This window comes from Pseudidiomarina aestuarii (assembly GCF_003987355.1).
Lineage (GTDB): Bacteria > Pseudomonadota > Gammaproteobacteria > Enterobacterales > Alteromonadaceae > Pseudidiomarina > Pseudidiomarina aestuarii.
The window spans coordinates 460,592-575,934 of record NZ_PIPR01000001.1 but is presented as its reverse complement, the minus strand read 5'-3'; the positions used below and the strand labels follow the sequence as shown (position 1 = coordinate 575,934).

Below are 115,343 nucleotides of genomic sequence, written 5' to 3'. Positions count from 1 at the left end.
GCTTTGCGCAGCAAATGCCAGTCGGTCGGGGTAAATAGGAGCGCGGCAAGACCCTCACGTTGTTTCGTGCCTTTCACGATGATGTCATGCTTCCCTGTTATGGCCGCTTCAATAATGGCTTCGAAAGGACGGTTGTGCCAAACCACTTGGATGTTGATTTGGAGGTCACGAGTATTGTAATCCTCCAATAGATCACGGATCCACACGCGTCGATCCTCGATCAAACTATCACGCATGAGGTCACGTTCCTCAGCGGCTAACATGGTTGTCATTTCGTATGAAAAGTCATAAATGGAGAGCAACAGCGTGAGTTTCGCGCCAGAAATACGGGCGAGTTGTAGCGCGCGGTTGAGCGCCTTTTGTTCGGTACCTTCAGGATCAAGCACAACTAAGATATTGTTGACGCAGCTCATTTTTCACCTCCAAACCTAAACCACAACATGATCTAGTGTAGTTCAAGCTAGCTGAAAAGTGACATTTGTCGTAACGCTATTTGAATGACCCAAACTCCGTAGAAAATCATAATGATTCCCATGGCTTGACGGAAGCCTTGAGACTTCAGAACACTTTGTATTGCTTTACTGAACCAGCCCAAGGCAAACATTGCAGGTAAGGTGCCGAGACCAAACATCAGCATGAGCCAGACTCCTTGGCTTGCTGAGCCGCTTAACGCTGCCCAACTCAGTGCACTGTATACTAAGCCGCAGGGTAGCCAGCCCCATAACATCCCAGCACCAAATATGGAGGGCAGCTGTTGGCTCTGTCTAAAACGCTGCGCAAAGGGCTGGAGGCTACGCCAAAAAGGCGTGCCGAGACGTTCGAGTCGGCGTAACACCATCCACCAGCCGGTTAAATAGAGTCCGAGTAAAATGAGTAGAAGCCCGGCAACGAAACGCAGTATCAGAAGTACATCTGGCATCAGTAAAGTCAGCACACTTGCTGCATAGCCAACCAGTGCGCCAGCGATACAATAAGAGGTAATGCGGCCTAAATTGTAGACCAATAGCGTTGCGGTCGATATGGATTGACCAAATGCACCGGCGATTCCACCACACATCATGATGCAATGACCCGCGCCGGCTAGCCCCATCAGCAAAGCGGCGAAACTATCCAGCATCGTCATCCTGCTGTCGCTTCTGTACTGGTTTATCGTCAAGTAAGACATCCATGCCTTTGCGTTCGAGATCTTCAAACTGGTCAGAGCGAACCGCCCACAGGAAAATCCCGACAGCTAAAACCACGAAAAATAGAGCAATTGGAATCAGAATATACAAACTTTCCATTAGCGATAGAGCCTGAGTGAATTCAACAACACCAGTAGCGAACTGGCGGACATCCCAATTGCGGCCATGTATGGGGTAAGAAACCCAGCGACTGCAACTGGAATAATGATGACATTATAGAGCAATGCCCAACGAATATTTTGATTCATGATATTTCGACAGCGCAGCGCGGTGGTACGAAATGTTGAAATACCATCACCGCTTTGATTGATCAGAATGACATCGGCTGCGATGCGAGCTAAATCTGCAGCCTGACTGAAGGTAATGGCAATATCGGCTTGCGCGAGCACAGGGCCGTCATTCAAGCCATCGCCAATCATCATCACAGAGCCTTGCGACTGATAATGTTCGAGCCAACGTAACTTATCAGCAGGCATGCACTGTGCGTGTACGATATCAATGCCCAACCGATTAGCCACAGGTTGAGCATAGACATCACGGTCACCAGTTAGCATCACCAACTGCACACCGCTTGCCTTTAATGCAGCAAGGGTACTTTCAATTTCTGGTCTTAACTCGTCTTGTAGTTCCACTTCAGCCAGCACTGCTCGTTGATTGGCTAAAAATACTTGACTCTGCGCATGCGTTGGAACGAAATCCGGATGCCATTCTTGGATCCAGCTTAAAGAACCCAGTCGATAGCAATATTCAGGTTTCGCCGCCGATGTACTGACACCGGCGCCATGCACTTGCTCTAAACGCTGCCACAAACGCTCGTGAGCTGGTTGAGCGTACTCAGATGCCCACTGTTTTAAGCATTGTGCGTACGGATGCACGGCGTCACGTTCAAGCTCACGAATCCGCTGCTGTATTTCGCTATCAGAATACGATGTTGGTTGATGATTGTGCCACTTCACGACTCGGAAGTTACCTGTAGTCAGTGTCCCGGTTTTGTCGATCAATAACGTCTTAGTTTCTTCAACACGAGCAAAGACATCGGCATTCCGAACGATAATGCCAGCGCGATTGAGCCGGTGAATTGCGCCCGTCACAGCAGTTGGAGCTGCTAAGGCCAACGCACAAGGGCAGGTGGCAACCAATACTGCGAGGGTAATCCAGAACGCCTGCTGCGGATCAATAAATGACCATGCAAAGAAAGTCGCACCTGCCAAAACAAGCAGCCGAATCACAAATTTGTTCGCAAGCGCTTCCGCCGTTGCTGCCAATTTCGGTTTGCGCGACAACGCGGTATCTTGCAACGCGATAATACTAGCGAGCACCGTTTGCTGTTGACTTGCGGTCACGCGGATCCGAATACTTTGCAGCGGTGGAATACTGCCGGCCAGCATCGTTTCGTGATGCGTTTTGGTCTGCAGTCGGCTTTCTCCAGTTAGCAAACTCTCGTTGACCTGAGCGATTTCGTCGAGCAACTCACCATCTACTGGAATGGTATTCCCAGCTGGAATTTGAATGACATCACCCAGCGTTAATTGATGCACGGGCACGGCTTCATAACTTCCATCGGCTCGTTCACGATTGGCTATTGCTGGCAGTAACTTAATCAAATTTGCGGCATGGCTCATCGCTTTTTGTTTTGCGAGCAATTCTAAATATCTGCCTGCCAACAGGAAAAAAGTGAACATGCTAACCGATTCAAAATAAACCTCACCCTGATTGGTGAGTGTGGCATAAGCGCTCGCACCGTAGGCACCGAGCAGCGCAAGACTGACCGGTACGTCCATGTTGGGTTGTCGTGCTTGAATACTGCGTAGTGCGCTCAAGTAGAAGGGTTGCGCCGAGTAGAGCAACACAGGTGTGGCAAAAAACAGACTAATCCACCACATGAACTGACGCAGCGAATCGTCGAGATCGCTGACCACACCAAAGTAAAGTGCAATCGCAATCATCATGATTTGCATCGTTGCAAGACCCGCCACGCCGAGTCGATTGACGAAATAGCGACGGCGTTTTTTAAAATCCGATTCTTGCTGTGCAGCTTGAAACGGCAATGCCCGGTAACCAAGTCCAGCGATGGTTTGTAAGATCTCGCTCAATCGAATGCGCTCGGGAGACCAGTGAACTGTCACGCGTTCAGTCGTTGCGTTGACACGCACGGAATGCAGCCCAGAGAGATGTTCAAGCTCGCGTTCAATCAGCCAGGCGCAAGCGGAGCACGTCATACCTTCAACAGAGAGTGTTATTTCGCGACCATCTTCTACCGAATGGCTGAGTTGTTCTTGCAACCGCTCATCATCATAGGCTTTGAGTTCTTGTAACTCTTCGGGCAGCAATGGAACTTGGAGTGGATTGGATGTATCCCGGAATTGATAAAAGTGCAGCAGGTTGTGCTCTTCAATGGTACTGGCGACAGCCTGACAGCCGTAGCAACACAATTCCACAGTTTGCCCCGCTAACGAGTGCGTAATAGCACCTTCGTGCGGGAGGGTTTGCAAGCAGTGGTAACACAGTCCAGATGCAACTGCTGGCAACTGCTTGCTCATCTTAAACTCCGTAAGTCAGAGGCTTTAACGTGAGCGCTCTCACGGTGGGTAGCTGAATGCTTTGCGACAGCCGCCAAGCGTTGTTAAATGGAGTCACGGTCACTGTCCATTTGCCTTCGAGCTCTGCCGGTAGCTGACCGCGAAAAACGCCGTTAGCATCAGCCGTTATCACTTGCTCAAAATCACGTTGTGACAAGGTACTGTGATAGAAGCTTACGCGCAGCGCAGTGAGCTCCGTTGGCGCTCCAGACGCATAAGCAAGCGTGAATTGTTCGGGCGTGTGCTGAAAAGTAAAACTGATGTTCAATTGCTGGGCTACTTGAACCTTCTCAACTTGCACATTAATGCCGCGACCTTTCTTGTAGTAATCATCAACCACCATTGGGTTATCACCGTACTGGCTCGCGATAGTCAGTGTGATGATCATGGCGATTATGACCGAAAAGGGCAGACCCATCAAAAACCACGGCCAGAACTGCTTGTACCAAGGTTTGATTGTCATAGACTCTCCATCAATTAGAAAAAACCCCGCCGGAGCGGGGTTTCAGCATTACTCTTGCGATAGCCCGTAGACATAAGCGCTGATAATGTGGATTTTATCCTCGCCGAGAATGTCATCCCAAGCTGGCATCACGCCATTACGGCCATTGCGCAAAGTTTCTTCAATCGACGCCTGCGAACCACCGCCATACAACCAAATGTTATCAGTCAAGTTCGGCGCGCCAATCTGCTGATTCCCTTTGCCATCTTGACCATGACAAGCAGCACATACTGCGTAGTTTTGTTTACCAGCGTTGGCTAACTCGGGATCGACTTTACGACCCGATAAACTCAGTACGTACACAGCAAGTTCCGTGATCTGCTCTTCGGAAAATTGTTCCTTCCAGCCAGGCATTTGACCACGACGCCCGTTAACGAGGCTGTAGACGATATCCTCTGGCTCGCCACCATACAGCCAATCATCGTCGGTCAGGTTAGGAAACCCGTTACCGCCTTGCGCATTCGAGCCATGACACTGAGCACAATTCTGCAAAAATAAACGTTGCCCAATTTTCAGTGCCTCGGGATCTTGCGCGAGTTCTTTGATAGGGCGCTCGGCATAAGCTTTGAAGATAGGTCCGAATACTTCTTCCGCTTGCTGCATTTCACGATCGTATTGCACAATCAATCCTGCTTCACGCGCTGCAGCGGTTGCTTGCTCTGATTCCTCGAGTGATAACACCTCTTGGTTGGAACTCGTCCAGCCTAACAACCCTGCAAAGTTACCCAAACCCGGGTACAGAGCTAAGTAAAGGAAGCCCCAAACAATACAAACCCAAAATAAATAGGTCCACCACGTTGGCATTGGATTGTTGTACTCGACAATACCATCGAACTCGTGGTCCATTAATTCGCCTTCTTTAATGCCGGTGTAATTTTTCATATTCCAGCGAAGTAGCCAAATAATGGCCACTAAAAAGGCGAGGGTGAGGACTATTATCCATGCACTCCAGAAGCTACTCATGGTTCTTCGACTCCTGTTTAGTTTTGTTCTGGTCCGCAGCTTTCAGTTCGTCTTCTTCGAAGATAGAACGGGCGGCTTCATCAAAGTTTTTCTTGCTTCCTTTGCTGTATGCCCACAGCACGACACCAATAAACAAAACAAAAACTAATACTGTATAAAACGCACGCCAAGTGATGTAGTCCATCTTAATTAGCCTGCTGTTGTAATCCGGTACCCAAAGCTTGCAGATAAGCAATCAGGGCTTCCATCTCGGTTTTGCCTTGCACAGCAGCTTTGGCGCCGGCGATGTCTTCATCGGTATAAGGCACACCGAAGGTTCTGAAGGTCGCTAATTTCTTGGCGGTCAATTCGCCATCCAGTTCTGCTTCGGCTAACCATGGAAATCCAGGCATGTTGGATTCTGGCACCACGTCACGCGGATTCATGAGGTGCACATAATGCCACTCGTCTGAATATCGTCCACCAACGCGCGCTAAGTCAGGACCAGTACGTTTAGACCCCCACAAAAAAGGGCGCTCCCATACATGTTCACCGGCCAGAGAATAATGGCCATAACGTTCGCTCTCTGCGCGGAATGGACGAATCATCTGGCTATGACAGTTGTTACAGCCCTCGCGAATGTAGATGTCTCGTCCTTCCATCTCCAGAGCTGTATATGGCTTCAATCCAATCACCGGCTCATTCGTTTGCTTTTGAAACAGTAGCGGTGTGATCTCGACTAATCCACCGATTGAAATGGCGACAATTGTCAAAATCGCGAACAAGCCAATGCGTTTTTCAACAAAGTCGTGTTTCCAATTTTTGCTCATCTTTCGACTCCTTACGCTGGCTGTTCCGCTGGTTTAGTTGCTTTCGCTGGTAGATCGACATACTCCACGGTCGGGCTACCTTGACGGATAGTCCGGAAGGTGTTGTATGCCATCAGCAGCATACCTGCAACGATGAACAGGCCACCGACAAAACGGATGAACCAGAACGGATAAGAGGCTTCAACACTCTCTATGAAACTGTAAGTCAGGGTGCCGTCTTCGGCGTTTACCGCGCGCCACATCAAACCTTGCATGACACCCGAGATCCAGAGCGCAACAATGTAGAGTACGACACCGATGGTATGTAACCAGAAATGCGTGTTGATCCAGCGCACGTTGTACATTGACGTTTGATTGTATAAACGTGGAATCAAGTAGTACATGGAGCCAATGGTAATCATTGCTACCCAGCCAAGTGCGCCTGAGTGCACGTGACCAATGGTCCAGTCTGTGTAATGCGACAACGCGTTAACCGATTTGATTGCCATCATTGGGCCTTCGAACGTTGACATACCGTAGAACGACAACGAGACAATCAAGAACCGCAAAATTGGGTCGGTTTTCAGTTTATGCCACGCACCAGACAAGGTCATAATACCATTGATCATACCGCCCCAAGACGGTACGAAGAGAATGACCGACATCACCATACCCAGTGACTGAGTCCAGTCCGGTAGAGCGGTGTAATGCAGATGGTGAGGACCTGCCCAGATATAGAGTGATATCAGAGCCCAAAAATGCACAACTGAGAGTCGGTATGAGTACACTGGCCGTTCCGCTTGTTTCGGTACGAAGTAATACATCATACCCAGGAAGCCGGCTGTCAGCAGGAACCCAACTGCATTGTGACCATACCACCATTGCACCATGGCATCGACAGCACCTGCATAGAGGCTGTATGACTTGGTGAACGATACGGGTATCGCCATACTATTCACAATGTGCAGCACTGCGATGGTGACGATAAAGCCGCCATAAAACCAGTTCGCAACGTAAATATGTGAGGTATTGCGCTTCATCAAGGTGCCGAAGAATACGATGACGTAGGCAATCCAGGATAGTGCAATCAAGATATCGATCGGCCATTCCAACTCAGCGTATTCTTTACTCGAGGTAAAGCCGAGCGGCAACGTGATCACTGCGAGTACGATAACCGTTTGCCAAGACCAGAAAACGAAAGCAGCTAACTTGTCGGAAAAAAGATTGGTGCGACAGGTCTTCTGCACGATATAAAAAGACGTTCCCATCAGCGCTGAGGTACTGAATGCAAAGATAACAGCATTCGTGTGCAGCGGGCGTAACCGTGAATAGGTTAACCAAGGGGTATCAAAATTTAATTCGGGCCAAATTAGCTGGGCAGCGATGAACACGCCTAGACCCATGCCAATAATCCCCCAAACGACAGTCATTACAGCAAACTGCCGTACGACTTTGAGGTTATATTCCATTTGTTGTGGACTCGTATGACTCATCATTGGTTTCCGCGTCTGATCGCACAAAGGCGACAGTGATACGTGACAATAAGTGGTACTTCACTCATAGTTCAGGAAGCTCTTATATACTAAGCTGAAAAGACTAAAAAATACAGTTCAAAAGCCTTGTTTTTCCTCGTGACGGCAAGTGTTTGCTGAATTATTCGACAGTAATTTGTATAGGAAACTGAACAAATGAACAGTTGGCTACGTGGAATGATTACAGTTCTCATTCTTGCTCACTTGTGGGGCTGCTCTGAACCTACAACTGAGCATCAGCAAGCGCGCCAAATGCAAGCTGCAGACATGGATACCGCTGCGGTGAAATTTTCGATCACTCCAGCGCGCCCGCAGCCCGAGCATCCTATTTTCATTCAACTGACGTTACCGACTGAATGGCAACCTCAACCTAGTCAACTGGTGGCAATTACGATGTATATGGGGAGTCTACCCGTGATTTGGCAAGCCGATGATGACACTGCTGGCGTGTGGCATACGACGTTGCAGGTTGGCGCTTGTGCAGAGTCTGAGATGGAGTGGCAACTGCGCGTGCCCTTGCAAACACCGCAGGGTCAAGAGTTACTGTTCTTTCCATTGGTGACCTATCTCAGCGACGTTACCGAGTAGCAAATTGATACAATTATCGCTCTCGATTGCGGGAAGTGACGTGCTATAGTCGTTTCATTACATAAGCATAACAATTAGGAGCTGCCATGAGCGTCGCGCTTATTTGGATCATTATTGGGGTACTGCTGATTTTATCTGAATTATTGCTGACTAGTGTGATAGCAGTATTTTTAGGTATTGGCGCGATAGTAACAGGGCTTCTGCTGAACTGGGGCGTAATTGAAAGTTCAGCAAGTCAGTTTGCGGTTTTCGGAATCGTTAGTTTGATTTTATTGCTCCTGGCTCGTGGTCGTATCAAAAAGTGGTTTATGGGGTATACAGCTGATGATGATGAAGGGAAACCTAATTTTCAGAAAGACATTGGCTCCCGTGTGACCGTTGTTAACGATTTTGTGAATGGTACCGGTCGAGTCACTTTAAATGGTGTGCGCTGGTCTGCCTATTCAGAGGACGAATTGAAAGCAGGTGAGACGGCGTGGGTGGTATCCAATGAAGGAATACAGCTAACTGTCAGTCGAGTCCAGCCACCTGCAGCGGAATAATTAAATTAGAGAGAGGAAAAATTCGATGCCATTTGAATTCGATGTCAGTACCGTTTTAGCGCTAGGTTTCGCACTTGCCGTTATTATAATCATTCTGAAAACGGCACGGATTGTGCCGCAGCGTTCAAATTTTGTCATTGAGCGGTTGGGGCGTTACAACCGCACCCTAGATTCAGGTTTTCACCTACTGATTCCGTTTATTGATAAGGTTGCTTATCAACACACCTTAAAAGAGGAAGTTATCGACGTTGAGCGCCAAGCCTGCGTGACGCGCGATAACATTCAGGTTGGCATTAATGGTGTACTTTACATTCAAGTTGTCGATGCCCACAAAGCCTCGTACGGCATTAATGACTATCGGTATGCGGCATCCCAGCTCGCACAAACCACCATGCGTTCGGTCATTGGTCAAACAGACTTAGATAAGACTTTTGAAGAACGCGCGCAAATCAACGAGGTGGTCGTGCAGGCTTTAGATGAAGCTGCTGCACCTTGGGGTATTAAAGTACTTCGTTACGAAATATCTGATATTGAGTTGCCGGCTTCGATTAAAGATGCGCTCGAGCAACAAATGCGCGCGGAACGTGAGCGTCGTGCTGCTATTGCGAAGTCTGAAGGTGAGCGACAAGCAATGATCAACGTTTCAGAAGGCCAGAAACAAGAAATTATTAATTTATCCGAGGCGGAGAAGCAAAAGCAAATCAACGAAGCTGAGGGGCGCGCCCGTGAAATTGAGATGATTGCAACGGCTACTGCACAAGGTCTGAGGGAGATTGCGTCCGCTATTCAAGAACCAGGCGGCGAATCAGCGGTGAGCCTGCGCGTAGCCGAGCAATATGTCCGCGAATTCGGTCGCCTAGCTAAAGAGACCAATACGTTGATTTTGCCAGCACAACTCAGTGATATTGGTGGTGCGGTGGCAGGCTTAACTGAAGTCCTCAAAAAAGCGCCAACCAAAGGCTAGAAAATCAATCAGACGCATAGAAAATAGCGTCTAACGTACGAAAAAGACCGTTCGTCGAAGGCGAGCGGTCTTTTTTGATCGAGTTTGATGAAATATGCATACTTGTTGTCATACCTAATTAGTAGTGCGCAGCCTGTCTCTGTTGCCCATCGAAACCGAAAGGAAGCTGAATTCATGAAGTATAGCGGTCGTTTTATCGCTGGATGTCTCTGTTTGTTTGTCGTTGCTCAAGCTCCACAAGCTGTTGCTCAGCGCTGGGGTGGTGAGCAGGCTGCATTGGTGATTACACAGCCTGCAGGTTTTGAGCGCACAACGACACGAGTTGACGTCGTTGGATACGCACAGGCATTGCGCTCAGTGGATCTGTATCCTGCCGTTGGTGATGAAGTGTTAGCTGTCAATTTTGCTCCCGGTGATTCCGTGAACGAAGGCGATGTCTTAGTGCAATTGGATGACCGCCGTCAGCAAACAGCATTACAACGCGCGAAAATTCAATTAGCCGATGCAGAGCGAACAGTGGAACGATTGCGAACCAGTCGTGAGCAGGGTGCAATTCCGCAGAGTGAATTAGATAACGCTATTACAAATCGAGACCTATTGAAAGTTGCGGTTCGTGAAGCCGAAGTCGAAGTTGAGGATCGCAAAGTCCGGGCGCCGTTTGATGGAATCGTCGGATTGACAGAAATTGAAGCGGGCGACCGCGTAACGACACAAACCATGATCACGAGCATCGACCAACGGGATCAATTGTACGTTCGCTTTGACGCCCCTGAGGTGGCGCTAGGTTTGCTGCAACAAGAACCAACCCTCACGGTGAGGCCGTGGAACGATCAAAGCGCAGCATATCAGGCCAAGTTAGTGGATGTTGATTCTCGCATCGATACCCAAACCCGAACCATCGGAGTGCGTGCAATACTGGATAATGATGATGACCGGTTTCGTCCCGGTATGAGCTTCCGGGTGAATTTAATGATAGAGGGTGACAGTTATGCTGTTGTACCTGAGGCTGCTTTGATGTGGGCCGCAGAGGGCGCATACGTGTGGCTAAATCGTGATGGTCGAGCATTTCGTGTCAATGTACAAATTAAACAACGCCTCCAGGGCCGTATTTTAGTGGCAGGCGAAATTCAGCTTGGTGACGAATTGGTTATCGAAGGCGTACAGCAGTTGCGCCAAGGCCAAAATATTGAAGTTTTATCGGCGGAGCAAACGCCATGAAGTTCAACACGCAACTCACTGACTTACCCTCTACAGCGATTCGCCGTCCGGTACTTATCGTTGTCTTAAACTTATTGATCATCATTGCAGGCCTGGCCGCGATTAATGGGGTTGAAGTTCGAGAACTGCCTGACGTTGACCGTCCTATCATCACTGTGAGCGCAAGCTTCCCGGGAGCAGCGCCTGAAACGGTTGATACGGAAGTGACTCGGCAACTTGAAGGTGCTGTTGCACGAGTCAGTGGTGTGAAATCCATTCGCGCTTCCAGTGAGGAAGGTAGTGCCCGTATCGTGGTCGAGTTTAGGCCCGGAATTGATCTTGATAATGCCGCCAACGAAACACGTGAATCGGTGAGTCGTGTCCAGCGACAATTGCCCGAAGAAGTCGAAAACGTCGCGGTAATAAAGGCGGATAACGATGCTGAATCGGTCGTCAGCTTGTCCATTTGGAGTGATGAAATTGAACTGGAAGCACTGACCGAGCGTGTGGAAGTCGATTTAGCTCCCAACTTCCTGAGTATTAACGGCGTCGCAGATGTGCGGCTCACTGGAGACCGGCGGCGCGTGATGCGCGTCGTCATCGATCCCCTGCGTCTGAGTAGTTACGGTTTGGCCGTTACGGATGTATCGAATGTGCTTCGACAAGCTGCGTTTGATGTGCCTGCAGGCAGTTTGAAATCGACCGATCAGCAAGTCATTGTGCGCGCGGATGCCAGCTCGGTCACGGAACAACAAGTCGCCGATATCATGATCAATGATACGACCCGAGTCGGTGATGTTGCGGATGTTTACTTTGCTCCAGCCGATGCACGTTCTTATCAACGTTTAGATGGTAAACCTGTATTAGGACTCGGCATTATCCGGCAAGCCCGCTCAAATACCATTGAAATATCGGATGATGTATTGGCATTGGCAAAACGCTTGGATGAGCAGTTTACCGACCTCAATATTGAGGTGACATCGGATGATGCCAAGTTTATTCGGAGTTCTGTCGAAGAGGTTATTACATCACTGGGTCTAACGATATTGCTCGTGGTCGCGACTTTGTGGATCTTTATCGGTTCTGGACGAGCGACAATTATTCCTGCTGCAGCAATACCTGTAGCATTAGTAGGTACTATCTCAGTCATCTGGTTGCTGGGTTTTTCCGTCAACATACTGACATTACTGGCGCTGGTGCTGGCAACTGGATTGGTCGTCGATGATGCCATCGTGGTGTCGGAAAATATCCAACGCCGTCGTGCTATGGGAATGGGGGCGCGGGCCGCGGCTGTTATTGGTACACGAGAAGTGTTCTTTGCCGTGGTTGCCACAACAGCAGTTTTAGTTGCGGTATTTGTGCCAATTGCATTTTTGCCATCGACAGCGGGGCGGTTATTCCGTGAGTTTGGTGGTGTCTTGGCAGCTGCGGTTATCATATCGTCCTTTGTGGCATTGTCATTAGTGCCCGCACTCACTGCTCGCTTGCCGTTAAAACAGCATAAAGAAACCTTGCTAACGCGGGTGGGTTCGCGTTTCCTCGCTGGTTACAGAAAGTCACTTCATGTGGCACTCGATAAAGCTTGGTGGGTATTTATCGCGAGTGCTTTAGTGGCGGGTACGGCGACTTATCTCTACACCTCGGTGGACAACGAGCTCATGCCAAATGAAGACCGCGGAATGGTGCGTATATTCGCACGTGGTCCTGATGGTGTTGGTTTGAACTTCATGGATCGTCAAGCTCAGAAAATGGAAGATATTCTGTTGCCATACGTAAACGGAGGTGCGGTTGAAAGTATCAGTACCTCGGTCGGCCAGTGGGACCCGAATCTCTTGTTTATCACGGTTCGTCTAACCGATTGGGAAGAACGTGACATTTCTCAGCAAGAAATTATTGATGAAATAAGTGAGCCGCTCAGCCGCATTCCAGGTGCTCCAGGCCGAGCCTTCGGCTCAAATAGTTTGAACTTGCGCGGACAGGGCGGAGGTCTTGAAGTTGCGTTGACCGGTGAGGATTACCAAGAAATTTTTGAGGCCGCGCAAAAATTCTCTGCAGCTTTACAACGAGAAATGCCTGAGGTCGGCTTTCCGCGAATTTCATTCCAGCCGACGCAACCGCAATTGCGGGTGAATATCGACCGGAAACGAGCTGAAGAACTGGGTGTGCCGCTTAGCGACATATCGACCACCTTGCGCGCTGCCGTGAATGGTGACGATATAACCGATCTCAATATTGGTGACCAAGCTGTTCCTGTGATGCTGATGGCGTCACGAGAGAAGGTTAATGATCCCTCTGATTTAGCTAACCTATATGTAGGTTCAAGTACCGGTGAGCTAGTACCGCTGTCATCGTTGGCTTCTATTACAGAAGAAGGCGTTGCGGCTGAACTCGAGCGTCGCGCCCAGCGCCGTGCTATTGAAATTGACATGTCGCTACCAGAGGAACTCGCTATTGAGGATGCAGTTGAGAAATTGCGCGAAATAGCCGACCGCGAGTTACCAGATAATGTCGGCATGGTTCTACTTGGAGAAGCTGAAGCCTATGAGGAAACTGCGCGCGAAGTCATGCTAACGTATGTGCTAGCTTTCGTGATTGTCTTCTTGGTACTCGCTGCACAGTTTGAGAGCGTGAATTCAGCGGTGGTAGTAATGGCGACTGTGCCGTTCGGCATTGCAGCAGCTTTCTTTGCGCTGTTCGTGACCGGAACCTCCATCAATATCTTCTCGCAGATCGGACTGGTGATGTTGATTGGTCTGATTGCGAAGAACTCAATTCTACTCGTTGAGTTTGCCGATCAATTACGCGACCAAGGTAAGTCGGTTCGAGATGCAGTAGAGCAGGCTGCTCAAATTCGCCTACGTCCTATAATGATGACATTAATCTCAACCTTGCTGGGCTCGGTACCTCTGATTATTTCGATTGGCGCTGGAGCTGAGGCTCGTAATGCGATCGGTTGGGTTGTGTTCGGTGGACTCGCGTTTGCGATCCTCTTTACCTTGTATCTTGCGCCTGTACTATACTTAGCGCTAGCACGATTCACGAAGCCGCGCGCTGATGAATCACAACGTTTGGAACGTGAAATGGAATCAGCAAGTGAGTTTCCAGATTAACGAATGGTCTTGGGAAGTGAACCGATGAACCTCAGAAATACGACAAAAACGCTGGCTCTTGCCGGCGTTTTTATTGCACTAACATTCAGTGATCAGGCCGTTTCTGCGAATACAACGGCAGCAGAGGCTAGTCCAGTGCTGGATGCAGCCCCGAACGGCTTTAGTATCCAATTTGAACAAACCATTCAAGCAACACCGAAACAGGTTTACCAGGCATTAACCCAAGATATTGGGCAGTGGTGGCTAGCCGCACACACTTGGTATGGCTCATCAGCGAATATGACGCTCGCAGCGAAAGCTGGCGGGTGCTTCTGTGAAATTGCGGCCGAGGGTCGTGAAACAGAGCATATGCGTGTTGTGAAGGTCGAGCCGAATCAATTGATTCGATTGTCTGGCGGTTTGGGTCCGTTACAAGGTGAAGGATTATCAGGAGTGATGGATTGGCAGATTCAATCAACCTCTGAAGACCTGGTGACACTCAGAGTGTCTTATCGTGTTGGCGGTTATTCACCGAATGATTTGTCAGCGTGGGCAGCGCCAGTCGCAACTGTGTTGCAACAACAAATGAGAGCGATGCAAACATTTGTAGAAGCGAATTAAGAATTTAAATTCTGTAGGACTAGAGTACAGATTACACGACAGATTTGGCGTAGAAACGCCTGAGAAAGCTAGCATAGTGTGAGCAATCACTGTTGCTAGCTTATCTTATTAATAGTTTATTTAACATAATATACATTATGCGCAATTAAATAATATCGTTAATCTCGGGAATTGGCGCTGTTGAGATCCCAGTTATATTGGTTGAAGCGTATTGCTATGTCTCTCGATGCAGACAATGCTTGTGCGAGTGCCGGATTTTGCATGTAGCGCGCTGCTACATCGGTTAATGATGAATAGGATTTATCCTTTAGAAAGTCGTCGCCGTACCATTTAAAAATAGATGACAAATACAACGTGTTTGTAGATGCATCAAAGCGGTTATTGTTTGCGTCATTGAGGAACATGGTCATTTGACCTTCTAGCTGACTATCCAATTGGTCTGCTGTGTAAGCGGTGTTGAGTAATGGCGGACAACTGACAGCTGCGCACACCAAAGCTGCATGAATCCTCGGCTCTGCGTAATTCGGACGAATCACCTCATGCTCAAGCCAATCGAGCGTGCGACGTTCACCGAATAACGTAAAAAACTCACGTTCCCAAGGACTTGTGAACCAGGTACCAAGATCACGTATGGACTCTGCTTCACCTGCAGCGAATTCATCGTAACGGCTACGAATAAGCTCAAGCGTGAACGCATTATAGGCATTGATGAGGAAACTCAGCTGTTCAGCTTGGCTCCATGTCTCAAAAGTTGTTGCCTCTACAGCAGTGAGCTGCACTAAATAGTCCTGTAATGCCTCGGGATTAGCGGCCAGTTGTTGATAATTGACTCGTGTCCAAGCGCCCTGTTGCTTCACGACTATGTTATCAGCAAGGACTTGGGCCCACCGTTTATGCTGATGATCAAACGATTCGGCTGCTGTTGCACTGGCAGGAAAAAGAACCAATAGAATGGACAGAAAAAAGGCGAAAACTATGTGACTTATGCCATATTTATTCATGCTATTTTATCAACCCGTGTAAACTGATTCGCAATTTGCTCTGTTAATAACCGCACCCTTAATGGACTTGTTTGTCTTTGCGAAAAAATTCTCAGTCCAAAAATTGCGACCTGCAATTGTTGCGCTAAAAATCGTGGATCCGCACCTTTTTCAAGCTCATTTTGCTGCATAGCAGCCATAAAGACTTCGCAGAATAGGTTTTCCATCGAGGCTAAATAAGCGTCCGCTCGTGCGCTCAATTGCGGCTCTGTCGTCGCAAGCTCGAGCAGCGTTTTAACGAGCATGCAGGCGCGCTCAGCGGGCTCACGCTCGCCTAAGTTTGCCAATGAATACAGGTATTCTCGCAGCCCTTGCATGGCACTGGGACGATTCAGTAGTTTTTCTCGCAACGAAGTTAGGGACCGCTCCGCATAATGGGATAGGACTTCATCAAAAAGCCCCTCTTTACTGCCAAAGGCCGCGTAAATACTACCTGGCCGCATACTTAATGCAGTTTCTAGGTCTTTCAACGATGTCGCATGGTAGCCGCGCTGCCAGAAGACCTGCAGCGCGCTTGCGATTGCCTCGGTCCGAATAAACTTAGCTGGTCTAGGCATAATACAATGACTTCTCTTTCTTGAATGATTGCTCAATAAAGTCTACAGTCATTGCTATAATTGAGCAAACACTCAATAAATACAGTCGCTATCTACAGGAGAAATACTATGACGACCCCTAGCTCATCTTTAGATGCTTATTTGCCGCGTATTCGCTGGTCTCTCTTATTAATGCGTATAGGCGTATTTATTGTGATGTTGGTGTGGACCCTTGATAAATTCGTCAATCCAGCTCACTCTGCAGCAGTTTTTGAGACTTTCTATTTCATTCCTGGGCTTGAAGGCAACGTATTCATCGTCCTAGGAGTTCTGCAACTGGCGTTGGTTCTAGCGTTCGTGAGTGGAGTTTGGAAGCGAGCGACTTACGGCTTAATCGCAATATTGCATGGTGTGTCGACGCTCACGCCACTTCCGCTCTATTTTGATGCATTTAACAATCTATTGTTCTTTGCTGCATGGCCAATGTGGGCAGCCTGTATTGCTTTGTATCTGTTGCGGGATCTTGATACCCAATGGACGCTTAAAGCCAGCTAGTAGCTGGCAATAAGCATCACCGCAACACCTAGTGCAAAACCGATACTGAGCGCGATCAAAAACTTAATGTTTTGGTCGCGCATTTGTGCGGGTTTAAGTTCACCCGGTTGTAACCTCGGTACGACCAATAACTCTTCGCGCTCAACCTCAAAAACAGCGCAGAGAGCTGCAACGGTTTCATTCGCAGCATTACCGTCTTTTTCAACGCGTTGAATGGTTCGTAAACTCACTGCACAGGCTTCGGCCAGGTGCTGCTGAGTCCATCCTTTTTGTGCGCGCAAATAGCGGACTTGTTCAGCTTGAATATCCACATTATGCTCCCACAAAGAGCTCAATAATGGCTTTTGCGAATACATAGCCAAATACCGCACCGGCCAAGAAGAAAATCGCAAAGGTTTTCCAACTTAACTTGGAGCCGCCAACAGCCATCGCATTTTCGGTTTCTTCAATAAGCACATCATCGGCATAAAACCGACAGACGATGCGGCCCTGCCATATGCTCGTCACATGAAATTCAACCCGATACTGAACCCCATCTATGTTGAATTCTTGGCTACTGACAAAACGCCAAGAAATTTTCGTGGAGACTTTGGTATCGTCGACATAAATGGTTTCGCGGCCACTTACTCCAGAAGCATGTGCAGCGATATGATGACCATTGTGGTTGCAATAGAACCAAAAGCCCTGACGTAAAGCGTTCATCATACTGACACTTTTAGAATCGATACTTTTACTGGGTGACATAATTGTTCCTTACTTGAGTATGGTTTGTGTGAAAATGAGTTCGGTAACTCGTTGTCAGGACCTACTCTAGTTCGGTTTTTTAGCTTGCTGTGACGACAGTTTACCGTCTGTCATAGAAAATGTCGCAATTGTCATGTCCCTGTCGTATCTTTTCCAGTAAGCCAGTGTCTGACACCAAAGTGACAGATACGACATTACAGGCGACAGGCGGTAAACTGTCGTCACTCGAACGCCCTCCTCAACCTAATATGAGTGCTGACGGTGAGTCAGTCGATTCACTGCGTAAATAACAGTGTTATACCAGTTAATAAGGAAACGGTTATGTCAGTCTGCAAAAAATCCAATCGAAAAACAGTCCGAACGTTCTGTAATGCGGCTCTACTGAGCACTTTGTTGAGTCCTCTTGCTCTACTCTCAGGAGCTAGCCAAGCTTCGTTGCTCTATAAGGTAGAGGGGAATAATCTCGAACAGCCCTCGTATGTGTTTGGCACTATGCATGTATTGTGTCAGCAGGACTTTAAAACTGGTGACGCACTTCTACAAGCGTTCGCAGACTCTGAGCAAGTAGTGATGGAACTTGATTTGAGTGATTCTAGCGTTGCCCAAAAGATGAACCAGATGGTCATTAATCCTGAAGGTCCCTATCTTGATCAGTATTTGTCACCGGAACAGCTCACGACTTTAAGTGATTTCGTTCAAGCCGAAGCCGGTGTCGAGCTTACGCAAATAGCGGCGATGCGCCCTTTTGTCATATCCAGTATGCTGGTTACTCAGCAGTTAGATTGCGCACAGACTGCTTCTTATGAGTTGTTTCTCACTATGCAAGCCGTTTCAAATCAAAAGCCGATTATTGGTTTGGAAACCGTTGAATATCAGTTCGGTATTTTTGATCAAATTCCATTGAGCGAACAAACGCAATGGCTGTGGGAGATGGCAGAAGATCCTGAAAAATCAAAGAATCTGCTGGTTAAGCTAAAAGACACTTATTTAGCAGAAGACGCCGAGCAATTGCATCAGTTGATTGTCGATCAACCTGAATATGAAGAGTATACGGACATGTTACTTTACCAACGTAATGAAAACTGGATTGAAAAATTGGCAACGAATTTTCAATCAGCACCTACATTTGTTGCCGTCGGTGCTGGTCATTTAGGGGGTGAGCGTGGCGTCTTACAGTTGCTGCGTGACGCCGGTTACTCAGTCACGATGGTTGAGTAACAAGTCGCTGAGTAATACCAAACGCTATTCTGTTGTTTCCAGTAACGGCAGGATAGCGTTTTCATTTCCATCAATGGGCTCTTCAATACGAAGTTCGAGCAATTTTGCAATCAATGGATAGACGTCGATAACCCGGAGCCGCTCCACTTTTCGGTCTGGAGAAAATGCCGGACCCACCGCAATGAATACCGCATCCATCTCAGTAATCCCGGTATAACCGTGGGTTCCGCTCACTCGACCTGGCTTGATCTCACGGCCCGAGAAAGTAACCGGTGGACGAGCGTCGATAATCAGATCACCTGAACGACTGGACTCTTGATAGCCTGCCCGCTTCATTGAATCAATCGTATTAATGTCAACGGTTAGGTCGAGCGATTCGAGCTGTTGCTGCAATTCACTCAATTGTGCTTGAGCGGCATCATTCTTTGCGTAATACATGACTCGAGTACTGTTATGAACACGCTCAAAACCATCCGGTAAAGGCAACCTATCAACATGAATTGCGTCGTCCGAGAGCGTTTCCAGCATACCGTGGTCAGCAACCAAAATAAGATTAGCTTCAAGCTCGAGGCGCGCAAGCTCGTCAATCAGTTGCCCAATCAATCCATCAATATAATGAACTGCTGCGCCTGTGCCGGCGCCATTTGGACCATAGCGATGGCCAGCACTATCGATTTGATGGAAGTAGCTCATAATGAGTGCAGGTCGGGTTTCATCGGGCTGTTGTAACCAACGAATGATTTGTTCAATCCGCTTTTTCGGGCTGGCATAGTGGCTGTAGCGATAAAAATAACTGGGTGACATGCCATTGACCCGAGCATCTGACTCTGGCCAAAAGTAAGTAGCAGCACGCAGCCCTTGTTGTTCAGCTAAGTTCCAAATCGGAATGCCATCCAACCACGTGCTGTCATCGTAACCTTTGCCCATGCCATAAAAGTCATTGCGTTCGATATCATAAAAATAATTATCAACGATACCGTGTTTGCTCGGATACAAACCGGTTGCTAACGAAATATGATTGGGAAATGTTTTGGCTGGGTACACAGGTTCGAGGCGAGAAACGGTGCCACGCTCCGCAAGTTGACTCACCCGCGGCGGATTGAACTTAGCGATATAATCGTGTCGGAAGCCGTCCAGGGATATCACGATAACCGGCGTCACCTTGGCTGGTTGATCTGCTTGAGCAAAATGCACTGTAAAAGTGACCGCGATCAATAAAACGGCCATCAGCAAAGTTAATTTAAAATAAAAACGCTGCACCAATGTTACACCTTCTCGCAATTACTGAGTTTTAAGTCATCGTTTAAACGGATAAGTCATAGTCAGACACTGACTATATCAGCTATCATGACAGGCTGAATCAAGGAGAACGATTTCCATGCGCGTACCCGTAACCGCCCTTCAACCCCCTATTCATGCTTGGGCCGCTGAGCATAACGCAGAAACTCATGCGAGTGCACTGATTGGACAAGTTCGTGCGGTCACTGCCGTAAAACAAGCGTTGAATAGCGCCGGTCGCTATGCACATGGTTTTATTGTAACCCCAGCCGGGTTACGAACCTATGACGTCTTGAAAGAATTACAACAACAGCAGCGTTGGCAACATGCCCAGCTCTTTGACTGGGTCTATTTAGCGAACCCTAAATCAGCGCATGAGCCTATTTGTGTAAACCTACCTGCCGGAACCGCTAGTGAGTTTTTAACCGAGCTGTGGGCTATTCTGGAGGCTCCTGTTGAGGCTCGGCAAGCTTCACTCAAAGAACTTCAGGCTAAAGTTTCGACCCCTCGCATTACCGCTTACCTCGCGCAGATAGCTGAATTAAGCTTCGCCGACTTGCCCGGTAATGAACTAGCAACAATTATTGTTGAACATCAAGACGAAGAAGAATTTGTGCTCTGCGACCGAGTCACTGAAGCAAGTCTGTTTGGTAGTATTCGTTTGCAATCGGTACAAGGAACCATCAGCTCTGATTTACATTTAATTGAAGCAGGCGCCCTGCTCAAAGCGAACGGCGGCGTGTTGGCCATTGACGCCGAAGAACTCTTGTCACAGCCGGGATTATGGCGAAAGTTAAAGTATATTTTGAAGACCAGTCAGTTTCATTGGCCACAACCGGGTGATGCCAATATTGCTGCTTTTTACCAGCCAGAGCCGGTACCCATTCAAATCAAAATATTATTGCTCGGTGATCGCGATATTTATGCTCAGCTACGCGAACTTGATCGCGATTTCGATAATCTGTTTCCATATCTGTGTGACTTTTCAGCACATTATCCACTAAGCACGTTGCCACTAAAGCCCTACTTTGATTATTTAGCCTATGTCCAACATGAGGCAGATGTATTGCCATTGCAAGCCGATGCTATACCTCTGGTCTTAAAGTTCGCTTCACGTCTCAGCGATTACCAAACCGAATTATCGCTAGACACTATCGCGCTTATGCAGTTCTTGCGCGAAGCGAATGTCATAGCGACCGCAGCTCAAGATCAAGCGATATCGGGGCAACATTTAGCGCGAGTACTCGAGCAACGCCAGCAACGCGATGGCTATATAGCGGAATTAAGTCGCCGTTCGATTTTGGAAGGTCAGGTTTATATTGAAACCCAAGGTGCTGTGGTTGGGCAAATCAACGGTTTAACAGTTGTAACCGCAGGCGGGAGTGAATTTGGTGAGCCGTCGCGAATCACTGCGACTGTTCATTATGGTGATGGTGACATCATTGATATTGATCGCAAATCTGAGTTGAGTGGAAACATTCATACGAAAGGCGTGATGATTCTCTCTGCCTATATTGCCAACGTGTTTGCGCGTAATGAAACCATGGCTTTGTCCGCAACCATTGTATTTGAGCAGTCGTATCATGAAGTTGACGGTGACAGTGCATCATTGGCTGAACTTTGCTGTTTGCTCTCGGCTTTAGCCGAAGCGCCTATTCAGCAAGGGTTAGCAATTACCGGCGCAGTCGATCAATTCGGACAGGTGCAAGCTATCGGTGCGGTAAATGAGAAAATTGAGGGGTTTTACGAACTCTGTGCGGCTCGTGGTTTAACCGGTCAACAAGGCGTTATTATTCCTGCGGCAAACCTAAGCCAACTGAATCTGGAGCCGCACGTTATTGCGGCTGTTGAACGCGGTGAGTTTACGGTTTACGCGGTGAAGCACTTGAATGAGGCACTGGAATTATTAACGCAGGCGGATCAAAAAGGTTTGTACGAGAAGATCGAACAGCGTTTACGCGAATTACAGCCGCAAGAGCCTTCTCCTTCCGTTTGGCAACGCTGGTTTGGTTCCTGAAAACTTGTCGGACTTGTTAAGCGTACAAGTGTTCGCTAAGCTAGCGGCACTTTTACTGCAGTCACAGATCTAAGGTGTTTATGAAACAGTCGAGTTATACCCGCGAAGAACTCTTGGCCTGTGGTCGGGGCGAGATGTTTGGCCCTGGCAATAGTCAACTTCCGCTGCCCAATATGTTGATGATGGATCGCATCCTAACTATCAACGAGGATGGCGGTGCCCACGGCAAAGGTTACATTCACGCAGAGCTCGATATCACCCCTGACTTGTGGTTTTTTGACTGCCATTTTAAAGGTGACCCGGTCATGCCAGGCTGTCTTGGTTTAGATGCCATGTGGCAGTTAACTGGATTCTTCTTAGCTTGCTTAGGTGGTCCAGGTCGTGGTCGAGCGCTCGGTGTTGGTGAAGTGAAATTTACCGGACAAATACTACCGACTGCAAAAAAAGTCAGTTATTTCATTGATATGAAACGCGTATTAAAGCGCTCTTTGTATATGGGTATCGGCGATGGTCGTGTTGAAGTGGATGGCAAGCCAATCTACACCGCGAAAGACCTTAAAGTAGGTTTGTTCACTGATACGTCAACGTTCTAAACGTTTACTGTATGGATATAAGAAGCCCGCTTTATGAGCGGGCTTTATAGTTTCTAGAGAAGATATTTCGTAAGTTTTATTGCTGTATCGAAGTGTGGACTTTTATCGATAAAGCCCTACGCCGCGTGCTTCCATTGCATCGCGCCAACCGCCTAGCCACTGGGACCGCGCGTCCTGGTTTTGATATGGACATAACTCCTTAGAACGACCAGATACTCCGGCTTTGAAACCTTGTGCATGTGCACGCTCGAGGCGATCGCGTTTTTGTCTTTTCATTTTCACTTCCTCGTCCAGATTTTTCTTACATTGCGTTCATGACAAGAGCATGACGTTTTTCTGTCGGCTCTATTAAATAGATAGCAATTCTGTACGGGAGTTCAATGTAAAAAACCAGCGATATTTCAGGAACGGAACTAAGTCCATGAAATACCGCTGGTTAAATGAGCTGATTTTTTTAGAACAATTTATCGTCTATTTTGCCATAGCTCGACGGATCGTAATAAGACCGCCAATCAACAACATACCGAAGAAAGCGAATGGCGAAGAACTTGCTCCTTGCCGTTCCACGAGTTGCTCTTCTGCGTCGCAGTTGTTCAACTCGCCACCAATATTAGTGAGCACAACCGTTTTCGCGACTTGTTCGGTTTGGACTTCACCGTCTTCATCCGTGTATTCACTCGCTTCGACAACGGTCGCCACCACATCACCCTGCTCATTGATGTCTTCTGCAGAAACAATGAAATAGCCCGATTCACAGGCAACGGTATCGTTTAAGTTGATAAAGCCAGCATCTGGATTGTTCAAGTCATACATAAAACCGACACGGCGTCTTTGAGTCGACAATGACGCTTCAATTTCTGCGCTACCCACCACAATACCGGCATTGTTCACGGCAGTAGGAATGGTGCTCGAACCATTAAAGAAACCGGGCATGAGAGACAGTGTTTCCGTTTCCACATCGAAACTGTAGCCCACGTAGCGCTGAACACCTTGAATGTTAGTTAACAGGAAGCCCACAGCGATATTTTCATCGTTGATGTCATCCGCACTGCCCCACAAATATTTATTTTCGGTGGTGACTGGAATGACCTCACCATTGGCGTAGATAGCTGGCATTTTTATACGGCGAGTTGAAAAATCACCGTCGAAATCTAAATAGGTCCAGCTTTGGCCAACAGCAATACCGTTGTTGTTAACAGCGTAAGCGTAACTAGACCAATTACCGAGATCGGCCTCTTCGCCCTCTACCTCTTCAACGCGGTCCATTAAAGTGCCTAAGGTTGTCGTTGAGATCACGTTACCTTGTGCATCTAATTGCCACATGGTCGCCCGCATATCGTAAATGCTCTGATTGGTACGAACGCTGGACGGCTGAAATGGGCTGGGTGCAATGTTGGCAGCAGAGCTGCGTTGTAATTGGTGCCAATATTCCCAGACACAGACATAGAGCGGATCTGGTGATGCTGGATCGGCCGCCTCCTCTTCACATTCGGCAACACGTTCAACCGCTACTGGCGATAACTCCATGCTCATGTGACCAACAGCGAGGTTGCTGTCATTAATGTCGAACATGAATGACTCACCTCCCAGAACTTCTGTAGCAACGGGTTCGTAGGTTTGTACGCTGTTACCATCCGTCCAAATAGCCCGTGCGGTAAAATCTCGCTCAGAATATAGGATCGTCGCAGGATCGGCGTCCTCATCAGGAGTGTAGGTATGTTCTAAATCACGATATGGCGCAGTACCGACACCAACGCTGATGTTATTTTGATTCAAACCGTAAAGATAATGGTCACTCGTGGCCTCACGCTCAGGAGTCTCCGGATCGGTATCGTTGAGTGGAGTGACAAAAGTGATGTCCTGACCGTTGTAGATTGCTGGATAGTTATAGCCAACCCGCTGATTTTGCAAAAAACTGTTACGATTGTCTTCGAGTGCAGACACCAAGTTGGTGTATTGCGCGTAGCTCAACTCATAGCTTTCAGGATCTTCGATATCGAGCGGGATACCCGATTGACTGCGGGTCGAAGCAGTGATTCTTTCCAAATCAATCTGAATATCTTCAGGAAGTCGTCCTAATAGATTGACCTGCCCTTGATCATTGATCGCAACTGGAAACAGGTTACGCACTTTGCTCGGAGTTTCGAGTTCCGTAACGGTGAAAACATCGGCGTTCACCGACTGCGTTGTAGCCATGAGAATGGCTACGGATAAAGTGCATTTCGTAAAATATTTCATAGCGGAATTAACTGCTCTCTTGTTGTAAATTTTCAAGTTCATCCCACCGCTCAAGCGCGGTTAGGAGCATGATTTCGAGTTCGCTTAAACGGTCTAACAAAGGCCCAGTTTCAGCTTGCGGCTTCGTATAAAATTCCGGTTCGCTGGCAATCGCTGTGAGTTCTTCTTGCTCGCGTTCCAACGCTTCTATTTGCGCTGGTAATTGTTCAAGCTCGCGTTGAAGCTTGTAGGATAACTTTTTCCGTGGTTGAGAAGAAGCCTGTGTACCTAATTTCGCTGATTCTGACTGCTTGGCTACTGCTTTAGTTCCCTGCTTTTGCGAGCTTTGTTGAGCCTTTCTTTCGAGGTAATGATTAATTTCAGTAAAACCACCGACAATTTCAGTAATCATGCCCTCGCCTTCAAAGAGCAAGACACTGGTTGCCGTGTTGTTGACGAATTCACGATCGTGACTCACAAGAATCACTGTGCCTTGATACTCTGCGACAATTTGCTCCAGCAACTCCAACGTATCAATGTCTAGGTCATTCGTTGGTTCATCGAGAATCAATAAATTACTCGGCGTTAGAAATAGCTTCGCTAACAAGGCTCGATTACGCTCGCCGCCGGACAAAGCATGAACTGGTGTACGAGCTTGCTTGGGAGAAAAGAGGAAGTCCTGCAGATAACTCAGAATGTGGCGTGTTCGACCATTATAAGTAACGTCCTGTTTACCGTCGCCGACATTCTCAGCAACCGATAATTTGGGATCAAGTGTTGCACGATGTTGATCAAAATAGGCAACTTCTAAATTAGTCCCGAATTTTAATTGCCCAGAATCTACCGCTTGTTGTCCTAAAATGACTCGGATTAATGTACTTTTGCCACAACCATTGGGGCCGACTAATGCAATTTTATCGCCGCGCTGCAATTGTAAGGCAAAATCATCGAGAATGACTTTATTAGCGAAGGCTAAGGATAAGTTCTCACCCTCAAACACCAGTTTGCCGGAACGCTGGGCCTCTTGCACCGATAGTTTCGCCGAACCTTGTAACTCGCGCCGCTTAACCCGTTCTTTGCGGAGCGCTTGTAACGCACGAACACGACCTTCATTACGCGTCCGCCTTGCCTTTACGCCCTGGCGAATCCAAACTTCCTCTTGTGCTAATTTCTTATCGAATTCCGCAGCCTGGTTGGCTTCAACTTCCAACGCTTCCTGCTTCATCTCCAAGTAGCGATCATAGTTGCCGGGATAGCTCGCTAAATGACCACGGTCGAGATCGATGATTCGAGTCGCCAAGCGGCGGATAAATTCGCGGTCATGGCTGATGAAGAGCACCGCACCTTTAAATTCGAGTAATGTTTGCTCTAACCATTGCACCATTTCAACATCAAGGTGGTTGGTCGGCTCATCGAGAAGCAACAAATCCGGAGCTACAACCAACGCTCGCGCCAGTGCAACTCGACGCAACCAGCCCCCAGATAAGCTCTGCATGGTCATATCAGCATCAAGTTCGAGCTGAGTCAGTATATTCTCTATACGCGTTTGCAATACCCAGCCGTTGGCAGCTTCAATCTCACTTTGCAATTGAGATAATTCACGCATGAGTGCGTCACTGACGTCACTGCTGAGTTGTTGAGAGACAGCGTGATAGCGCTTTAGAGCGGTACCGACATCAGCCAAACCTTCGGCAACGTAATCGTAAACCGAATCAGCGGAATTTGCTGGGGGATCTTGTGGTAGCCGTGCTACTACGGCATCGTTGATGGCTTGAATATTGCCTTCATCAAGTTGCACAGTGCCAGCAATTGCTTTTAGCAGTGTCGATTTACCAGCACCATTTCGGCCCACTAAACACAACCGCTCGCCTGCTTCAATGACGAGGTCAATGCCGGCGAAAATTGCGTCATTACCGAACGCGAGTTGGGCATTCTGTATTCGTAAAATACTCATGAAATCTTATAACTCTTCAATAAATTGTTGTGCTTGTTCGGCAGTAAATGGCCAGCGTAATTCTTGGTCGGTAGCGCCATGCACCAATACTGGAATCAACCAGCGGTATTCTTCAAACAATTCTGGCTGTTGCTCAATGGCCACTACGTTGAGACGAATAGGTTCTTCTAACGGCAAGCCATGGAGAAGCTGCAGTGCTTGTGAACACAGCGCACAAGACTCGCCCGTCAATAAATAGAACTCACTCACGATGGGTAACCTTAAATAAATAATGAATGCCCTTATGACGCGCGAAGTCTATCGAAATGGACCGTTCAGTGAGGTTTTCAGCTTGTAAAAACGCTTCAGCAAGCTCCGCTTCATCCAATTTAAACTTGCGTTTGTTGTTCGAGAACAGAATGACGCCATTGTTACTCAGTAAACGAGCTGCCAGTTTCAAGAGATGTATATGGTCACGTTGAATGTCGAGCACGTCATCCATTCGCTTTGAATTTGAAAACGTCGGCGGATCCAGAAAGATCACGTCGAAACGTTGCTGTGGCCTCTGTTCACGGAGCCATTGGATACAGTCCGCCTGAATGAAGTCATACTGCCGACCACGTAATCCATTCAACGCGAAGTTGCGCTCACCCCACTGCAAATAGGTTCTGGATAAATCTACTGAAACGACTTCTTCGGCACCATTCAATGCAGCATGAACCGACGCACTGCAGGTGTAAGCAAATAAATTTAGCACCCGGCGCCCCTGACTTAAGCGTCCAAGCTCACGGCGAGCCCAGCGATGGTCAAGGAAGAGACCAGTATCTAGGTAATCACTCAAATTGACTTCAAACTGTACACCGTATTCATGTACCACAGTCGTTAAGCCACGGGGTTCTTGTTTTTGATATTGTTGCTTACCCGCTTGCCGTTGACGCACTTTAAGCGTCATTTTGTCTGCTGCAAACGGCAGCTCTTGGGCCAGCGTATCAATCAAGTGCCACAAGCGGTCTTTAGCTACAGCTTCCGGAATATCTTTCGGTGCGGCATATTCTTGAATCACCAAATAGTCGTTGTAAACATCGACTGCTGCGTTGTACTCAGGTAAATCCGCATCGTATAGGCGCCAAGCACTTACCCCCTCTTTCGCAGCCCATTTCTCGAGCTTTTGATAGTTCTTTTTAAGCCTATTGCCTAAATCATTTGATTGCGATTGAGTGAACTCAACTTGCTCTTCAGTCAAATCAAAGTTTGCTAATGATGTCTCTAACGCACCATTCATTAACTTGTACTTTTTCTTACTGCGTAACTTCAAGCGTTTCAATAAGGTCTCATCGCCGGCGAGAACAGAAGCCTGCCAACCATGGAACTGCTGCTTTAATAGTTGTCCTAAACGACGATAGAGCAGTAAAGTCTCAACCTCTTCGCCCAATCGTTCCCCATAAGGAGGGTTACACACCAGCAACCCTTGCTCTGCAGGTGCAGTTACGGTGGTCATTTCTTGGGTCGAAAAAGTTAAGAAATCGGCGACGCCAGCGCGTTGCGCATTGGTCCGAGCAATTCCGACGACCTGTGCATCATAGTCACTGCCATAACCGTGGAATGAGGATTGCGCAGAGGCGGCCGCAAAGCGCTCTTGTGCCTCGATGAGCAAAGATTGCCACAACTCCGGTTGATGCTGTCGCCAACTCGTAAAGCCCCAATGAGTGCGGGTAAGACCGGGTGCACGATCAAGCGCGATCATGGCTGCTTCAATCACTAAGGTGCCGGAACCACAAAACGGATCGCAGACTGTATTGACCGTTGCTGACATTCCTGCGCGTTTTAATACCGCTGCCGCGAGAGTTTCACGTAACGGTGCACTGCCCTGTTGTTGGCGGTAACCGCGCACGTGTAGGCTTTCACCTGACAAGTCCAAGTACCAAGTCAGGGTATCTTTGTGGACATGTGCGTAGATGCGTACATTGGCGTGTTTATCGACTGATGGTCGTTCAACACCTTCCGCACGAAAGTAATCGACAATCCCATCTTTAATGAGCTGAGCGCCGAATTGGGTATGCCGAATTTCTGGGTGACGTCCATGGAAATCAACAATAAACGGCTCAGCGGGGTCAAATACCTGACTCCAATTGGTCGCTTGAACTTCTGCCGGTATCGCGCTGACTTGTGTAATTGGACATTGGCCGAGCTGCAGAAGGATGCGGTTTGCAAAGCGACTCCAAAGATTGGCTAAGTAAGCTTCACGCTGCGTGCCTTGGAACCAACAGCCGCCTTGTGTTTGTTTGACCTCAATGCCACCTATCTCGATTAATTCATCGAATAATAAGGGTTCAAAACCTTTAGCACAGGTGGCAAATAGTTGCAGGTGTTGGGACATAGGGATAGTTCTTTCCTGTAGCGAGCAGACGTAACAACGTACTCTTGTAGCTGTGTGTAGAATCGGCGCTAGTATACCGAAATTCGATTCGTCTGTATGCCATGGCAGCGATATTGCAGGTAGAAACAGCAAAACGCTCAAATAATCAGCGGTTGATAGCGTTATTGTTGATTAAGTAAGCAACTGGATGAAATGCCGCTTGCGTTCGGTCAGTGAACCCCGTAGTATGCGCTTCACTCGGACGCGGGGTGGAGCAGTCTGGTAGCTCGTCGGGCTCATAACCCGAAGGTCGTAGGTTCAAATCCTGCCCCCGCAACCAATCTTCTGTGTCTTCTGAATACCCTTCTATCTATTTGCTTGATAAACCTTCAATCGTCCAGTTCTTTATTAAATCAGACTGATAGTTTTGATTGGGCAATTGCTGTATAAAATCGACCAAAATCTTTTGAATTTCATCTGGGCTACGATAGATTGATTGACTGCCATTCAATCCTGCAAAGTCACCTCCGCCTGCTGCTCGATAGTTGTTGGTAGCTACTAAGATGACTAGCTCCGCTGCTATGGGCTTGCCCTGATACCGTAAACTATTGATACGCTCTCCAATGGGTTGGGTTGGGTCTATCTGATACTCAACCCCATAAAAACTATCAACGTTATAGCTGGGCATCTTTGTGTTGATGTAACTAAAGGGCGATTCAGCCCGACCAGTCACAAAACCTTCAGCGCTTCGTTCCAACCACTGTTTCAACTCACGACCACTGATGCGAACGAGCTCCAGGGTATTCGGGTAGCGATACAAATCACCAATATCCCCTAACGTTACCGCGCCTGCTTCGATATGCGTATAATTCGTATCATCTTCGCTCAGAGCTGTCACGAAAGGTGCTGCGGCGCTCACGACAGGAAGTGTGCCGAGCTGTTGCCGAATTTCGGCATCTTGGATTTGCCTTAGGTGCCAAAGTTGCGCTTCATGAATGAATTGCATGGATGCTGTCGGTTGGACCCGAGCATAGCGATGATCCAAGTCAATCGCTGTAGTACCGACCGGTTGCTTGACGTATTCCAGAGTTTGTTGATGCGCATCTGCAACCAGTGCCTCGATATCCTTTGCTTTCGCTACAGAAATCGGCCGCGCTTCGCTGTGGCTTGATAGTACTTGCCATACACCATGATGGCGCTGCAGTTGGAGGTCGATGATACCAATGTGGGAACCATACACCCCAGGCTGAACCGCTGCTATATCGTGGATTTTGCCATTGACACTATCAACGTCAGGCAACTCGTCATACACCTGAGTGCCTGGAAATACTTCATGTTGGTGGCCGAATAAAATGGCATCGATACCTGGAGTTTGAGCAATGCGGTGGAGTGCTTGTTCGGCATCGGTTGGTAGTGAAGTATTTTTGGGCATCCCTGTGTGAGCCACGAGCACGACAATGTCAGCGCCCTGCTCTTGGACTTCTGCGACGCCGCGTGCGGTGGTCATGAGCATATCGTGAGTACGAATCTTGCCTTGCAGATGTTGTTGATCCCACATCATGATTTGCGGCGGGACGATGCCCACAAAACCGATTTTAATTGGATGAATTGAACCATCTGCAGCTTGCAGTGTACGATCAAGTACTACAGTCTGGCGTAACCACTCCGGTAGTCGAATGGCAGCTGATTCGAGTGCCTCGATATTCGCGCTCATCACCGCAAAATTCGCTTGCGCATAAGTTTGCCATAATGCCTCTAGACCAAAATTGAATTCATGATTGCCAATATTGGCAACATCAAATTGCAAATGATTTAGCACTTGAATAATTGGGTTTTTATCGAGGCTATGTTGCTGCGCCCAACTTGCCAGTGGTGAACCTTGGATCAGATCGCCATTGTCAATCAAGACATGATTAGGTTGTTCCGCTTTCGCTTCACGAATAGTTGCGGCGGTGTGAATGAATCCGCGCTGAACAACAGCTCCCGTAAAATAGTCAACTCCAGTTACCTCACCATGTATATCGCTCGTTGCGATGAGACGCAGCGTCGCGGAAATAGGAGTTGTGGCATGTGATGTCGACACGAGCATAGTGACTAAGCTAACCACTCCAAGGTATTTGAAACCCAGTGTTGCGCTCATGCTTGCTTGGGAACGATATCAAGCTGCTGTGAGGAACGCATGAGCGGATGTTCTTGCATACGATTATGCAGAACTTTGATGACATCGAATTGACGGATTTCTTTAATTTCTGACAACGCCATGGATTCGTCTAACAACATACACTCCGCAAATTCGTCATCGGCGGCTAACAGCACAAATTCAGCGTTTGCAAAGCCAGAATTCAAACACACTGGCACCCCGGCTTCAAACTGGTCAAAGACCGTATCTTCAGCTTGCTGAAAGTGCCAGCTTTGTGGCATCTGTGGTCGACCAAACCGTTGCAAAATGGCATTGTTAAGCGCCGCTTGCATAATCAGCATAGGTGACCAGCGGTCGAGAGCGTGCAGTGCGTCGTAGATGGTTTGAAAAGCTTGCGCATCTTCGAGAGTAAATGCAGCATTCATAGCGTACAGGGGCGCCAAACGAGACGTTTTATAAGGGCATGGATGGCTGAGACCATCTCCCAATTCGATGCTGAGCTGTTGCTGCTCTGGGTTATAGACCCAGCGCCATGCACTCGAAGCCTGCACAGTTTGTCCCTGTTGTTGTTATTTGAAGTGGCTTAAAGCTACCGAATTCTCAGGCATTTTACAAGCCCTCAACAATTTCTTTGATACGTTTAGGGCCGTGATAAATGAAGCCGGTGTAGATCTGAACGAGTGAGGCGCCTGCAGCAAGTTTGGCTTGTGCTGTCGCTACACTATCTACTCCGCCAACTGCGATAATTGGAATTTTACCAGCTAAGTGTTCGGCGAGTGCGGCAACAATTTTTGTACTGGTGTCAAACAGAACTTTACCGCTCAAACCGCCTGCTTCCTCAGCATGCTCGGCCCCTGCTACCGTACTTCTATCTAACGTAGTATTGGTCGCAATCACGGCATCAATATCGTGCAACAATAAGGCCGCCGCAAAATCGGCTACTTCACTGGCAGACAGATCTGGTGCGATTTTCACTGCCAATGGCACGTAGCGACCGTGCTCTTGGTGGAGTTTTGCTTGTTCTGCTTTTAATTGCGCCAGTAAATCGGCTAATGCAGCACCATGCTGAAATGCACGCAATCCAGGCGTATTCGGTGATGAAATATTGACTGTAATGTAACTCGCGTAGGGATACACGTGACGCATACAATAGAGGTAGTCATCTACCCCCTGTTCATCAGGAGTGTCTTTATTCTTACCGATGTTGACGCCCAGGATGCCGCGAAAGCGCATCGATTTAATGTTCTCCACACAGGCTTCAACACCAAGGTTATTAAAGCCCATGCGATTAATAATCGCCTCATGAGCAGGTAAACGAAACAACCGTGGCTTTGGATTACCGGACTGCGGTCGCGGCGTAACAGTGCCAACTTCGATAAAGCCAAAGCCCATCTCGGCAAAGGCATCGATGCAGGCACCATTTTTATCAAGACCAGCGGCTAAACCTACAGGATTCGGAAATGTGAGCCCCATCACTTGGCGCGACTGGCCGCTGACCTGCTGCCGCCACAGTGATGCCAGCGGGGTGCGTTGTCCCCGACTGAGCATCCCAATCGTTAAATCGTGCGCACGCTCTGCCTCTAGTCGAAACAGGAGCGCGCGGGCGAGATCATACATCATAGGCTTGATGCTGCCGGCGCAGTCGTCAAACAGTTGTGGTTGAGTAACATCAACTCACGGAGCGCAACTGAGAATTTCGCAAACTCGTGTGTCTTGGTCGTTTTGAAATCAGTCAGCATATGTTGCCAACGCTCTACGAACACCCGATTCCGATCCAACCAAGCCGCAAGTGCCGCTTGTGCATCCATTTTCTTATCAGCCGTGTTCAACATGCTCATCGTCAATGAACGCTGTTGCCAGTCGAGCTCCTCACGGAACGCTGCGCGCGCAAGCGCCTGCCAATGGTTATCAACCGGTTGACCATTGATCTGATCTAAGAACCAATGCAGTGACACCTTGGCACCCAGATTAAAGTAGGCTTCTGCCACTAACGAAACCTTACGCCCAGTTTCGTTGACAATATCGGCTATATCCAGCGCCGAGAATACTGTGGTCAGCAAGGCAATCTGTTTCGCGAGCGCTGCCGGAACACCTTGAGCTTCAAATTTCTCGATATTCTTCTCGATTTGCCCACGCTCATCCGCAACCAGATAATCCAAAGCGTTCTTGCGCAAATCATTGAAGCTTGCCTGATAGAAATCAAGATGCTCTTGAATGGTATTCAGATTTGGTTTCCGATGACGCAGGAACCATCGCGTTGCGCGACGCACGACCCGGCGTAACTGGAACAACATTTGGTTTTGTACATCAGCAGGTATCTTATTATTACCCGCTTCTATTTGCTCCATGAGCCCGCGCAAATTAAAGCATTCACGCGCAACCACATAAGCTGACGCTACTTCAGCAACCGTTGCACCGGTCACATCTTGCTTACGGAAAACAAAGTTGGGACCCATGTCGTTGACAATATTGTTGGCAAGACGCGTTGCAATAATCTGTGCACGCAATGGATGTGCTTGCATCGCTTCAGCGTAATGTTCTTGCAACGGTTTCGGGAACGCATTGAGTAACGAGCGGGCATGGAAAGGATCCGCCATAATCGCATCGTCTAACAATTGCTCTTTCAGAACCATTTTGCCATACGCTGTAATCACAGCTAGCTCAGGTCGAGTCAATCCTTTGCCCGTTGCTTGTCGTTCCGCTAATTCATCGTCATCAGGCAAGAATTCAAGCGAGCGATTAAGCTGGCCTTCACGCTCGAGGTGATGAATGAAGCGCTGCATTTCTTTGATTTGGTCAGGTCCACGCAAACCGGTCACGGAAATAGATTGTGATTGGCGATGACAGTCTTTTAAAACGATCTGTGCAACTTCTTCTGTCATGTCATACAGCAATTTATCACGTTGCTTACGCGTTAAGTCACCATTCAGAACTAATCCGTTCAGCAGTATTTTGATATTAACTTCGTTATCCGAACAATCTACGCCACCGACGTTGTCGATTGCATCAGTATTGATTCGACCGCCGCTGCGTGCGTATTCGATGCGTCCTAATTGGGTGAAGCCGAGATTACCACCCTCACCGACTATTTTAGCTTTCAACTCTTTACCGTTAACTCGTAAGGCGTCATTGGCGCGATCTCCAACATCAGAGTCGGTCTCTTTCGATCCCTTCACGTAGGTACCAATACCGCCGTTCCAAAGCAAATCAACCGGCATGGTTAGAATGGCTCGGATCATCTCGGTTGGCGTCATCGATTTCTTCTGAGTGTTGAATAGCTTCTTCATTTCCGGAGTCAGCTCAATAGCTTTTAAACTCCGTAAAAAGACACCACCACCTTGAGAAATCAGAGACTTGTCGTAATCGTCCCAGCCTGATCGAGGCAAATTAAACAGCCGCTCACGCTCTTTGAACGAGCGCGCCGCTTGTGGATCAGGGTCAATAAAGATGTGCATATGGTTGAATGCAGCAATTAAGCGCGTGTGCTTCGACAGCAACATCCCGTTACCGAATACGTCACCCGCCATGTCACCGACACCAATCGCCGTAAAATCAGTCGTTTGACAATCGACGCCCATCTCGCGGAAGTGCCGTTTAACGGACTCCCAGCCACCGCGTGCGGTGATACCCATTTTTTTGTGGTCGTAACCTACAGATCCGCCCGAAGCGAATGCATCACCTAGCCAGAAGTTATATTCGGCTGAAATACTATTGGCGATATCAGAGAATGTAGCCGTACCTTTGTCTGCTGCAACGACCAAATAGGTATCGTCTTCGTCATGACGAACCACATTTTCAGGGGGAACTACGTCACCATTGACGATGTTATCGGTGATGTCGAGTAACGCTCGAATAAAGGTGCGATAACACTCTTTTCCTTCCTCCAGCATCCCTTCGCGGTCCTCTGGTAAATGCTTACAGAAGAATCCACCTTTCGCGCCCACAGGCACAATCACTGTGTTTTTCACTTGCTGCGCTTTCACTAGGCCCAACACTTCGGTACGGAAATCTTCGCGACGATCCGACCAACGTAACCCACCTCGAGCAACTTTCCCGCCGCGCAGATGCACGCCTTCAACGGCTGGTGAATACACGAAAATTTCATATTTAGGCAATGGTAACGGCATTTCCGGTACCATTTCTGGAAGAAACTTCACAGAAATGTATGATTTCTCGTTACCTTGCGCGTCGGCTTGGAAGAAGTTCGTACGCAACGCGGCTAGAATTAATTCAACGTAGCGTCGAATGATACGATCGTCGTCTAAGTTTGCGACATTCTCAAGCTCGTTATTGATACGGGTTTCAAGCGCTTCAATTTTCTTATCGCGTGACTTCGTACCGGGCTCAAATTTGGTAAAGAACAACTTCACGACGAGTTTTGAAATCAACGGATACTTGCTGAACGTGCTCTCAATGTAGCTTTGGCTAAAAGTGGTGCCTATTTGGCGCATATATTTAGCAAACATCCGCAAAATCACAACTTGACGACCAGTCAAGCCGGCACTGAGTACCAAACGGTTGAACCCATCGTCCTCAAAATGTCCTGACCACACCTTGGCAAAGGCATCTTGGAACAAGTCACGAGCGGCCTCTAAATCTAACTTGGTGTTGCTATGCAGCATTTGGAAATCAAGTACCCAATAGACTTTGCCATCAGTCGTTTTAATTTGGTATGGGCTCTCACCAATGATTCGCAATCCAAAGTTTTCCAGCATCGGAAGCACATCGGACAGATGAATCGGTTCGTCTTTATGAAAAAGTTTTAAGCGAACTTTCTTACTATTTTCATTCTCTTCACGTGGTCGATAAAACAGCATGCCGAGTTTGTTATCTTCATCCAACGCTTCCAATTGCTGAATATCTGCAATAGCGATAGACGGCAGAACTTCCTCTTTATAAGCACGCGGGAATGCATTTGCGTAACGCTTATTCAAGCCATTCGCTCGAGCCTCACCGAAAGTGCTCCGAAGAATACGTTCGAAGTTATCTTCCCAAGTACGTGCTGCTTCAATTAGATTCTGTTCAAGTTCTTTCACGTCAATGTCCTGTACGTGGTCACCAATGCGCACGGTGTAATGTGTCCGTGCCAAAGAAGATTCCGAAAAATAAGTTGTGAAGTCCACTTCACGATCACTTTTCAGTGACGTGGATAAAATGCTTTGTGTACGCTGCCGCAATAGCGTGTTGTAACGTTCCTTAGGAACATAAACCATGCAAGAGGCGAAGCGGCCAAATATGTCACGTCGCACAAATAAACGTGTCATGTCGCGCTCTTGCATTTGCAACACGCCTAAGCCAACGTCGAGCAGGTCTTCTTCACTCGCCTGGACGATTTCGTCACGCGGATAGGTTTCGAGAATATTGAGTAATGCTTTAGCCGCATGTGAATTGAGCGCAAAACCAGACGCTTCCATAACGCGCTGAATTTTGTCGCCTACCAACGGCACATCGCGCGCACTGTTGTTGTAGAACGAGCTCGAATAGAGACCGATGAAGCGATCCTCGCCAATGACCTTGCCGTTTTTATCAAAGCGCTTGACGCCAATATAATCGCTATAGGCTGGGCGATGGACACGTGACTTAGAGTTCGTTTTCGTAACCAGCAATAAGTTGTCGTCAAAGGTCAGGTCACGCGCTACTTCAGGCAATGAGGAGACCAAACGTTCTTTATTGATCGCGGACTTACGCATTAAACCAAGGCTCGATTCTGCTTGCTGCCGAATCACGTAATCGCCTTCAATAGCGGCTAGGTCGTAACGTCGATACCCCATTAATGTGAAGTTATCTTGGGACAGCCATTTCAGAAAAGTTTGTGCTTCTTTGAGCTTCTGCTTCGGCCCCGGATACTTGATGTCACTCAAGCTATGAGCAATTTCTTCCAGTTTCGCGCGCATCGGCTGCCAATCAGCTACCGCTAACGTCACTTCATCCATCACCGATGCGAGTTCACGCTTTAATAAGGTAATTGCTTCTTTGCTATTCTGCCGATCCACTTCGATTAAAAAGACCGTATCGACCTCGTTATCTTCATTGCGGGTACCCGCTTTCAGCAGCTCAATAATTTCATTTTGGTCATTGCGTTTGTGACTGATGGGAAGGTGCAATAACAAATGCGAATTGATACCCAGTCGCGACAAAGCCATTCGAATCGAATCCACCATAAATGGCATATCCGACTGAATAATTTCAATGATGGTATGTGATGATTCCCAGCCATGCCGAGCCACCTCAGGATTAAACACTTTGATCAGCGCTTTTTCGCTGGGTTGGTACTCATTAAAACTATGCCACAACCCTACTACGGCACCATACAGATCACTGTCATTGCGCAGTGCCAGATCATTCGGTGAAATGTTCTTGAATAACCTCAAGGCAAAATCTTTGATGATCTCTGGTCGATCCGTTGCTCGCTTTTGAATCAGATCGGCCACTTTCTGCAAAATTACGGGGATCTGGCTATCGCCAAACGCAGTCATGCTGGTGTCCTTGTCATCGAGGGTAGTGTCTAAGTGACTATGCTTTTACAGCATAGACCATTCGTGTCGATATTGTCGGACATTCACAGCTGTTATTCAATGATTTAAATGTGGAAAAACAAGTGTTCAGACCACGATTTTAGTGGCCTGAACATGATTATGAGAAGGTTTTGCATGTTTATCTAAAAAGCGCTCACTATGCAGCAAGACTATTCGAAATTTTTTCGTCTAAATCGCGGGCGAGCTGCGGTAGCTTACTCAGTATTTCAAGATGCTGCTTCATCTGTTGCTGACGATCCGAGTCAAATCGTCGCCAAGACAAAAATGGTGTAATCAGACGCGCTGCAACTTGTGGATTACTGGTGTTCAAGCGTTGAATTACGTCGGCAACTAACGCATAGCCGGCGCCATCAGCCCGATGAAATTGCAGCATATTCCGACTGAAACTGGCTATCAGAGCATACACCCGATTGGGGTTTTGTAACGAAAAGCCTGGATGCGCAAGCAACGCGGTAACGCGCTCAACAGTATCAGGCTGTGGTGATGAAGCCTCAGCAGCAAACCACTTATCTAATGCGAGTGGTGTCTCTCGCCATTGTTGACTAAATTTCTGACAACAGTCCTCGCGCCCCTCTAAATTGAGCTGAATCAAAGAGTTTAGTGCACTATTTTGCACCGTCATGTTATCTGCTCGCTCGAAGTGTTCGATAACCCAAGGTCCGAATTGGCGCGGTTCATGCAGAGCTAAATAGTAGTGTGCCAAATTGACTAGCGCCCGTTCTGCTATGGCATCACTCGCTATTGTATAGCGCGGCTGACGCGCACGGTAATTATCGACTAGACGCTCAAATTGCGGCGCTAAACTGGCCGCAATTTGCTGAATTAATTGGCGTCGAGCGCGATCCAAAGCTTCCAATGGAATAGCGACATCAAAATGCTCCGCCAACTCTTCCAGCTCTGGTGGTTGCAGCACCAGCGCTTGTAAAGCCGGATCGATATCGGCGGCAAGAAACTCTTGTAATGCCGCGACGGTTTGGAGATCGAGTGCAATATCTGTATTCTTGCGCACTGCAGTAAGAATGTATTGGGTAAACAGCTTTTGGCTTGCCTCCCAACGCGTCACTTCACTATCTGCCGCGGCCATCAACACCGTCAATTCCGCACTCGTTTGTGGATAATCGAAACGCACTGGCGCACTAAAATCTTCCAACATTGCAAAAATGGGCTCCTCGAGCACGTCAGTAAATACTAAATCGGCTGTTTCAGAGGTCAGCGTATACAAATAGCCTTCTGACTCGGAACCTGTGCACGCGTCATTCGACTGCAATGCTAGTTTGCGCCCTGCTTTCGAATAAGCACTCAATCGAATCGGTATCACCATGGGTTGTTTATGCTTTTGACCTGGTGTTGCCGGTGTGGATTGCGTTAGCTTTAACGTTGCCGTTTTGTTGGTCTTGGAATAATTAAGGCGTGCGACAACCTCAGGTGTACCTGCTTGGCTATACCATCGGCGAAATTGTTGTAAATCATAGTCGTTGGCGTCTTCCATGGCTGCGATAAAGTCTTCGCAGGTGACCGCTTGACCGTCATGGCGTTCAACATAGAGTTTCATGCCCTGTTGGAAACCAGCTTCACCCAGCAAAGTGTGGAGCATCCGAATGACTTCTGCTCCCTTGTCGTAGACTGTCACCGTGTAAAAATTATTCATTTCTACCACTTTGTCCGGACGTATGGGGTGCGCCATGGGGCTGGCATCCTCGGCAAACTGGCGACCACGGATAGTCCGAATCGCCTGAATACGGTGAATGGCACGGGAACCTAAATCAGAGCTGAACTCTTGGTCACGAAAGACCGTTAAGCCCTCTTTCAAACTTAATTGGAACCAATCTCGACAGGTAATGCGGTTGCCAGTCCAATTGTGAAAATACTCGTGTCCGATCACCGCCTCTATGTTCACGAAATCGGTATCGGTCGCGGTCGCTTGGTCGGCGAGCACATAGCGCGAATTAAAGACATTCAGGCCTTTATTTTCCATCGCGCCCATATTGAAGAAATCGACCGCTACAATCATATAGGTATCGAGGTCATACTCGAGTTCAAACCGTTCTTCATCCCAGCGCATGGCTCGTTGCAATGATTCCATGGCATAGGTGCCGCGACTGCTATTCCCGCGGTCCACATAAAGTTCAAGTGACACCTGCCGCCCACTGCGCGTAATGAAGGTATCCTCTAAGCGGTCGAAGTCACCTGCTACCAAGGCAAAAAGATAGGCAGGCTTTGGATGTGGATCGTGCCAAGTAACCCAATGCCAACCGTCACTATCACTTCCCGCGTCGACTTTATCGCCGTTACTTAATAGATACGGATACTGCTGGGGAGCGTGAATGGTTGTGGTAAAGATAGCGAGCACATCAGGTCTATCAAGATAATACGTGATCCGACGAAAGCCTTCCGCCTCACATTGCGTACAAAATGAATCAGCGGCTAGATATAAACCTTCGAGTGCGGTATTCGTACTGGGGTTGATTTGCGTAACGATCGTCAGCTCACAATGCTCTGGCACGTCTGCGATGACTAATTTAGAAGGAGAAACTTCGTATTGGGAAGCATCAAGCTCTCTACCGTCGATGGCGACAGATTCTAACTGAAGTTGTTCACCATCGAGTTCCAGTGGGCCTGCAGCCAATCGTTGCAATTGCATACGATTGGTGACACGAGTGGCGGTTGCTTCCAAACGGAAGCTAAGATCCACGGTTTCAATCCGAAACCGCGGCGCTTGGTAATCCTCACGGAATTTGGCTTGTGCTTGGCTTTGACTACTCATACAAATCTCACACAGCAGAAGTTGGAGTGGGTTCTATCTTCAGAATTCTAAAATCGGTATAGGCATATATAATTGCGATCATCGGCACTAACCAGTTAAAGAACGCGAATGGCGCGTACTCTAATGGACTCACAGCAAGTGCTCCAAACATGAATACCCCACAGGTATTCCAAGGGATCAGTGCAGAAGTAAGCGTACCGCTGTCCTCTAAGGTTCGAGACAGTACACGTGAATCCAATCCACGACGCGCATATTCCTCACGGAAAATTCGTCCTGGAATCACAATGGCCATGTATTGATCGGCGGTCAGAACGTTCGCGCCAAAGCACGTAAACAAGGTCGCCGTAATAAGACTGCCGGTACTCTTTACCATCTTTAGAACGCCCATAAATAAACGTTCGAGCAGGCCTAGCTTCTCCATAATGGCACCGAACGCCATGGCACTAATAATCAGCCAAATAGTGTTCATCATGCTTTCCATGCCACCGCGATTCAAAAGATCGTTCAATTGCGCAGAGCCAGTATCAATCGAGAAGCCAGAGGTCAATGCTAGCCAAACGATTTTCAATTGGGCAACGGCGGAACTGCCACCATTGGCCATACCGACCACAACTTCTGGTTGAAAGAGTACTGCCCAGACCCCGCCCAGTAGCGCGCCGAAGAATACTGTTGGTAATGCTGGTTTGCGAGTCCCAGCCAAATACAACAAGACGGCCAGCGGGATTAACATCAACCAACTGATTTCAAACGAGTTGGCTAAATCCAATTGCATGCGCTCTAGCTGCATGAGACTGACATTGGTATCCGTATTTAGACCAAGTGTTAGAAAGATACCTAACGCAATAACATACGCTGGTATGGCGGTGTAACTCATGTAGCGAATGTGCGCGAATAATTCGTTACCCGCAACGGCAGGTGCTAGGTTGGTGGTGTCTGAAAGTGGTGACATCTTGTCACCAAAATAGGAACCCGAAACGACAGCTCCTGCAGCGATAGGTAGGGACAAATCCATCCCCGCTGCGACGCCCATAAGTGCAACACCTATCGTTGCAGCTGTTGTCCACGAGCTACCAATCGCCAATGCGACAATGCCACAGATCAGTGCAGTCGCCGCATAGAACAAATTTGGGTTAATCAGTTCGAGGCCATAGTAGATCATAGTCGGTACTGTGCCTGAGAGCATCCAAGTACCAATCAAAGAGCCTACAGCTAGGATAATCAACATCGCACCAAGAGCGACTGAAATGCCCTCTTTTACACCATCTTCTATTTGTTCCCAGCTGTACTTGTTGTAGAAACCAATGAGCACCGCGACACCTGCTGAAACCCACAACGCTATTTGATTGGGTCCGTAAGACGAATCTTCACCGAATAGATAAACAGAAGTACCGAGTGAAATAACTAATACGATCAGTGGGATAAAAGCTTGAAAGATTGTAGGTTGGCGTGGTGCCGTGGCATTTTCGGGCTGCATCTTAGCTCTCGTTATTATTGTGATAATGAGTAAATAGAATGAGAAAAGGCCGCTTGACGCGGCCTTTGCTTCAAACCTTTAATTCATAGCTAGTTTTAAGTCGTCAATGATATCAAAACTTAATGCGATGGTTTCAGTCAAATAGGGATCTTCGACTTCAATTTCATTCGGTAAATCTTCCAGCTTTTCTACCGGTTCTTTCCCGAGACGAACCAAACGCGCATTCGCTCGTTCTAACTTCTTCGCATCCTCGCGTTCCTGCTCGGCTTCACGCTCTGCTAATACGAGGCTAATCCACGCTTGATCTTGGTCAGCTTTGAATTCTTCTATATCTTCTAATACATAAACAAATTCAGGATTTTCCTGAATACGCTCATCTACGGTCTGCTGCCACTGATTCACACGTGTCGGTTCAAACTCCTTTAACGGAGCATAGCGCGCTGACTCGAGTTGATCCCAGGGCAAGGCGTTGTCTTGACTACTTTCACCAAACTCATCCGCGTTCAGGAATGATGGAAAAGTTACGTCAGGGTTGACGCCGCGCATTTGCGTACTACCACCGTTAATTCGATAAAACTTGGCGATAGTGTATTGCACACTACCCAGTGGCTCATCGAAAAAGTCAAAGCGGCGCGCAAGTCCGCGATGCTGTTGGACAGTTCCTTTACCGTAAGTGTTTTCACCAACAATGACAGCTCGACCATAATCTTGCATGGCGGCCGCAAAAATCTCGGAAGCTGATGCACTATAACGATTCACCATCACCACCAATGGACCGTCGTAGTACGTTACATTATCGCGATCACCATTAATTTCTTTGCGACCGCTACCATCAGCAACCTGTACCACCGGACCTTTGTCGATGAACAAACCGCTTAAGGTAATCGCTTCACTTAATGCGCCACCGCCGTTCCCACGAAGATCGATAATAAGGCCTTCGACTTCAGCTGCCGTCATCTCGTCAATGAGGTCCATCACATCACGAGTCAATTGGTTGTAAAACCCTGGAATCGTGATGACGCCCATCTTCCGGCCTGCATAAGGTCCTGTTTCGAGCGTTTTCACTTCGGCTTTCGCGGCGCGATCTTCGAGCTTCACTTCATCACGAACAATCGAAACGACTTGCGGTGGAGATCCGACACTTTGATTGGCTTTGATCACTTGCAGCTGAACCGTAGACCCTTTTGGACCTTTGATCAGCTCAACCACTTCGTCTAAACGCCAGCCTACAACATCAACAAACTCGGCATCTTCATCATCTCCCTGCGCAACAGCAACAATTTTGTCTTCAGGGGCAATCTCCCCCGACTTATCTGCTGGGCCGCCGGGTACCAAACTACTGATGACGGTATAGTCATAGTCTGCTTGCAACACCGCGCCAATGCCTTCCAGCGATAAGTTCATGTTTTGCTCGAAGCGTTCAGAATTGGCCGGCGATAGATAACTGGTATGCGCTTCTACACTGCGTGCAAATGCATTCATGACGGTTTGAAAGACATCTTCACTGTTCGTTTGAGTCAGACGCTTCAATGCACCGTTGTACCGTTGCTCCAAGGTCTCAACGACATCGGCCCACTCTTTTCCAGTCATGGTGAGATTCAACGCGTCATATTTCACACGTTGTCGCCATAATTCGTCGAGTTCAGCCTCTGTCGCCGCCCATTGTGCGTCTTCACGGTCATAATGATACTTGTCGTCGGCAATCGTGAAGTCGAAAGGTTGTTCCGGATCGAGCAACGATAATGCATAAACATACCGATCGAAACGACGCTTTAGTGCAGCGTTATAGAGGCTGTAAGCGGGCTTCAACTTACCCGTTGAAATCATGTCATCAAACAGGTTTTCGTATTCTGCAGCGGCTTCAACATCGGCTTGCAACAAGAACATTTTGTTGTAGTCGAGCATTTCCAAGTAACGATCAAGAATTTCACTCGATAGTTCGTTGTTGAGCTCCATTTGCTTGAAATGGTAGCGCGTGAAATAAGTTGTTACCCGCTGGCTCACTGTCGCGTGTTGGTCCGCTTGCTCTAACAGCGGTAAATCGGCTGGTTCATGTGCAGGTGGAATCGCTGCTGCACTTTGACAGACAACCGCTACTGCAAACGCCAGACTGGATAACCCATATTTCATAACAACAACTCCTATTTGGCGACCAAGATAGCCGCTTTATTCACTTTGACCGTGAGGCCATTGTGAAGTTGCACTTGAACATCGTTACCAATTGTTTCAATAATTTCGCCAGCAACCGGGGTATTCCCTGCGTTGACAAACACAGCTTTCCCAACTGGGAATTCGGTTGCCAATTCAGTTTGAAGTTTTGGTTTTGGTGGCGCCGCTTTCGTTTTTGCACGCCGTGGCGGTTTACTCTGCTCTTTGCGCTTGGCTGGGGGGCGCACCGTCTTTTCAGTACTGGCAGGTTTCGCCTCTTTTTTACGTTCAGCGACGACTGCTTTCGACTGTGCGAGCGTTTCCTGTGCATGTTGCTGATGATCAGCCTCAACCAAACCTGCATCAGCGCCATCGAGGTCAACGCGCATCGCGCCCTCTTTTACAGCCCGCAAATAACGCCAACTGTTGGTGTAATGACGTAACGCGGTTCGAATCCGAGTTTTGCTGACTGCGTCATCGTCTTCAAGTCGTGATGCAAGATCTTCAAAAATTCCGATTTTCAGAGGCTTTGCTTCTCCAGCAATAGAGAAACAGGCAGGAAATTTTTCCACCAAATACGCCAATACTTCCTTGTTATTCGACAATTTTTTTACTTCAGTCATCTTCTTCCACGTCCTGCTGGCGGACATCCGCCAGTTGGTCCATTATGTAAACTTGCATCTCTTCACTATCAAGAGCTAAAAGTTCGGGGTTTTCAATCCACTCAAACAGGGTGCGACGCACCACTTCTTCAAGTTGTTCCAGTGTATCATCCGCATCACTATAATCCGTGATGTAATGTAACATTTCATTGAGTTGGTCAGTAGCAGTCTCTGCATGCTCATCAAAGAAAATCATATCTTGCTGCGAAACTAAATACGCGTAGATGTCGAAATCACTCAGCATTTATAACGAGGCCCAATTCAGTGTTTCAATAAAGCGACCGAGTTGAGTAAGTCCCGCAGCATCCCGCTCACTGAAACGACCGACGCTGGGGCTATCGAGGTCAAAGACACCCACTACGCGCCCTTTCACCATCAATGGTACAACTACTTCGGAATTCGATGCTGCGTCACAAGCAATATGTCCAGGAAATTCATGAACATCGCGAACTAGTTGTGTTTCATGGGTCCGTGCTGCAGCACCGCATACACCCTGCGTAAACGGAATGCGGATGCAGGCGACTTTTCCCTGAAACGGACCTAACACCAGCAGTTCTGGTTCCCGGACAAGATAGAATCCAACCCAGTTCACATCAGTTAATTGATCGTAGACCAAGGCTGACAGATTACTCAAATTTGCGATGAGGTCTGGTTCACCAGCGGTTATCGCTCGAGCTTGCTCGAGCAACATGGTGTAGTCAAACTCATCGGTTGATGTTGGTTCTGAAGCGAACGTCGTTTGCATAAAGTTAATCACCAGAAGCTAAGTTAAAAGTCGCAATCGTTTGATTGGGTTCAATGGAATCACGCATCTCGCGTTTGCTTTTAGTGACCAACAAGCCGTCCTTCCCAACGCGAAACGGTTCATCCGATGGAAGGTATTTGGCTTGATAAGCAAGTACCAGCTGTACCGTGTGTTCCTTTTGCTGATCGCTCAGCGGAACACCGTCGGCCCAGCGCCCAGTCTCTACGGCCTGAATAAGTTTCTCAAAAGTTGCAGGAGTAATACTTGCAACGAGCTGTTCAAATTCCATTAACGACGCTTCTTTTTAATCAATAACAAACGAATACGATTCGCGACAAACCAGATGACTGAGACAATGATCAAACCATAGGCCACTTGGGCTTGCCAACTCTCTGGATAAGGTTGCGCCAGATACATGTATGCAAAGGCACCAATTGCAATAATCAAAGCGAGCATCGATTGGCTCAGGAGTTTGTCTTTTTTCTCTTGTTGTATACGCTGCCACTCGCGATCTTGATCTTGCGGTGATAAACCAGCCAGTTTGAAGTCACAAAATGGGCAAGAAGTTGATTTGTCAGAGATACGTTTCGTGCATGAAGGGCATTCAATCAGCGCCATACTATTCCTCGAAAAACAGACTACAGACTAGGCAATATAAGTGATCCACTTTATATTTCAAGTCTCGCAAGCGAACATCTGAAAATAAGTAAACCCGCCAAAAGCGGGTTTACACAAGTACTTTTTATTAAATCAGGTTGTTACTCTGATTCTTTCTTCTTCGATTGTTCTGCGTCGAAGTCTTGCCAGTACGCTTTCACCGTGTCTTTCATTTCACGGCGTAACAGTACGATGCCGAGCAAATTCGGTAATGTCATCAAGACGATAGCCACATAGGACAAGGTCCAAACCAGAGTTGTATCGGCGAAAGATGCGACAAAGAAACCCGCCACATAAATGATTCGATATGGCATGACGCCGCGCTGGCCAAACAAGTACACTACTGCGCGGTCTCCATAGTAGGACCAAGCAATGGCTGTCGAGAACGCGAACAACAACAAACTGATAGGGACGATATATTCACCCATATCACCCAAGAAACCCTTACCGAATGCCAGGGATGTCAATGCTGCGGAATGAACTAAAGAGTCGCCGACAATCACAATGTCTTCTTTTCGAAGTTGTCCATTATCGATGCGCAGCGTACCCGTGTATGGATCTTCGCCAGCAACAATAAAGCGCACATTTTCAGCAACTGAGCGAGCGTGCAGAATGGTGTAACCATTCGATACCGCTTTACCGTTCTCAACCGCGATAGTACCGGTGTACTTCTCGATCGTGTTCTCCTCGGTGCCGTTCAGATAATGATATAGCGCAGTACGATCGGCTTCATTGGTGTCAACATAAGCGCCCGATACAATTTCTAAATCAGTTCGCGAGAAGGTATTCTCATGCTTTTCCGACCAGACTCCTGAAGACAGAATAACCAGACCGGTTAACGTACAGATGACAATGGTATCGATGAAGGGTTCGAGAATAGAAACCATACCTTCTGATACCGGCTCATCTGCCCGCGCTGACGCGTGTGCAATAGGCGCTGAACCTTGCCCTGCTTCGTTCGAAAACAGGCCGCGGTTCACACCACGGTTAAAGGCATAAGCAAACGTCGCACCAAGGAATCCACCCGTAGCAGCAGAACCCGTAAATGCGTTCGAGAAAATCGCTGCAAATGACGGTCCAATTTGGTCAAGGTTAAACAAGATAACGCTCAGTGAGCCAATAATGTACAGCACACCCATAATAGGCACGATCTTCGAGGTCACAGCAGCAATTCGACTAATACCACCGATAATGACCAACGCCAATAAAATGGCGAGTATGCCACCGGTAAGCATTGGGTCTAAGCCGAAGCTCATTTCCATGCTTTGCGCGATGTTGTTGATCTGTGGCATGTTGCCCGTGCCGAATGAACTGATAATCGTCGCAATTGCAAAGATCACCGCAAGCCATTTCATATTCAATCGGCGATCCATGTAATACATGGGGCCGCCAGCCATCGTGCCGTCTTCAGTTTGCACACGATACTTATGCGATAAAGTGACCTCGACAAATTTGGTGGTCATACCCAAAAATGCAGTAATCCACATCCAGAATAATGCCGCGGGGCCGCCGAGGAAAATTGCGAGTGCAACACCACCGATGTTGCCGGTACCGACCGTTCCAGATAAAGCTGTCGATAATGCTTGGAAATGGCTGGTATCACCCTGTGCGCCCTTTTTATCAAAACGGCCAGTGACCACTTTCCAAGCATGTTTGAAGAAGCGAATTTGGGGAAAACCCAAATACAACGTAAAAAACACACCGACACCCAAAAGTACATATGGGAACCAGCCGGCTGATCCAAGATAGCTGTCAAGCAGCAGTAAGAAGTTATTGATGGCTTCCAAGGAGACCCCCTCGCCTTATTATCGTTATTATTATGACTCGACGCGCTTATGCGCGCAGGTCATCCGCTACTGCATAGATAGCACTGATTACATCAGCACCCAATTGTTGACTGCGGTTGGCTGACCAACCGAAATCGGCATCTGGCAAGTTGGCGTTATCTTTAAACGGCATTTCTAAGGTAAATGCCAGACACTGAAAACGCTCAGCTACCGCATTACTAGCTACGGTCATATTGGCCTCGCCAGGCGCATCAACATCATAGCCAAACTCAGTCTGAAATTCAGGGGTAATCGCAACTAAAGCTGCTTTAAAACGATTACCGAGAGCATCCATGGCTTCATTGAAGGATGGCACACCCTCTGCACCTGCTACAAAGTTATACGGTAAATTTTCGTCCCCGTGAATGTCTAAATACATATCGACTCCCGTTTGGTCCATGGCTTTCAGCACGTGATAGACCTCAGGGCTTTGTGCAAGTGATGGCTGTTCCCATTCACGATTCAAATTGACACCAACGGCGTTCGTGCGCAAATGACCACGCACACTGCCATCCGGATTCATATTTGGAACTACATAAAACACGTTGTTTTGCAGGAGTTTCCGCACGGCTCCGTCTTCATCGTCGAGCAAACGTCCAAGTAAGCCTTCAATAAACCACTCGGCCATAGACTCACCAGGGTGTTGGCGTGCGGTGACCCAAATTTTTTGCTTCTCTTCACTGGGCTCGCCAATGACGAGCAAATTCATGTCACGACCATCTAATGTTTGTCCCAACAACACATGCTCACACAATGTGGATTGCTGGGCCCATTGAATCAAATCTTGATGACGCTCGTAGGAATATGGCGTGAAGTAAGCGTAGTAACAGCTTTCTTGATCGAGTTCATGACGGATAGTTAGCGTCTTTCCATCAAACTCCGTTGGCACTCGGAACCAGACGTCACGGTCATAGGAAGCTACCGCGCAGTAGTCTTTCCAGCCGTCTGGATAAGCAGACTGTCCTGCATTCTCAATATGCATGACGTGTTCAACGCCGGCTTCACCGTAAAGTTTAAAGTGAAACCATTGATAGAAATCAGATTGATTGTCTTTACGAATCGAGAGGCGGATATTACTCGAATCAGCGGCCTCGAGGATATCTATGTTGCCACTGTCAAATTGTGCCGTTATCAACATGCTAGTACCTTTTATAATCATTCTTAGTAGTGTGCTTAAACTTTAACCGATCGCCAACCTTTAAAAAGAGAAAAAGCGCCGAAAGGCGCTTCTTCACAATTATTTCGGTAGGTTGAGCAGTTGTTGCCCTGCCATTTGCTCAGCAACACGAACGACTTGGCAGCTATAGCCAAACTCGTTGTCATACCAAACATAGAGCACTGCCCGGTCACCATCAACAATGGTTGCTTGTGAATCAACAACACCTGCATAGCGAGAGCCGACTAAGTCAGTCGAAACGATCTCAGTTGACGCAGTAAAGTCGATTTGCGCTTGGAATTCAGAATGTAGCGCCGTGTCACGCAAGAATGCGTTGATTTCATCTTTGCTAGTCGACTTTTCTAAGTTCAGGTTCATGATTGCCATAGAGACGTTGGGGGTCGGCACTCGAATAGCATTACCGGTTAACTTTCCAGATAGCTCAGGCAGCGCCTTTGCCACCGCTTTGGCAGCACCCGTGGAGGTCAGAACCATGTTCAATGCAGCCGAGCGACCGCGACGTTCGGCCTTGTGATAGTTATCGATGAGGTTCTGGTCATTGGTGTAGGAATGAACGGTTTCGACATGCCCGTTGCGAATACCATACTCATCATTGATTACTTTCAGTACTGGAGTAATTGCGTTGGTAGTACAACTTGCCGCACACACAATCAAATCGTTCGGCAATAAATCCTGATGATTGACGCCGTAGACAATATTTTTAATATCGCCTTTCGCTGGAGCAGTGAGTAAAACTTTTTTGACACCTTTCGATTTCAGGTGCAAACCTAAGCCAGCTTCATCTTTCCAAATACCGGTGTTATCAATCACAATAGCGTCATTGATACCGTATTGAGTGTAATCCACTTGATCGGGACCATCGCTGTAAATCACTTTAATACTGGTGCCGTTGGCACGAATGGCAGAGTTTTCATAGTCCACTGTGATCGAGCCGTTGAATGCACCGTGAACGGAGTCACGACGCAATAAACTGGCACGTTTCTCCAAATCACCATCACGACCGCCGCGGACAACGATTGCGCGCAAGCGCATTTTGTTATTGCTGCCATTACGCTCAATCAGCAGTCGTGCTAACAAACGACCGATACGGCCAAAACCATATAGCACGATGTCTTGCGCCGGAATTTCGTCCACTTTATCGATGATATCGACCAATTCACGTTGCAGATATGATTCAACTGAATCACCGTTTGCGGCGCCTTTATGAAGATAATTAAACGCAAGTTTCCCTAAGTCGACACGCGCTGGTGCAAGCTTCATTTTGCTCAAGGCTTCGATAAACGGGAAGCTCTCGCGTAACCTTAACTTGATGCCCTCATGGCGACGGATCAAGCGGTGTGCTTTAATGATGTTGATAGTATCGACATTCAGCAGTGAACGACCGTATACGAGTATCTCGACGCCGTAGTTACGGTACAGACGACCAATTAAAGGTTGCATCATTTCTGCGTATTCTTGGCGTTCCTGCCAACTAGTTAGAGTCAAATCCTGCGGCTGATCACTCATGCGGTTACCTTTATTAACAGTGGATAGGTCAATATAACTGTAAAAATTGGGCGCTATTGTACTGAAAAGCGGCAAGTAGTGCTACAAGGTCTGTAACCCTGAGCGCACCGTGATATAATGTAAGCACTTTCATTTGAGGAGTTATTCATGTTACGCCGTACCAAGATCGTCACTACCTTAGGCCCCGCGACTGACCGCCCCGATGTACTCGAAGCATTAATCAAAGCTGGCGCAAATGTGGTACGGATGAATTTTTCGCATGGTAAAGCCGATGATCACATTCAACGCGCGCAGCAAGTTCGAGAAATAGCGCAGCGCTTAGGGACTCATGTCGCTATATTAGGCGACCTCCAGGGGCCTAAAATCCGAATTTCTAAATTCACGAATGATGCCATCACGCTTGATGAAGGCGACGTCTTTGTGTTGGATGCTGACTTAGCAAAAGATGCTGGAGATCAGCAACGCGTCGGGATTGATTACAAAGAATTGCCACAAGATGTAAATGCCGGCGATATCTTATTACTGGATGATGGTCGTGTTCGACTAGTCGTCGAAGACGTCTCGGGTAACCAAATTACGACTACCGTTGTTGTCGGTGGACGGCTCTCCAACAATAAGGGAATTAATCGACTCGGTGGTGGTCTTTCCGCTGGTGCACTCACTGAGAAAGATCTCGCGGATATCAAAACTGCGGCGCAAATTGGTGTGGATTACTTGGCCGTATCGTTCCCTCGCACCAGCGCTGACATTCATGAGGCACGTCGGTTGTTGCGTGATGCCGGTGGTAAAGGTTTGATTTGTGCGAAAATTGAGCGTGCTGAGGCGGTCGCAACCGATCAAGCGCTGGATGATATTATCCGCGCATCCGATGCGGTTATGGTGGCTCGAGGTGATCTCGGTGTTGAAATTGGTGATGCGCAGTTGGTGGGTAAACAGAAACGCATTATTGACCGCTCACGTCAGTGCAATAAGGTTGTGATTACAGCTACGCAGATGATGGAGTCGATGATCGAGAGTCCAATGCCAACGCGAGCAGAAGTGATGGACGTTGCGAACGCGGTACTCGACGGCACCGATGCGGTGATGTTGTCAGCGGAAACTGCTGCTGGGAAACATCCGATTGCGACGGTAAAAGCGATGGCCGAAATCTGTTTGGGCGCAGAAACGCACCCAAGCACGGCTCTAGATCGCAAAGATTTGGATGAAACTTTCAATAATATTCAAGAAGCTACCGCCATTACAGCGATGTATGCAGCGACGCATTTGACGGGCGTGAAGGCAATTATCGCCCTCACCGAATCAGGCTCGACAGCAAAACTGATGTCACGTATAACCTCGCAGTTACCGATTTTTTCTCTGTCTCGCCATGCTGAAAGTCGCGCTCGTTGTGCCTTATATCGTGGCGTTTACCCGATTGCTTTTGATTCGACCAAGAGTAAGCCTGAGCAGCTTGTGAATGATGCGATCAACGAGATCAAACTGCGTGGGCATTTGAGCGCTGGCGATTTGGTGATTTTGACGCATGGCGATGTCATGGAAACCGTAGGTTCTACCAACACTTGTAAAATTATCGAAGTCAAATAAGGTCTATTCGTTGTCTTCGTAGTAGGCTATCAAATCATCTAAATCAGCAATGTAGCCATCTATTTTTCGCAATAGATGGCGACGTTGCCGGTCATCCATCGATTGATAGAGTTCAAACATCAGTGTCGCAGTCGCGGCCTGATTGACCACCAATTGGCTTTGCAGCCGTTCCGAGCGAAATTGCTGCGGGTTTAAAATCAGCTCTCGCAACCGCGTTTGATAGACTTCCCCATCGGTATTTTCGAGGACATCACGCAATTCAATGTGCACACGCTCATTGTATTCCAACCAATCGAGTCGCATGTCATCCCGCTCTTGTAACCAGCGAGCTAGGTAACGTCGCTGCCCACTCCGAATAGATCCTAGCCAACTTTCGACGTTTTCTTCGAGTCGCTCTTGTGTACGTTGGTAGGCTTCTTCCTGTGTCCGTTCCGCAACACGTTCACGCCGTTCGTCTAATTGTTCGGCGAGTTTTTCATAAACCTGTTGCCGCTGTTCGGCGGACAACATGGGCAGATACTCTTGCGCATAGGGTTCAACTTGATAACGAATACGATCCCACAGGCTATAGGCATCATTCAGGAGCAACTGCATATCCACTTCGACTAGCTCATCGTTCGCGATTCGCTGCCGTAATGTCATTAATTGTTGTCGGTAAAGAGGAAGTTCGCTGCGAGCGTGCCACAGGTGAAGCTCATCGATCGCAGGATCAATGCGTTGTTCTTGTTCGGAAGTTAAATTGACGTATTCAGAAAGCCGCCACTCAATCAGCGTATCTGCAAACTTATAGCCAAGTTGAGTCGAGCACCCAGTCAGCAGCACCAACCCAGTAACGACAGCGAACCACTTACGCATAAAGACATCCTTACGGATTGAGAATTAATTTCTTGATGCGATCTTTGTAGCTGCGGCTCACTTTAAGTTCCTTGCCATTACGTAAGACAAGATGATATTCGCCATTTTGACGGCTGCACAATTTTTCGACTTGGTCGAGATTCACAATAGCTGAACGATGAATACGTTGAAACCGTTGCGGATTCAGTTCTTCTTCAAGCTCTTTCATCGTCCGGCGGAGAATGTGAGTTTCATTACTGGCATGGATGCACATGTAATCACCCGCCGCATCAACCCACTCGATCGAATTGATGGCCACTCGAGTAATCTCGCCACTCTCCTTGATTGCAATGTGCTCAGGATATCGCGCTGAACCTATCTCTTCGCCGCTAGCCAGACGTTTGAGAATTTCCTCGCAGTCTTCACCAGTCGCATCGGCTAATAGGTTTAAGATACGTTCATGTTGTGATTCTTGTTCACGCAATTCGAGAGTTTTTCCAATTCGCGCCAAACTAGTCGCAAGACGCTCGTGGTCAACGGGTTTTAATAAATAATCGATCGCGCGCACTTCAAAGGCTTTAATGGCATATTGGTCATAGGCGGTGACGAATACGATCAACGGCATTTTGTACCCTTGAGCTTGTACTTCACGAAGCAATTCAAAACCATTCATGCCGGGCATTTGGATATCTAAAAAGACCAAATCAGGCTGCAGCTCACCAATGAGTTGCAAAGCTTGACGCGCACTCGCACACTCATCCATTAACTCGACTTCTGGAAAGTCCTGAAGTCGCACAACGAGACCGCGTCGCGCCAACGACTCGTCGTCAACGACTAAGGTCCGAATTGTTTTACTCATGCCGTCTCAACCTGTTCGAAAGGGATCCGAATATCGATGCGTAACCCGTGGGGTTCATTGTTGGTTACTGTAAATGAGTAATTCTTTCCATACAAGGCTTGAAGTCGATCTCGGGTGTTCGCAAGCCCGACACCACCGCTATCAATCATTTGGTCCACTGGAATCTTGGCGCCTGGACCGTTGTCCTCAACGCGAATGAGCAGATCGGAACCAAAGCGCTTTGCTGAGACAATAATTTCACCACCCTGCTCTAACCGAGCAATCGCGTACTTGATTGAATTTTCGATCAAAGGTTGCAAAAACAGACTGGGTACCAAGGCGCTTTCTGATTCCTTCGAACAATCAATGGTTACGTTTAAGCGTTCATCAAAACGAACCTTTTCAATATCGAGGTACAGCATCAGAGCGTCTATTTCACGTGCCAAAGGTATTTTTTTAATGGGCTCATTATCTAACGAGAAACGCAGAAAGAGGCTGAGTTTTGACATCATTCGATTGGCTAACTCATTTTCTTTCACCAAAATTAGTGTAGAAATCGCGTTCAGAGTATTAAATAAGAAATGTGGATTTAGTTGATACCGCAACATTTTTAATTGTGCTTGATGCGCCATCGAGGTGGCCATCAATGCTTTCTGTTTCTCGTCTTGCAGCATTTGGTAGTACTTAATGCCAAAGTACAAACCACTCCAACTCAACATGATGTAGAACTTGGCAATGGTATTCTTAAAATAGAACCAATTGCTCTCTGGACGGAATCCAAACTTGTAGATTTCCCAGTACGTTGCGTTGTCGACCACAGCCCACAAGGCGGCCATGGCGTAGGATGCTGCCAGCACAATGAGGATCAGTGACCAGGGTGGTGAATCCCAAATGCGGCGGTACATATAACGCAATGGCACGGTCAAGAGAAAGCCGGCATAAGCTCCGAGGATCAGCACTAGCGCATAGATGTCACGCATTTCATGCATGAGTGAGCCAATGTAGTGTACTAACGCATAACCACTCCAGCCAGCGCCCTGCAGGACCCAGAAAAAGCGATTCCGGTCTTCTAAAATAGTTTTCCACTGCATCATTTAGATTTGGCTGTTCGCCACCTATTCTTATTGGCTTCTTGGTTTCAAATTATACGCTTTTACCGATGAGGATCATCGCACTTTACCGCAAACGAACTGCTATATAGCGTGTTGGAGACATGCTAGCATAACATCTTCGATAGTGAGTGCGTCTGCTCAGTGACGCCCAAATACGAGGTTCTCATGCTGCAGTATCATATTGTTCCCCGCGATGTTTATGCTCATTTGTTCGAGGTTACGATAACACTCGATCACGACCAGCCTGAAGGCACTCGGTTGCGCCTGCCAGCATGGATACCAGGAAGCTATATGATTCGTGACTTTGCTCGGCACCTAATTGGTATCCAAGCCAGCTGCGCGGGTCAGTCCGTTCCCGTCGTTGCGGTCGATAAACAAACCTGGCAACTACCGCCCCACCAAGGCGTGTTGACCGTGACATATCAGGTGTATGCATTCGATCTGTCAGTCCGAACCGCTTATCTGGATCAACAATTTGGCTTTTACAACCACTCGAGTTTGTGCCTGGGTGTAGACGGATTCCTCGAAACTCCGTGTGAAATCACTATTGAAACACCACATCAATATCCGCAGTGGCGGATTGCAACTGGGTTACAACGACTCTCTGGTGAAGTTTTTGAAGCGGGTCGTTTTAGCGCACAAACCTATGACGAATTACTGGATCACCCCGTTCTGATGGGCGATTTAGCGATCGGCGAGTTTATTGCGGGTGGCGTGAAACACAGTCTCGTTTTGGCTGGCCGGCAGTATGCGGATTTGGAGCGTATTTGTGGCGATTTAGCGCGTATATGCGAGTATCAAATCAAACTATTTGGCAATGAGCCACCGTTCCAGCACTACCTGTTCATGTCCATGGTGGTTGGCAAAGGTTTTGGCGGTTTAGAGCATCGCAATTCAACCGCGTTGCTATGTAGTCGTAAAGATCTCCCCGCTCCAGGTAAAACCCTGATAGATAACGATTACCGAACGTTTCTGAGTTTGTGTAGCCATGAGTATTTCCACAGCTGGAACGTGAAATCTTTGAAACCGAAAGAGTTTATTCCCTACCAATTAGAACAAGAGAATTACACGCGACAATTATGGTTCTATGAAGGGGTCACCTCATACTACGACGATTATGTTCTTCATCAAGCTGGGCTTATTGATGCACCCACCTACCTCGGTCTGTTAGGTGATACCATTGCTCGTGTATATCGTGGCAAAGGTGTAGAGCACCAAACAGTCACTGAGTCGTCGCTGCATGCGTGGACCAAGTACTATAAACAGGACGAAAATTCACCGAACGCTATAGTGAGTTACTACACCAAAGGCGCACTGATCACATTATGTTTGGATTTGTTGATTCGTCAGCAAACAGATCAGCAAGTCACGTTTGCAGACGTTATGCGTGAACTTTGGTTGCGGTATGGCAAAACGGGCGTGGGTACCGAAGAATCAACGTTGGTGTCGTTTTTGCAAGCGCAATACAACGTGAATGTGCACAGTTTTTTAGAGCGCGCGTTGAACACAACTGAACCGCTACCGTTGGACGAGCTACTAGCCAGTTTTGGTGTCACGCTGAGTGCTGAAGTGGCGGCTGATGACAATACGTTCGGCGGCAAAGTCAGCCCGCAAAAGCTCCCTGTCGCTCTAGGTGCAAAATATAAAGCGTCGGGGAGTGGTCTTGAGCTCCAAGTGGTCTACCATGATGAAGCGGCTCATCAGGCCGGCTTGAGTGCGTTTGATCGAATCATTGCCATCGATTATTTGCAGGTTACTGATACGACGATTCGTGAGGTGCTGGAACGTTTTAAACCCGAACAAACGGTCACTGTTCATGCATTCAGAAGAGATGAGCTACTACAGTTGGAACTATGTTTCCAAGCGCCTAAAGCCAACAACCGAATCTTAAAAGTGACCGATACGGACAAAGCGAAAACTTGGTTACGAATTACTTAAAATGTTCTAGGGCGAGCGCCGGGTCTAGGCGCTCATGACCCCAATTTATTCGCCAATCTAAGTGTGGTCCCGTTACACGACCGGTTGCACCGATTTCTGCGATAAACTCACCCTGCTCGACCTCTTGTCCAACTTCTACGTGAAGTTTATGCAGATGAATATAGGTGCTTGTTACACCATACCCGTGATCTAAGATGAGTGTGCCTCCTGAATAAAACAAATCAGGATCAGCGAACACTACCTTACCCGACCAAGGCGCATTCACAGGTGAACCTGTGGGTGCTGCAATATCGAGTCCGTAATGCGGATTACGCGGCGTTCCATTGAAAATCCGTTGGCTGCCGTAGACACCGCTGATTCGGCCTTCTGCTGGCATGATTAATGGCGTCAAAAAGTCCGTGCGAGTGCTCGTTTGATTGCGCGCCAACCACACCCGTTCCGCTTCTTCTCGAGCTCGTTGGACCTGTCTTGGATCAGGCGTGACCGTTTCTTGCGGAACACCTTCGACACGGTCGATTTTATACTCACGCGCTGCAAGTGTGATTTGCTCAACTCGTTCTTGTCCGTCTTTCTGACGAAGTCGCAGTTCATGAACGCCAGTGTCGTCGCGTCCAAACCCGAACACGACATATCCAGCTGGAGTTTTAGGGAGCTCTTGCTCTTTAAAGAACACCTGAGTGTCCGCATCAACTTTACCAATCATTAGTCCACCCGGAGCTGCTGCGCCGCGTAACTCAATCGTTTGCGCAAACACTGTGGGACTCGCGAGCATCAAACTGATGAGAACCATGCGTCTAAGCATAACCAATCGCTCCTTTTCCGACTCCTTCAAAGCCAGTTACGGTAACTTTTGCAGTAGGATGAGCAGACTTGACTTGTTGCGCCAGATATTCAGCTATACATTCAACGGTCGAGTCTGTCGGTATGACGTAATTTTCAGATTCTGGAACTAACAATTCAAATAGTCCCTGATCGGCCACATAACTATAACCGACGTGCGTTTTCTCAGTGCAATTCGCCGCTGCAGTGGAACGTTGCAATGCGTTAATGGGCTTCACATCCTCTTGCGAACCCAAATAAATGTCTTGCCAACGTTGCGCCCACTCTGCTTCAAGCTGAGGTTGACGCGCATCATCAAGCGCAATGTAAAGTCGAGAACGATGTCCATGAGCAATCCGCTGACAGTTGCCATCGTGCTTTTTCAGACCATGGGTGTAATGGTAAAACGCCCCAGGAATGTCCTCTGCTCTCAGCAATAATGACAAACCATCGACATTATCCGGTAACTCGCGCTGAATCACGGCCCGCAAGTAGTCAGTAACTGTTGCTATAGTCACCGCTTCGGCGTCAATAAAAGCGAATGCGTCAGCTGGACAAAACAAGTGAATCGATTTTTGATTTGGGCGCATAAAATCAACCCAATAACAGGTGTCGTCGGCATCGTGCGTTACTTGGGTATAGGCATGCTCAGCAGGTACCGCAAGCTTATGATCAACGGCTCCGTCGATGATTCGCTTGATTTGTTTTTTAACGCGACCGAAGTCCAACACCATCGATTGTTCGTTTAAAGAACCATCCAAAATAATATCGACGATCCAACTTTCCCCGACGATGCCTCGTTCGGGACACAAATATGAAAAATCGATCACGGTCAAATCATTGACAAATAACTGCATGCGAATACTCGAATCCTTAACTTACCCACTGCGGGGATTAGCGCGCTAGTATACACCAATTTAGACCCGCTAAGAAACGACTGGAGTGCTTTCTGAACCGGTTAAAATTTGCAGGAGCGTCCAGATTAAATGTGCGCTAAATGCCAGTAATGCAAGCCCCATAGCGCGATCAATCCAGTGGCTAAAACGCCACAACCAGCGGTAAAAAGGCTGCCAAGTGATTAACGTTGCCAATGTGACAAACCACACGCCTGTTGCCACAGCCATATAAACACCATAACCGGCTTTTACTAAGGTAGCTGTTTGCGGTGCTATCACTGTTGTAAAGATCGCCAAGAAAAACAGCGTCGCTTTTACATTGAGCCCATTGGTCATAAAACCAATCCAGAATGCCTTGCGTGGCGACGTTGTTCCTTCTGGCGGCGCGGCATCAATCGGCAGCGGCTCGCGTGCTTGCGCTTGGATAGCCTGCCAGCCTAACCAGCCCAAATACCCAGCTCCAACCGCCAATAGTGTCAAATAGACTGACGTATAACGGTGAATAATCAGTGTAACCCCCAGCAAGGAATAAGCGACATGAAGCAAAATGCCGAAGCCAATACCTACGGCAACCCAGCGGCCGACTCGACGCCCTTCACTAATACTGTAACGCGTAACAACAGCATAGTCCGGCCCTGGGCTTACTACTGCTAAAAAATGTAGCACGGCAATAGTTAAAAATTCGGTTAAAATCATTTGCGTTCATTGCCCTCTGGGTTTACTTTGGACTAGGTTTACTTTTAGTTAATTCAAATTCTAAATTGTGAGTTCGTATGTCTGCTAAATCACCGTCTCTAAATGCACTTCGTGTTTTTACCGTTGCAGCGCAAGCCCATTCATTTAAGGCTGCTGCACAACAACTTGGCGTTTCGCAGTCGGCGATTACCCGGCAAATTCAAAACCTCGAGGAACAACTCGGCACACGGCTCTTTCAACGCGATAATCGAGTTCATGCGCTGACACCTGCGGGCCTCGTTCTAGCGCCTGAACTACAGCGTATTTTTCGAGAATTGGACCGTGTGGTCAACCGCAGTCGAACGGTTGGAGATGACGAATTAACGACGCTTCGAATTGCGGTTCCAGAGAGCTTTCTCCGTTGGTGGCTCGCCTCGCGTCTCCCTGATTTTTATAGTGTTTATCCGCATATACGCTTGTACTTTAGCACGCATTCATTATTTCCAGATAGTCATGAACGTGCGGATATTGCGACGCAGTTGCAACATGAAACACTCGACCTCGCAATCCATTACGGCAAATTACGGGAAAAATCGATTCGGCAAACGCCGCTGTATCAGCCCACTTACGTGCCGATATGTATGCAACCTATCGACGAGATGCATGCCCAGCAGCAGGCTTGGTTGGTTGATCTGGAAAGCCCCTACTGGCGAGCATTTAGTGAAGCAAATGTAGAATTAACGAAACAGCTCAGCACGATTCCAGTGTCGAATAGCAATATCGCGGTTGATTTGTTGACCGGGAGCAGTCAAATGACGCTATTGGACCGCTTATTTTTGAGTCATCCATCGTTGCGAGACGTCAGTCAATTGGCCAGCCAACAGGTGCAATTACCCCAACCTGTCATCGCCTCCATTCGCTCACGTCAGCGCCAACCTGTTGCACTGGTTGCCTTTATTAAATGGCTTGAAGCTCGTATTCAGCGCGCCTAAAACATTACTTCTTCGGCGGCTGAGGGAGCGGATAACGTTGAGCTAAACTCACCGTATCGCCAGTATTGGTGACAACTCGGGCATGCTGACGATTCAGTTTTCGAGGATCGGAAACACCACAAGAATGAGCGATGATATTGACGCCATACTCGAGGTATTTATGGTAATTAGCCACCCGTGTCGCTTTATCCATTGGATTTAAGCCTCGCTGCAGTTTTGGATCGTGGGTCGTTACTCCGGTCGGACAAGTATTCTTGTTGCATTGCATCGCTTGAATACAGCCTAACGCAAACATAAATCCACGCGCAGATACGACAAAATCAGCACCAATAGCAATGGCCCAAGCCACATCAGCGGGCGTGATCATTTTACCCGACGCGATGACGCGAATACGGTCTTTTAATCCCGCAGCAGTGAGTTTATCAATCAAAATTGGCAGGCTCTCGGTGAGCTTTAACCCGACATAGTCCATCAGTGGTTGCGGTGCAGAGCCGGTGCCGCCATCAGCACTGTCTAAGGTAATAAAATCAGGTGCCGATGCTTCGCCGCGCTCGAGAATCGTCGAAATCAGGTTATCCAGTGAGTCAGGGTCGCCCAGCACAAACTTCACACCCACAGGTTTATCCGTAATCGACCGCACGCGATGGATAAAGTCGAGTAATTCTACATTATTACTAATATCACGATGCCGATTCGGACTAATAGAGTCTTGTCCCTCAGGAATACCCCGAATTTCGGCTATTTCCTTGTTCACCTTGATAGCCGGCAAAATACCACCTTTGCCGGGTTTGGCACCTTGACTCAGTTTCACTTCAAACATTTTAATCCGTTGATCAGTGGCGAGTTCTCGTAACCGTAATTCGTTCAGATTGCCGTCTTTATCGCGAACGCCATATTTGGCAGTACCAATTTGAAAAACGATGTCACAGTTACCATCCAAATGGTAGGCACTCAAACCACCCTCGCCCGTATTTAACCAGCAACCCGCTTGCTGAGCACCGTTTGATAACGCCTTGAGCGCTACTGGTGATAACGAACCATAACTCATACCCGAGATATGAAAATAGGATCGCGGAGCGTAGGGTTCTTTACAGAAAGGACCGATAGTGATTGGCTCGGGCTTTGTCTGCTCCTCTTCTTGCGGCGGGAATGGACTATTTGCAAAGATAATGGTGCCCTGCTTGGTTAGATCACGGGTCGAGCCGAATGCTAAGTTTCGATCGGCATTTTTGGCAGCTCGATAAACCCAACTCCGTTGGGCTCGATTAAATGGCATTTCCTCTCGATCCATCGCGAAGAAATACTGACGAAAAAACTCCCCGAGATTCTCAAAAACGTAACGGAACCGACCAATAACCGGAAAATTATGGCGAATCGTGTGTTTCGTTTGAGTTTTATCAACGACATACATGATGCCAATGCACAGAACGCCGAGCATGATTGCAAGTACAAATAAGCTCACCAGCCATTGCACAATAATCAGCAGCGTTGATTGGTCGAATGTCATAAAAATAGCCCCACAAGCAATATCTTATAGGGCTACTGTACGCTGACAATACTCAGTTGTCAGCTATTTCGGGGTGGCGTAACGCACTGAAAACTTCCACGAAGGTAGTTGCTTTAGGATACAAGCGAATTGACTCACCGGTTCGTTGTAAAATCGTCATGGACGATATCAAGCCCCACAGTTCACCGGACTTTTCAACTAAGGCAAAGTCACGACCCGCAGCTTGTAAGGTTGCCGCAATATCGCCGATTTGAGCGGTCTTGACCTGCTGATAGGTTAACACCGGTAACGCTTTAATCGACTGCATGACGTACTGAACTTGCAACTCACTCCAGTTTAATTGGAGCAGACCAGCGACCGCTGTACTGTGTCGGCTGTGTAATTCGCGTGCTTGCATCATGCCAACCCATTCCCCTTGAGCATCATGGATACATGCGTATCGTACGCCATGCTCATACATTTCTCGCTCCACCTCGGGTAGGGTTAACGATTGTGGCAACTGCAATGGCGGCTTTTCGGCAAATGACTCTGCCACTTTTAACGCCGACTCATGCCAATCAATTAGGTTTTGTGCCTTAGCGGGTGCAACGGCTAAGCGTTGTAACGAAGACGGCTTGGTCCACGTCAATTGATGAAAATCAGACATAACTTCCTCTCTATTCGAACAATGATGATGCGCGTTGGCGCGGAATTCGATTAGAGAAAAGTGGGGGGCGCGCGTGCTTGGGAAACTAAATAGAACGGCGTATCAGCGCTAGCACAGGGAGCGGCAACCAAACAGTCGGGCAACGCCACAGTAGCTTGACGCGATACGATAATAACAACATCAGAATCGTCGGCATTCGTCTGGCTTTGACAGGACGCAGTGCTTGCTGCCGATTGTTGGAGATAACCATCACCCTGCGGGGTCAACGTGGAGGCATGCGAAGCGCCGAGTAACAATCCCGGGATCAGAACAAATAAACTAAATCGCAACCAACCCATCGAACCCTCAACTCAGATAAGTGAATGGTTAATAGCGAACGGTGAATAGAAAAGATGGTCTCGCTCTCCGCTCTGCTATTCACTGTTAACTATTCACTGTTAACCAGTCTTTTATATTGCGCTGAGTATGACGAAAAGCAATAGCCGGAGTGTAACAAACTAAAATTATTTTTGAGATGGTGCCCGGGGCCGGACTTGAACCGGCACGCTGTTACCAGCGAGGGATTTTAAATCCCTTGTGTCTACCAATTTCACCACCCGGGCAATCATGAGGATTGACTGAGTTCAAACATTCAATGGAGGCGGGTCCCGGAGTCGAACCGAGGTCCACGGATTTGCAATCCGCTGCATAGCCACTCTGCCAACCCGCCATTGAATTTGGAGCGGGAAACGAGATTCGAACTCGCGACCCCAACCTTGGCAAGGTTGTGCTCTACCAGCTGAGCTATTCCCGCATCCAGTGCCGAGGCATTCTACTGGCTATTTCCTCAAAATCAACGATTTTTTGCCTTTCTGAGTACCGTTTGGCTATTTTTAATCCACTTCGCTCAAATCTGCCCATGCAGCACGTAAATATGCCCACATGGACCACAGCGTCAGAACAAACGCCACGTACAATAATATCGCCGCAGTCACAATCACGAAGGTGTTTGCCTCCCAAATAAGACCTGTGATCGCCACCATTTGTGCAATGGTCTTGTACTTTCCTAAATTTGATACTTTGACTTGTTCTTGGCGACCAATTTGTGCCATCCATTCACGTAGCGCAGAAACGACCAATTCACGGCTGATAATCGCTAGAGCTGGGATGCTCACCCACCAAGTCGCGTAATCTTCTACGACCACCACGAGAGATGCAGCAACCATCACCTTATCAGCCACTGGGTCTAAAAATGCACCGAACTTGGTAAATTGGTTAAAACGACGCGCAATGTAGCCGTCAAAAAAATCTGTGATAGCCGCCAGAGCAAAAACAAAAGCAGCCCAAAAGTGAGCATCTTGTCCGGGAATATAATAAATAATTAAAAACACCGGAATCAGCGCAAGCCGGAACAGTGTCAGGAGGTTGGGTACATTCCAGGTCATTACTGCAATTATCCTTTATTCATCACGAAACGCATGGTAAATGGTTTCTGCCATGTCTCGGCTGATGCCGGGTACGGCGGCAAGTTGCTCAATACTAGCTTGTTTCACTTCATGTAATCCACCGAGATTTTGTAATATCTTTTGCCGTCGCTTGGCGCCAATCCCCGGAATATCCTCTAAACGCGAGGTCCGCCGCACCTTTGCACGCCGTTGTCGATGTCCCGTAATGGCAAATCGATGCGACTCGTCGCGAATATGCTGAACTAAATGCAGTGCTGGATCATCGCCCTTGAGAGGAATGGTTTGATGACTGCCCGCAATAATCAAAGTCTCTAAGCCCGGTGTACGGCTTTCGCCCTTGGCGACACCAATCAATAGCGGCGCACGACTTCCCCAATCGGCAAAGTACTGCTCAGCCATACTAAGCTGGCCCTTACCTCCATCGATGAACAAAATATCAGGTAAAACTGCAGCGTCGCTCGTATCATCCTTCACTGGGTCGTAACGCTTGGCAAGCGCTTGCGCCATGGCCGCATAATCATCACCTGGAGTAATACCTTTAATATTAAAACGCCGGTAATCACTCTTTTTAGGGCCTTGTTGATCAAAGACAACACAACTTGCGACTGTTTCTTGGCCCATAGTGTGGCTGATGTCGAAACATTCCATCCGCTGAATTGAAATACCTAAATCAAGGACTGCTTCCAGACATTGCGTTCGCATTAATGCCGTCGAGGCTTGATTCATTTTGCTCTCTAGTGCATTCAGAGCGTTTTTCTGGGCTAAGACTTGATACTGCTTCCGTTCACCGCGAACTTTGTTTGTGATCCGCACCTTTTGCACGAGTGCAGCTTCTAGTAATTCCAAATCTTGTTCTGGATCGAGTAATTGCGTGGCGTTGGCCTCTGGCAGAATAATCTCTCGTGGTAAACGTCGGCCCAGAGACGTATTTAAATAGAACTGCAACATGAATGAGAGCAGTATCTCACTATCATCGGTATCCGGAGGTACTCGCGGAAAATACGAACGACTGCCCTGCACTGCACCCTCGCGAATGAAGAGCAGATGGACTGCCGCAATACCACCACGTCGCACATAACCGATAACATCCAGCTCTTGCTGATTGCCGGTGACCGCGTTCCGTTCTTGAATTTTACGCAAGGCAGATATTTGATCTCGATAGCGCGCCGCCTTTTCAAATTGTAATTCATTGCTGGCTTCTTCCATTCGCACGACCAACTGATCGATGACCTGTTGATTACGCCCCTGCAAGAAGGCTTTTGCCAATTGAACTTGTTCACTGTACTCGGCGTCGGTCGTATAGCCCTCAACACAGGGCGCTAGACAGCGCTGCAACTGATACTGCAGACAGGGACGACTGCGAGCACGGTAATAGGAATCCTCACACTGCCGAACGGGAAAGAGCTTCTGCATCAAGCGCAAACTTTCACGAACCGCTGAACCGTTGGGGAATGGACCGAAGTAGTCGCCTTTCTCGCGCCGGCTACCCCGATGAAAAGCGAGGCGTGGATGTTGATGTCCAGATACAAAAATAAAGGGATAGGATTTATCGTCTCGCAGCAGCACGTTATAGCGCGGGCGATACTTCTTGATGAAATTATTCTCGAGAATCAGAGCTTCCGCTTCGGAATTCGTGACGGTGACATCCATCGAATGGATTTGTGCAACAAGTGTTTGGGTCTTTGGGCGATCGACTTTTTCGCGAAAGTAGCTACCGACACGTTTACGGAGATCTTTCGCCTTACCCACATAAATCACTTCGCCTGACTCATCAAACATGCGGTACACGCCAGATTGATGAGTCAGGTTTTTTAAAAAGTCCTTTGAGTCAAATGGTTTAGTCGTCATTAGTTCCGGCAAAATCGAGCTCGATTAAACCGGATTGTAACGCAAGATGGGTCAGTTCTACATCTCCCCGAATCGCTAACTTCTGAAAAATACGATAACGAAACGTATTGACTGTTTTCGAACTGATATTAAGCGACTTCGCGATATCGGCCACCCGTAGGCCCCGGCCAATCATTTGCGTGACTTGTAACTCTCGATCACTCAATGATTGTAAAACACGGACCTGCTGTTGGCGGCGTGGATTCTTCGCAAAATATTCTGCGACTGCTTGAGCCACATACATCTGGCCACGATTCACCGAAGCACAGGCTTCGAGAAAAACATCGTAGTTTGCATTCTCAAGTAAATAGCCATCGACCTGTTTAAGATTACATTGAAAGTCGAGTACATCTTGAAAATGCCGTGCCCACAGCAGCAACTGTAGACCGTCATGTCGACGTTGGAGACGCTTCCATGTCTCAATCGTACCGTCACCGCCGAAGTGGCTTCCTAAAATAACGGTTGCATAAGGGTACGATTTTGCTTCATCGCGCAACTGCTGTAGCGTGCTTACGCTTGCTACTACTCGATAGTTATTACTTTTTAGAGTGGCGTACATCCCAGCCCGCACAAGATCGCTAGAAATAGCGATGATGAAGTCAGTCATACTGACACTTCCTTGTAGTTGTATAAACTCTGGAACCATTCCAGAGGAGTTCATGTATGACTCACATCTAAACACTTATCAAGTTAAATGTTGCATTTTTATCTCAATTGCTCGCCTTTTGTTCAAAAAATGTATTATGCACCATAAAATCGGACATATAGCAACACGTTTGGCGTTGATTACCCGAAAACTGTCACTGTTTGTCGACTAATTGCAACAAGTTTCCCTGTATAATCCCATATGTGAGCGTGCGTATGTCCATAACCATCGGCTGCGTGGTCAATGTAGGCTTCATACTGCCACCAATCGTGCGTTGAGCACGCGGGTAATGGCGCTGGAAATTCAATCGTCCACGTTAATGAGCTAGCGGGTGCAGGTTCTTTCAGGTGTTGTAAGAGCGCTGGAGGCCACGCATCGACTAATCCTAAAAAACTACCAATCGTAATCGGTTGCTGTTCGTCTCGAAACCGCATCCAACCACCAAAACTGCGTGACTTGTTACCAGAGAATGGCAAACCGCCTACACTCACTCGGTAATCAAAAAAATGGGTAAATTCAGGTATCAATGGATGATTGGGAAATGCAGGTCCCTGCTCTTTCGGGGGAATACTGGCAGTGGGCATATCAGTAATGGTGACTGCCGACTGACGTGAACGTCCATAGGTTGCCAGCGCTGAGAGGACAACGTTATCTTCTTGAATAATTTCGACTGCAATTTGGGTAACATTCTTCCCTTCACGAAGGATCCGTCGATGTAATTCGGCAGCACCCGGTTGCACCGGCGCCACGAAAGAGATAGTTAACGCACGTAAATCCTGTTCGGCCGCTGCGCCATGTTGAGCATGCTGCCAAGCGATACCAGCGGTAAGCCCACCAAACAATGCGCGTCCTTGCCCCCAACCTGACGGGAGGTCGATCTTTTGTTTTGCTGCTGACGTAATACCGTTGATAATATCCGTAAATTGCATCATCAAACCCTAAAAATTCAAACGTGCGTTTGATTATACTAAGATTCGTTGAAAAAAGAAGTGAGACTGGATGAACGCGATGCGAGAAAGTAAAAAGCCCGCTGGGGTTAGCAGCGGGCTTCTTGAATAGTGGCGGAGAGAGAGGGATTCGAACCCCCGGTGGGCGCAAACCCACGCCTGATTTCAAGTCAGGTGCATTAAACCGGACTCTGCCATCTCTCCGCAGTCTTCGAGGCTGTGCCTCAAGACGAAGCGAATGATAAAGAGCCAAAACTCGCTTGTAAAGCAAAAATTGAAACCAATTGGTTTGTTTGCTGTCATTTTAATCAGATCGACCGCAAAAACACTTGAAAACCTTGCTTGTCACCACCATTTTTGCGGTAGACTAGTGCTATTACAACAACACGGAGATATCCATGAGTAACCAAGCTCACATTTCGACCACACAAACAAGTGAGTCGATTCTACAAACCAACAAGGTACTACGTAACACCTATATGTTGTTGGGCTTAACGCTGGCATTCAGTGCGTTCACAGCGTATCTCTCAGCAGCCATGGGACTCCCACATCCAGGACTGATTATTACATTGGTTGGTTTTTATGGGTTGCTGTTTGCTGTTCATAAAACTGCCAACAGTAGTATGGGACTGGTCCTCACTTTCGCCTTAACTGGTTTTATGGGATACACGTTGGGTCCTATTTTAGGCATGATTAGTGCTATTGGACCTGCGGGACAAGAAATCATCATGATGGCTCTTGGTGGCACTGCGTTGATTTTCTTTGCTTTATCAGCCTATGTATTGACCACTAAAAAGGACATGTCATTTTTAGGCGGCATGATGATGGCAGGTTTTGTCGCCATTATCGTCATGTTTATTGCGAACCTGTTCCTGAACATTCCTGCTTTAGGCTTAGCCTTGTCTGCAGTCTTTATCCTGTTCTCTGCAGGTGCCATTTTAATGCAAACCAGTGCAATCATTCATGGTGGCGAGCGTAATTATGTACTCGCAACCGTGACCTTGTTTGTATCGCTATACAATATCTTTTTAAGCCTCATCCATATTTTGATGGCATTTGGTGGTGGTGACGAGTAAGCCGTGGCGGCTCTCGTTCTAGCGCTTCATCAATCCCTTGATGAAGGCGTCCCGCTCCAACAAAGCAGCCTGTTAGCGTATCATTACGCGCAGGCTGCTCTGCTTTCAGGGCACCAGATTTTGCAGGTGTTCTTTTATCAAGATGCTGTGCAGTTAGCTCGGTGTGATCTACACGATCCGTTACTGAAAACGACTCAGCAACTATGGCAACAGCTTGCTCAACAACACGACTTTGACTTGGTGTATTGTGCCACTATCGCTGAACGTGAATTCGGCCTCCAGAGAGAGGATATAGCAGTTGGCTTTATCGGCGCCGGAGTCACTGAGTTTGCGCAGGCGGCAGCACGCGCGAATCGAGTCTTGCAATTTTAGTCCAGTTTTGAGGTTAGTAATGACGACCGCCATCTTGTTCACAGAGTACCCCGCAACCAAGCGTACTTGGGCTGGTCAAGATATGGCTTTGGGTTTGGCGTCACTCGATTTAAATCCACAGTTACTGCTAGCAGGCCCCGCGATCTTATTGTTAGCCCCAAATCATGACTGTTTCCGTGACAGTGAGCAGCAACGCCAATCACTGCATAAGCGCTTTCGCATTTTAGAGCTGTTTGATTGTCCAGCGGTCTGGGTTTCTCGAAATGATCTGGAACTCCACCAACTCAATCCAGACGACCTTGTCCTACCCGTTCAAGTGATCGAAGACGATGAGTGGGCGCTGCAATTACAGCTATTGCCCTCCATTCTTCGCTACTAACGCCTTAGCTCGGTGAATCAAAGCTCATGCAAAAGCCAATGACCAAAACACTTCATCATATTCGCCATTGGCCTACGCCAGAATGGCGCGAGCGCTACCTATTGGCGCCGAGCTGTGTGTTGTTAAGTGAAGCCGCGTTATTGCATGCGTATCAAGTACCCGGAGCACTGCGGGAAATCCCGGTTCCGGCCTATGTATTGATTGATGAGCTTGCACAACTGCAAGCGCATTACCCTATCCTCTCTGAGGAACCTCCAGCGGGCTTGATTCAGGTTAATGCGGCGCAGTGGGTGGAACTGACGTTAAATTGCCAGCCAGTGCTGTTGTGGGATGATATGACGGTAGCGGCGAACAAGGCGGAGGAAAACTGATGTTCGAATTCGATGGTCAACGCTTTGAAACCGACAAACACGGTTATCTTGCCGATTTCAACAAGTGGTCACCGGCATTAGCCGAGCACATCGCAGAATTAGAAAACATAACTATGACACCAGCACATTGGGAAGTGGTGTACTTTGTCCGCTCGTTCTACCAAGAGTTTGATACCAGTCCAGCTATGCGAGTATTGGTGAAAGCCATTGGGAAATCACTGGGCGCCGACAAAGCCAACAGTCCCTATCTCTATAAACTATTCCCGAAAGGTCCAGCCAAACAGGCGACACGCATCGCAGGCTTACCAAAGCCTGCGAAGTGCATCTAAATCTTTGCTAGTAGCTATTAGCTATTAGCCAGTAGCTGTTAGTCGGCTGCGAGGACTGAGGTACCGCCTAGATAGGGCTGTAATGCTGCGGGTACTGTAACAGAGCCGTCTTCCTGCTGATTGTTCTCAAGTAACGCCACCAAAGTACGACCCACGGCTAAACCCGAACCGTTCAAGGTATGCATTAATTCAGGCTTGCCACCCTTGCGGCGGAAACGCGCTTGCATACGGCGAGCCTGAAAATCACCCATATTTGAACAACTACTGATTTCGCGATATTTATTTTGCGTTGGCAACCACACTTCTAAGTCATAGGTTTTACAAGCACCGAAGCCCATATCACCAGTACACAGCACGACTTTACGATACGGCAACTCAAGGAGCTGTAATACTTTCTCAGCATGGCCTACAAGCGTGTCTAACGTCGCCATCGACTCTTCAGGTTTTACCAACCAAACTAACTCAACCTTGTCGAATTGATGCTGACGAATCAGGCCACGTGTATCACGACCGTGCGAGCCGGCTTCACTCCGAAAACAAGGCGTGTGGGCAACATACTGTAGTGGCAGTTGAGCTTCTTCAGCAATCTCATCTCGCCATAAATTCGTGAGCGGTACTTCAGCCGTAGGAATTAATGACAATGCGACTTCAGACTCCGTAGCGCCTTGGACATGAAACAGATCTTCGCCAAACTTCGGTAATTGACCCGTTCCAAACAGAGTGTCTTGATTGACTAAATAGGGGACATAGGTTTCGAGATAACCATGCTCGTTGGTGTGCAAATCCAACATAAACTGCGTCAAAGCTCGATGTAAACGGGCAATCGCGCCTTGTAAAACGACAAAGCGTGCCCCCGCTAGTTTCGAGCCCTGCTCAAAGTTCATCCCGTGCTGTAGCCCCAGACCAACGTCCACATGATCTTTCGGTTCAAATGAAAAGTCGCGAGGTGTGCCCCAGCGCAAGACTTCGACATTTTCGTCTTCATCTTTACCCAATGGCACTTCATCCGCCGGCAAATTCGGAATACCAGCAATCACTTGATGCATTTCATCTTGTATTGTTTTTAGTTGTGCTTTCGCTGCTTCTAACTTTTCGCCCAACTGATCGACTTCCGCCAGTAATGGCTGAATGTCCTCGCCTTTTGCTTTTGCTTGGCCAATTGATTTGGAACGACTATTTCGCTCAGCCTGCAAAGTTTCCGTTTGCACCTGAATGGCTTTGCGCTGACTCTCCAACTGCTCAAAATAAGCAACATCGAGGTCAAAATTACGCGTCGCTTTCAATCGCGCGGCTGTTTCAGCAAGGTCATTACGAAATAATTTAGCGTCTAACATGCTAGTTCCAATAGTTAACTAAAAATGGCTTTAACCACAGTCCTACCGCGACTGCAGCAATACAACAAATGAAATTCAGACTAGCGACCGCAACAGCTTTAAACCAAGCCGCTTGTTGCAGTAATTGCACTACCTCCAGCGAAAACGTGGAGAATGTGGTGAAGGCACCGAGCAGTCCCACACCAAGCAATAACCATAGGGTTTGTTGACTCGAGTGATGCTGTACGTACAGGTACACAATCGCCAGTAAAAAAGAACCGACTATGTTAACCACTAAGGTAGCTAAAGGGAATGCTTTCACAGCAGAATTTGCTAAGGCAAGACCCACTCCATAACGGGCCATTGAGCCTACTGCACCGCCCAGCGCTACATAGACAAAATTAGTTATCGTCATCACGTTTCCAACCACTGGTTTGATCCTGTTCGCGTAACCAGTCTGACTTGGCTCGCAATTGTTTCTCTAAGCCGCGATCGGATGGCTGATAGAAGTCAGGGCGGCCTAATTCGGGGGGAACATAGCGCTCACCCGGCACCACAGCATTCGGAAAATCGTGTGCATATCGATAATCGACTCCATGCCCGAGCTCTTTGTGCAAACTCGTTGGCGCATTGCACAGATGTTTTGGCACCGCTAAGTCTGGATAGTCAGCAGCCGCGCGTTTGGCTGCTTTGAACGCTACATAAACTGCATTGCTTTTGGGAGCTAAACAACAATAAACCAGAGCTTGAGCGATAGCTCGTTCCCCTTCAGCTGGCCCGACCCGTTCAAAAGTATCCCAAGCATTTAAGGCCAACTGCAGTGCGCGTGGATCTGCATTACCGATATCCTCGGAAGCGATTGCCAGTAGGCGTCGCGCAACGACTAGAGCGTCGCCACCACCCTCGAGTACGCGTGCAAACCAATATAAGGCTCCATCTACTGATGAACCGCGCACTGATTTATGGAGCGCGCTCAGTATGTCAAAAAACGCATCACCGCGTTTATCATAACTTGCATGTTTTTTGCCCACCGCTTGCTGGACCAAATTGAGCCCGATGGTATTTGTTTCGGTTGCGTCCGCGGCTATTTCGAGAAAATTCAATGCTCGACGCGCATCGCCGGCAGCACTCGCCACTAAAAACTCGAGTGCTTCAGTATCCAGCTGTAAATTGCGCGCACCAAGCCCTCGCTCTGCATCATTGAGAGCCGTCATGACTAATTGAGTAATCACGCTTTCCGTGAGACTTTGCAAACGATAGATTCGAGCGCGGGAGAGTAGCGCACGATTCAGTTCAAAGGCTGGATTTTCGGTGGTGGCACCGACAAAAATAATGGTGCCATCCTCAATATAGGGTAAAAAGGCATCTTGCTGCCCTTTATTAAAGCGATGTACTTCATCAACAAAGAGAACCGTACGACGGTGGTGCTCTGTTCCACGCTTTTGGGCAGCATCGATGGCACTACGAATATCTTTTACGCCACTCGTGACAGCGCTCAACGTCACAAATTCGGCTTGTGCATTAGCTGCGATCAAACTCGCTAACGTGGTCTTCCCTGTACCCGGTGGTCCCCACAATATCATTGAGTGCAAGATCCCGCGCTCGAGTGCGCGGCGCAAAGGCTTGTCTGGACCTAGAATATGGTCTTGACCTGTATACTCGGCTAAAGTGCTTGGCCGCATCCGCGCAGCCAAGGGGCGAAAATCAGGCGTAAAATCAAACGTCTGATTGCTCATTCAAGCTACCCCTGAGGATTACGTTGATCATCGACATCCACACCTTCAGGAATAGTAAACTCGAATAGTGTAGACGCTAATTCTTCATTGACCGTGACATCGGCCAACTCAATGGTACTGATTTGGCCCTGACCATCGTCGAGAATAATGGTTCGCATCACCGGGCTTTGCGCTTCAAAAACCAGTTGCAAACTTTGCAATGAATTCGCATGCGCAAGCGGTTGCAAGGCAAAGCTATCGCCCTCTTGTTTCACGACATAATCATCCCATGCAGCAGTAGAGTCATCCAGCAGCAATAGCAATGGACTTTGCTCCATAGTATCGGTTTGATCGGTAACAGTAACCTGCTCCACAAACGGATTGTAGTACCAGAGACTCGTGCCGTCAGCGACCATCACAGTTTCATCTGGCGCATCGGTTTGCCAGTATAAGAAATGCGGGCGAGCCAGAGCTAAGCGACCATGCAGCTGTTGAACCAACTCACCATTACCATCAGTAACCTGCTGGCTGAAGGTGGCGTCCATATTACTGATCTGTCCCAACCGTTCTTGCAACGCCGCTCGTTCATCAGCAGCGACTAGGCTTGAATAGCCGGTCATGAAACCGGCAAAGATGGTTACAACGGCGACTTTATAAATACTTCTCATGGCATCAATCTCTTGGTGGCTTCGGCGCTAGGACTTCGCGTTGGCCATTATGGCCCGCACTAGTAACGACACCGCTCATTTCCATTTGTTCAACAATCCGTGCTGCACGATTGTAACCAATTCTGAATTTGCGCTGGACGCTGGAAATCGAAACCCGGCGTGTTTCGGTGACAAAAGCAACGGCCTCATCATAGAGCGAATCCGATTCCTCATCACCCATATCCAGTTGTTCACCGGGCAGTAACGAGTCTTCACCCATATCGCCTTTAAGGATTTCATCCAAGTAGTTGGGCTTCCCACGCTTTTTCCAGTCCGCAACCACAGCATGCACCTCGTGGTCGTCCACAAAGGCGCCATGTACACGGGTTGGAACGCCGCTGCCTGGCGGTAAATACAACATATCACCTGCCCCGAGCAATTGGTCTGCGCCGGGCTGGTCAAGAATAGTTCGCGAATCGATCTTCGATTGCACTTGGAATGCAATACGCGTCGGAATGTTCGCCTTAATTAGACCCGTAATAACGTCTACTGAAGGGCGTTGCGTGGCTAAAATGAGATGAATTCCAGCTGCGCGCGCTTTTTGCGCAATACGTGCGATTAACTCTTCAACTTTTTTGCCAACAATCATCATCATGTCAGCAAATTCGTCAATCACAACCACAATACTCGGCAGTTTCTCGAGTTCAGGTGGTAGCGGATCCATTGAGTCACCCGGCTTCCAAATCGGGTCTAACAAGGGTTCACCCGCCTCGCGCGCTTCCAGCACTTTGGCGTTATAACCTTTCAAGTTACGTACACCTAAAGCTGACATCAACTTGTACCGACGCTCCATTTCACCGACACACCAACGCAGCGCGTTGGCGGCGTCCTTCATGTCGGTAACAACCTCCGTCAATAAGTGTGGAATACCCTCATAGACTGAAAGCTCAAGCATTTTGGGATCGATCATAATCAAGCGCACATCTTCAGGTGAGCTTTTATAGAGCAAACTGAGAATCATGACGTTGACGCCAACTGATTTCCCGGAGCCTGTGGTACCTGCAACTAACAAATGCGGCATCTTCGCCAAATCAACGATAACGGGCTGCCCCGCAATACCCTTTCCTAACACCATAGTCAGTGGTGAAGTGCTTTGTTGAAAGGTATCGCAGCTCACAACTTCACTGAAATAGACGGTCTCGCGGCTCTTGTTGGGCAGCTCCAGACCGACATAGGATTTTCCTGGAATAACCTCAACCACCCGCACCGATATGGCCGATAGTGACCGAGCGATGTCTTTATCCAGATTAGAAATTTTGGATACCTTCACTCCCGGCGCCAGGTCCAGCTCAAAACGCGTAATAACAGGACCTGGTTGGACATTAGCAACCTTTACTTCAACGCCAAAGTCGAGCAGCACAGCCTCGACCGTACTGCCAATTTGATCGAGTTCCTCTTGCGTTAACGGGTTGTGCGTTTTGTTCGGCCGATCCAGAAGTTCTATCGACGGCAAGGGATCGACAGAGAGCGTAACGGGTGACTCATCTTCGTCAACGCTTGTGCTTAAAGCTTCGTCTAAACTTTCATCGATACCGTCTGAGCGAGTTGATTCTTTTCCTGCGATGGCCGCGGCGGCTTTCGCTTGTCGTGCTTCGCGACTGAAGCGGCTGGGTGAAGTTGGCTTCGTTGCGGTGTTCGAAGCCGACGAATCGAGCGCAAAAGGTGGCTCATCATCGTCCAACGCACTCATCTCTGGGAGCGATAACTCAGGTTCTGCGCGCTCGATGCGGCGCCCTTTGCCGGTGTTTTTCTGCTCTGTTTGTGCCGTTTCAGAGGTGCCGGTTGTGGCTGCCCCCGAGCGCACATGAGATTTAATATAACGAGTAAAAGATTGCAGCTGCTGTGCAACAACAATGCCCGTCCGTATGGTGATGGCACCAAGACCATCAATGAGCTTGATCCAAGACAGGCCGCTGACAAGGGTTAGCCCCGTGAGTAGAAATGTCAGCAGTAATAAGGTCGTGCCGATAATATTGAAATACGGCAACAATGACGAACTAATCACATCGCCAACTACTCCACCCGCGGAGAACGAATAAACATTCATAAAATTCATAGACGCTAATGCTGAAGCGCCGATGAAGGTTAACAGCAAACCGATGAGGCGCAGACCTAGCGCAAGATAATCAAGTTCTAATAAACGGTGCGGCTGCCGAAAGAGCATGTAACCGAGTGCAGCAAAACCAATAGGAACAAAATAAGAAACATAACCAAAGGTGAATAACAGCGCGTCAGCAAACCAGGCACCAATGGCTCCGGCAGCATTTTCAATAGTGCCTTCGTAACTCGTTTGTGACCAACTGGGATCAGCAGGACTGAAGCTGCCGAGCGCTAACATCAGAAACAGCGCAAAAGCTCCACACAATATCAGACCTACTTCAAGCACCCGTTGCACGCCACTCATGGCAAATCTCCATTGGCTTTATCGTTATAGTTCGTACCCATCATTGCCGCTACCTTGCGCTATTCCATACTCATGGCAACGCCTATCAGTGTAGCGCGATTATGCTGATTTCGCAGTAGCTAAAAGCGTCTTTTCTTAACCTTTAATCAAGACCTTATTCTCATGTTTTACTTCTTCCATCACCACATAAGTGCGCGACTCATTGACGCCTGGCATCATTAAAATGGTCTCACCTAATAATTTTCGATAAGAAGGCATATCCGGTACTCGCGCTTTGATCAAAAAGTCAAAATCACCCGCCACTAAGTGGCATTCGAGTATTTCGGGAGTCGTCCGCACGGCTTCACTGAACTCGGCAAAAGCATCCGCAGAAGTACGCGTCAGCGTTATTTCGACAAAAACCATGAGGTTCGCACCGAGTTTAGCCGGATTGATGCGAGCAAAATAGCCTTCGATAACCCCTTCTTTCTCGAGTTTACGAACCCGCTCGCTGCACGCCGTAGCACTCAAACCCACTTTATCAGCCAGAGTTACGTTGGTCATGCGGCCATCATTCTGCAAAAGTCGTAGAATCTTGCGGTCGATTCGGTCAATAGTGATTTTCACGGGTTCTTCTGGATTAAACATAGGTTTCCACGGAATAGAATAATATTTACCTCTTTATACGCTATTTTTGCCCCTTAAAAAAGTACGAAACACACTACGGCTTTACCCTATAATGCGCACCATCTTTTTCGATAAGTTTGTGCAGAACCTAGTGAGGCAACTGACATGTTAATTGGCGTACCAAAAGAAATAAAAAACCACGAATATCGCATCGGTCTAACTCCAGCAGCCGTGCGTGAGTATGTTGAACATGGCCACCATGTCATGATTGAGCAAAACGGCGGTGCCTCAATTGGATTCACAAATGAAGATTACGAAATAGCCGGTGCAGAAATCGTTAACGACCCGAAGGAAATCTTTGCCCGCGCCGAAATGATTATTAAGGTAAAAGAGCCACAGCCAGAGGAGTGTAAACAACTTCGCGAAGGGCAAATTCTTTACACCTATTTGCATTTGGCGCCCGATCCTACGCAAACTCAATTACTTGCCGAGTCAGGTGTCACAGCTATTGCCTATGAGACGGTTACTGACCGTAATGGTGGCTTACCACTGCTCGCACCAATGAGTGAAGTTGCTGGTCGTATGTCTATTCAGGCCGGCGCGCACAACCTCGAAAAGGCCAACGGCGGTAGCGGTACTTTGCTCGGTGGTGTACCTGGTGTTGAACCGGGCAAAGTCTTGATTATTGGTGGCGGCGTGGTCGGTACACAGGCAGCTAAAATGGCGGTTGGTTTGGGCGCAGATGTGACGATTCTTGACCGTTCTTTACCGCGTTTGCGTCAACTCGATGATATCTTTGGTGGTCGGATTAAAACGATTTACTCGACTGTCGATGCCATTGACCGTTTCTCGCGTGAAGCAGACCTGGTTATCGGTGCTGTGTTGATTCCTGGCGCTGCTGCACCTAAGTTATTGACTCGTGAGCACATCAAAAACATGAAGCCAGGCTCAGTTTTGGTTGATGTAGCAATTGACCAAGGGGGTTGTTTCGAGACTTCGAAAGCAACAACCCATCAAAACCCAACGTATGTGGTGGATGACGTCATTCATTATTGTGTCGCAAATATGCCAGGTGGGGTTGCTCGGACCTCTACGATAGCTTTAAACAACGCTACTCTGCCTTTTGGTCTCGCGTTAGCGAACAAAGGCCTAAAAGCCATGGCTGCGGACCCACATTTGTTGAACGGTTTAAACATGCACAAAGGTAAGATCACGTACAAAGCCGTACACGATGACCTTGGTGAGCAATTAGGTTTAGCCTATCTCGATCCAAATGAAGCAATTAAAAGCTAATCATTGACTGTAAAGGCTGGCTGGCACGAGACCCGTAGATTTAATGCTGCGGGTCTCTTGTTTCAGGGGTTGGTAATTCCTACAATCGACCCCACTAATTTCATTATCTACTGAATTGCGGTATCGAAAGGGAGTAAAGGTATTATGGCTGAGGCCAAACACTGTCGACTATTAATTTTAGGATCGGGCCCAGCGGGATATACGGCTGCCGTTTATGCAGCGCGTGCTAATCTCAACCCAGTACTGGTAACGGGGATGCAGCAAGGTGGGCAGCTAACCACCACGACCGAAGTCGAAAACTGGCCTGGAGATCCGGAAGGACTAACAGGGCCAGATTTAATGGTGCGGATGCAGCAACACGCTGAAAAATTTAATACTGAAATCATTTTTGATCACATCAATAAAGTTGATTTCACTGCGCGTCCGATGCAGTTGACTGGTGATAGTGGCAGCTACACCGCAGACGCGGTGGTGATTGCGACCGGTGCTTCGGCTAAATATCTGGGTTTAGATTCAGAACAAGCATTCATGGGTAAAGGCGTGTCGGCTTGTGCAACCTGTGACGGTTTTTTCTATCGTAACCAGAAAGTTTGTGTTGTTGGTGGTGGTAACACAGCGGTTGAAGAAGCACTCTACTTAGCCAATATCGCTAGTGAGGTTCATGTTATTCACCGTCGTGACACCTTCCGCGCAGAGAAGATTCTTGTCGATCGCTTAATGGAAAAAGCGAGCAACGGCAATGTAGTGCTGCACTTGAACGAAACTCTGGATGAAGTCCTCGGTGATGATATGGGCGTCAACGGCGTCCGGACCAAGAATACGCAAACCGGCGAACTCAAAGAACTCGACGTGATGGGCTGTTTTATTGCGATCGGTCATCAACCCAATACATCATTGTTTGTGGATCAGCTTGAAATGCAGGATGGGTACATCGTTGTGCGCTCTGGCTTAAATGGCAATGCCACCGCAACCAGCGTGCCAGGTGTCTTCGCTGCAGGTGATGTGATGGATCATATCTATCGTCAAGCAATTACCTCAGCGGGAACCGGTTGTATGGCTGCACTTGATGCGGAACGCTATCTTGATGGGCTAACCAAAGCGTAGCGGCAACAAGCCATGTTACGCTTTCTCGACGAGACGACGAGTTTCCCGCCAGTTCATCATGCTTTGCAAGATCCCAATGGCTTGCTAGCGGTTGGTGGGGACTTATCTGCTGAGCGTCTCCTGAGTGCTTATCAAAGTGGTATTTTCCCGTGGTACGGTCAGGATGACCCCATACTTTGGTGGAGTCCTGACCCACGCGCCGTATTCACGCCAGACTCACTGCATTATAGTCGTTCAATGCGTCGTTTCAGCCGTACCACCAACTTTCATGTAACGCTCAATCAAGACTTCGTAGCAGTCATTAAAGGCTGCCGTCAGGCACATCAGGCGAGTGGCGTTTGGATCCACGACGAATTTATTGATGCTTACACCCGACTTCATCACCGCGGTCAGGCACATTCCGTCGAGGTGTGGGAGCAAGAACAGTTAGTGGGAGGCCTGTACGGACTCAGTATCAATTCCGTTTTCACGGCAGAAAGTATGTTTCACCTGCGGCCTAACGCCTCGAAGCTGGCTTTACTCACTTTTGCTCATGTTTTTTTTAGTTCTGGCGGCCAATGTCTCGATGCTCAGATAGAAAACCCTCACCTCCTGAGTTTAGGCGCGATCAACCTTCCCCGAAGTGAATTCATAGAACAACTGAATGCGCCTGTATCGAATGGATTACGAGATTTCTACCAGCGGCGCCAGTTAAAGATTGGCTTTTAGCCACGAAAACCGCTAGAATTCTGACCACTTTTTAGAAGGCTTGGATTCGAGCCTGCGTTATCGACGCACCCAACAAAAGAAAACCGAGGAATTGAATGGCAAAAGAAGACAGTATTGAAATGCAAGGCACGGTGCTTGATACCCTGCCGAATACCATGTTTCGTGTTGAACTGGAGAATGGTCACGTTGTGACTGCTCATATCTCAGGCAAAATGCGCAAACACTATATTCGCATCTTAACCGGTGACACGGTGACTGTTCAGTTGACTCCATATGACCTGACCAAGGGTCGTATCGTTTTCCGCGCTCGTTAATCTCTCATTGTTTGATTAAATTGCTGTAGCAAGAGCACGCAGCTCAACTCGTTGTTGAGCTGCGTGTTTCGCGTTCCGAAATTTCTAATTTAAGCTCATCGTTTACGACACTCACTTGTACCGAGCCGCCATTTGCAAGCTTTCCGAAGAGAATCTCGTTTGCCATTGGTTTCTTCAAGTGTTCCTGAATAACGCGCGCCATCGGACGAGCACCCATTGCTTTGTCGTAACCTTTATCGGCTAACCATTTATAGGCATCTGCATCTAATTCTAAAGATACATGTTTGCGGTCTAACTGTGCTTGCAGTTCACAGATAAACTTATCAACCACCTGCTCTATCACTTCCGGTGATAAGTGATTGAACCAGACAATGTTATCGAGTCGATTGCGGAATTCTGGTGAGAACAACCGATTAATTTCCAACATCGCGTCAGGCGCATGGTCTTGTTGTTTAAAACCAATCGACTGGCGAACGGTTTCCTGAACACCAGCGTTGGTGGTTAACACTAAAATCACGTTCCGGAAATCTGCCTTGCGACCGTTATTATCGGTCAAGCTACCATGGTCCATAACTTGCAGCAGAATATTGAAAATATCAGGATGCGCTTTTTCAATTTCATCCAGTAGGACAACCGAGTGCGGATGCTTGATGACACCGTCGGTCAAAAGCCCGCCTTGGTCGTACCCGACATAACCGGGAGGTGCACCAATGAGTCGGCTCACCGCGTGTCGCTCCATATACTCAGACATATCAAAACGCTGGAACTCGATACCCAGAGCCTTCGCAAGCTGTTGCGTAATTTCCGTTTTACCGACACCAGTAGGTCCCGCAAATAGGAACGAACCAATAGGTTTCTGTTCATTGCCTAGCCCCGAGCGTGATAACCGAATGGCTGCGGTCAGTTGGTCGATGGCTTGATCTTGACCAAACACCACTAACTTTAAGTTGCGATCCAATTGCTGGAGCAATTGTTGGTCAGTTCGAGACACCGATTGCTCGGGGATCCGCGCTATCTTCGCAATAATCGCTTCAATATCTGCGACACCTATCGTTTTCTTGCGTTTCGAGGGCGGCAACAAACGTTGGCTCGCTCCAGCCTCATCTAGAACATCGATTGCTTTGTCGGGTAAATGCCGTTCATTGATGTAACGTGCCGACAATTCCGCAGCAGCGCGAATGGCTGGTTGGGTATAACGAATACCGTGATGCGCCTCATAACGCTCTTTCAAGCCTTGCAGAATACGTGTGGTGTCATCAACCGAAGGCTCGTTCACGTCGACCTTTTGGAAACGACGCACCAGCGCCCGGTCCTTTTCAAAGATGTTCTTAAACTCGTTGTAGGTTGTTGAACCGATACATTTTAACTCGCCACTGGACAACATAGGCTTGAGTAGGTTTGAAGCGTCTAACACGCCACCACTGGCTGCTCCAGCACCGATAATCGAGTGAATTTCATCGATAAACAGAATGGCATGTTCGTGTTCGGTCACTTCTTTCAACAACTGCTTGAAGCGCTTTTCAAAATCACCGCGATATTTGGTTCCTGCCAGCAATCCACCCATATCTAGCGAATAAATCACAGCATCTTGCATGATTTCAGGCACATCATCTTGTTCAATGCGATAAGCTAGACCTTCGGCGATCGCTGTTTTACCTACACCAGCCTCACCCACTAACAGTGGATTGTTCTTGCGCCGACGGCAAAGCACTTGAATGCAACGCTCAAGCTCACTATCACGACCGATTAAAGGATCAATCTTGCCTTCACGAGCACGAGCATTCAAATTCGTACAAAATCGTTTCAAGTGACTCTGTTGCTCATCGGGTTGCGACTCACCTGTTTCACTGTCTTGCTGTTCAGGGCGACCTTGCTCGTCATCAAGTTTGGTTAAGCCGTGCGACAAAAAGTGCACAATATCGAGGCGCGTTATATCGTGCTTGTTCAGGAGATACACCGCGTGTGATTCTTGTTCGGAGAAAATGGCCACCAGGACATTGGCACCCGTAACTTCGCTATTGCCAGACGACTGCACATGGAACACAGCGCGCTGTAACACTCGCTGAAAGCCAAGGGTCGGCTGCGTTTCGGTATCGACACTTTCGGTATCAAAACTGGGGGTACTGCGCTCAATATAGCCGACTAATTCTTGTTTTAACTGGTCAAACACTAAGCCGCACGCTCGCAACGCCTGCGCGGCTTCTGGATTCTCTAAGAGTGCGAGGAGTAAATGCTCCACCGTCATAAGTTCATGACGACGATCACGCGCTAATTTAAACGCGTCATTCAGCGAAACTTCCAGAGCTTTATTTAACATGACTACTCCTATCGGTCACCAGACCACTCATTCGCGTTCCATTGTGGCCATTAACGGATGGTCATGGCTACGCGCATACTGGTTTACTTGCACTACTTTCGTTTCTGCAATTTCAGCAGAATAGACGCCACAAATTGCGCGTCCTTTATAATGAATCGTCAGCATCGTATCCGTCGCTCGCTCCTGATCCATTCGAAAAAACTTAATCAGTACTTCAATGACAAAGTCCATTGGCGTGTAATCGTCGTTGGTCAGTATCACTTTGTACTGAGGTGGCGGTTTAGCGTGCGTCCGCTCGACACTTTTGACGACATTATCATCTGCCGGTGAACCGTTTGTCCGCTGTTGATTTACGACACTCACAATGACTCTTTCTCTTAGTTATAGACGTTGTCAGAAAAAAACGCTGAATAATTTACATTCTGTCTGTAAGACAATCTTGCACGCCACCAAATGTTCATAAAAGCAGCAACTTTTGCCTTGACACCACGCATTTCTCACCTAGAGTAAAACATGGCGTTAACATTTGCTTTTTTCAAGCCAAGCAAATCACTTTTCGCTATCTAACAATAACTAAATTTAATATGCAGAATAAAGGATGTAGAAGTATGGCAACCGGTAAAGTCAAATGGTTCAATAATTCAAAAGGCTTCGGCTTCATTGAGGCAGAAGATCGCGATGGCGATATCTTTGCACATTACTCAACCATTGAAATGGACGGCTATCGCACCTTGAAAGCGGGTCAAGACGTCGAGTTTCAGCTCGAAGAGGGCCCCAAAGGCTTACATGCTACCAATATTACTCCGGTGCAAAAATAGCGCACCCTGAACACTTATTTCTTTCCGTGTTCAATCCTCTTTAAAACGCCGGCCTTGTGCCGGCGTTTTCTCTTCAACTATCAATACCGAAATAACGGCGTAATTGATCACGTAAATTTGGTGGTGTGCCATGAATAGTGATTGTGTCAGTCGCTGTGTCATAGACGACGCGTTCACCTAATAAGTTTTGGTCAAAGCCAATACTCAAGCCACCCCCTTGTCCTTGAAACTTGACCAGCTTTCGCAATGTCGAGCGATCCGTCGGAAATTCATCAGCAAGTTCACTGCCCACCTCTTGCTTAAAATCTGCAAAACTGCGGCTACTCGGAACACTTGCTTGCAATTGCTCAGATAGATCTTTGACACGAACAGGCTCACCTTGCTGCCATTGTTCATCGCAGACATCGTAAACCGCTTGCCGCAGTTGTCGCGTTTGTTCCGCTGGCATCGCTTCGCTCTGCGCGAAAGCTTGCACCGACTCAATCAATTGTTGAGATTGCTTTTTGGCGTTGAGACCCTCTGCGCAACCCAAGAAATCAAGGAAAAAATCAGCAACCTTGCGGCCTACCCGACCTTTTATAAAACTGATATAGGTGGTTGAATCGGAATCTTCTCGCCATTCTGTCACATTAATAACCGCAGCCAGCTGAACCTTGCTGAGATCAAGCTGAGACGAGCGATCAACCGATAAATCGGCGGCAATAGTGACACCATCGATACTCGGCAGATAAGCGACTACAACATAGGTTTGTCCCTGTTGTTGGTAGTTAGAGACAAGGAGAAAACCCGGTTCGACAATGCCGTAATGTTGAAATTGTTGCAGAAGGATTTTTGCGGCAACGTGAGAAAAGTCGATAAAACTGACCTGTTGCTGTTGCCATTCTGCCAATTGGTTAGGGAAATCACTCTGTTGTTCCGGAGCGACTTCATCCGCGGCCGTTAAAAAACGCGCGTAACCTTTACTTGGTTTCGCTTGAAATACATCGGTCAGTTCATTCAGTAGATCTTGAACTTCGCTATCAATCGCTAGGGTATGCGGCGCGAGGCGGAGGCCTATTTGACCATCGTTACTGTAAAATTGATGAATAATGCTGTCATGTATTTCGGCTAGCATAGCGAGTCGCTGTCCTTCCATTACTGCTGTGTTAAGATGGCCGGCATTCTACCACGTTGAGAAAAAATGCCATGCCGATTGTGTCGAAATATTCCGCCGAAACCCAACAACAATTGCTCGAAAATGTGCTTGCCACGCTCGCCAACACCCCAGCTGATCTTGCCTTGATGACTTTAGGTAATGCTGTGAGTAATGTTATCGATCAGCATTATTCGTCAGCACAAGCAGCACAGATTGCTGAACAATTCGGTAAAGTACTGCTACAATCGATGCAGAAACGCGCTTAGTTCGCGTATTGTCGAACCAACCAATCATAACAACGACGAGTTCACAATGAGACAACGAAAGCAACGGCGAGATAAGATCGCGCGCCTCATTAGTTGGGGGCACTGGTTTACGTTTTTCAACATACTTGTCGCGCTAGTTATTGGTCTGTTTTATGTGGACGCCGCTGAAACGCCAGGCTCAGCACTTGGGGTTATTTATCTACTGGTCAGCTGGCTCGGTCATTTTGCGTTTCTGCCTTTTGTCTTCTTTATTATCCTAATATTCCCGTTTTGCATGTTAGTACCCTATCCGCGAATTTTGCGTGGTATAGCGTCATTGGTGGCATCTATTGGCTTGCTCGCACTCATTGCTGACATGTTGTTTTACCGACAATATGGTTTTCACCTCAATACGTATTCCTTGAGTCAACTCGCACTGGATGCGGAGACAGCCTTTACCGGCGCTAGCTTTCTGATCTTGCTGGGTATGCTGCTGACATTCATTGTGGTGCTGGTATTTGAGCTCGGTCTTGCAAATTTGGCATACAAACGCTTAGACCGGTTGCAAACCAAGCATTGGGGAATCTCCGTTAGTGCTGTTTTCGTGCTCTGCTTTCTAACCAGCCATACCATCCATATCTGGGCCGACGCAGTGTTCTACACGCCTATTACCAAGCAAGACGATTTGTTCCCGTTGTCGTATCCAACCACAGCAAAAACGTTGATGAACAAACACGGGTTGTTGGACGACCAGCAGGCTGTTACCACCGATCGGTTGTTGCGGGAAATCGATACGCTTGAATTGACCTATCCATCCGCTGCACTGCTGTGCGCCAAACAAGCAGATGTGGTCGACACACTGATCGTAACCATGGATGTTCTCGATTCTGACCGTGTCGAACAGATGAGTAGTCTAACAACCGTTCCCTGGCCAATTCTGGGCCAACTGGACGCTACCAGTGGCGCCTTCGAGTTGCGCTATGGCTTGCCAGATTTATATATGGCCGCGATGGCAAAAGCTCGGCAAGAGCCGGCTTACATCGAACGCTTGCACGATTACGATATCCGCGTGGTGCCATCATTACCCGCTGCAATTGACAGTGATACTAAGACGATTTGGTGGGCACAGTTGGAACATCTCACCGAAACTGATGCGCGCGCTATCGAAGCAGCCATAGCAACAGGCATGCGAGTGTTTGTACTCGGTTTAACCAATCAGAACGCTCCCGCCCAGGGGTTCTCTGAAGACTCAATGCGAGTCCCTCTGTATGTCGCTAATGTAGAGCTTCAGCCTCAGCAGTTGGCTCAACTCGTCGATATTATGCCGACGGTAGTGGGTCATTATATGAATTGTGCAGAAGGTACAAAAACGTGGTCACTTGGCCAAGATTTGGCGAAGCATGAAACAGAATGGCCAATGATTGCAAGCTATGGTAGCCAATTAGTTATCTATACCGAAGCCGAGAGAATCGTCATCGATCAGGATGCAACGACTCGCATGTTTCAGGGCGCTGAAGAAATGCCCAATGCGGTTCCACTCACACCAATTTTGATTAATGCACTTCGCGACGTAAAACGATTCAGTGCAACTGGCGAATAATTCGCCGGTTGCATTGAATTCCTCTGACTTTCCCGGAATTTCCCCTGCAGCCCCCTTGCCTATTGAGGAGATTTAAGTAATATAGCCACCTCGGTCGGCGTGTAGCGCAGCTTGGTAGCGCACTGTCATGGGGTGTCAGGGGTCGCTGGTTCAAATCCAGTCACGCCGACCAATTTCCTTTCCTACTCAGCCCCAATATGTTTGTCTAGAAATTCCAGCATTCGTGTCCAACGCTCGACATTATTCTCCGGTTTGTAAAAACCATGGCCTTCTTCAGCTTTAGTCATCCACTCGTAGTCATGCTTCAGTTCATCAAACTTCTCGCGTAATCGCTTCGCATGTGTGAATGGCGCGCGTCTATCACGCTCGCCATGAATCAAGAAAACCGGCACTTTCACTTCGTCTGCGCGATGGACTGGCGATTGTTTGTGGCGCTCCGCCGCATCAGGATGAAAAATCTTCGCAAGGAAATTTTGTCCGGCTTCAACTTCTGTGGTGTCACCTTCCTCAAACATGAGGTCCATGTCATACACACCGACAAAGCCGATCGCACACTGGTATTTCTCTGGTTCGCGTATCACGCTCATCAGTGCCGCATAACCACCATAAGATGCACCGTATACACACATGCGCTCAGGGTCAGCGATACCTTGCTCGATCAGGTAATCAACACCTGCAGTCATATCGTCGATCATCAAAGTGCCCCACTTACGATAGCCCGCACTCTGAAACTCTAGACCAAAGCCACCTGAACCACGGAAATTCGGTTGCAGGACCGCGTAACCGTGCTCGGCTAAAACTTTTGCATCTGTGTCCATAGAACCGACGGATTCGCGAATGCCATGCGGACCACCATGCGGGAGTAAAATGAGTGGTAAATTTTCTGCTTTTTCGGTGCGTGGCAGGGTTAACAGCGCTGTCAGCTCGGTGCCATCTTCAGCACTGTACACAATAGTCTCAGTGGTTGGGATCTGTTCCTTTTTCAACCAAGGCTGGGCCTGAGCTATTGGCGTTAACTTACGTGCTTTGCGGTCAAACAAGTAAAACGTAGCTGGATCGTTTGCTGAGGCAACCCTGAGAATAACTTGATTCGTATCTCGTGTTGCAGAGTTAACACCTACTTGGCGCTGCGGAAAGGTTGCCATCAAACTTTGCACCACTTGCGCAAAATCATCATCTTCCGAGCCTTGAAAAAAGACCGCATCAATTTTGTCATACTCAAACGATGCGCCAATCAAATCATTGGGATAGCCATCACGAATGCTCATTAACGGCATTAAATCGACCTGTGGATGCGTGGCTAAAATTTCTTCCTCACGAGTTTTTAGGTTATAGATAGAGATCGAACGTGTGTCCGTTTCTGAGTTGCTTAAGCCCATCACTTCGTAACCATTCGGTAATACGGTGATCGGCATAAATCCACCTTTATCCTCGTCATAGCGCATAATCTCATACCAATCTTCGTTCGCACCATCACGCGCCATAATGACTATCGCGTTATTATCCTCTGGCGCAACCCCAGTCGCGACCCGTGCGGTACCCGATTGATCGATAATCACCTGTGATGACGTTCCGTTACCAGCGCGAATGGGTATGCGACCCGCACGCCGCTTAGCGCCCGAATCGACGTTTACTTCCCACAGCGTCAGAAATTGATCAGCTTCAAACATTGAAGCCGTATAAATCATGATTCGGTCATCTTGTTTCGGTAACCAATCCACAACATTGGCTCGGACATATTCGCCATCGCGCGAACGTGGTCCAGTCAATACAGTCTTGCGCGAGCCGTCGGCATTCATGGCGAATAACTCACCGGTTGGCGCTGGAATCTCTAGCGCACCCACCTCTCGTGCCATGGTGATGACTAAACGATCATCATTGACCCACTCAAACGAACTCACAGATTCACCGTCGGCTGATTGGGTGACGGACAAAATATCGAAGTTCTTGATGTCGAGCACACTTAGTTGAACTGAGCCCTCATTGTCGCGCGCTGTTGCGGCAAGATAACTGCCATCTGGCGAAATCTTGATGTTCATAAACTGTGCTGGTTTCGCATAGTTCTCGAGCACAGCGGTTTTGATCTCATTAGCTTGGCTAGGCAAACTGAATATAACCAGAGTTAAAGTGGCGATCATTGTTTTCATAGTTGGTATCGTCTTTTGGTCTTGAGAATTGAAACATTTTTAAAGATAAGCACTTCACAATCAAGTAACAATTTCTATTTGGATTGGTTTGAACCCATTGCAAAGACACTCGCGTACAAGACAATTTCATCGTAGTCTATGCACATCATTGCGGAATAAAGGGTTGTCATGGAAGTAATACATCACGGAGGCCAACGCACAGTCACTGGTTCTTGTCACGAGTTCCGTTACGCACGTGGTCGTGCTGTCCTTATTGACTGTGGCCTCTTGCAGGAAGGTGATTCTTCCGATGAGGCGCAAAGTATCGACTTTGCGATTGATGATATCGAAGCACTTGTCGTTACCCATTCTCATTTAGACCATGTTGGTCGGATTCCATGGCTACTGGCTGCAGGCTTCCGTAAACCTATTTTCTGTACCACGGCAACTGCCGAACTGCTGCCACTCATATTGAGCGATGCCATCAAAATTGGCATCACACGTGATCGGCGCGTTATTGAGGGTCTGCTGGATCTATTGCAAGAATTGATTCGCCCCTTGAAATACGATCAGTGGCTCAGTATCAGTGATGACTTAATGATTCGGTTTCGACAAGCAGGACACATTCTTGGTTCTGCTTATGTTGAATGCGAAGTCGGTGGCGAGCGAATTGTTTTTTCTGGCGATATCGGCTGTAAGAACACACCACTTTTACCCGACCCCACCCCGTTAGAGAAGGCCGATTGGTTATTTCTAGAAAGTACCTATGGAAATCGTTTACATGAACCAAGACGTGATCGAACGAGTCGTTTGAGCCAAGTTATTCAGCGCAGCGTCGAGAACAAAGGCGCGGTATTAATACCAGCATTTAGTATTGGGCGCACGCAAGAGTTGCTCTATGACATCGAACAGATCATTGATGAACTTCAACGGCAACCCAATGAGAAATATGAATTCCCAGTTGTCGTACTGGATTCGCCGTTGGCAGCAGCCGTAACTGAGCGTTATGCCAAATTAAAGGCGCTCTGGGATGAAGAAGCAAAGGAGCGTATTGCGAAAGGTCGACACCCATTAGACTTCTCGCAGCTGGTGACCATTACGAGTCATGCTGATCATGAACGTTTAATCAATCGGCTCCGCACCACAGGTGAACCAGTCATCATTATTGCTGGTGCTGGAATGTGCACCGGTGGACGGATCGTCAACTATCTAGAAGCATTGCTACCCGACGCTCGCACTGATGTTGTGTTTGTCGGTTACCAAGCCTACGGTACGCCAGGATATCAGATACAGATGTTCGGTCCGTTAGGAGGTTATGTTGAACTGAATGGTGAGCGCGTTATCGTGAATGCACAGATTCACACCTTAGGAGGCTACTCCGCTCACGCCGATCAGCAAGAATTACTCGACTTTGTTGGGAGTGCTGAAGGTCGGGTCAAACGAGTTCGTCTGACACACGGTGATCCTGCTGTGCAAAAAATATTAGCGCAAAAAATTACGGAGCAGTTTGAGATCCCAGTCGATGCGATTGAATAAGCAGAAACAATTCAGCTGTTGCACGCGCATCCGCTAGCGCTCGGTGATGATTGGTCAAATCAATGTCATAGGCCTCACACAGAGCGCTCAGTCGATAGGAACTTAGCTTCGCTAGATGTTTGCGTGCCAGTTGGACCGTGCAAAGCTTTGGCATACGAAAGGTTCTTCCCAAGCGCTCAAACTCACGTCGAATAAAACCATAATCAAAATTCACATTATGCGCGACAAAAATCGCTCCCTCACATAATGCTAAAAAGGTGTCAACTTGTTCCGCGAACAAGGGTGCATCGGCAACCATCTCATTTGAAATACCGGTGAGTTGAGTGATGGCATGGGGGATGCGTCGCTCTGGATTAATCAGTTGACTCCACTGTGCAACAATTTCGCCCTGCTCTATCCGCACCACTGCCACCTCAGTGATTCGATGATAATCACGTCCGCCACCGGTAGTTTCGACGTCAATCACAACATAAGGTTGCTCGCTATCGATTTGCCAAAGAATGGGCCGAATGCCCACGGTGAAGCCAATTGCACGCAGATGCTGAATCATTCGTGCTTGATTGCGTCGCAATTGATCGCCTGGTGCTTTAACCTCCTCGAGAAAGAAGCCGTTAGCTCTTTTACCGAGCAAATCTGGGTAGCCATCGGTAAAAGCAAAATAGTCTTTGCACATGGCTCTGAGGTGATTTTCTAGCGCGGGCGCCGGTGCTTGCATCAATACTGTCAACTGTCGCAGTAAATCAGAGTGCCAATGAAATAAATTGGTCACCCGCCCGTAGTGCACAGTAAATTGTTTTTGGATGTGCCGAAAAGCCTGTTGGGATTGCGAAAAGTACTGTAATTGTTGCTCAATTTCGGTTTGCATGACGGCATAAAATTCCCCCGTTTGGAGTAAGCGCGGGGTACGGTCGAATTCGCTCACAAATCCGCCTTGTGGCGACTCCATCAACTCCGACCAGAAATATAAAGCGAACAGAGCTCGCCAAACATTATTTTCGCCGTGAAAGCAGTGTGCGCCATGCCGCTCGTGCCATGCTACGACCCCCTGTTCCACATTCCCTCGATAAGCTTCGTCTACGGGTATTTCTGGTAAGGCGTCGCGCAGCAAATCTGTCAAAATACTGGTGCGTTTACCACCCACTTTGCGGGCGACGAAATCTTCCGCGAACAATGCCAGGCTGTCATCAAGCGGATCACGAATAATCGCCTCAGCCAGCGCAATAGCGCGCTCTTGTTCTCCGCATTGATACAATAGCCGAACTGCTTGTTCCTGAGCTTTGGGATGTGCAGTCGCTTCCCACACGTCACACGCAAGCGCCGGATCACTATCTTTGATAGCCTCGCCCCACCGAAATCGACAACTGAGTGCCAGACGCTCCGCACGCGGCCCGATTGGTGTTGGCCAGGTATCAATGTCATCAAAAGCAGCAAGTGCCAAAGTGGAGTCAGCCAGCTGCTGGCGCAATTCACTGTAATAGAGCGCTGATTCGGCAGCTTCGATGGTTTCAAAACGCAGTAAGCTCTCGGAATTCACATGCGCTTCTTCATGGGTCGGACGGATCCCTAAATCACGCAATGAAAATTGCTTAAAATCGGTCTCAGTGCGACCAAAATATATGAAGAGAAGATAGCGTATCCGAGCGGCTACTGGGTCGGCTAAAGCGACAAATTCTGATGTGATTGCTGCACTCTGTAATTGGTTCAGAGTGAGCGCCTGACAAGCGGCTATCCAATGCGCTTTTGCTGCACTGAAGGGAAGATTGCGTGAATTTGATGATGAGACTTCAACATAGATCCGTTGCAGTTCAGCTTTGGTCAGGGTGTGCAAAAAGCTCTGCAACTTACTGCTTGTGAGTGTTGCTGAGGCTGTCACCACCCACTGCTGTTGCTCAAGTACTGATAAAGCACCTTTCCAGTTTGTCAGTTCAGAATAATTAAGCGATGCGCGACGAACCCAAGGTTGGCTCCGATTCACGAGTCTTACCACTAGAGCCTGCTGTTCTTTGGCTAATGCTTGAAAAGCATTCAAGAACGTCCGGTCGGTTTCCCTCAGTAGGTCCGCAGATTTCGTCTTTAAATGTGATAAAAACTCATGGAAATGAGTCAAATAGTAGAAGTCTGGCAGGTTCGCGCGCATGTAACCACTTCACTTAACGGTTCACTGTTCTCTTTTCACAATACACTATTCACTATCAGCGATGTTTATATTGCGTCGAGCAGTAACCTCGGTCAACAGCTGGAGAACGGAGTTTTTGATGTTTGGTCGCGCGTCCGGTTACGCGGGCTCGCCATAACTTGAATGAGCTCGGTTTTAAATGCGCTCGCATGAACCGAATTACATCGGGTTCACCCAATCCGTATAAGGATTCAATAGCTTCAAAGGGGGTTCTGTCCTCCCACGCCATTTCAATAATTCGGGAGGTGTCCTCGGCAGAGAATGTTGGCATTGCCATCGTTTATCCTTGTGCTATTTCAGTCGCAACTGCTATTACCTACGACAGCAGTATCAGTGGGGATCAAACTGGTAGCACTGCGGAGAGCGGACAATCAAAAGCGCGTGTCATCCTCACATGGAACACCATTTTGATTTCCGTCCATTCGGGTATCGGGGCAAAAATGATGAAAATATTCCGCTTCATCACGAGAATTCATCTGACTACAATACCGACGGCCATCACATTCAAAGCGATCGTCAGGCTGTGGCTTCTTCTGAGCCACTAGTTTTGCTGCAATTTCCTCCAACGCGGGCGGCGACTCCCACGACCAACCGTGCTGCGTATGCGCATATTTATAGGCAGCACCCAGAAGAATAGCGGTCAATACTAACTTACGAATCATGCATACAAGCCCTCTTGGAATCAAAAAGATTGTATGCCGTTTATATCAATATACAAGTAAAGATATTGTAAATTATTGACCGCTTAGCTTCCTGCAAGCACTACTTTTCAAACTTTACTGCAGTTCCGTAGGCCAACAGTTCTGCTGCCCCATGTGCGAGCATCGAGGTTGAAAAACGCACTCCGATAACCGCATCCGCTCCGAGCTCACGAGCTTCCGCTGCCATTCTGTCTAAAGCTTGTTCACGGCTCTCCCCTAATAACTTGGTGTAGTCATGTATCTCGCCGCCAACAATATTACGAAAAACTGCTAAAATATCGCGCCCAATGTGACGAGCTCGTATCGTATTTCCTCGCACCAAGCCCAAATGTTCTTGAATGACTTTCCCTGCGACTTGTTCTGTCGTAACTAGTATTATCGAACTCATAGCTGTACTCGCTTATATCGGTCAGTTTTCGCTGCAATCAAACGTTGCCGCGCGACACTGAGAAAAAGAACAATCAAACCCAACCAAAACCCACTGACTACCCATTTAACCCAGACAGGTACGCCGGTATCGAGCCAAAAAACATAAGCTCCATAGGCACTCAGTGGCAAAATGGTGATGAGTAATAGCAACCAACCGAAACGTTGCATCCATAGACTGGGTTTATCATTGACTATAGCCATAACGCGCTCCTTATCGGTGATTTGCGGCAGTTCACTGCGCAACGCACCTTGAATAGCAGTGAGGTCGGTCAACTGCTGCTGACATGACGGGCAACTCGCCAAATGAATGCGAACTTGCTGACTTTCCTGCTGGGTAAGTTCTTCATCAAGGTAACCTGATAAGAGTGGCTCTATAGCCCCGCATGAATACGGTAACTGCTGACTCATTACGATTCTCCCATTCGACTTACGATGACGGCTTTTAATGCCAATCGAGCACGATGCAAACTCGACATTACGGTACCCGCCGGTATGTTGAGAATCGCTGCAATATCCCCATAACTGCACTCATTCAGTTCACGCAACACCAGCAGTTCTCGCTGCTCAGATGGTAATTCGGCAAGAGCACTGAGTACCGATGCCCGCAATTGCGTTTGTTCTAAACAACGTTCAGGATCGGTCGCTCGTGGTGCCGCGACCTGATCAAGAATTTGTTCATCAACTTCAGAATGAGAACCTCGAATACGGTCAATACAACGATTCCGAACGACCCGCAACAACCAAGGTTTCAGCGAATCGCTCACTGCCGGGAAATGGTTCGTTTGCAAAGCATGAATGGTCACTTCCTGCAGTACATCTTCAGCAGCCGCGCTATCTTTGAGTAGATGACGGGCATAACTCAGCGCTGCAGGAAGAAAAGGCAACAAATCAGAATGACGCTGATGAATCATATCGTTCTTCTCCGTTGCCTAGGTGGACATTCATTCGTGCTCAATAGAGAGACGAGTGAGAATTGGAATTTATTCCAATTTTCCAGAAAAATTTAGTCGTCGGTCAAAAATCCACCCGACTGATGTTGCCAAAGCTGAGCATAGATGCCGTTTTGCTCCAATAATTCTGCGTGTGTACCCTGTTCAACTATCTGTCCTTCATCTAGCACAATGAGTCGATCCATGGCTGCAATCGTCGACAAGCGATGGGCGATGGCTATAACCGTTTTCCCTTCCATCAGTCGATACAAGTTCTCTTGAATCGCCGCTTCAACTTCAGAGTCCAAGGCGGAAGTAGCTTCATCCAAAATCAAAATTGGTGCATCTTTCAACATCACGCGGGCAATGGCAATACGCTGTCGTTGCCCACCAGAAAGTTTCACACCGCGCTCACCGACATGCGCGTCATAGCCCTGCCGTCCTTTTGCATCAGTGAGTTCGGGTATAAAAATGTCTGCTTCAGCACGCTGTGCGGCCTCTTCAATCATCGCATCGGTTGCGTCAGGTCTGCCATAAGCAATGTTACCTCGCACCGAGCGATGCAAGAGTGATGTATCTTGAGTCACCATACCAATATTACGGCGCAGACTTTCCTGCGAAATCATTGCGATATCTTGGCCGTCGATAAGAATTTTACCACTTTGTAAATCATAGAACCTCAGCAATATATTCACGAGCGTCGACTTGCCGGCGCCAGAACGTCCCACCAAACCGATTTTTTCACCGGCTTTGATGGTTAAATTGAAGTTCTTCAAAACTGGCTTATCGGCTGAGTAAAAGAAGTTCACGTTATCAAAATGAACCGCTCCAGCGGTCACACTCAGATCTTTCGCATTCGGTTTATCTTCAATCAGCCGCGGCACCGATACGGTTTGCATCCCATCTTGCACCGTTCCAATGTTTTCGAATAACGCCGAAACTTCCCACATAATCCATTGGCTCATGCCCCACAGACGCAAGACTAAGCTCAAAGCGACCGCGATAGCACCCACACTGATCGCGTTTTCTAACCACAGTTGTATCGCTAAGTATCCTACTGAAAATAATAAGAAAGAATTTAATAGGTAAAGCAGAACATATAACTTTGTAACTAGCCGCATTTGTTTATGCACGGTCGTTAAAAAATGACTCATCCCCTCTTGTGCATATGAGCTCTCGCGTTGCGCATGTGAGAAAAGCTTAACGGTTTGAATATTGGTATAGCTATCGACAATTCGACCGGTCATCAATGAACGAGCATCAGCTTGCGCTTCCGCCACCTTCCCCAACCTTGGAACAAAATATCTTAGTAATGAGATATAGAATGCCAACCACACCAATAGCGGCACTGCCAGACGCCAATCGGCCGAAGCAACAATCAAGACGGTACCGATAAAGTACACGCTGACATAATTCAGTACATCGACCAATTTAATTACGACTTCACGAACCGCCAATGCGGTTTGCATGAGCTTGGTAGCGATACGACCAGCAAATTCATCTTGGTAAAAGCTGATCGATTGGTTGAGAAGATAGTTATGGACCAACCAACGAATACGCATCGGGTAGTTTCCCAGCAACGTTTGTGATGTCACTAATGAATGCAGAATGACGAATAATGGCAATGCAATAAGGATTAGTGCCGCCATGCCGATTAAAGCCCACTTTTGGTCCGCAACAAACGTCTCGCGCGATTGCACCGATAACCAATCAACAATATTTCCGATAAAGCTGAATAACCAAACCTCTGTGATGGCAATCAACACCATCAGCAGGCCTGCACAGATAATGTATGGCCAGGCTCCGCGGGTGTAATGCAAACAAAACGACACCAAACCACGAGGCGGTTGTTCGAGTGACACGGGTGGGAACGGATCAAGACGTTGCTCGAACCAGCGGTACAACCTTTTGAACATAGAGATTCCAGTAAAGTGAAACGTGACCAGAGGCTTAGTATAAAGAAAACGGCGCACAACACCTATTGATGATCTAGACTTTAGTCGAATGGGGCTTCACGCTGTTCTCCAGTAGTATACGGAGGCTAAAACTTTTCTTCTATAACGCTTGTAGCAGCACAAAAGGATACCATCCATGAATGCTATTTTGCTGATGTTACTCGGACTCGGTGCCATGTTTCTTGGTTATGTGTTTTACTCAAAATTCATAGCCGAAAAAATATTTAAACTGGATCCAAATTTCCGCACACCGGCGCATGAATTTAATGACGGTGTAGATTTTGTCCCAACCAATAAGTACGTCCTCTGGGGACATCACTTTACCTCTGTTGCTGGCGCTGCGCCTATCATCGGCCCCGCTATTGCCGTTATTTGGGGGTGGGTACCTGCCTTTTTATGGGTGGTATTCGGTACTATCTTCTTTGCTGGTGTTCACGATGCAGGCGCTATTTGGGCGAGTAACCGTAACAAAGCACGCTCAATCGGTGCATTGACCGGTGATATCGTCGGTAAACGGTCACAAACGCTGTTTATGATCGTTATTTTCCTCGTGCTATTGATGGTGAATGCTGTTTTCGCTACTGCCATCTCTGGGCTACTAATTAACTTCCCAAGTTCTGTGGTGCCCGTGTGGGGGGCGATTTTCGTTGCGCTCATAATCGGTCAGTTCATTTTCCGCAAATGGATGAATTTGGGCACCGTTTCAATCATTGGTGTTATTGCCTTGTACGCGCTGATTTGGGCGGGACCATCAGTACCTATTGAACTCCCTCAGAGTTTCCTTGGCGTATCTGACAATGCACAGTGGATCTTAGTGCTGTTCTTTTACGCAGCGATTGCCTCGTTGCTTCCGGTCTGGGTGCTACTGCAACCACGTGACTACATCAATGGACTGCAACTGTTCATTGGCTTGATTTTGGTCTACTCCGCCGTTCTCATCAGTGGCCCGGAACTCGTTGCTCCAGCGTTCAATAACAATACTCCGGAGGGGACGCCCTCCATGGTGCCACTGCTGTTTGTGACGATTGCCTGTGGCGCTATTTCTGGCTTTCACGGCCTGGTTGCATCAGGCACGACATCTAAGCAGTTAGATAAAGAAACAGACCTGCGTTTTGTGGGCTATTTCGGTGCTATTGGTGAGGGCTCTCTATCCTTAGCAACCATTATTGCGGCAACCGCTGGTTTCGCCACGCTGGCTGACTGGCAGGCTGTTTATCATAGCTTTGGTCAAGGTGGTGTCGCTGCGTTTGTGCAAGGCGGCGCTAATATCCTCCAAAACGGGATTGGCCTGAATGTTGATATTGCACAAACGCTACTCACGGTAATGGCCGTGTTATTCGCAGGTACCACTATGGACACCGGTCTACGTCTACAACGCTATATCTTCCAAGAGTGGGGCCATATCTATAACATCAAGTGGATGGAGAAAGCAGCTCCAGCTACCCTCCTCGCCGTCGGTTCATGCTTATTGCTGGCCTTTGGTGCGGGTGGTGCTGATGGTGCCGGTGGCCTACTTATTTGGCCATTATTTGGTACCACTAACCAATTACTCGCTGGCTTAACGCTACTGGTAATCACGACTATTTTGGTCAAACTCGGACGGCCGATGTACTTTACGCTGATTCCACTGTTGTTCTTATTGGTGATGACCATTTACGCGTTACTTATTCAATTGATGGGCTTCTACCAAAAATCAGATTGGTTCCTTTTCGGTCTCGATTTAGTCGTACTGATCGCTGCGATTTGGATTGCGTTAGAATCAGCCGCAACCTTAACTAAGTTGCGTCGGGAGCGAAATCAAGCATGAAAATAAAAGCTATCCGCAGTTGGTTTGCACAAGCCAATGCTTATGCGACGGAGGTGTACAATGCGCCTTACCGTGCTGCGATAGCGCGCGCAAAGCGGGATGAGGACGATTTGTTCATGATGTTAGTATTTTCTGAACTCATGGGCGTACCGAATCCTGCTTCTTACTACACATTAGAGCTCCAGCCGTTATTGCTGGAGCGCTTTCATGAATGGCATCAACGAATGGGCATGGAACACTCGCCACTTGATCACTTTCGTTGTTGCTAGCTATCCAAGTTGTCATTATTGAGTGCTCATGTTCAAACAAAAAGTAGTTTTTATCGGTGGTAAGGGAGGCGTTGGTAAAACGACCCTGTCATCGGCACTAGCTTTACGATGTCAGCAACGTGGCGAGCGTGTACTGATCATCTCTACTGATCCTGCACATAGCCTAGCCGATGCGTTCGCGCAGCCAATCGGTGACGAAATTAAGACGCTAATACCGGGCTTAGATGCATTAGAAATTAATCCTGACCATGAGGTCATTGCCCATGTTGAGCGGGTAACGAAATCGATGAAGCGTTTCGCGCGTCCAGATATGTTTGCAGAGATTGAACGGCAAATGCGCTTAACTCAACAATCGCCAGGAGCTCAAGAAGCTGCTCTCCTCGAGCGTATCGCAACCTTAGTGGACGAAGCGCCGCAACACTATGACCGTATGATATTCGATACAGCTCCCACTGGGCATACTCTGCGACTGCTCACGCTACCGGAAGCTATGGCGGCATGGACGCAAGGACTATTACGGCATGATTCTCAGTCACAGCAACTGCAAGGTGTTTTGGATCATCTCAGTCCAAAAGCGGGAAAAGATATCAGTAACCCCTTTAGCGATGCGCGCAAACACAGTGTTTCGAATGTTGACCAGCGCACCGCTGACATCACTGCAACGTTACTGTCGCGGCAGCGACTATTTCACCGTACTCGCCACATTCTGACCGATGCTCAACAGACCGCGTTATTTTTTGTGTTAACCCCAGAAAAGTTACCGATTCTAGAGACCGGACGCGCAGTTGCTGCGTTACAAAAAGAACACTTGCCGATTCAAGGCTTATTTATTAATCGTAACCTTCCCGCTCACGCCGATGGGGATTTTTTGGCGCAAAGACGACAACAAGAAGCTATTTATAGAGAAGAAATTGAAGCTCAGTTCCGTACGTTGAGTCGCTATTACATTCCCTTGTTGCCGACTGACATCAACGGTTTTGACGGACTGAATCGAGTTATTCCACACCTGCCGTGGTGAAGAGTTAACTCCCCATCCAAATCCATGTCAGCGCGCTTAACCCAATTATGGCAAGTACCCAGCCAGCCCGTTGACTATAGCGTTGCCACAATTCCAAGATTTTGTCTCCAAACCAATACACGAGCAGCGCTAAACCATAGTAACGAATACCTCGCGCAATAATGGCTGCAATGATAAATAGCCAATACGGGTAGCCCGTACTCCCGGCACTGAGCATACCTACCTGAAAAGGAATAGGAGTGATTCCTACCAACAACAGCAATCCAAAGCCTTGCTCCTGAAAGCGCTCTGAAAAGCTCGCAAACGCGTCTTCATAACCCAATACGTGTAGCAACCATTGACCAACGTCATCAAAAAACCAAAAACCGACAAAATAACCAATGGTGGCGCCGACTAGGCAGCCCGCTAAAGTGGCCGTACTAATAGCCCACAAACGATGTTGCTGACTCAGTAACAAAGGGATCAGGATCAACTCGAGCGGAATTGGAACAATGATAGATTCCAATAACGACAATACGAAGATCAGCCACAAAACATGATTTGATTCCGCTAAGCGGGCCAACCAACGATTAGCCCGCTTGTCATGGGTTTGTTGCACGTTTCAACCTATTGTTTACTCGCCGAAGGCGCCCGCCGGTCCGGGGAAGACGACGGGACTCTCAAAACCGTCTTTACTCACGCTCGCAACACCGAAAAAGTAGTTATCAATAACGATATTTTCGAGAGTGTATTCGTTCACATCACCGACGTCACGACTGAATTCCCAGTTAGGCGCATCGGTATGGCGCCAGTAGACTCGGTAACCCGCAATGTGGTCTTGCTCAGCAGCGGTCGCGGTGCGCCACTTTAAGGTGGTATTCGCAGTCACAGCACCTGAAATCGATACCTCTGCGGGGGGACTCGGTGCCCAAGCCATGCTAGCGAGTGATACTGCATTCAAGGCGGTCAGTTTCGCTGCATAATCAAAATCAACACCGTCGATGGTATCACCATAGGCAATTCCGTCTTCCACTCGAAGATCTTGATGTTGGCGATTATAGTTCTCGTACGTTTCCATGATACGAACACCCGGATACCCTAAGTCGTTAAACGGGCGATGATGTCCACCGCGAGCAAACCGGTCTAGCCGATAAATCACCATAGTATCCAGATTTGGAATATACCGGTCGGCCATCCAATCAATGTAGCGCGCCAGATTGCGGCTTGGCGAATCAACCTCACCACCGGTAAAACGACGACGGCGTACATCATCTGCGGTCTCGTCTTGGCGTGTTCCCTCAGCGAAAATACGTGCTGTGGTGTTATTGATGACGCCATTGATTCCCTCAATATTTCCGATCATATCGTTATTGAGAACGGCCTTAATTCGCCAGCCGTCGGCTTGCGCTTGTTCTGCCATGATACGACCGCCAAATAATCCCTGTTCTTCGCCAGCTAGAGCAGCATAAACAATGCTTCCAGCAAATTCATATTGGCTCAGGACCCGAGCGGCCTCAAGCGTTCCGGCTACACCACTGGCGTTGTCGTTGGCTCCCGGCGCATCATCGGTGTAGTTCATCACGTCAGAGACACGCGAATCTATATCGCCTGACATAATGACGTAGCGATCTGGATCAACCGTTCCTCGTTGAACGGCAATCACACTAACAACCTCTACTGGCTCAGGGATTCGCGCTTCGCCCTCAATCACCCGTGATTGGTAATATACTTCAAGACAGCCACCACAAGCGGCTGAAATCTTATCGAACTCAGCTTTAATCCATCGCCGTGCTGCACCAATACCTCGCGTCTCTGACTCGGTTTCCGATAACGTGTGACGTGTACCAAAACTCACCAACGTCTCAATATCTTGTTCAATACGCTCAGCGGATACCGACCCCGCTATGGCGTGCAGTGCTTGTTGGTCACGGTATTCAACATCGGCGAGTGCACTGACTGAGAGCGTTGCAACTACACTCAACAGGCCTAATTGTTTGATTCGGTTCATAGGTATTGTTCTCTTATATTGGTACCAAAATGATGAGTTCATTTGTTCATTTCAGCATCTAAATGGGTGCGACTGAAGTACTATAGAGTGAAGCAACCATTTGGATCAAAATTAAGCGCTGAAGTGCTTTATTTCAACGAGGAGAGAACCATGCGAGCAGTTGGTTATCAACAATCATTACCCTACACCGATAAGTTGGCCTTGCAAGATATCGAGATCTCTCGGCCAATTTGTGGTGATCATGACGTTCTTGTGCGAGTTCGCGGGATCGGTTTGAATCCAGTGGACACCAAAATTCGGCAGCGCAAGGAAGCTGCTGCAGGTGAATATGTTGTGTTGGGGTGGGACGCGGCAGGCACGATTGTCGACTGCGGCTCACAAGTGACTAATTTCAAGGTTGGTGATGAGGTTTGGTACGCAGGTGCAGTCAATCGAGATGGCTGTAATGCCGAGTATCAAAGCGTCGATTCACGTCTCATTAGCGCGCGTCCAACGACACTCAGCGCTGCTGATGCGGCTGCTATGCCCCTTACCTTTCTTACTGCATGGGAGTTACTTTTTGATCGACTCCAACTCGATAAGGACGCGCCAAATGTGCTGTTAATTACTGGCGCCGCGGGCGGCGTCGGCTCAGCACTCATCCAACTCACCAAAGCACTGACTCGCACCACTGTGATTGCGACCGCATCACGCGCTGAAACAAAACAGTGGGTTAAACAGTTAGGTGCTGACATTATTATTAATCACCATCAAACGCTGGCTCCCCAACTAAAAGAGTACGACATCAATGATGTCACTCATGTCGCAAGCTTGACGCACACTGAACAACATTTTGAGCAATTAGTGGAGTTACTCGAACCGCAAGGTCGATTGGCTTTGATTGATGACCCGAAAGATCCACTCCCAATCGGTTTAATGAAACAAAAGAGCTTATCGTTACACTGGGAATTTATGTTCACGCGTTCGTTGTTTACAACTAAGGATATTTCTAAACAAGGCGAAATTTTGGCTCAAGTAGCGAATTTAGTGGATACGGGAGCGATTCAAACGACCCGCTTCCAACACCTTGGCACGATCAGCGCTGAGACACTTCGTCAGGCGCACGGAACTCTGGAAGCACATCAGGCTATTGGTAAATTGGTGGTTGATGGCTATCCAGACTGACATTGTTGTGGTTCATAGCGGAGCGTAAACAAATGCCGTTCTTTTCTATCTTGGTAGCGAATTTCAACGTGGTCAGCATACTGACGGAAATACTCTAAACCAGGGTCTGAACAATAGAACCGCAACATCTGCGGTTCTATTTGTTCTTTTAGTTCATCCTCTTCGTACTGAAATTTGTCGATGTTAATTAGGCTGTAAACAAAGCGCATGCCATAGTTGACTACTTCTGCGCGCTCAAAACGCGTCTGTCGGTCCAATAACTTGGGTAAGTCCCGATTGAGCTGCCCGGAGCGCTCCAGCAAATTCTGATACAACTCGTTACGATTTCTCGCACTACTTTCAGCCAACCACTCGTCAACCAACAGAGCTAGGAATACGCCACAAACGATAACGGAGACGATTGTAATGATTAATTTTTTTGAAAATAACTGAACTGACATTGAAATCCATTCCCCAATCGTTGCTAGGTCGCGCTCACAACCAGAAAAAGTTGTGATCTCTCTTACAAACATTCATGTATGTATGTATAATTAGAGGCTGTACTGAGACTGTTGAAAACGCTGTTTAGATGCGGCTCACGAACAGTCTTCCATTGAACATGAAGAGGTAACTACATGCAACTACGCACTCCTGCTTCGCTGATCGCACTTGCGATAGCGGCATCCCTTTCACTGACTGCTTGCAGTGACAACGGTGATGCAACTCAATCGTCACAACAACAAGCACCGCAAGAAGTGGGTATTGTGACAATTGAGCGGCAAAACGTAGCGGTATCAAATGCATTACCTGGTCGCGTCACAGCCTTTCGTGTAGCTGAAGTAAGACCTCAGGTCAGCGGCATTTTGCAGACACAACAATTTGAAGGCGGTACGAACGTGACTGCCGGCCAATCGCTCTATCAAATCGACCCGGCACTATTTCGGGCTCAACTCCAAAGTGCGGAAGCTGCGCTCGCTCGCGCACAAGCTGAAGTCACGAATTCCAAAGCTCGCTTTGAACGCGTTCGTGAACTGATTGAAGACAAATCGATTAGCCAACAAGACTTTGACGAGGCGCAAGCTGCATTCTTGCAAGCACAAGCAAACTTGAAAGTTGCCGAAGCCAATGTCACTCGAGCACAATTGGATTTGGACTACACCGAAGTCAAAGCCCCCATCAACGGCCGCATTGGACGTTCATTAATCACCCCTGGCGCATTGGTTCAAACAGGTCAAGCGCAACCGCTGACCTATATCCATCAGTTAGATCCCATTTATGTCGATATTGCGCAAAGCAGCGACGAATATATGGCACTGCAGCAACAAATTCGTAGTGGTGCTATTGCTGTCGACGAAAATAACCGCGCCGAGGTGAGTGTCACGCTGGCGGGTATGACAGACCAACCGATAACAGGTGAGTTGTTGTTTAATGAAGCCACCGTAGACCCACAAACAAGTTCAATTACTCTACGTGCGCGGTTTGAAAACCCAGATCACCTCCTGTTACCAGGCATGTTTGTGACAGCAAATGTTAGCAGTGGCGAACTTCGTGATGCGATTCTCGCGCCACAACAAGGTGTGACTCGTGATCCGCGCGGCCGCGCTACGGTCATGATCGTGAATGCGGAAGGTAAAGCTGAAACTCGTTACATTGAGGTGAGTCGCACTATCGGTAGTAACTGGCTGGTAACCGATGGTCTTGTCGCTGGCGATCAGGTCATTGTTGATGGACTACAAAAAATTCAACCTGGTGCTCAGGTCTCTACGGTAAAAGTGGATTTATAATATGGCTAAGTTTTTTATTAACCGCCCCATTTTTGCATGGGTTATTGCAATTATGATCATGCTCGGCGGTGGCTTGGCGGTCACGCAATTGCCTGTTGAGCAGTATCCGCAAATTGCACCACCCTCTATTCAGATCAATGCGACCTATCCTGGTGCCAATGCCGATACACTCTCAGAAACCGTTACTCAGGTTATTGAACAGAATCTGAACGGTATCGATAATCTTGAGTACTTTTCCTCAAGTTCTGATTCTGCGGGCAATGCCAGTATTACGCTGACCTTTAGTGCTGGTACGGATGCGGACATAGCGCAAGTACAAGTCCAAAATAAGTTACAACTGGCTCTGCCGCTGTTGCCGCAAGAAGTTCAGCAACAAGGGTTGTCGGTGGTCAAATCAAACAACTCGTTCTTGATGGTACTGGCGCTTGTTTCAGACAACCCAGAGTTTACTCAAGTTGACTTGAGTGACTATGTTGCCAGCAACCTTCAAGATCCGGTCAGTCGAACCACTGGTGTCGGGAGTGTGCAGATATTCGGCTCGCCCTATGCCATGCGAATTTGGTTGGATCCAGCACAACTGAATAGTTATGGGATGACGCCACAAGACGTCGTTCTCGCTATCCGTGAACAGAACAATCAAATCGCTGCCGGGCAACTGGGTGGTACACCAGCTGTCGAAGGACAGCGTCTGACCTCATCAATTATCGCGCAGACCCGTCTATCCAGCGTTGATGAGTTCAAAAACATTCTATTGCGGGTCGATAGTGACGGTTCACAAGTACGATTAGAGGACGTTGCGAAGGTTGAGATGGGTGGCGAAAACTATGCAACCATCGCGCGCTACAATCGGCAAGCCGCTACCGGTCTGGCGGTCAACCTAGCAACCGGTGCCAATGCCCTCGAAACCGCTGAACGTGTGAAAGCAACCATCGCCGAACTTGAACCCTTCTTTCCCGAAGGCGTAGAACTGGTGATTCCTTATGACACCACTCCGTTCGTAGAGATATCGATTACGGAAGTCGTGAAGATACTCTTTGAGGCTGTGGTCCTAGTATTTTTGCTCATGTTTTTGTTTTTACAAAACCTGCGCGCGACGATCATTCCTGCTTTCGCTATACCCGTCGTCTTGTTGGGTACGTTCGGCATCATGTCGGTGCTCGGCTTCTCAATCAACACCTTAACCATGTTCGGTCTAGTACTCGCAATCGGCCTCTTGGTCGACGACGCTATCGTGGTCGTAGAGAACGTCGAGCGGTTGATGTCTGAAGAGAAGCTATCGCCGCGGCAGGCAACGATCAAATCCATGCAACAAATTACGGGGGCATTGGTTGCCATTGGTCTGGTGATGGCAGCAGTATTTGTTCCAATGGCCTTTTTCGGTGGCTCAACCGGTGCAGTCTATAGACAGTTCTCGATTACGATTATTTCTGCCATGGCACTCTCGGTGCTGGTTGCGATCATCTTTTCGCCTGCACTCTGTGCGACCATTCTGAAGCCTATCGACCACAGTAAGCCGAAGAAAGGTCCACTAGGTTGGTTCAACCGTAAGCTTGAAAGTGCAACGCAAAAATATACCAATAGCGTTCAGTCCATCATCAAACGAACCGGACGCTTTATTGTCATCTACTTGGGCTTGATTGCCGTCATGGCATTTTTGTTCACGCGGATGCCGAGTTCCTTCATTCCTACTGAAGATCGCGGGGTTTTCCTCGCCATGATGCAATTACCTGCAGGTGCGACTCAAGAGCAATCATTTGAGACGATTCAGAAGGTTGAAGACTATTTCTTGGATGATGCACCTGGAATTCGCTCCGTATTCTCGGTGGTTGGCTTTAGTTTTGCCGGTCAAGGCCAGAATGCTGGGATGGCGTTTGTGCGCATGGATGAATGGGATGAGCGCACCACACCAGAACTCCAAGTGGACGCTATTATTGGTCGTGCTATGGGTTTCTTTAGCCAAATTCGTGAAGCCAATATTTTTGCATTCAACCTGCCGTCGATTCCGGAGCTAGGGACAGCAAGTGGCTTTAACTTGTATCTACAAGACCGTGCGGGACTGGGCCACGAAGCATTGTTGCAAGCGCGCAATCAGCTGCTCGGAATGGCCGCGCAGGAACCATCCCTCGTGGGTGTGCGCCCGAATGGTTTAGAAGATACACCGCAGTTCCGTGTCGATGTTGATTTTAACAAAGCGAAATCGATGGGTTTGGAAATTGCAGATATCAATAACACTTTGGGGTCAGCGTTCGGTACCGTTTATGTGAATGACTTTATTGATCGTGGTCGGGTCAAAAAAGTTTATTTAGGTGGTCAAGCGCAAGCCCGTATGGTGCCTGAAGATATTAATAAATGGTACGTGCGCAATAATGCGGGCGAAATGGTTCCATTTTCTGCATTTTCGACGAGCAGTTGGGATTTTGGTCCGCAACGTCTCGAGCGTTACAACGGCGTTCCAGCAATAAATCTGCAAGGTGAAGCTGCACCGGGTTTCTCCTCCGGCGATGCGATGAATAAAATGGAAGAGTTAATCGGTCAGCTACCCGCAGGTGTGGGCTTCGAGTGGACGGGTATTTCGCTGGAAGAAAAAACCTCCGGTAACCAAGCACCTATGCTGTATGCATTATCACTCCTGATCGTATTTCTATGTCTTGCAGCACTGTATGAAAGCTGGTCGATACCTTTTGCAGTTATGTTGGTGGTACCGCTAGGTATTCTTGGCGCCGTGATTGCAGCGCTAGGTCGAGGCCTCGAGAACGATGTGTTCTTCCAGGTAGGCTTGCTCACCACGGTGGGTGTATCCGCTCGAAATGCGATTCTGATTGTCGAGTTCGCAAAAGACCTACAAGCGCAGGGTAAAGAACTCCTCGAAGCGACGCTTGAAGCTGTGAGATTGCGGTTACGACCTATTCTCATGACGTCACTGGCGTTTACCTTTGGGGTTTTACCGTTAGCTATCTCCACCGGCGCGGGTGCCGTCAGTCGGCAAGCGATTGGTACGGGTGTCATTGGTGGTATGCTCGGTGGAACTATTTTAGCGATATTCTTTGTGCCGCTGCTGTTCTATGTGGTGCGCAAGCGCTTCCCACCTAAGGTGCGCGAGGACGATTAGCTCCATGGACTGGAGAGCGTAAACGCAACTTTCATGCTAAGGTTGAGTTAGGTAACTGGCTCAACCTTTTTCTTTGTCTCGCTGATAGGATCCGATCGAAATGTTGTATCGTTACTTTCTTATTATCCTCGCCTGCGCGGCCATCATGACTGGTGTTCAACTTCCTAATTTTGTGACGCAGTACGAGCAACGCCTTGATGCTCAATGGACTGAGGCGAAGGTCTACTACGACCAGTATCAAGCCATTGCGGATCAATATTTCGAGGGAGACATGAATGCCCTACTTCAGCATCATGAGCAAAGTGATGATGAAGTATTTCGAGCTGAATCTGTGCCGCTAGGAACGTTATTGGAGCGTGTGCGCACGTTTGAATATCAATTGCGCGAACTGAATACCAATATCTGGGGTAAGTTGTGGTTTCTGGCGCATTCTGCTGATGAAGAATTATTGGACGGAACTTGGCGGAATTATAGTTTTACCGTTCCGCTGACACAGGATGCTCTCATACTTGGCATTATTGTTATGTTTGCCATTGTTGTGCTAGTCGATGGCTGCTGCAGTGGCTGTCGATACTGGTGGCGGCGCCGCCGAGCTAGTCGTCCTTCACCCGGTATTCGCCGTCGATAACACTTGAGTCTTGACGATTACGCTGCTGTTGCTGTGCTGCATCATGTTGCTGTCTAGCACGCTGCTGAGCTTGCTTTGCAGCACGCCCAAATTGCCACATCGATTTCAATTCACGGCGCCGCTTCCACATCAGAGGTAACAATAAAATCCAGCCGACCAACAAGAAAACTAAGCCTAGAAACAACCCAACGATCAGCAAGAGTCCCATGACTAGCCAACTCACTATCATCATCAGGGGATTTGCTCCCGGACGTGGCCCAACTTTTTGTTGTAATTGACGGATGTAAATACGCATAGCGCTCGCTTCTTTATCAAACTTACTTGTACTATATGGGCGAATGGATGTGTTACAACCTTTTAAACCCGTCTATCTTGTAACATTTTGAGAATAATGCTGCTGAGATTAACCAAATTGAACACCATTCCCTCAACACTACCGACCATGAACGCATAACCCAAACCAAGAAGTTCAGCGAGAACAAACCAGCGCCGAATCAGCACAGGATCGTTTAAGCGAATAGAACCAATACTGAATATCAAAGAAGATACGTAAGCAAACACCAACGGTAACTGGGGAGCGCCACTAACGGCCTCAAAAATCCATAACACCAGGTTCGCGGCAATAAAAAACCACAGCACAAGCGGTCCTTGCCAACGCAGCGCAATAAAATTTCGAAAGAAGGCTAAGCCGGTAACCACAGCACCTGCGGTCGCATCAATCAAAGCAAAATGAATAGATAATGAGCCGAGTGCTAGCGCCGATATAATACGATACCGGTTCGCGGTCGGTTGACGATAGGCAATGAAGTTCAACACTAAGGCCAGCATGCCAACGTATTCGGCGGGCGTAAAAGTCACGACTCGTTACTCCATAAAAAAAGCGGCAAACCGGCGAAGCGGTTGCCGCTTGACTCAATACAGAGTTCTATTGTACCCGATTTTACTGACGTGACGCAGCCGATTCGTCGCGTACAGCGCGAAATTCATTGCCCGCGTACCAATTCGGCCACGCTTGGCTATTCGCTAACTCTTCACCGACCCAATAATACAACCACAAATCTTGTTGAGCACCACGTAAATCCCATTCAGGATCATACTCGTCAGCCGGTTTGTGATAGGCTACTTGCACGTATTCAGCGCGTTTCTGAGCACCATACTCTTTACCTAGCTCAAAGTGGTCAATGCCACCTTTTGCATACAGCATCGGTACACCAACCTTGGCTAGATTGAAATGATCTGAACGATAAAATGAGCCAACCTCAGGGTTGGGTTCAGGCGCAACATAACGGCCCTGCTGCTCAACATATTTCGTGAGTACCTCTTCAACTTCAGAGTTACCGTATCCAACCACGACCATGTCATTCATCGGACCATAGACGTTTAAAACATCCATGTTGATGCCTGCAACCGCTTTGCCGACCGGCAACATCGGGTTATTCGCATACCAATTGGAACCTAATAGACCTCTTTCCTCGGCGGTAACAAGAACAAACACGATAGAACGCTCTGGTTGCGGCTGGCTTGCCCAAAACTCTGCCAGAGCCATGACGCCTGCCGTTCCGCTCGCGTTGTCTTGCGCACCGTTGAAAATTCCATCATCAGGATTAATCGGGTCAACGCCCATGTGGTCCCAATGCGCCATGTAAATAACATGCTCTTCAGGCCGTGACTTACCCTCGATATAACCGATAAGATTCGGTGAATTGAGATATTCGAATTTGGTGCTGACAGAAACCGATAGTCCAGTTTCTAGAGAGACCGGCTCAAAGTCAGGTTGCTGCGCAGCTTCACGCATTTCCGCGTAGGAGGAACCGATTCGAGCAAATAACTGGTCGGCACCTTCATCAGTAATCCAGCCTTCGATGGCAGTGCGGTCCATGTTGTTATTGTCTCTGGCCAAATCAAAGCGCAACGGCGAGCCGCCTGCAATGACTCCCCAACCGTAACCAGCCGGACCCGTTTCATGAATCACAATCACGCCCTCAGCACCCTGCCGAGCCGCCTCTTCAAACTTATAAGTCCAGCGACCGTAATACGTCATCGCTTTACCGTTAAAGACTTCTGGATCTTGCGTGTCATAGCCTGGATCGTTCACCAAAACGACTACGGTTTTGCCTGCGACATCCAAGCCCTCATAGTCGTTCCAGCCATATTCCGGCGCTACGATGCCATATCCAGCGAATACTAATTCACTGTCCTCAATAGCAACTTCTTCCATAACGCGCGGCGACCAAGCCATCATTTGTGTACGATACGCCAGAGGCTCTAAATCATCGCTACTAAAAGTCATATCCGATACTTTGTAGGGCATCATTTTGACCAAAGGCACCTGCTGCTGGTAATTGTTGCCGTCAGCGTTGTAGGGTTTGAGTCCCCACTCACGGAACTTGCCTTCCACAAAGGCGACGGTTTTTTCTTCTCCAACACTTGCCGGCGCACGACCCGCGAATTCGTCTGAACTCAACGTTTCTAAATAACCACGGTAGTTTTCGTTAAAATTGTAAGGGTCAACTTGTACCGCAGGTTCCGCTTGGCTGACCTGAGGCTCATCAGCCACTGGGGTGCAGGCGCTTAACAACAAGCCTCCCGCAATTAATATCAACTTTTTTTGCATTTATTATTCTCCTTCGTTGCATTCGCGAATGGTCGCACCGACTTGAATATCGTACTTATCGAAGTAGCCCATATTCATTTCCAGCGCACTGAAATAGCTCACACCCGGATCATAGGCTGGGCAGCGTTGTGCATCAATACTGGGGCAAGGTTCCATTGGAATGATGGTTAAAATCTTGCCGTGCTCATCGAGGTAAGCAATATCCAGCGGGATATAGGTGTTAAACATCCAAAAACCGGCACTCCCGGGTCGTTCCGTCTCATACACGAACCACATACCCGCATGTTCAGCCAATGACTCGCGCGCCATGAGACCACGGGCTCGACTTTCGAATGTATCGGCAATTTCAACGGTCAACGTGGGTTCATGTCCGGCAATGCAAAGCTGAGTAGTTTGAAGGTTTGTATTCAAAGTGGTTTGTGACATCCCGAGACTCGAATACGCAAAAAGGCCGACAATAGCACAGCTTTTGAGAATCGCTGGATAACATCTATGACGCATAAGTATATTCCTACAGAAGCATTTCTACCTTAGTATCGCGCGAATGACCGTTGAACGAAAGGTAAAAAAAGGGGCTCCGAATGAGGAGCCCCGAACGGGAGAGATATTTCTATCTCAGGCTTAAAAAACCAAATTCGAACTATTCTGCCCCAAAGGTGATGGCAGTGACCTCGCCTTCTGCAGCTACCTGAATTTCTTGTAAGTCATCGGTAATTAGACGGATGTCATCATCAACTTCTGGTGCATCATTCGTGTCACAAGTCCAAACTGCGGTGTATTCTCCAGCCGCAACAAATCCAATTTCAAAATTGTAGTCTGTTGCACCGTCAAAGTTGACGCTGGTTGAAGCATAGGCTTCCAATCCTTCGCTACCGCCATTATCGGCTAGCGTTGTTACATCTAAATCATGACCCGGGTAAAGATATACAGTAGCAACTGGTTCGCTCAGATCCGCAGGAGCAACCGTGCATTCCTGTGCAATCAATAACGCTTCAGCAATCGTGCCTTCGATATGTCCAATTTCCTGATTATCAACGAGGCGCACTCCACGTGGCTTGAGTAAATAACCATCCTGCCCCACTGGATTCACGAGGGCCATCCGCAAATCAAACTCGACGGTGTAGCTTGCCGTGCTATCAGCGGCGAGCGTAAGACCATCAAATTTTAATTCATTCGATGGCACACGAAGACCTATTGAGGTGTCTCCATCTTCAACATAAGAACCTTCAGCCATGACTAAGCGGAGTTGACCATAACTGCCCGCTTTGACATCAACACCGGTGAGCAACGATTCAGATTCGGAACCAGTGAACTCGAGTAAGTTTATGCCACGTGTATTTGCGATAACTTCGCCGGACTCGTCCTTACATACATCATTTTCTTCAATAGTGTTGGTGTCCGTACCGATTTCGAATACTTGTGTACCCTCACCATTACCAACCAGCTCAATCGCGGAGAAACACACCCACACACTATCCGCATTGTTTACAGGGGCATCGCTGACTGCGAGATTCAAGCGAGCGCGGTCACTGGTTGTAGGTTCTGAATCTGAGCCACCACAGGCGGTGAGGCCGAGTGACATGAGTACTGCTACAGCAATATAGTTTATTTTGTTGCTTTTTAACATAAATAACTCCTTGTTAATATGCGCACTATCATAGTGATGATTAGTCTAGTCCCTTTCTCCATGCGGTCGAGTCGTTTTACACGAGCTTTACACTGGAGCAATGGTTGTAATGAGAGGGAATGAAGTTGGGTAGATACTTATACAATACGTTATAAGAATTGATTGTCGCTTCGTAACGGCATAAAGTAGCTTTTATGACAGCTCACAACAATCACCTAACATGAATGATACTGCTGCTAATGTAACCGGCACCTCTGCTCCATTGCGGTTGACTGAACTACGTTGCGTGACTGCCATTGGCGGTGGTCATGGCTTGGGCCGTGTGCTCTCAGCGTTATCGTTCCTGAATCGCCGCTTGATCGGTATTGTGGCGACTACCGATGATGGCGGTGCTAGTGGCTTGTTGCGACGCAATACCGAATGTATTGCGTGGGGCGATATCCGAAATTGTCTCTCACAATTAACCACCCAACCTCTTGCTCGTGAAGTCTTGAACTACCGCTTCAACGAAGATCATCACCTGGTGGGGCACAATTTCGGTAACCTACTCTTATATACACTCGAGCAATTAAGTGCACGTCCCGTGGACGGGATTCAACTGCTATCACGACTGTTAAATGTCGATATCAGACTCCTACCGATGTCTGAAAGCCCCGTCGATTTGGTCGCAAGCACCAAAGAAGGGCTACATTGTTTCGGCGAACTTCATGTTGATGGATTGCTGCATATGCCTGCATCACTTCATCTGTCCAAATCGGTACCAGCGACACCTGAAGCGCTCCGCCACCTCCGCCGCAGCGATTTGATTATTCTTGGCCCGGGAAGTTTGTTGACGTCCGTAATGCCGCCGCTGTTAGTAGAGGAATTCGCGCAGACTGTCGCAGATAGTCAGGCTCCCGTAGTTTTTATTGATAATCTCATACCGGAACAAAGCCCAGCGGGGAAAGTGAGCCTAGCTGAGCGACTGCAATGGATGGCAGAGCAATTAGGCATCGATGTAGTCGATCTTATTATCAGCTCAAGTCCGCAGCCAGATATCGACAAGCCGTGGGTTCAGTTGCATCAGCAGCAATCAGAAGAACCACACCGTCATTGTGCATCCGGCTTATGTCGAGCGCTGGAGGAATCGCTAACCATGCTGGCTCATAAATTACCTAAACGCGCCAACATCAAACAAGTCTAAGAAGGAATTGGCATGAAACGAACAGCTTTAGCTTCTGCGCTCGCAGTCGCCTCTTGTTTTGTTACTTCGACATTCGCAGATACACTCGGTTTAGAAGTACCTTATGCTGCAAACACGCCGAGCATTGAGGCGACGTTAGGATATCCCACTGGGCAGAAAATCAGCAGCCCTGAAGCTATCCATGATTATTTTCAAGCGCTTGAAAAAGCGCATCCGGACCAAGTAAAACTGAAATATTATGGAAGAACATGGGAAGGCCGGCCCCTGTTTTTTGCGATTATTTCCAGCGCAAATAATATAGCCAATCTGGATTCGTTTAGTGCGGGCATGCAACAACTTGCAGACCCACGGCAAACTGATGCCGCAGAAGCCGAGCAGCTGATACAAAGCTTGCCAGCGAGCATTTGGCTGTCTTACGGTGTTCATGGCAATGAAATCTCATCACCAGAAGCAGCCCTACTTACTGCCTATCACCTGTTGGCAGCTGAAGATCAAGCAACGCAGGCTATGCTCAATAACACGATGGTGTTCATCGACCCATTACAGAACCCTGACGGTCGCGGTCGTTTTGTGAGCCGGTACTACATGACGGCAGGATTGGAACATAGCGCGGATCGTATTTCAGCGGAGCACAATGAACCGTGGCCAAGTGGTCGCAGCAATCATTATTTATTCGATATGAACCGAGATTGGATTGCTCTCACTCAGCCAGAAATCTCCGGACAGGTGGATGCTCTGCTCGATTACTACCCGTTGATCTTTGTCGATTTACACGAGATGGGTGGTGACACCAGCTACTACTTCACTCCCGAAGCACGTCCATATAATCCGCTCATCACCAAAACACAACGCGAAGCGCTGTGGCAAATCGGCGAGAACAATGCCAAATGGTTTGATGAACGTGGCTATCAGTATTTTACCCGCGAAATCTTCGATGCTTTTTATCCGGGTTACGGTGCCAGTTGGCCGCTTTATCATGGCTCACTTGCGATGACCTATGAAATGGCCTCTGCGCGCGGACACAAATGGCGTACGAAAGATGGCACGATTCTGACCTACGGTGATGGTGTAAAGCGCCACTTCGTTGCGTCTGTCGCCACTATTGAAAGCGCCTCTCAAAATCGTCAGCAACTCTTGCAGAATTTTTGGAACTACCGAAGCCAAGCTATTCGTGACGGTCGTGGTAGTGACAATCGAGTTCGCATCATTCCCGGTACCGACGATGCCGCGGCTGCACGCAAGTTAGCGGGTCTGCTCGTACAGCACGGCGTCGAAGTGAACCAAGCGACGGAATCCTTTAAAGTATGTGGCAATAATTACCCAGCCGGTAGCTATATCGTCGATGGCGCACAACCTGCACAATATATGGTGCGCACCCTGCTTGACGAACGCATTGATATGGATCAGCCGTTTATCGATGACCAAGAAGAGCGACGTGCGAATAATTTACCGGACGAAATCTACGACGTCACTGCTTGGTCATTGCCACTCATGTTTAACGTAGATATTGATGGCTGCAATAGTGTTCCATCCGTCGACAAAATTGCCGTCGATGGCCGTCTGATCGAGTCAGGTAGCGTCACCAACGCTGATGCAAAGCTTGGCTATGTGGTTGCTTGGGGCGACATGAATGCGGGCCGATTCCTCACTGCAGCCCTGCGCGCTGGGTTACATGTGAAGCAAAGTGATCTCGCGTTCAAGCATGTGAACGGCAAGACCTACCCCGCTGGAAGTTTGATTTTGACGCATGCTGAGAATAAAACGGATCTCGCATCAGTGGTGCTCGAACTTGCTCGCGAAAGCGGTGCACAGGTCGATGGTGTCGACCGCAGCTGGGTTCTCGAAGGACCGAACTTTGGCTCCATGAACGTCAATCGTATTCATGCACCGAATATCGCTATGGCTTGGGATGAGCCATTCTCAAGCTTGAATGCTGGGCATACCCGCTTCGTCATCGAACAGCAGTTCAATTATCCTGTTACGGCTATTCGTACCGAGCAACTGGCGCGCTCCAACCTGAGTCACTATCAAGTATTGATTCTACCTGCGCTGGCCGGGAACTTCTCGCATGCGCTGGGC

Annotated in this window: 107 protein-coding genes and 6 tRNA genes (2 of these 113 running past the window's edge); 37 read left to right on the top strand and 76 right to left on the bottom strand. The window is 48.1% G+C overall.

From position 1 onward, the window contains the following. The 9 genes in view from uspE to ccoN are tightly spaced (at most 48 nt apart) and all read right to left on the bottom strand, a layout consistent with a single transcriptional unit that may run on beyond the window. A protein-coding gene (uspE, locus tag CWE22_RS02655) for a universal stress protein UspE (RefSeq protein WP_169929838.1) crosses the window boundary here: on the bottom strand, window positions 1-413 show its 5' end (the start). Its footprint begins 517 nt before the window's first position; 413 of the gene's 930 nt are visible here — the first part of the coding sequence; it begins with the start codon at window positions 411-413; its stop codon lies beyond the left edge, outside the window. A 47-nt stretch (window positions 414-460) separates the two neighbouring features. Next, window positions 461-1,117, bottom strand: coding sequence for a sulfite exporter TauE/SafE family protein (locus CWE22_RS02650; RefSeq protein ID WP_244595939.1), 657 nt, complete (start codon window positions 1,115-1,117; stop codon window positions 461-463). Continuing rightward, a complete protein-coding gene (gene ccoS / locus CWE22_RS02645) occupies window positions 1,107-1,283 on the bottom strand; it encodes a cbb3-type cytochrome oxidase assembly protein CcoS (protein ID WP_169929836.1) in 177 nt (58 codons plus the stop codon). Before ccoS ends, CWE22_RS02650 begins: the two co-directional genes overlap by 11 nt. Further along, the gene (locus tag CWE22_RS02640; RefSeq protein ID WP_169929835.1) at window positions 1,283-3,724 is read right to left on the bottom strand and encodes a heavy metal translocating P-type ATPase; all 2,442 of its coding nucleotides are present in this window, start codon (window positions 3,722-3,724) and stop codon (window positions 1,283-1,285) included. Before CWE22_RS02640 ends, ccoS begins: the two co-directional genes overlap by 1 nt. 1 nt (window position 3,725) lies before the next feature. Beyond that, window positions 3,726-4,226 (bottom strand): FixH family protein, encoded by a 501-nt coding sequence (locus CWE22_RS02635; RefSeq protein WP_169929834.1) that lies wholly within the window; start codon window positions 4,224-4,226, stop codon window positions 3,726-3,728. A gap of 48 nt (window positions 4,227-4,274) precedes the next feature. Continuing rightward, entirely contained in the window at window positions 4,275-5,228 is a 954-nt protein-coding gene (gene ccoP, locus CWE22_RS02630; RefSeq protein ID WP_169929833.1) for a cytochrome-c oxidase, cbb3-type subunit III, read from the bottom strand. Beyond that, window positions 5,221-5,412: a cbb3-type cytochrome oxidase subunit 3 gene (locus CWE22_RS02625; protein ID WP_169929832.1), complete on the bottom strand. Its 192-nt coding sequence runs from the start codon at window positions 5,410-5,412 to the stop codon at window positions 5,221-5,223. Before CWE22_RS02625 ends, ccoP begins: the two co-directional genes overlap by 8 nt. A gap of 1 nt (window position 5,413) precedes the next feature. After that, complete coding sequence (gene ccoO, locus CWE22_RS02620) at window positions 5,414-6,037, bottom strand: cytochrome-c oxidase, cbb3-type subunit II (protein WP_169929831.1); 624 nt, start codon at window positions 6,035-6,037, stop codon at window positions 5,414-5,416. A gap of 11 nt (window positions 6,038-6,048) precedes the next feature. Beyond that, entirely contained in the window at window positions 6,049-7,509 is a 1,461-nt protein-coding gene (gene ccoN / locus CWE22_RS02615) for a cytochrome-c oxidase, cbb3-type subunit I (RefSeq protein ID WP_169931002.1), read from the bottom strand. 195 nt (window positions 7,510-7,704) lie between these two features. On the opposite strand from ccoN, the gene CWE22_RS02610 reads away from it, so the two are divergent. From CWE22_RS02610 to CWE22_RS02585, 6 genes are all read left to right on the top strand, one after another. Beyond that, window positions 7,705-8,136 (top strand): hypothetical protein, encoded by a 432-nt coding sequence (locus CWE22_RS02610; RefSeq protein WP_169929830.1) that lies wholly within the window; start codon window positions 7,705-7,707, stop codon window positions 8,134-8,136. An 86-nt stretch (window positions 8,137-8,222) separates the two neighbouring features. Beyond that, window positions 8,223-8,678, top strand: a complete 456-nt coding sequence (locus CWE22_RS02605) for an NfeD family protein (protein WP_169929829.1) — start codon at window positions 8,223-8,225, stop codon at window positions 8,676-8,678. A 25-nt stretch (window positions 8,679-8,703) separates the two neighbouring features. Continuing rightward, complete coding sequence (locus CWE22_RS02600; protein ID WP_169929828.1) at window positions 8,704-9,642, top strand: SPFH domain-containing protein; 939 nt, start codon at window positions 8,704-8,706, stop codon at window positions 9,640-9,642. 174 nt (window positions 9,643-9,816) lie between these two features. Continuing rightward, the gene (locus tag CWE22_RS02595) at window positions 9,817-10,860 is read left to right on the top strand and encodes an efflux RND transporter periplasmic adaptor subunit (RefSeq protein WP_169929827.1); all 1,044 of its coding nucleotides are present in this window, start codon (window positions 9,817-9,819) and stop codon (window positions 10,858-10,860) included. Next, window positions 10,857-13,949 (top strand): efflux RND transporter permease subunit, encoded by a 3,093-nt coding sequence (locus CWE22_RS02590; RefSeq protein WP_169929826.1) that lies wholly within the window; start codon window positions 10,857-10,859, stop codon window positions 13,947-13,949. Before CWE22_RS02595 ends, CWE22_RS02590 begins: the two co-directional genes overlap by 4 nt. A gap of 24 nt (window positions 13,950-13,973) precedes the next feature. After that, window positions 13,974-14,549, top strand: a complete 576-nt coding sequence (locus CWE22_RS02585) for an SRPBCC family protein (protein WP_169929825.1) — start codon at window positions 13,974-13,976, stop codon at window positions 14,547-14,549. Window positions 14,550-14,707: 158 nt separating this feature from the next. Here the strand turns inward: CWE22_RS02585 and CWE22_RS02580 are convergent, their stop codons facing one another. Beyond that, window positions 14,708-15,550: a DUF547 domain-containing protein gene (locus tag CWE22_RS02580; protein WP_169929824.1), complete on the bottom strand. Its 843-nt coding sequence runs from the start codon at window positions 15,548-15,550 to the stop codon at window positions 14,708-14,710. Continuing rightward, on the bottom strand, window positions 15,547-16,146 hold the full coding sequence (locus tag CWE22_RS02575) for a TetR/AcrR family transcriptional regulator (protein ID WP_169929823.1): 600 nt from the start codon (window positions 16,144-16,146) through the stop codon (window positions 15,547-15,549). The genes CWE22_RS02580 and CWE22_RS02575 overlap by 4 nt, the downstream gene beginning before the upstream one ends. Window positions 16,147-16,254: 108 nt before the next feature. Here CWE22_RS02575 and CWE22_RS02570 point away from each other — a divergent pair, with 108 nt between their 5' ends. Beyond that, a complete protein-coding gene (locus tag CWE22_RS02570; protein ID WP_169929822.1) occupies window positions 16,255-16,680 on the top strand; it encodes a hypothetical protein in 426 nt (141 codons plus the stop codon). Here CWE22_RS02570 and CWE22_RS02565 read toward each other — a convergent pair. Both CWE22_RS02565 and CWE22_RS02560 read right to left on the bottom strand, forming a co-directional pair. Beyond that, complete coding sequence (locus CWE22_RS02565; protein ID WP_211618593.1) at window positions 16,677-16,991, bottom strand: helix-turn-helix domain-containing protein; 315 nt, start codon at window positions 16,989-16,991, stop codon at window positions 16,677-16,679. The genes CWE22_RS02570 and CWE22_RS02565 overlap by 4 nt on opposite strands. A gap of 1 nt (window position 16,992) precedes the next feature. Next, window positions 16,993-17,424, bottom strand: coding sequence for a hypothetical protein (locus CWE22_RS02560; RefSeq protein WP_169929820.1), 432 nt, complete (start codon window positions 17,422-17,424; stop codon window positions 16,993-16,995). Between the two features lie 321 nt (window positions 17,425-17,745). On the opposite strand from CWE22_RS02560, the gene CWE22_RS02555 reads away from it, so the two are divergent. Beyond that, window positions 17,746-18,642 carry a TraB/GumN family protein gene (locus tag CWE22_RS02555; RefSeq protein ID WP_169929819.1) on the top strand — a complete coding sequence of 299 codons (897 nt, stop codon included), beginning with the start codon at window positions 17,746-17,748 and terminating at the stop codon, window positions 18,640-18,642. Window positions 18,643-18,666: 24 nt separating this feature from the next. Here CWE22_RS02555 and CWE22_RS02550 read toward each other — a convergent pair whose 3' ends face one another. Then, window positions 18,667-19,902, bottom strand: a complete 1,236-nt coding sequence (locus CWE22_RS02550; RefSeq protein ID WP_169929818.1) for an alkaline phosphatase family protein — start codon at window positions 19,900-19,902, stop codon at window positions 18,667-18,669. Between the two features lie 118 nt (window positions 19,903-20,020). Here CWE22_RS02550 and CWE22_RS02545 point away from each other — a divergent pair, with 118 nt between their 5' ends. Next, complete coding sequence (locus tag CWE22_RS02545) at window positions 20,021-21,937, top strand: AAA family ATPase (protein WP_169929817.1); 1,917 nt, start codon at window positions 20,021-20,023, stop codon at window positions 21,935-21,937. An 80-nt stretch (window positions 21,938-22,017) separates the two neighbouring features. After that, window positions 22,018-22,530, top strand: coding sequence for a 3-hydroxyacyl-[acyl-carrier-protein] dehydratase FabA (fabA, locus tag CWE22_RS02540; protein ID WP_169929816.1), 513 nt, complete (start codon window positions 22,018-22,020; stop codon window positions 22,528-22,530). 102 nt (window positions 22,531-22,632) lie between these two features. Here the strand turns inward: fabA and rmf are convergent, their stop codons facing one another. From rmf to rlmKL, 5 genes are all read right to left on the bottom strand, one after another. Then, on the bottom strand, window positions 22,633-22,806 hold the full coding sequence (gene rmf, locus CWE22_RS02535; RefSeq protein WP_169929815.1) for a ribosome modulation factor: 174 nt from the start codon (window positions 22,804-22,806) through the stop codon (window positions 22,633-22,635). Window positions 22,807-23,001: 195 nt separating this feature from the next. After that, window positions 23,002-24,768: a DUF3466 family protein gene (locus CWE22_RS02530; protein ID WP_275069050.1), complete on the bottom strand. Its 1,767-nt coding sequence runs from the start codon at window positions 24,766-24,768 to the stop codon at window positions 23,002-23,004. A gap of 7 nt (window positions 24,769-24,775) precedes the next feature. After that, window positions 24,776-26,701: an ATP-binding cassette ATPase Uup gene (uup, locus tag CWE22_RS02525; RefSeq protein ID WP_169929813.1), complete on the bottom strand. Its 1,926-nt coding sequence runs from the start codon at window positions 26,699-26,701 to the stop codon at window positions 24,776-24,778. Between the two features lie 6 nt (window positions 26,702-26,707). Further along, window positions 26,708-26,950: a glutaredoxin family protein gene (locus CWE22_RS02520; protein ID WP_169929812.1), complete on the bottom strand. Its 243-nt coding sequence runs from the start codon at window positions 26,948-26,950 to the stop codon at window positions 26,708-26,710. Continuing rightward, window positions 26,943-29,057 (bottom strand): bifunctional 23S rRNA (guanine(2069)-N(7))-methyltransferase RlmK/23S rRNA (guanine(2445)-N(2))-methyltransferase RlmL, encoded by a 2,115-nt coding sequence (gene rlmKL / locus CWE22_RS02515; RefSeq protein ID WP_169929811.1) that lies wholly within the window; start codon window positions 29,055-29,057, stop codon window positions 26,943-26,945. Before rlmKL ends, CWE22_RS02520 begins: the two co-directional genes overlap by 8 nt. 242 nt (window positions 29,058-29,299) lie before the next feature. Here rlmKL and CWE22_RS02510 point away from each other — a divergent pair. Continuing rightward, window positions 29,300-29,376 (top strand) — tRNA-Met (locus tag CWE22_RS02510). 30 nt (window positions 29,377-29,406) lie between these two features. Here the strand turns inward: CWE22_RS02510 and CWE22_RS02505 are convergent. From CWE22_RS02505 to CWE22_RS02435, 15 genes are all read right to left on the bottom strand, one after another. Beyond that, the gene (locus CWE22_RS02505) at window positions 29,407-31,176 is read right to left on the bottom strand and encodes a bifunctional 2',3'-cyclic-nucleotide 2'-phosphodiesterase/3'-nucleotidase (RefSeq protein ID WP_169929810.1); all 1,770 of its coding nucleotides are present in this window, start codon (window positions 31,174-31,176) and stop codon (window positions 29,407-29,409) included. After that, on the bottom strand, window positions 31,173-31,727 hold the full coding sequence (locus CWE22_RS02500; protein ID WP_169929809.1) for a cell division protein ZapC domain-containing protein: 555 nt from the start codon (window positions 31,725-31,727) through the stop codon (window positions 31,173-31,175). Before CWE22_RS02500 ends, CWE22_RS02505 begins: the two co-directional genes overlap by 4 nt. A 58-nt stretch (window positions 31,728-31,785) precedes the next feature. Continuing rightward, the gene (locus CWE22_RS02495; protein ID WP_211618655.1) at window positions 31,786-32,793 is read right to left on the bottom strand and encodes a quinone-dependent dihydroorotate dehydrogenase; all 1,008 of its coding nucleotides are present in this window, start codon (window positions 32,791-32,793) and stop codon (window positions 31,786-31,788) included. Continuing rightward, window positions 32,793-37,652, bottom strand: a complete 4,860-nt coding sequence (locus tag CWE22_RS02490) for an NAD-glutamate dehydrogenase (RefSeq protein WP_169929807.1) — start codon at window positions 37,650-37,652, stop codon at window positions 32,793-32,795. Before CWE22_RS02490 ends, CWE22_RS02495 begins: the two co-directional genes overlap by 1 nt. Window positions 37,653-37,848: 196 nt before the next feature. After that, window positions 37,849-40,476, bottom strand: coding sequence for an aminopeptidase N (pepN, locus tag CWE22_RS02485; protein WP_169929806.1), 2,628 nt, complete (start codon window positions 40,474-40,476; stop codon window positions 37,849-37,851). A gap of 7 nt (window positions 40,477-40,483) precedes the next feature. Further along, complete coding sequence (gene nhaC / locus CWE22_RS02480; RefSeq protein WP_169929805.1) at window positions 40,484-41,950, bottom strand: Na+/H+ antiporter NhaC; 1,467 nt, start codon at window positions 41,948-41,950, stop codon at window positions 40,484-40,486. 78 nt (window positions 41,951-42,028) lie between these two features. Continuing rightward, window positions 42,029-44,080, bottom strand: coding sequence for a carboxy terminal-processing peptidase (gene prc / locus CWE22_RS02475; RefSeq protein WP_169929804.1), 2,052 nt, complete (start codon window positions 44,078-44,080; stop codon window positions 42,029-42,031). 11 nt (window positions 44,081-44,091) lie between these two features. After that, window positions 44,092-44,721, bottom strand: coding sequence for an RNA chaperone ProQ (gene proQ / locus CWE22_RS02470; protein WP_169929803.1), 630 nt, complete (start codon window positions 44,719-44,721; stop codon window positions 44,092-44,094). Continuing rightward, complete coding sequence (locus tag CWE22_RS02465) at window positions 44,714-45,004, bottom strand: hypothetical protein (protein ID WP_169929802.1); 291 nt, start codon at window positions 45,002-45,004, stop codon at window positions 44,714-44,716. Before CWE22_RS02465 ends, proQ begins: the two co-directional genes overlap by 8 nt. After that, window positions 45,005-45,505, bottom strand: coding sequence for a GAF domain-containing protein (locus tag CWE22_RS02460; RefSeq protein ID WP_169929801.1), 501 nt, complete (start codon window positions 45,503-45,505; stop codon window positions 45,005-45,007). 4 nt (window positions 45,506-45,509) lie between these two features. Further along, the gene (locus CWE22_RS02455; protein WP_169929800.1) at window positions 45,510-45,794 is read right to left on the bottom strand and encodes a YeaC family protein; all 285 of its coding nucleotides are present in this window, start codon (window positions 45,792-45,794) and stop codon (window positions 45,510-45,512) included. Further along, the gene (locus tag CWE22_RS02450; RefSeq protein WP_169929799.1) at window positions 45,794-46,123 is read right to left on the bottom strand and encodes a hypothetical protein; all 330 of its coding nucleotides are present in this window, start codon (window positions 46,121-46,123) and stop codon (window positions 45,794-45,796) included. The genes CWE22_RS02455 and CWE22_RS02450 overlap by 1 nt, the downstream gene beginning before the upstream one ends. 140 nt (window positions 46,124-46,263) lie before the next feature. After that, window positions 46,264-47,949 (bottom strand): alanine/glycine:cation symporter family protein, encoded by a 1,686-nt coding sequence (locus tag CWE22_RS02445; protein WP_169929798.1) that lies wholly within the window; start codon window positions 47,947-47,949, stop codon window positions 46,264-46,266. 46 nt (window positions 47,950-47,995) lie between these two features. Then, complete coding sequence (locus tag CWE22_RS02440; RefSeq protein WP_169929797.1) at window positions 47,996-49,126, bottom strand: M14 family metallopeptidase; 1,131 nt, start codon at window positions 49,124-49,126, stop codon at window positions 47,996-47,998. A gap of 99 nt (window positions 49,127-49,225) precedes the next feature. After that, complete coding sequence (locus tag CWE22_RS02435) at window positions 49,226-50,671, bottom strand: glyceraldehyde-3-phosphate dehydrogenase (RefSeq protein WP_169929796.1); 1,446 nt, start codon at window positions 50,669-50,671, stop codon at window positions 49,226-49,228. A 147-nt stretch (window positions 50,672-50,818) separates the two neighbouring features. Between CWE22_RS02435 and pyk the strand changes: the two genes are divergently transcribed. Further along, the gene (gene pyk, locus CWE22_RS02430; RefSeq protein ID WP_169929795.1) at window positions 50,819-52,255 is read left to right on the top strand and encodes a pyruvate kinase; all 1,437 of its coding nucleotides are present in this window, start codon (window positions 50,819-50,821) and stop codon (window positions 52,253-52,255) included. Window positions 52,256-52,258: 3 nt separating this feature from the next. Here the strand turns inward: pyk and CWE22_RS02425 are convergent, their stop codons facing one another. Genes CWE22_RS02425 through CWE22_RS02415 form a run of 3 tightly spaced genes read right to left on the bottom strand, consistent with a single transcriptional unit; the run spans window position 52,259 to window position 55,018 of the window. Continuing rightward, window positions 52,259-53,110: a DUF6279 family lipoprotein gene (locus tag CWE22_RS02425; RefSeq protein WP_169929794.1), complete on the bottom strand. Its 852-nt coding sequence runs from the start codon at window positions 53,108-53,110 to the stop codon at window positions 52,259-52,261. Between the two features lie 10 nt (window positions 53,111-53,120). Then, window positions 53,121-53,948: a LytR/AlgR family response regulator transcription factor gene (locus CWE22_RS02420; protein WP_169929793.1), complete on the bottom strand. Its 828-nt coding sequence runs from the start codon at window positions 53,946-53,948 to the stop codon at window positions 53,121-53,123. Beyond that, entirely contained in the window at window positions 53,945-55,018 is a 1,074-nt protein-coding gene (locus CWE22_RS02415; RefSeq protein WP_169931001.1) for a sensor histidine kinase, read from the bottom strand. The genes CWE22_RS02420 and CWE22_RS02415 overlap by 4 nt, the downstream gene beginning before the upstream one ends. A gap of 186 nt (window positions 55,019-55,204) precedes the next feature. Between CWE22_RS02415 and CWE22_RS02410 the strand changes: the two genes are divergently transcribed. After that, window positions 55,205-56,977 carry a M61 family metallopeptidase gene (locus CWE22_RS02410; RefSeq protein WP_169929792.1) on the top strand — a complete coding sequence of 591 codons (1,773 nt, stop codon included), beginning with the start codon at window positions 55,205-55,207 and terminating at the stop codon, window positions 56,975-56,977. Here CWE22_RS02410 and CWE22_RS02405 read toward each other — a convergent pair. The 3 genes from CWE22_RS02405 to CWE22_RS02395 all read right to left on the bottom strand — a co-directional run bounded on the left by CWE22_RS02405 (window position 56,970) and on the right by CWE22_RS02395 (window position 59,388). Then, complete coding sequence (locus CWE22_RS02405; protein WP_169929791.1) at window positions 56,970-57,779, bottom strand: M23 family metallopeptidase; 810 nt, start codon at window positions 57,777-57,779, stop codon at window positions 56,970-56,972. The two genes, CWE22_RS02410 and CWE22_RS02405, sit on opposite strands and share 8 nt — an antisense overlap. After that, entirely contained in the window at window positions 57,772-58,653 is an 882-nt protein-coding gene (locus tag CWE22_RS02400) for a 6-carboxytetrahydropterin synthase (protein WP_169929790.1), read from the bottom strand. Before CWE22_RS02400 ends, CWE22_RS02405 begins: the two co-directional genes overlap by 8 nt. Before the next feature lie 69 nt (window positions 58,654-58,722). Further along, window positions 58,723-59,388: a LysE family translocator gene (locus CWE22_RS02395; RefSeq protein WP_169929789.1), complete on the bottom strand. Its 666-nt coding sequence runs from the start codon at window positions 59,386-59,388 to the stop codon at window positions 58,723-58,725. A 77-nt stretch (window positions 59,389-59,465) separates the two neighbouring features. Here CWE22_RS02395 and CWE22_RS02390 point away from each other — a divergent pair, with 77 nt between their 5' ends. Then, window positions 59,466-60,359 carry a LysR family transcriptional regulator gene (locus CWE22_RS02390; protein WP_169929788.1) on the top strand — a complete coding sequence of 298 codons (894 nt, stop codon included), beginning with the start codon at window positions 59,466-59,468 and terminating at the stop codon, window positions 60,357-60,359. 4 nt (window positions 60,360-60,363) lie between these two features. Here CWE22_RS02390 and CWE22_RS02385 read toward each other — a convergent pair whose 3' ends face one another. The 11 genes from CWE22_RS02385 to CWE22_RS02335 form a co-directional block, all read right to left on the bottom strand. Beyond that, window positions 60,364-61,866: an FMN-binding glutamate synthase family protein gene (locus CWE22_RS02385; RefSeq protein WP_169929787.1), complete on the bottom strand. Its 1,503-nt coding sequence runs from the start codon at window positions 61,864-61,866 to the stop codon at window positions 60,364-60,366. A 52-nt stretch (window positions 61,867-61,918) separates the two neighbouring features. Continuing rightward, on the bottom strand, window positions 61,919-62,512 hold the full coding sequence (locus CWE22_RS02380; protein ID WP_169929786.1) for a CBS domain-containing protein: 594 nt from the start codon (window positions 62,510-62,512) through the stop codon (window positions 61,919-61,921). 50 nt (window positions 62,513-62,562) lie between these two features. Then, complete coding sequence (locus tag CWE22_RS02375) at window positions 62,563-62,850, bottom strand: hypothetical protein (RefSeq protein ID WP_169929785.1); 288 nt, start codon at window positions 62,848-62,850, stop codon at window positions 62,563-62,565. A gap of 177 nt (window positions 62,851-63,027) precedes the next feature. Beyond that, window positions 63,028-63,114 (bottom strand) — tRNA-Leu (locus tag CWE22_RS02370). A 33-nt stretch (window positions 63,115-63,147) separates the two neighbouring features. Further along, window positions 63,148-63,221: transfer RNA gene (locus CWE22_RS02365), tRNA-Cys, on the bottom strand. An 8-nt stretch (window positions 63,222-63,229) separates the two neighbouring features. Continuing rightward, window positions 63,230-63,305, bottom strand: a tRNA-Gly gene (locus tag CWE22_RS02360). A 79-nt stretch (window positions 63,306-63,384) separates the two neighbouring features. Next, window positions 63,385-63,936 carry a CDP-diacylglycerol--glycerol-3-phosphate 3-phosphatidyltransferase gene (gene pgsA, locus CWE22_RS02355; protein ID WP_169929784.1) on the bottom strand — a complete coding sequence of 184 codons (552 nt, stop codon included), beginning with the start codon at window positions 63,934-63,936 and terminating at the stop codon, window positions 63,385-63,387. 15 nt (window positions 63,937-63,951) lie between these two features. Beyond that, window positions 63,952-65,805 carry an excinuclease ABC subunit UvrC gene (gene uvrC / locus CWE22_RS02350; RefSeq protein WP_169929783.1) on the bottom strand — a complete coding sequence of 618 codons (1,854 nt, stop codon included), beginning with the start codon at window positions 65,803-65,805 and terminating at the stop codon, window positions 63,952-63,954. Next, window positions 65,795-66,451, bottom strand: a complete 657-nt coding sequence (locus tag CWE22_RS02345; protein ID WP_169929782.1) for a LuxR C-terminal-related transcriptional regulator — start codon at window positions 66,449-66,451, stop codon at window positions 65,795-65,797. The genes uvrC and CWE22_RS02345 overlap by 11 nt, the downstream gene beginning before the upstream one ends. A gap of 179 nt (window positions 66,452-66,630) precedes the next feature. Beyond that, entirely contained in the window at window positions 66,631-67,422 is a 792-nt protein-coding gene (locus CWE22_RS02340) for a thioesterase family protein (RefSeq protein ID WP_244595938.1), read from the bottom strand. A gap of 127 nt (window positions 67,423-67,549) precedes the next feature. After that, window positions 67,550-67,641 (bottom strand) — tRNA-Ser (locus tag CWE22_RS02335). A 194-nt stretch (window positions 67,642-67,835) separates the two neighbouring features. Here CWE22_RS02335 and CWE22_RS02330 point away from each other — a divergent pair. Genes CWE22_RS02330 through CWE22_RS02310 form a run of 5 tightly spaced genes read left to right on the top strand, consistent with a single transcriptional unit; the run spans window position 67,836 to window position 69,964 of the window. After that, window positions 67,836-68,513, top strand: coding sequence for a Bax inhibitor-1/YccA family protein (locus tag CWE22_RS02330; RefSeq protein WP_169929781.1), 678 nt, complete (start codon window positions 67,836-67,838; stop codon window positions 68,511-68,513). Window positions 68,514-68,516: 3 nt separating this feature from the next. Continuing rightward, window positions 68,517-68,885: a DsrE family protein gene (locus CWE22_RS02325; RefSeq protein ID WP_169929780.1), complete on the top strand. Its 369-nt coding sequence runs from the start codon at window positions 68,517-68,519 to the stop codon at window positions 68,883-68,885. Window positions 68,886-68,904: 19 nt separating this feature from the next. Beyond that, complete coding sequence (locus CWE22_RS02320) at window positions 68,905-69,264, top strand: hypothetical protein (protein WP_169929779.1); 360 nt, start codon at window positions 68,905-68,907, stop codon at window positions 69,262-69,264. A gap of 38 nt (window positions 69,265-69,302) precedes the next feature. Beyond that, on the top strand, window positions 69,303-69,635 hold the full coding sequence (locus CWE22_RS02315) for a hypothetical protein (protein ID WP_169929778.1): 333 nt from the start codon (window positions 69,303-69,305) through the stop codon (window positions 69,633-69,635). Continuing rightward, entirely contained in the window at window positions 69,635-69,964 is a 330-nt protein-coding gene (locus CWE22_RS02310; RefSeq protein ID WP_169929777.1) for a TusE/DsrC/DsvC family sulfur relay protein, read from the top strand. Before CWE22_RS02315 ends, CWE22_RS02310 begins: the two co-directional genes overlap by 1 nt. Window positions 69,965-70,002: 38 nt before the next feature. Here CWE22_RS02310 and serS read toward each other — a convergent pair whose 3' ends face one another. The 6 genes from serS to CWE22_RS02280 form a co-directional block, all read right to left on the bottom strand. Continuing rightward, window positions 70,003-71,298, bottom strand: a complete 1,296-nt coding sequence (serS, locus tag CWE22_RS02305; RefSeq protein ID WP_169929776.1) for a serine--tRNA ligase — start codon at window positions 71,296-71,298, stop codon at window positions 70,003-70,005. 1 nt (window position 71,299) lies between these two features. Next, entirely contained in the window at window positions 71,300-71,692 is a 393-nt protein-coding gene (crcB, locus tag CWE22_RS02300) for a fluoride efflux transporter CrcB (RefSeq protein ID WP_244595937.1), read from the bottom strand. Next, entirely contained in the window at window positions 71,679-73,013 is a 1,335-nt protein-coding gene (locus CWE22_RS02295; protein WP_169929775.1) for a replication-associated recombination protein A, read from the bottom strand. The genes crcB and CWE22_RS02295 overlap by 14 nt, the downstream gene beginning before the upstream one ends. A gap of 5 nt (window positions 73,014-73,018) precedes the next feature. Continuing rightward, on the bottom strand, window positions 73,019-73,660 hold the full coding sequence (gene lolA, locus CWE22_RS02290; RefSeq protein ID WP_169929774.1) for an outer membrane lipoprotein periplasmic chaperone LolA: 642 nt from the start codon (window positions 73,658-73,660) through the stop codon (window positions 73,019-73,021). A gap of 4 nt (window positions 73,661-73,664) precedes the next feature. Further along, complete coding sequence (locus tag CWE22_RS02285) at window positions 73,665-76,103, bottom strand: DNA translocase FtsK (RefSeq protein WP_169929773.1); 2,439 nt, start codon at window positions 76,101-76,103, stop codon at window positions 73,665-73,667. Window positions 76,104-76,238: 135 nt separating this feature from the next. Beyond that, window positions 76,239-76,730, bottom strand: a complete 492-nt coding sequence (locus CWE22_RS02280) for an Lrp/AsnC ligand binding domain-containing protein (RefSeq protein WP_169929772.1) — start codon at window positions 76,728-76,730, stop codon at window positions 76,239-76,241. A 144-nt stretch (window positions 76,731-76,874) separates the two neighbouring features. Between CWE22_RS02280 and ald the strand changes: the two genes are divergently transcribed. The 4 genes from ald to infA all read left to right on the top strand — a co-directional run bounded on the left by ald (window position 76,875) and on the right by infA (window position 80,128). Then, window positions 76,875-78,002: an alanine dehydrogenase gene (gene ald, locus CWE22_RS02275; RefSeq protein WP_169929771.1), complete on the top strand. Its 1,128-nt coding sequence runs from the start codon at window positions 76,875-76,877 to the stop codon at window positions 78,000-78,002. A gap of 144 nt (window positions 78,003-78,146) precedes the next feature. Beyond that, entirely contained in the window at window positions 78,147-79,106 is a 960-nt protein-coding gene (trxB, locus tag CWE22_RS02270) for a thioredoxin-disulfide reductase (protein WP_169929770.1), read from the top strand. 12 nt (window positions 79,107-79,118) lie between these two features. Next, the gene (gene aat / locus CWE22_RS02265) at window positions 79,119-79,814 is read left to right on the top strand and encodes a leucyl/phenylalanyl-tRNA--protein transferase (RefSeq protein ID WP_169929769.1); all 696 of its coding nucleotides are present in this window, start codon (window positions 79,119-79,121) and stop codon (window positions 79,812-79,814) included. 95 nt (window positions 79,815-79,909) lie between these two features. Then, window positions 79,910-80,128 (top strand): translation initiation factor IF-1, encoded by a 219-nt coding sequence (gene infA / locus CWE22_RS02260; protein WP_008489926.1) that lies wholly within the window; start codon window positions 79,910-79,912, stop codon window positions 80,126-80,128. Between the two features lie 43 nt (window positions 80,129-80,171). Here the strand turns inward: infA and clpA are convergent, their stop codons facing one another. Both clpA and clpS read right to left on the bottom strand, forming a co-directional pair. Further along, window positions 80,172-82,445 (bottom strand): ATP-dependent Clp protease ATP-binding subunit ClpA, encoded by a 2,274-nt coding sequence (gene clpA / locus CWE22_RS02255; protein WP_169929768.1) that lies wholly within the window; start codon window positions 82,443-82,445, stop codon window positions 80,172-80,174. Between the two features lie 27 nt (window positions 82,446-82,472). Beyond that, complete coding sequence (gene clpS / locus CWE22_RS02250) at window positions 82,473-82,808, bottom strand: ATP-dependent Clp protease adapter ClpS (RefSeq protein ID WP_169929767.1); 336 nt, start codon at window positions 82,806-82,808, stop codon at window positions 82,473-82,475. 245 nt (window positions 82,809-83,053) lie between these two features. Here clpS and cspD point away from each other — a divergent pair, with 245 nt between their 5' ends. Next, the gene (cspD, locus tag CWE22_RS02245; protein ID WP_169929766.1) at window positions 83,054-83,263 is read left to right on the top strand and encodes a cold shock domain-containing protein CspD; all 210 of its coding nucleotides are present in this window, start codon (window positions 83,054-83,056) and stop codon (window positions 83,261-83,263) included. A gap of 73 nt (window positions 83,264-83,336) precedes the next feature. On the opposite strand, the gene yejK is transcribed toward cspD, so the two are convergent. Then, window positions 83,337-84,377, bottom strand: a complete 1,041-nt coding sequence (yejK, locus tag CWE22_RS02240; RefSeq protein WP_169929765.1) for a nucleoid-associated protein YejK — start codon at window positions 84,375-84,377, stop codon at window positions 83,337-83,339. A gap of 71 nt (window positions 84,378-84,448) precedes the next feature. Here yejK and CWE22_RS02235 point away from each other — a divergent pair, with 71 nt between their 5' ends. The 3 genes from CWE22_RS02235 (at window position 84,449) to CWE22_RS02225 (ending at window position 86,415) form a co-directional block, all read left to right on the top strand. Then, entirely contained in the window at window positions 84,449-84,664 is a 216-nt protein-coding gene (locus tag CWE22_RS02235) for a DUF1414 domain-containing protein (protein ID WP_169929764.1), read from the top strand. 46 nt (window positions 84,665-84,710) lie between these two features. Further along, window positions 84,711-86,243, top strand: coding sequence for a DUF3413 domain-containing protein (locus tag CWE22_RS02230; RefSeq protein ID WP_169929763.1), 1,533 nt, complete (start codon window positions 84,711-84,713; stop codon window positions 86,241-86,243). 95 nt (window positions 86,244-86,338) lie between these two features. After that, a tRNA-Pro gene (locus tag CWE22_RS02225) sits at window positions 86,339-86,415 on the top strand. 10 nt (window positions 86,416-86,425) lie between these two features. On the opposite strand, the gene CWE22_RS02220 is transcribed toward CWE22_RS02225, so the two are convergent. Continuing rightward, the gene (locus tag CWE22_RS02220; RefSeq protein ID WP_169929762.1) at window positions 86,426-88,390 is read right to left on the bottom strand and encodes an alpha/beta hydrolase family protein; all 1,965 of its coding nucleotides are present in this window, start codon (window positions 88,388-88,390) and stop codon (window positions 86,426-86,428) included. Between the two features lie 168 nt (window positions 88,391-88,558). Here CWE22_RS02220 and CWE22_RS02215 point away from each other — a divergent pair, with 168 nt between their 5' ends. Then, window positions 88,559-89,905 carry an MBL fold metallo-hydrolase RNA specificity domain-containing protein gene (locus tag CWE22_RS02215; protein WP_169929761.1) on the top strand — a complete coding sequence of 449 codons (1,347 nt, stop codon included), beginning with the start codon at window positions 88,559-88,561 and terminating at the stop codon, window positions 89,903-89,905. Here CWE22_RS02215 and CWE22_RS02210 read toward each other — a convergent pair. From CWE22_RS02210 to CWE22_RS02180, 7 genes are all read right to left on the bottom strand, one after another. Then, window positions 89,865-92,042 (bottom strand): exonuclease domain-containing protein, encoded by a 2,178-nt coding sequence (locus CWE22_RS02210; RefSeq protein WP_169929760.1) that lies wholly within the window; start codon window positions 92,040-92,042, stop codon window positions 89,865-89,867. The two genes, CWE22_RS02215 and CWE22_RS02210, sit on opposite strands and share 41 nt — an antisense overlap. 55 nt (window positions 92,043-92,097) lie before the next feature. Next, a complete protein-coding gene (locus tag CWE22_RS02205; protein ID WP_420821019.1) occupies window positions 92,098-92,358 on the bottom strand; it encodes a TIGR03643 family protein in 261 nt (86 codons plus the stop codon). Between the two features lie 94 nt (window positions 92,359-92,452). Next, window positions 92,453-92,743: an excalibur calcium-binding domain-containing protein gene (locus CWE22_RS02200; protein ID WP_169929759.1), complete on the bottom strand. Its 291-nt coding sequence runs from the start codon at window positions 92,741-92,743 to the stop codon at window positions 92,453-92,455. Between the two features lie 100 nt (window positions 92,744-92,843). After that, window positions 92,844-93,170 carry a YbjQ family protein gene (locus CWE22_RS02195; protein ID WP_169929758.1) on the bottom strand — a complete coding sequence of 109 codons (327 nt, stop codon included), beginning with the start codon at window positions 93,168-93,170 and terminating at the stop codon, window positions 92,844-92,846. Continuing rightward, window positions 93,167-93,619, bottom strand: coding sequence for an anti-sigma factor family protein (locus tag CWE22_RS02190; protein WP_169929757.1), 453 nt, complete (start codon window positions 93,617-93,619; stop codon window positions 93,167-93,169). Before CWE22_RS02190 ends, CWE22_RS02195 begins: the two co-directional genes overlap by 4 nt. Then, window positions 93,619-94,122, bottom strand: coding sequence for an RNA polymerase sigma factor (locus CWE22_RS02185; protein ID WP_169929756.1), 504 nt, complete (start codon window positions 94,120-94,122; stop codon window positions 93,619-93,621). The genes CWE22_RS02190 and CWE22_RS02185 overlap by 1 nt, the downstream gene beginning before the upstream one ends. Before the next feature lie 92 nt (window positions 94,123-94,214). Next, window positions 94,215-96,044 (bottom strand): ABC transporter ATP-binding protein, encoded by a 1,830-nt coding sequence (locus CWE22_RS02180; protein ID WP_169930997.1) that lies wholly within the window; start codon window positions 96,042-96,044, stop codon window positions 94,215-94,217. Window positions 96,045-96,231: 187 nt separating this feature from the next. Between CWE22_RS02180 and CWE22_RS02175 the strand changes: the two genes are divergently transcribed. Genes CWE22_RS02175 through CWE22_RS02165 form a run of 3 tightly spaced genes read left to right on the top strand, consistent with a single transcriptional unit; the run spans window position 96,232 to window position 99,189 of the window. Further along, window positions 96,232-97,902: a carbon starvation CstA family protein gene (locus CWE22_RS02175; protein WP_169929755.1), complete on the top strand. Its 1,671-nt coding sequence runs from the start codon at window positions 96,232-96,234 to the stop codon at window positions 97,900-97,902. Further along, on the top strand, window positions 97,899-98,171 hold the full coding sequence (locus CWE22_RS02170) for a cory-CC-star protein (protein ID WP_169929754.1): 273 nt from the start codon (window positions 97,899-97,901) through the stop codon (window positions 98,169-98,171). Before CWE22_RS02175 ends, CWE22_RS02170 begins: the two co-directional genes overlap by 4 nt. A 28-nt stretch (window positions 98,172-98,199) precedes the next feature. Then, entirely contained in the window at window positions 98,200-99,189 is a 990-nt protein-coding gene (locus tag CWE22_RS02165) for an ArsA family ATPase (protein ID WP_338052899.1), read from the top strand. Between the two features lie 4 nt (window positions 99,190-99,193). Here the strand turns inward: CWE22_RS02165 and CWE22_RS02160 are convergent, their stop codons facing one another. After that, on the bottom strand, window positions 99,194-99,787 hold the full coding sequence (locus CWE22_RS02160) for a YqaA family protein (protein WP_211618591.1): 594 nt from the start codon (window positions 99,785-99,787) through the stop codon (window positions 99,194-99,196). 15 nt (window positions 99,788-99,802) lie between these two features. Next, window positions 99,803-101,176: a M28 family metallopeptidase gene (locus tag CWE22_RS02155; protein ID WP_169929752.1), complete on the bottom strand. Its 1,374-nt coding sequence runs from the start codon at window positions 101,174-101,176 to the stop codon at window positions 99,803-99,805. Between the two features lie 150 nt (window positions 101,177-101,326). Between CWE22_RS02155 and CWE22_RS02150 the strand changes: the two genes are divergently transcribed. Then, the gene (locus tag CWE22_RS02150) at window positions 101,327-102,340 is read left to right on the top strand and encodes a zinc-binding alcohol dehydrogenase family protein (protein ID WP_169929751.1); all 1,014 of its coding nucleotides are present in this window, start codon (window positions 101,327-101,329) and stop codon (window positions 102,338-102,340) included. Here CWE22_RS02150 and CWE22_RS02145 read toward each other — a convergent pair. Next, window positions 102,328-102,780 (bottom strand): hypothetical protein, encoded by a 453-nt coding sequence (locus CWE22_RS02145; protein ID WP_169929750.1) that lies wholly within the window; start codon window positions 102,778-102,780, stop codon window positions 102,328-102,330. The two genes, CWE22_RS02150 and CWE22_RS02145, sit on opposite strands and share 13 nt — an antisense overlap. Window positions 102,781-102,954: 174 nt before the next feature. On the opposite strand from CWE22_RS02145, the gene CWE22_RS02140 reads away from it, so the two are divergent. The 3 genes from CWE22_RS02140 to CWE22_RS02130 all read left to right on the top strand — a co-directional run bounded on the left by CWE22_RS02140 (window position 102,955) and on the right by CWE22_RS02130 (window position 107,840). Continuing rightward, complete coding sequence (locus CWE22_RS02140; RefSeq protein WP_169929749.1) at window positions 102,955-104,103, top strand: efflux RND transporter periplasmic adaptor subunit; 1,149 nt, start codon at window positions 102,955-102,957, stop codon at window positions 104,101-104,103. A 1-nt stretch (window position 104,104) separates the two neighbouring features. Next, on the top strand, window positions 104,105-107,212 hold the full coding sequence (locus CWE22_RS02135) for an efflux RND transporter permease subunit (RefSeq protein ID WP_169929748.1): 3,108 nt from the start codon (window positions 104,105-104,107) through the stop codon (window positions 107,210-107,212). Window positions 107,213-107,312: 100 nt separating this feature from the next. Beyond that, window positions 107,313-107,840, top strand: coding sequence for a DUF2937 family protein (locus CWE22_RS02130; RefSeq protein ID WP_169929747.1), 528 nt, complete (start codon window positions 107,313-107,315; stop codon window positions 107,838-107,840). On the opposite strand, the gene CWE22_RS02125 is transcribed toward CWE22_RS02130, so the two are convergent. From CWE22_RS02125 to CWE22_RS02105, 5 genes are all read right to left on the bottom strand, one after another. After that, window positions 107,806-108,135, bottom strand: a complete 330-nt coding sequence (locus CWE22_RS02125; RefSeq protein WP_169929746.1) for a hypothetical protein — start codon at window positions 108,133-108,135, stop codon at window positions 107,806-107,808. The two genes, CWE22_RS02130 and CWE22_RS02125, sit on opposite strands and share 35 nt — an antisense overlap. A gap of 62 nt (window positions 108,136-108,197) precedes the next feature. Beyond that, window positions 108,198-108,698 (bottom strand): YgjV family protein, encoded by a 501-nt coding sequence (locus CWE22_RS02120; RefSeq protein WP_244595936.1) that lies wholly within the window; start codon window positions 108,696-108,698, stop codon window positions 108,198-108,200. Window positions 108,699-108,780: 82 nt separating this feature from the next. Beyond that, window positions 108,781-110,454 carry a M28 family metallopeptidase gene (locus CWE22_RS02115; RefSeq protein WP_169929745.1) on the bottom strand — a complete coding sequence of 558 codons (1,674 nt, stop codon included), beginning with the start codon at window positions 110,452-110,454 and terminating at the stop codon, window positions 108,781-108,783. A gap of 3 nt (window positions 110,455-110,457) precedes the next feature. Then, window positions 110,458-110,955, bottom strand: a complete 498-nt coding sequence (locus CWE22_RS02110; RefSeq protein ID WP_169929744.1) for a DUF192 domain-containing protein — start codon at window positions 110,953-110,955, stop codon at window positions 110,458-110,460. A gap of 139 nt (window positions 110,956-111,094) precedes the next feature. Further along, window positions 111,095-112,081: a DUF4382 domain-containing protein gene (locus tag CWE22_RS02105; RefSeq protein WP_169929743.1), complete on the bottom strand. Its 987-nt coding sequence runs from the start codon at window positions 112,079-112,081 to the stop codon at window positions 111,095-111,097. 220 nt (window positions 112,082-112,301) lie between these two features. Here CWE22_RS02105 and CWE22_RS02100 point away from each other — a divergent pair, with 220 nt between their 5' ends. Together CWE22_RS02100 and CWE22_RS02095 are read left to right on the top strand one after the other, a co-directional pair. After that, window positions 112,302-113,264: a gluconeogenesis factor YvcK family protein gene (locus tag CWE22_RS02100; RefSeq protein WP_244595935.1), complete on the top strand. Its 963-nt coding sequence runs from the start codon at window positions 112,302-112,304 to the stop codon at window positions 113,262-113,264. A gap of 12 nt (window positions 113,265-113,276) precedes the next feature. Beyond that, on the top strand, window positions 113,277-115,343 hold the 5' portion of the coding sequence (locus CWE22_RS02095) for a M14 family metallopeptidase (RefSeq protein WP_169929742.1). 594 nt of this gene lie beyond the right edge of the window; the window shows 2,067 of its 2,661 coding nt (coding positions 1-2,067); it begins with the start codon at window positions 113,277-113,279; its stop codon lies off the right edge, out of view.

Excerpts from the sequence above, each read along its gene's own strand:
- CWE22_RS02610 (WP_169929830.1), top strand. The coding sequence starts at position 7,705 with ATGAACAGTTGGCTACGTGGAATGATTACAGTTCTCATTCTTGCTCAC.
- CWE22_RS02505 (WP_169929810.1), bottom strand. The coding sequence starts at position 31,176 with ATGAGCGCAACACTGGGTTTCAAATACCTTGGAGTGGTTAGCTTAGTC.
- infA (WP_008489926.1), top strand. The coding sequence starts at position 79,910 with ATGGCAAAAGAAGACAGTATTGAAATGCAAGGCACGGTGCTTGATACC.
- CWE22_RS02530 (WP_275069050.1), bottom strand. The coding sequence starts at position 24,768 with ATGAAATATTTTACGAAATGCACTTTATCCGTAGCCATTCTCATGGCT.
- ald (WP_169929771.1), top strand. The coding sequence starts at position 76,875 with ATGTTAATTGGCGTACCAAAAGAAATAAAAAACCACGAATATCGCATC.
- CWE22_RS02195 (WP_169929758.1), bottom strand. The coding sequence starts at position 93,170 with ATGAGTTCGATAATACTAGTTACGACAGAACAAGTCGCAGGGAAAGTC.
- CWE22_RS02320 (WP_169929779.1), top strand. The coding sequence starts at position 68,905 with ATGACGACCGCCATCTTGTTCACAGAGTACCCCGCAACCAAGCGTACT.
- CWE22_RS02395 (WP_169929789.1), bottom strand. The coding sequence starts at position 59,388 with ATGATTTTAACCGAATTTTTAACTATTGCCGTGCTACATTTTTTAGCA.
- CWE22_RS02635 (WP_169929834.1), bottom strand. The coding sequence starts at position 4,226 with ATGACAATCAAACCTTGGTACAAGCAGTTCTGGCCGTGGTTTTTGATG.
- CWE22_RS02405 (WP_169929791.1), bottom strand. The coding sequence starts at position 57,779 with ATGCTTAGACGCATGGTTCTCATCAGTTTGATGCTCGCGAGTCCCACA.
- CWE22_RS02435 (WP_169929796.1), bottom strand. The coding sequence starts at position 50,671 with ATGAGTGATCAGCCGCAGGATTTGACTCTAACTAGTTGGCAGGAACGC.
- CWE22_RS02585 (WP_169929825.1), top strand. The coding sequence starts at position 13,974 with ATGAACCTCAGAAATACGACAAAAACGCTGGCTCTTGCCGGCGTTTTT.
- CWE22_RS02345 (WP_169929782.1), bottom strand. The coding sequence starts at position 66,451 with ATGACTGACTTCATCATCGCTATTTCTAGCGATCTTGTGCGGGCTGGG.
- CWE22_RS02205 (WP_420821019.1), bottom strand. The coding sequence starts at position 92,358 with ATGGCAATGCCAACATTCTCTGCCGAGGACACCTCCCGAATTATTGAA.
- clpA (WP_169929768.1), bottom strand. The coding sequence starts at position 82,445 with ATGTTAAATAAAGCTCTGGAAGTTTCGCTGAATGACGCGTTTAAATTA.
- CWE22_RS02625 (WP_169929832.1), bottom strand. The coding sequence starts at position 5,412 with ATGGACTACATCACTTGGCGTGCGTTTTATACAGTATTAGTTTTTGTT.
- CWE22_RS02450 (WP_169929799.1), bottom strand. The coding sequence starts at position 46,123 with ATGGCGCTGATTGAATGCCCTTCATGCACGAAACGTATCTCTGACAAA.
- rmf (WP_169929815.1), bottom strand. The coding sequence starts at position 22,806 with ATGAAAAGACAAAAACGCGATCGCCTCGAGCGTGCACATGCACAAGGT.
- CWE22_RS02455 (WP_169929800.1), bottom strand. The coding sequence starts at position 45,794 with ATGGAATTTGAACAGCTCGTTGCAAGTATTACTCCTGCAACTTTTGAG.
- CWE22_RS02410 (WP_169929792.1), top strand. The coding sequence starts at position 55,205 with ATGCTGCAGTATCATATTGTTCCCCGCGATGTTTATGCTCATTTGTTC.
- CWE22_RS02545 (WP_169929817.1), top strand. The coding sequence starts at position 20,021 with ATGCGCGTACCCGTAACCGCCCTTCAACCCCCTATTCATGCTTGGGCC.
- CWE22_RS02600 (WP_169929828.1), top strand. The coding sequence starts at position 8,704 with ATGCCATTTGAATTCGATGTCAGTACCGTTTTAGCGCTAGGTTTCGCA.
- pepN (WP_169929806.1), bottom strand. The coding sequence starts at position 40,476 with ATGAGTAGTCAAAGCCAAGCACAAGCCAAATTCCGTGAGGATTACCAA.
- CWE22_RS02280 (WP_169929772.1), bottom strand. The coding sequence starts at position 76,730 with ATGTTTAATCCAGAAGAACCCGTGAAAATCACTATTGACCGAATCGAC.
- CWE22_RS02330 (WP_169929781.1), top strand. The coding sequence starts at position 67,836 with ATGAGTAACCAAGCTCACATTTCGACCACACAAACAAGTGAGTCGATT.
- CWE22_RS02650 (WP_244595939.1), bottom strand. The coding sequence starts at position 1,117 with ATGCTGGATAGTTTCGCCGCTTTGCTGATGGGGCTAGCCGGCGCGGGT.
- uvrC (WP_169929783.1), bottom strand. The coding sequence starts at position 65,805 with ATGACGACTAAACCATTTGACTCAAAGGACTTTTTAAAAAACCTGACT.
- fabA (WP_169929816.1), top strand. The coding sequence starts at position 22,018 with ATGAAACAGTCGAGTTATACCCGCGAAGAACTCTTGGCCTGTGGTCGG.
- CWE22_RS02425 (WP_169929794.1), bottom strand. The coding sequence starts at position 53,110 with ATGCGTAAGTGGTTCGCTGTCGTTACTGGGTTGGTGCTGCTGACTGGG.
- CWE22_RS02210 (WP_169929760.1), bottom strand. The coding sequence starts at position 92,042 with ATGCGCGCGAACCTGCCAGACTTCTACTATTTGACTCATTTCCATGAG.
- CWE22_RS02115 (WP_169929745.1), bottom strand. The coding sequence starts at position 110,454 with ATGCAAAAAAAGTTGATATTAATTGCGGGAGGCTTGTTGTTAAGCGCC.
- proQ (WP_169929803.1), bottom strand. The coding sequence starts at position 44,721 with ATGACTGAAGTAAAAAAATTGTCGAATAACAAGGAAGTATTGGCGTAT.
- CWE22_RS02130 (WP_169929747.1), top strand. The coding sequence starts at position 107,313 with ATGTTGTATCGTTACTTTCTTATTATCCTCGCCTGCGCGGCCATCATG.
- CWE22_RS02165 (WP_338052899.1), top strand. The coding sequence starts at position 98,200 with ATGTTCAAACAAAAAGTAGTTTTTATCGGTGGTAAGGGAGGCGTTGGT.
- cspD (WP_169929766.1), top strand. The coding sequence starts at position 83,054 with ATGGCAACCGGTAAAGTCAAATGGTTCAATAATTCAAAAGGCTTCGGC.
- rlmKL (WP_169929811.1), bottom strand. The coding sequence starts at position 29,057 with ATGTCCCAACACCTGCAACTATTTGCCACCTGTGCTAAAGGTTTTGAA.
- yejK (WP_169929765.1), bottom strand. The coding sequence starts at position 84,377 with ATGCTAGCCGAAATACATGACAGCATTATTCATCAATTTTACAGTAAC.
- CWE22_RS02170 (WP_169929754.1), top strand. The coding sequence starts at position 97,899 with ATGAAAATAAAAGCTATCCGCAGTTGGTTTGCACAAGCCAATGCTTAT.
- CWE22_RS02295 (WP_169929775.1), bottom strand. The coding sequence starts at position 73,013 with ATGAGCAATCAGACGTTTGATTTTACGCCTGATTTTCGCCCCTTGGCT.
- CWE22_RS02135 (WP_169929748.1), top strand. The coding sequence starts at position 104,105 with ATGGCTAAGTTTTTTATTAACCGCCCCATTTTTGCATGGGTTATTGCA.
- CWE22_RS02220 (WP_169929762.1), bottom strand. The coding sequence starts at position 88,390 with ATGAAAACAATGATCGCCACTTTAACTCTGGTTATATTCAGTTTGCCT.
- serS (WP_169929776.1), bottom strand. The coding sequence starts at position 71,298 with ATGTTAGACGCTAAATTATTTCGTAATGACCTTGCTGAAACAGCCGCG.
- CWE22_RS02310 (WP_169929777.1), top strand. The coding sequence starts at position 69,635 with ATGTTCGAATTCGATGGTCAACGCTTTGAAACCGACAAACACGGTTAT.
- CWE22_RS02125 (WP_169929746.1), bottom strand. The coding sequence starts at position 108,135 with ATGCGTATTTACATCCGTCAATTACAACAAAAAGTTGGGCCACGTCCG.
- prc (WP_169929804.1), bottom strand. The coding sequence starts at position 44,080 with ATGAAATATGGGTTATCCAGTCTGGCGTTTGCAGTAGCGGTTGTCTGT.
- CWE22_RS02560 (WP_169929820.1), bottom strand. The coding sequence starts at position 17,424 with ATGTCACCCAGTAAAAGTATCGATTCTAAAAGTGTCAGTATGATGAAC.
- CWE22_RS02145 (WP_169929750.1), bottom strand. The coding sequence starts at position 102,780 with ATGTCAGTTCAGTTATTTTCAAAAAAATTAATCATTACAATCGTCTCC.
- CWE22_RS02150 (WP_169929751.1), top strand. The coding sequence starts at position 101,327 with ATGCGAGCAGTTGGTTATCAACAATCATTACCCTACACCGATAAGTTG.
- CWE22_RS02555 (WP_169929819.1), top strand. The coding sequence starts at position 17,746 with ATGTCAGTCTGCAAAAAATCCAATCGAAAAACAGTCCGAACGTTCTGT.
- CWE22_RS02385 (WP_169929787.1), bottom strand. The coding sequence starts at position 61,866 with ATGACATTCGACCAATCAACGCTGCTGATTATTGTGCAATGGCTGGTG.
- CWE22_RS02105 (WP_169929743.1), bottom strand. The coding sequence starts at position 112,081 with ATGTTAAAAAGCAACAAAATAAACTATATTGCTGTAGCAGTACTCATG.
- aat (WP_169929769.1), top strand. The coding sequence starts at position 79,119 with ATGTTACGCTTTCTCGACGAGACGACGAGTTTCCCGCCAGTTCATCAT.
- nhaC (WP_169929805.1), bottom strand. The coding sequence starts at position 41,950 with ATGCAGCCCGAAAATGCCACGGCACCACGCCAACCTACAATCTTTCAA.
- CWE22_RS02570 (WP_169929822.1), top strand. The coding sequence starts at position 16,255 with ATGACGACCCCTAGCTCATCTTTAGATGCTTATTTGCCGCGTATTCGC.
- ccoO (WP_169929831.1), bottom strand. The coding sequence starts at position 6,037 with ATGAGCAAAAATTGGAAACACGACTTTGTTGAAAAACGCATTGGCTTG.
- CWE22_RS02590 (WP_169929826.1), top strand. The coding sequence starts at position 10,857 with ATGAAGTTCAACACGCAACTCACTGACTTACCCTCTACAGCGATTCGC.
- CWE22_RS02190 (WP_169929757.1), bottom strand. The coding sequence starts at position 93,619 with ATGAGTCAGCAGTTACCGTATTCATGCGGGGCTATAGAGCCACTCTTA.
- CWE22_RS02100 (WP_244595935.1), top strand. The coding sequence starts at position 112,302 with ATGAATGATACTGCTGCTAATGTAACCGGCACCTCTGCTCCATTGCGG.
- CWE22_RS02235 (WP_169929764.1), top strand. The coding sequence starts at position 84,449 with ATGCCGATTGTGTCGAAATATTCCGCCGAAACCCAACAACAATTGCTC.
- lolA (WP_169929774.1), bottom strand. The coding sequence starts at position 73,660 with ATGAGAAGTATTTATAAAGTCGCCGTTGTAACCATCTTTGCCGGTTTC.
- CWE22_RS02155 (WP_169929752.1), bottom strand. The coding sequence starts at position 101,176 with ATGAACCGAATCAAACAATTAGGCCTGTTGAGTGTAGTTGCAACGCTC.
- CWE22_RS02595 (WP_169929827.1), top strand. The coding sequence starts at position 9,817 with ATGAAGTATAGCGGTCGTTTTATCGCTGGATGTCTCTGTTTGTTTGTC.
- crcB (WP_244595937.1), bottom strand. The coding sequence starts at position 71,692 with ATGACGATAACTAATTTTGTCTATGTAGCGCTGGGCGGTGCAGTAGGC.
- CWE22_RS02605 (WP_169929829.1), top strand. The coding sequence starts at position 8,223 with ATGAGCGTCGCGCTTATTTGGATCATTATTGGGGTACTGCTGATTTTA.
- CWE22_RS02575 (WP_169929823.1), bottom strand. The coding sequence starts at position 16,146 with ATGCCTAGACCAGCTAAGTTTATTCGGACCGAGGCAATCGCAAGCGCG.
- pyk (WP_169929795.1), top strand. The coding sequence starts at position 50,819 with ATGTTACGCCGTACCAAGATCGTCACTACCTTAGGCCCCGCGACTGAC.
- CWE22_RS02460 (WP_169929801.1), bottom strand. The coding sequence starts at position 45,505 with ATGCAAACGACGTTCGCTTCAGAACCAACATCAACCGATGAGTTTGAC.
- CWE22_RS02340 (WP_244595938.1), bottom strand. The coding sequence starts at position 67,422 with ATGATGCAATTTACGGATATTATCAACGGTATTACGTCAGCAGCAAAA.
- CWE22_RS02185 (WP_169929756.1), bottom strand. The coding sequence starts at position 94,122 with ATGATTCATCAGCGTCATTCTGATTTGTTGCCTTTTCTTCCTGCAGCG.
- ccoS (WP_169929836.1), bottom strand. The coding sequence starts at position 1,283 with ATGGAAAGTTTGTATATTCTGATTCCAATTGCTCTATTTTTCGTGGTT.
- CWE22_RS02200 (WP_169929759.1), bottom strand. The coding sequence starts at position 92,743 with ATGATTCGTAAGTTAGTATTGACCGCTATTCTTCTGGGTGCTGCCTAT.
- uup (WP_169929813.1), bottom strand. The coding sequence starts at position 26,701 with ATGAGTATTTTACGAATACAGAATGCCCAACTCGCGTTCGGTAATGAC.
- CWE22_RS02490 (WP_169929807.1), bottom strand. The coding sequence starts at position 37,652 with ATGACTGCGTTTGGCGATAGCCAGATCCCCGTAATTTTGCAGAAAGTG.
- CWE22_RS02580 (WP_169929824.1), bottom strand. The coding sequence starts at position 15,550 with ATGAATAAATATGGCATAAGTCACATAGTTTTCGCCTTTTTTCTGTCC.
- CWE22_RS02440 (WP_169929797.1), bottom strand. The coding sequence starts at position 49,126 with ATGTTGATAACGGCACAATTTGACAGTGGCAACATAGATATCCTCGAG.
- CWE22_RS02140 (WP_169929749.1), top strand. The coding sequence starts at position 102,955 with ATGCAACTACGCACTCCTGCTTCGCTGATCGCACTTGCGATAGCGGCA.
- CWE22_RS02390 (WP_169929788.1), top strand. The coding sequence starts at position 59,466 with ATGTCTGCTAAATCACCGTCTCTAAATGCACTTCGTGTTTTTACCGTT.
- CWE22_RS02215 (WP_169929761.1), top strand. The coding sequence starts at position 88,559 with ATGGAAGTAATACATCACGGAGGCCAACGCACAGTCACTGGTTCTTGT.
- CWE22_RS02375 (WP_169929785.1), bottom strand. The coding sequence starts at position 62,850 with ATGGGTTGGTTGCGATTTAGTTTATTTGTTCTGATCCCGGGATTGTTA.
- CWE22_RS02495 (WP_211618655.1), bottom strand. The coding sequence starts at position 32,793 with ATGTATGATCTCGCCCGCGCGCTCCTGTTTCGACTAGAGGCAGAGCGT.
- pgsA (WP_169929784.1), bottom strand. The coding sequence starts at position 63,936 with ATGACCTGGAATGTACCCAACCTCCTGACACTGTTCCGGCTTGCGCTG.
- CWE22_RS02285 (WP_169929773.1), bottom strand. The coding sequence starts at position 76,103 with ATGAGTGGCGTGCAACGGGTGCTTGAAGTAGGTCTGATATTGTGTGGA.
- ccoN (WP_169931002.1), bottom strand. The coding sequence starts at position 7,509 with ATGAGTCATACGAGTCCACAACAAATGGAATATAACCTCAAAGTCGTA.
- CWE22_RS02465 (WP_169929802.1), bottom strand. The coding sequence starts at position 45,004 with ATGCTGAGTGATTTCGACATCTACGCGTATTTAGTTTCGCAGCAAGAT.
- ccoP (WP_169929833.1), bottom strand. The coding sequence starts at position 5,228 with ATGAGTAGCTTCTGGAGTGCATGGATAATAGTCCTCACCCTCGCCTTT.
- CWE22_RS02230 (WP_169929763.1), top strand. The coding sequence starts at position 84,711 with ATGAGACAACGAAAGCAACGGCGAGATAAGATCGCGCGCCTCATTAGT.
- CWE22_RS02640 (WP_169929835.1), bottom strand. The coding sequence starts at position 3,724 with ATGAGCAAGCAGTTGCCAGCAGTTGCATCTGGACTGTGTTACCACTGC.
- trxB (WP_169929770.1), top strand. The coding sequence starts at position 78,147 with ATGGCTGAGGCCAAACACTGTCGACTATTAATTTTAGGATCGGGCCCA.
- CWE22_RS02315 (WP_169929778.1), top strand. The coding sequence starts at position 69,303 with ATGACCAAAACACTTCATCATATTCGCCATTGGCCTACGCCAGAATGG.
- CWE22_RS02420 (WP_169929793.1), bottom strand. The coding sequence starts at position 53,948 with ATGAGTAAAACAATTCGGACCTTAGTCGTTGACGACGAGTCGTTGGCG.
- CWE22_RS02380 (WP_169929786.1), bottom strand. The coding sequence starts at position 62,512 with ATGTCTGATTTTCATCAATTGACGTGGACCAAGCCGTCTTCGTTACAA.
- CWE22_RS02175 (WP_169929755.1), top strand. The coding sequence starts at position 96,232 with ATGAATGCTATTTTGCTGATGTTACTCGGACTCGGTGCCATGTTTCTT.
- CWE22_RS02415 (WP_169931001.1), bottom strand. The coding sequence starts at position 55,018 with ATGCAGTGGAAAACTATTTTAGAAGACCGGAATCGCTTTTTCTGGGTC.
- CWE22_RS02400 (WP_169929790.1), bottom strand. The coding sequence starts at position 58,653 with ATGCAGTTATTTGTCAATGATTTGACCGTGATCGATTTTTCATATTTG.
- CWE22_RS02110 (WP_169929744.1), bottom strand. The coding sequence starts at position 110,955 with ATGCGTCATAGATGTTATCCAGCGATTCTCAAAAGCTGTGCTATTGTC.